General features: G+C 64.9%; 117 protein-coding genes (1 of these 117 running past the window's edge). 79 read left to right on the forward strand and 38 right to left on the reverse strand.

Translation table 11 applies throughout. The annotated features are described in order from the left end of the window. From OSH05_RS13280 to rplQ, 28 genes are all read left to right on the forward strand, one after another. Positions 1–738, forward strand: a 738-nt coding sequence (locus OSH05_RS13280; RefSeq protein ID WP_266352427.1) for an EF-Tu C-terminal domain-related protein, incomplete at its 5' end; no start/stop codon positions are given. Between the two features lie 64 nt (positions 739–802). Then, on the forward strand, positions 803–1,111 hold the full coding sequence (rpsJ, locus tag OSH05_RS13285) for a 30S ribosomal protein S10 (RefSeq protein WP_018184903.1): 309 nt from the start codon (positions 803–805) through the stop codon (positions 1,109–1,111). Positions 1,112–1,127: 16 nt separating this feature from the next. Continuing rightward, positions 1,128–1,847, forward strand: coding sequence for a 50S ribosomal protein L3 (rplC, locus tag OSH05_RS13290; RefSeq protein WP_104221279.1), 720 nt, complete (start codon positions 1,128–1,130; stop codon positions 1,845–1,847). Further along, the gene (gene rplD, locus OSH05_RS13295) at positions 1,847–2,467 is read left to right on the forward strand and encodes a 50S ribosomal protein L4 (RefSeq protein WP_104221273.1); all 621 of its coding nucleotides are present in this window, start codon (positions 1,847–1,849) and stop codon (positions 2,465–2,467) included. Before rplC ends, rplD begins: the two co-directional genes overlap by 1 nt. Further along, positions 2,464–2,757, forward strand: a complete 294-nt coding sequence (locus OSH05_RS13300) for a 50S ribosomal protein L23 (RefSeq protein ID WP_104221272.1) — start codon at positions 2,464–2,466, stop codon at positions 2,755–2,757. Before rplD ends, OSH05_RS13300 begins: the two co-directional genes overlap by 4 nt. 22 nt (positions 2,758–2,779) lie before the next feature. Beyond that, positions 2,780–3,616: a 50S ribosomal protein L2 gene (rplB, locus tag OSH05_RS13305; protein ID WP_104221271.1), complete on the forward strand. Its 837-nt coding sequence runs from the start codon at positions 2,780–2,782 to the stop codon at positions 3,614–3,616. A 12-nt stretch (positions 3,617–3,628) separates the two neighbouring features. After that, positions 3,629–3,907, forward strand: a complete 279-nt coding sequence (gene rpsS / locus OSH05_RS13310; protein ID WP_104221270.1) for a 30S ribosomal protein S19 — start codon at positions 3,629–3,631, stop codon at positions 3,905–3,907. Position 3,908: 1 nt separating this feature from the next. Next, entirely contained in the window at positions 3,909–4,289 is a 381-nt protein-coding gene (rplV, locus tag OSH05_RS13315; protein ID WP_104221269.1) for a 50S ribosomal protein L22, read from the forward strand. Continuing rightward, positions 4,289–5,005, forward strand: a complete 717-nt coding sequence (gene rpsC, locus OSH05_RS13320) for a 30S ribosomal protein S3 (protein ID WP_104221268.1) — start codon at positions 4,289–4,291, stop codon at positions 5,003–5,005. The genes rplV and rpsC overlap by 1 nt, the downstream gene beginning before the upstream one ends. A gap of 33 nt (positions 5,006–5,038) precedes the next feature. Next, entirely contained in the window at positions 5,039–5,452 is a 414-nt protein-coding gene (rplP, locus tag OSH05_RS13325) for a 50S ribosomal protein L16 (RefSeq protein WP_104221267.1), read from the forward strand. 23 nt (positions 5,453–5,475) lie between these two features. Beyond that, positions 5,476–5,676: a 50S ribosomal protein L29 gene (gene rpmC / locus OSH05_RS13330; RefSeq protein WP_104221266.1), complete on the forward strand. Its 201-nt coding sequence runs from the start codon at positions 5,476–5,478 to the stop codon at positions 5,674–5,676. Between the two features lie 10 nt (positions 5,677–5,686). Beyond that, on the forward strand, positions 5,687–5,935 hold the full coding sequence (rpsQ, locus tag OSH05_RS13335) for a 30S ribosomal protein S17 (RefSeq protein WP_104221265.1): 249 nt from the start codon (positions 5,687–5,689) through the stop codon (positions 5,933–5,935). A gap of 63 nt (positions 5,936–5,998) precedes the next feature. Next, positions 5,999–6,367, forward strand: coding sequence for a 50S ribosomal protein L14 (gene rplN / locus OSH05_RS13340; protein ID WP_029075463.1), 369 nt, complete (start codon positions 5,999–6,001; stop codon positions 6,365–6,367). Beyond that, entirely contained in the window at positions 6,367–6,681 is a 315-nt protein-coding gene (gene rplX / locus OSH05_RS13345) for a 50S ribosomal protein L24 (protein WP_104221264.1), read from the forward strand. The genes rplN and rplX overlap by 1 nt, the downstream gene beginning before the upstream one ends. Next, positions 6,674–7,231, forward strand: coding sequence for a 50S ribosomal protein L5 (gene rplE / locus OSH05_RS13350; protein WP_104221263.1), 558 nt, complete (start codon positions 6,674–6,676; stop codon positions 7,229–7,231). Before rplX ends, rplE begins: the two co-directional genes overlap by 8 nt. Positions 7,232–7,257: 26 nt before the next feature. Then, on the forward strand, positions 7,258–7,563 hold the full coding sequence (gene rpsN, locus OSH05_RS13355; protein WP_104221262.1) for a 30S ribosomal protein S14: 306 nt from the start codon (positions 7,258–7,260) through the stop codon (positions 7,561–7,563). A gap of 13 nt (positions 7,564–7,576) precedes the next feature. Further along, positions 7,577–7,975: a 30S ribosomal protein S8 gene (rpsH, locus tag OSH05_RS13360; RefSeq protein WP_104221261.1), complete on the forward strand. Its 399-nt coding sequence runs from the start codon at positions 7,577–7,579 to the stop codon at positions 7,973–7,975. A gap of 40 nt (positions 7,976–8,015) precedes the next feature. Further along, on the forward strand, positions 8,016–8,549 hold the full coding sequence (gene rplF / locus OSH05_RS13365) for a 50S ribosomal protein L6 (protein WP_104221260.1): 534 nt from the start codon (positions 8,016–8,018) through the stop codon (positions 8,547–8,549). Between the two features lie 11 nt (positions 8,550–8,560). Next, on the forward strand, positions 8,561–8,917 hold the full coding sequence (gene rplR, locus OSH05_RS13370; RefSeq protein ID WP_104221259.1) for a 50S ribosomal protein L18: 357 nt from the start codon (positions 8,561–8,563) through the stop codon (positions 8,915–8,917). Positions 8,918–8,968: 51 nt separating this feature from the next. Further along, positions 8,969–9,514 carry a 30S ribosomal protein S5 gene (gene rpsE, locus OSH05_RS13375; protein ID WP_104221258.1) on the forward strand — a complete coding sequence of 182 codons (546 nt, stop codon included), beginning with the start codon at positions 8,969–8,971 and terminating at the stop codon, positions 9,512–9,514. A gap of 29 nt (positions 9,515–9,543) precedes the next feature. Next, entirely contained in the window at positions 9,544–9,756 is a 213-nt protein-coding gene (gene rpmD / locus OSH05_RS13380; protein ID WP_104221257.1) for a 50S ribosomal protein L30, read from the forward strand. A gap of 20 nt (positions 9,757–9,776) precedes the next feature. Continuing rightward, positions 9,777–10,265, forward strand: coding sequence for a 50S ribosomal protein L15 (gene rplO, locus OSH05_RS13385; RefSeq protein ID WP_104221256.1), 489 nt, complete (start codon positions 9,777–9,779; stop codon positions 10,263–10,265). A 111-nt stretch (positions 10,266–10,376) separates the two neighbouring features. Further along, positions 10,377–11,708, forward strand: coding sequence for a preprotein translocase subunit SecY (secY, locus tag OSH05_RS13390; protein ID WP_104221255.1), 1,332 nt, complete (start codon positions 10,377–10,379; stop codon positions 11,706–11,708). Beyond that, positions 11,705–12,310, forward strand: a complete 606-nt coding sequence (locus OSH05_RS13395; RefSeq protein WP_104221254.1) for an adenylate kinase — start codon at positions 11,705–11,707, stop codon at positions 12,308–12,310. Before secY ends, OSH05_RS13395 begins: the two co-directional genes overlap by 4 nt. Before the next feature lie 159 nt (positions 12,311–12,469). Next, positions 12,470–12,838 (forward strand): 30S ribosomal protein S13, encoded by a 369-nt coding sequence (rpsM, locus tag OSH05_RS13400; RefSeq protein WP_104221253.1) that lies wholly within the window; start codon positions 12,470–12,472, stop codon positions 12,836–12,838. An 81-nt stretch (positions 12,839–12,919) separates the two neighbouring features. Continuing rightward, entirely contained in the window at positions 12,920–13,309 is a 390-nt protein-coding gene (gene rpsK, locus OSH05_RS13405) for a 30S ribosomal protein S11 (protein WP_104221252.1), read from the forward strand. A 122-nt stretch (positions 13,310–13,431) separates the two neighbouring features. Beyond that, entirely contained in the window at positions 13,432–14,451 is a 1,020-nt protein-coding gene (locus tag OSH05_RS13410) for a DNA-directed RNA polymerase subunit alpha (protein WP_104221251.1), read from the forward strand. A 49-nt stretch (positions 14,452–14,500) separates the two neighbouring features. After that, a complete protein-coding gene (gene rplQ, locus OSH05_RS13415; RefSeq protein ID WP_104221250.1) occupies positions 14,501–14,932 on the forward strand; it encodes a 50S ribosomal protein L17 in 432 nt (143 codons plus the stop codon). Between the two features lie 132 nt (positions 14,933–15,064). On the opposite strand, the gene OSH05_RS13420 is transcribed toward rplQ, so the two are convergent. Both OSH05_RS13420 and OSH05_RS13425 read right to left on the reverse strand, forming a co-directional pair. After that, positions 15,065–15,760 carry a hypothetical protein gene (locus OSH05_RS13420; RefSeq protein WP_266352432.1) on the reverse strand — a complete coding sequence of 232 codons (696 nt, stop codon included), beginning with the start codon at positions 15,758–15,760 and terminating at the stop codon, positions 15,065–15,067. 357 nt (positions 15,761–16,117) lie between these two features. After that, positions 16,118–17,104: a hypothetical protein gene (locus tag OSH05_RS13425; RefSeq protein ID WP_104221248.1), complete on the reverse strand. Its 987-nt coding sequence runs from the start codon at positions 17,102–17,104 to the stop codon at positions 16,118–16,120. A gap of 189 nt (positions 17,105–17,293) precedes the next feature. On the opposite strand from OSH05_RS13425, the gene OSH05_RS13430 reads away from it, so the two are divergent. Both OSH05_RS13430 and OSH05_RS13435 read left to right on the forward strand, forming a co-directional pair. Beyond that, positions 17,294–18,727 (forward strand): DegQ family serine endoprotease, encoded by a 1,434-nt coding sequence (locus OSH05_RS13430; protein ID WP_207778830.1) that lies wholly within the window; start codon positions 17,294–17,296, stop codon positions 18,725–18,727. Between the two features lie 2 nt (positions 18,728–18,729). Further along, positions 18,730–20,040: a replication-associated recombination protein A gene (locus tag OSH05_RS13435; protein ID WP_104221246.1), complete on the forward strand. Its 1,311-nt coding sequence runs from the start codon at positions 18,730–18,732 to the stop codon at positions 20,038–20,040. Positions 20,041–20,088: 48 nt separating this feature from the next. Here the strand turns inward: OSH05_RS13435 and OSH05_RS13440 are convergent, their stop codons facing one another. Continuing rightward, on the reverse strand, positions 20,089–20,568 hold the full coding sequence (locus OSH05_RS13440) for a YybH family protein (protein ID WP_165801727.1): 480 nt from the start codon (positions 20,566–20,568) through the stop codon (positions 20,089–20,091). A 114-nt stretch (positions 20,569–20,682) separates the two neighbouring features. Between OSH05_RS13440 and OSH05_RS13445 the strand changes: the two genes are divergently transcribed. The 3 genes from OSH05_RS13445 to OSH05_RS13455 all read left to right on the forward strand — a co-directional run bounded on the left by OSH05_RS13445 (position 20,683) and on the right by OSH05_RS13455 (position 22,058). Next, positions 20,683–20,964: a type II toxin-antitoxin system Phd/YefM family antitoxin gene (locus OSH05_RS13445; RefSeq protein WP_104221244.1), complete on the forward strand. Its 282-nt coding sequence runs from the start codon at positions 20,683–20,685 to the stop codon at positions 20,962–20,964. Continuing rightward, positions 20,930–21,205 carry a Txe/YoeB family addiction module toxin gene (locus OSH05_RS13450; protein ID WP_104221243.1) on the forward strand — a complete coding sequence of 92 codons (276 nt, stop codon included), beginning with the start codon at positions 20,930–20,932 and terminating at the stop codon, positions 21,203–21,205. The genes OSH05_RS13445 and OSH05_RS13450 overlap by 35 nt, the downstream gene beginning before the upstream one ends. 232 nt (positions 21,206–21,437) lie before the next feature. Then, on the forward strand, positions 21,438–22,058 hold the full coding sequence (locus tag OSH05_RS13455) for a glutathione S-transferase family protein (protein WP_104221277.1): 621 nt from the start codon (positions 21,438–21,440) through the stop codon (positions 22,056–22,058). Positions 22,059–22,061: 3 nt separating this feature from the next. Here OSH05_RS13455 and OSH05_RS13460 read toward each other — a convergent pair whose 3' ends face one another. After that, complete coding sequence (locus tag OSH05_RS13460) at positions 22,062–23,543, reverse strand: DHA2 family efflux MFS transporter permease subunit (RefSeq protein ID WP_165801726.1); 1,482 nt, start codon at positions 23,541–23,543, stop codon at positions 22,062–22,064. A 164-nt stretch (positions 23,544–23,707) separates the two neighbouring features. Here OSH05_RS13460 and OSH05_RS13465 point away from each other — a divergent pair, with 164 nt between their 5' ends. The 3 genes from OSH05_RS13465 (at position 23,708) to OSH05_RS13475 (ending at position 27,068) form a co-directional block, all read left to right on the forward strand. Next, positions 23,708–24,820, forward strand: a complete 1,113-nt coding sequence (locus OSH05_RS13465; RefSeq protein ID WP_104221241.1) for an S-(hydroxymethyl)glutathione dehydrogenase/class III alcohol dehydrogenase — start codon at positions 23,708–23,710, stop codon at positions 24,818–24,820. 14 nt (positions 24,821–24,834) lie between these two features. Continuing rightward, positions 24,835–25,947, forward strand: a complete 1,113-nt coding sequence (locus OSH05_RS13470) for an AAA family ATPase (RefSeq protein WP_165801728.1) — start codon at positions 24,835–24,837, stop codon at positions 25,945–25,947. A gap of 74 nt (positions 25,948–26,021) precedes the next feature. Continuing rightward, positions 26,022–27,068 carry a fatty acid desaturase gene (locus OSH05_RS13475; RefSeq protein WP_104221239.1) on the forward strand — a complete coding sequence of 349 codons (1,047 nt, stop codon included), beginning with the start codon at positions 26,022–26,024 and terminating at the stop codon, positions 27,066–27,068. 20 nt (positions 27,069–27,088) lie between these two features. On the opposite strand, the gene OSH05_RS13480 is transcribed toward OSH05_RS13475, so the two are convergent. The 5 genes from OSH05_RS13480 to OSH05_RS13500 all read right to left on the reverse strand — a co-directional run bounded on the left by OSH05_RS13480 (position 27,089) and on the right by OSH05_RS13500 (position 31,847). Next, positions 27,089–27,514 carry an HIT family protein gene (locus OSH05_RS13480; RefSeq protein ID WP_104221238.1) on the reverse strand — a complete coding sequence of 142 codons (426 nt, stop codon included), beginning with the start codon at positions 27,512–27,514 and terminating at the stop codon, positions 27,089–27,091. A gap of 27 nt (positions 27,515–27,541) precedes the next feature. Beyond that, positions 27,542–29,227 carry a sulfatase-like hydrolase/transferase gene (locus tag OSH05_RS13485; protein WP_104221237.1) on the reverse strand — a complete coding sequence of 562 codons (1,686 nt, stop codon included), beginning with the start codon at positions 29,225–29,227 and terminating at the stop codon, positions 27,542–27,544. Continuing rightward, positions 29,224–30,480, reverse strand: coding sequence for a GNAT family N-acetyltransferase (locus OSH05_RS13490; protein ID WP_104221236.1), 1,257 nt, complete (start codon positions 30,478–30,480; stop codon positions 29,224–29,226). Before OSH05_RS13490 ends, OSH05_RS13485 begins: the two co-directional genes overlap by 4 nt. A 145-nt stretch (positions 30,481–30,625) precedes the next feature. Next, positions 30,626–31,381, reverse strand: coding sequence for a glycerophosphodiester phosphodiesterase family protein (locus OSH05_RS13495; protein WP_165801725.1), 756 nt, complete (start codon positions 31,379–31,381; stop codon positions 30,626–30,628). A gap of 1 nt (position 31,382) precedes the next feature. Further along, positions 31,383–31,847 carry a RidA family protein gene (locus tag OSH05_RS13500; RefSeq protein WP_104221234.1) on the reverse strand — a complete coding sequence of 155 codons (465 nt, stop codon included), beginning with the start codon at positions 31,845–31,847 and terminating at the stop codon, positions 31,383–31,385. A gap of 184 nt (positions 31,848–32,031) precedes the next feature. On the opposite strand from OSH05_RS13500, the gene OSH05_RS13505 reads away from it, so the two are divergent. Beyond that, complete coding sequence (locus OSH05_RS13505; RefSeq protein ID WP_266352437.1) at positions 32,032–32,895, forward strand: cell envelope integrity EipB family protein; 864 nt, start codon at positions 32,032–32,034, stop codon at positions 32,893–32,895. Between the two features lie 11 nt (positions 32,896–32,906). On the opposite strand, the gene OSH05_RS13510 is transcribed toward OSH05_RS13505, so the two are convergent. Beyond that, positions 32,907–33,299 (reverse strand): hypothetical protein, encoded by a 393-nt coding sequence (locus tag OSH05_RS13510; protein WP_104221233.1) that lies wholly within the window; start codon positions 33,297–33,299, stop codon positions 32,907–32,909. Positions 33,300–33,320: 21 nt separating this feature from the next. Then, positions 33,321–33,992, reverse strand: coding sequence for a phosphoglycolate phosphatase (gene gph, locus OSH05_RS13515; protein WP_104221232.1), 672 nt, complete (start codon positions 33,990–33,992; stop codon positions 33,321–33,323). A 142-nt stretch (positions 33,993–34,134) separates the two neighbouring features. Here gph and rpiA point away from each other — a divergent pair, with 142 nt between their 5' ends. The 5 genes from rpiA (at position 34,135) to OSH05_RS13540 (ending at position 38,092) form a co-directional block, all read left to right on the forward strand. Further along, a complete protein-coding gene (gene rpiA / locus OSH05_RS13520) occupies positions 34,135–34,833 on the forward strand; it encodes a ribose-5-phosphate isomerase RpiA (protein WP_104221231.1) in 699 nt (232 codons plus the stop codon). Between the two features lie 28 nt (positions 34,834–34,861). Beyond that, the gene (locus tag OSH05_RS13525; protein WP_104221230.1) at positions 34,862–35,368 is read left to right on the forward strand and encodes a DUF2059 domain-containing protein; all 507 of its coding nucleotides are present in this window, start codon (positions 34,862–34,864) and stop codon (positions 35,366–35,368) included. 26 nt (positions 35,369–35,394) lie between these two features. Beyond that, entirely contained in the window at positions 35,395–36,765 is a 1,371-nt protein-coding gene (gene gor / locus OSH05_RS13530; RefSeq protein WP_104221229.1) for a glutathione-disulfide reductase, read from the forward strand. 206 nt (positions 36,766–36,971) lie between these two features. Beyond that, complete coding sequence (locus OSH05_RS13535; RefSeq protein WP_104221228.1) at positions 36,972–37,175, forward strand: Ada metal-binding domain-containing protein; 204 nt, start codon at positions 36,972–36,974, stop codon at positions 37,173–37,175. Beyond that, complete coding sequence (locus OSH05_RS13540) at positions 37,175–38,092, forward strand: DNA-3-methyladenine glycosylase family protein (protein ID WP_104221227.1); 918 nt, start codon at positions 37,175–37,177, stop codon at positions 38,090–38,092. The genes OSH05_RS13535 and OSH05_RS13540 overlap by 1 nt, the downstream gene beginning before the upstream one ends. Here the strand turns inward: OSH05_RS13540 and OSH05_RS13545 are convergent. After that, a complete protein-coding gene (locus OSH05_RS13545; protein WP_104221226.1) occupies positions 38,049–39,989 on the reverse strand; it encodes a c-type cytochrome in 1,941 nt (646 codons plus the stop codon). The two genes, OSH05_RS13540 and OSH05_RS13545, sit on opposite strands and share 44 nt — an antisense overlap. A 170-nt stretch (positions 39,990–40,159) precedes the next feature. Between OSH05_RS13545 and OSH05_RS13550 the strand changes: the two genes are divergently transcribed. Together OSH05_RS13550 and OSH05_RS13555 are read left to right on the forward strand one after the other, a co-directional pair. Next, positions 40,160–41,545: a class II 3-deoxy-7-phosphoheptulonate synthase gene (locus OSH05_RS13550; protein WP_104221225.1), complete on the forward strand. Its 1,386-nt coding sequence runs from the start codon at positions 40,160–40,162 to the stop codon at positions 41,543–41,545. Positions 41,546–41,547: 2 nt separating this feature from the next. Then, positions 41,548–41,946, forward strand: coding sequence for a GFA family protein (locus OSH05_RS13555; RefSeq protein WP_266352441.1), 399 nt, complete (start codon positions 41,548–41,550; stop codon positions 41,944–41,946). 94 nt (positions 41,947–42,040) lie between these two features. Here OSH05_RS13555 and OSH05_RS13560 read toward each other — a convergent pair whose 3' ends face one another. Genes OSH05_RS13560 through OSH05_RS13570 form a run of 3 tightly spaced genes read right to left on the reverse strand, consistent with a single transcriptional unit; the run spans position 42,041 to position 43,865 of the window. Then, on the reverse strand, positions 42,041–42,244 hold the full coding sequence (locus OSH05_RS13560; protein WP_104221224.1) for a type II toxin-antitoxin system RelE/ParE family toxin: 204 nt from the start codon (positions 42,242–42,244) through the stop codon (positions 42,041–42,043). Between the two features lie 2 nt (positions 42,245–42,246). Further along, positions 42,247–42,558, reverse strand: a complete 312-nt coding sequence (locus OSH05_RS13565) for a type II toxin-antitoxin system ParD family antitoxin (RefSeq protein ID WP_104221274.1) — start codon at positions 42,556–42,558, stop codon at positions 42,247–42,249. A 29-nt stretch (positions 42,559–42,587) separates the two neighbouring features. Continuing rightward, positions 42,588–43,865 (reverse strand): MFS transporter, encoded by a 1,278-nt coding sequence (locus tag OSH05_RS13570; RefSeq protein WP_104221223.1) that lies wholly within the window; start codon positions 43,863–43,865, stop codon positions 42,588–42,590. 73 nt (positions 43,866–43,938) lie between these two features. On the opposite strand from OSH05_RS13570, the gene OSH05_RS13575 reads away from it, so the two are divergent. Both OSH05_RS13575 and OSH05_RS13580 read left to right on the forward strand, forming a co-directional pair. Then, on the forward strand, positions 43,939–44,547 hold the full coding sequence (locus tag OSH05_RS13575) for a TetR/AcrR family transcriptional regulator (protein WP_104221222.1): 609 nt from the start codon (positions 43,939–43,941) through the stop codon (positions 44,545–44,547). A gap of 93 nt (positions 44,548–44,640) precedes the next feature. Beyond that, a complete protein-coding gene (locus OSH05_RS13580) occupies positions 44,641–45,435 on the forward strand; it encodes a DODA-type extradiol aromatic ring-opening family dioxygenase (protein WP_104221221.1) in 795 nt (264 codons plus the stop codon). Positions 45,436–45,456: 21 nt separating this feature from the next. Here the strand turns inward: OSH05_RS13580 and ybaL are convergent, their stop codons facing one another. Next, on the reverse strand, positions 45,457–47,274 hold the full coding sequence (ybaL, locus tag OSH05_RS13585) for a YbaL family putative K(+) efflux transporter (protein ID WP_266352443.1): 1,818 nt from the start codon (positions 47,272–47,274) through the stop codon (positions 45,457–45,459). Between the two features lie 170 nt (positions 47,275–47,444). Further along, positions 47,445–48,194: a L,D-transpeptidase gene (locus OSH05_RS13590; protein ID WP_407660393.1), complete on the reverse strand. Its 750-nt coding sequence runs from the start codon at positions 48,192–48,194 to the stop codon at positions 47,445–47,447. 448 nt (positions 48,195–48,642) lie between these two features. Here OSH05_RS13590 and OSH05_RS13595 point away from each other — a divergent pair, with 448 nt between their 5' ends. Together OSH05_RS13595 and OSH05_RS13600 are read left to right on the forward strand one after the other, a co-directional pair. Continuing rightward, positions 48,643–49,737, forward strand: a complete 1,095-nt coding sequence (locus OSH05_RS13595; protein ID WP_104220009.1) for an ATP-dependent DNA helicase — start codon at positions 48,643–48,645, stop codon at positions 49,735–49,737. 46 nt (positions 49,738–49,783) lie between these two features. Further along, positions 49,784–51,157: a glutamate--tRNA ligase gene (locus tag OSH05_RS13600; RefSeq protein WP_104220008.1), complete on the forward strand. Its 1,374-nt coding sequence runs from the start codon at positions 49,784–49,786 to the stop codon at positions 51,155–51,157. Here OSH05_RS13600 and OSH05_RS13605 read toward each other — a convergent pair. Next, complete coding sequence (locus tag OSH05_RS13605; RefSeq protein ID WP_266352445.1) at positions 51,096–52,199, reverse strand: DUF2865 domain-containing protein; 1,104 nt, start codon at positions 52,197–52,199, stop codon at positions 51,096–51,098. The two genes, OSH05_RS13600 and OSH05_RS13605, sit on opposite strands and share 62 nt — an antisense overlap. 258 nt (positions 52,200–52,457) lie before the next feature. Here OSH05_RS13605 and OSH05_RS13610 point away from each other — a divergent pair, with 258 nt between their 5' ends. The 4 genes from OSH05_RS13610 (at position 52,458) to OSH05_RS13625 (ending at position 56,827) form a co-directional block, all read left to right on the forward strand. Further along, a complete protein-coding gene (locus OSH05_RS13610) occupies positions 52,458–53,864 on the forward strand; it encodes an MATE family efflux transporter (protein WP_104220006.1) in 1,407 nt (468 codons plus the stop codon). Between the two features lie 72 nt (positions 53,865–53,936). Next, positions 53,937–54,446 (forward strand): CreA family protein, encoded by a 510-nt coding sequence (locus OSH05_RS13615; protein WP_104220005.1) that lies wholly within the window; start codon positions 53,937–53,939, stop codon positions 54,444–54,446. 74 nt (positions 54,447–54,520) lie between these two features. Continuing rightward, positions 54,521–56,002, forward strand: a complete 1,482-nt coding sequence (gene gatB / locus OSH05_RS13620; protein WP_104220004.1) for an Asp-tRNA(Asn)/Glu-tRNA(Gln) amidotransferase subunit GatB — start codon at positions 54,521–54,523, stop codon at positions 56,000–56,002. 117 nt (positions 56,003–56,119) lie between these two features. Next, positions 56,120–56,827, forward strand: coding sequence for a glutathione S-transferase N-terminal domain-containing protein (locus OSH05_RS13625; protein ID WP_104220003.1), 708 nt, complete (start codon positions 56,120–56,122; stop codon positions 56,825–56,827). A gap of 109 nt (positions 56,828–56,936) precedes the next feature. Here OSH05_RS13625 and gltX read toward each other — a convergent pair whose 3' ends face one another. Then, positions 56,937–58,358 (reverse strand): glutamate--tRNA ligase, encoded by a 1,422-nt coding sequence (gltX, locus tag OSH05_RS13630; protein ID WP_104220002.1) that lies wholly within the window; start codon positions 58,356–58,358, stop codon positions 56,937–56,939. A 284-nt stretch (positions 58,359–58,642) separates the two neighbouring features. On the opposite strand from gltX, the gene OSH05_RS13635 reads away from it, so the two are divergent. Beyond that, positions 58,643–60,925, forward strand: a complete 2,283-nt coding sequence (locus OSH05_RS13635) for a ComEC/Rec2 family competence protein (protein ID WP_266352449.1) — start codon at positions 58,643–58,645, stop codon at positions 60,923–60,925. On the opposite strand, the gene lexA is transcribed toward OSH05_RS13635, so the two are convergent. Next, entirely contained in the window at positions 60,919–61,617 is a 699-nt protein-coding gene (gene lexA, locus OSH05_RS13640; protein WP_104220000.1) for a transcriptional repressor LexA, read from the reverse strand. The two genes, OSH05_RS13635 and lexA, sit on opposite strands and share 7 nt — an antisense overlap. Positions 61,618–61,930: 313 nt before the next feature. On the opposite strand from lexA, the gene OSH05_RS13645 reads away from it, so the two are divergent. The 5 genes from OSH05_RS13645 (at position 61,931) to OSH05_RS13665 (ending at position 69,104) form a co-directional block, all read left to right on the forward strand. After that, positions 61,931–63,127, forward strand: a complete 1,197-nt coding sequence (locus tag OSH05_RS13645; RefSeq protein WP_104219999.1) for an efflux RND transporter periplasmic adaptor subunit — start codon at positions 61,931–61,933, stop codon at positions 63,125–63,127. 51 nt (positions 63,128–63,178) lie between these two features. Then, a complete protein-coding gene (locus OSH05_RS13650) occupies positions 63,179–66,337 on the forward strand; it encodes an efflux RND transporter permease subunit (RefSeq protein ID WP_104219998.1) in 3,159 nt (1,052 codons plus the stop codon). A gap of 23 nt (positions 66,338–66,360) precedes the next feature. Continuing rightward, a complete protein-coding gene (locus OSH05_RS13655; RefSeq protein WP_104219997.1) occupies positions 66,361–66,831 on the forward strand; it encodes a hypothetical protein in 471 nt (156 codons plus the stop codon). 90 nt (positions 66,832–66,921) lie between these two features. Continuing rightward, entirely contained in the window at positions 66,922–68,217 is a 1,296-nt protein-coding gene (locus tag OSH05_RS13660; protein ID WP_104219996.1) for an amidohydrolase family protein, read from the forward strand. A 71-nt stretch (positions 68,218–68,288) separates the two neighbouring features. Further along, a complete protein-coding gene (locus OSH05_RS13665; RefSeq protein WP_104219995.1) occupies positions 68,289–69,104 on the forward strand; it encodes an endonuclease/exonuclease/phosphatase family protein in 816 nt (271 codons plus the stop codon). Positions 69,105–69,115: 11 nt separating this feature from the next. Here OSH05_RS13665 and OSH05_RS13670 read toward each other — a convergent pair whose 3' ends face one another. The 10 genes from OSH05_RS13670 to OSH05_RS13715 form a co-directional block, all read right to left on the reverse strand. Next, on the reverse strand, positions 69,116–69,700 hold the full coding sequence (locus tag OSH05_RS13670) for a DUF1349 domain-containing protein (protein WP_104219994.1): 585 nt from the start codon (positions 69,698–69,700) through the stop codon (positions 69,116–69,118). 38 nt (positions 69,701–69,738) lie between these two features. Continuing rightward, complete coding sequence (locus OSH05_RS13675; protein WP_104219993.1) at positions 69,739–69,999, reverse strand: hypothetical protein; 261 nt, start codon at positions 69,997–69,999, stop codon at positions 69,739–69,741. Positions 70,000–70,157: 158 nt separating this feature from the next. Continuing rightward, positions 70,158–71,369 (reverse strand): molybdopterin molybdotransferase MoeA, encoded by a 1,212-nt coding sequence (locus OSH05_RS13680; RefSeq protein ID WP_104219992.1) that lies wholly within the window; start codon positions 71,367–71,369, stop codon positions 70,158–70,160. After that, positions 71,366–71,848 (reverse strand): cyclic pyranopterin monophosphate synthase MoaC, encoded by a 483-nt coding sequence (gene moaC, locus OSH05_RS13685; RefSeq protein WP_104219991.1) that lies wholly within the window; start codon positions 71,846–71,848, stop codon positions 71,366–71,368. Before moaC ends, OSH05_RS13680 begins: the two co-directional genes overlap by 4 nt. Next, the gene (locus OSH05_RS13690) at positions 71,848–72,363 is read right to left on the reverse strand and encodes a GNAT family N-acetyltransferase (protein ID WP_104219990.1); all 516 of its coding nucleotides are present in this window, start codon (positions 72,361–72,363) and stop codon (positions 71,848–71,850) included. Before OSH05_RS13690 ends, moaC begins: the two co-directional genes overlap by 1 nt. A 3-nt stretch (positions 72,364–72,366) precedes the next feature. Next, positions 72,367–73,167: an indole-3-glycerol phosphate synthase TrpC gene (trpC, locus tag OSH05_RS13695; RefSeq protein ID WP_104219989.1), complete on the reverse strand. Its 801-nt coding sequence runs from the start codon at positions 73,165–73,167 to the stop codon at positions 72,367–72,369. 4 nt (positions 73,168–73,171) lie between these two features. Further along, a complete protein-coding gene (gene trpD, locus OSH05_RS13700) occupies positions 73,172–74,185 on the reverse strand; it encodes an anthranilate phosphoribosyltransferase (RefSeq protein ID WP_104219988.1) in 1,014 nt (337 codons plus the stop codon). 7 nt (positions 74,186–74,192) lie between these two features. Next, entirely contained in the window at positions 74,193–74,804 is a 612-nt protein-coding gene (locus OSH05_RS13705) for an anthranilate synthase component II (protein WP_104219987.1), read from the reverse strand. A gap of 23 nt (positions 74,805–74,827) precedes the next feature. Continuing rightward, positions 74,828–76,339 (reverse strand): anthranilate synthase component I, encoded by a 1,512-nt coding sequence (trpE, locus tag OSH05_RS13710; RefSeq protein ID WP_104219986.1) that lies wholly within the window; start codon positions 76,337–76,339, stop codon positions 74,828–74,830. 238 nt (positions 76,340–76,577) lie between these two features. Continuing rightward, the gene (locus OSH05_RS13715) at positions 76,578–78,467 is read right to left on the reverse strand and encodes a peptidylprolyl isomerase (protein ID WP_104219985.1); all 1,890 of its coding nucleotides are present in this window, start codon (positions 78,465–78,467) and stop codon (positions 76,578–76,580) included. Positions 78,468–78,669: 202 nt separating this feature from the next. Between OSH05_RS13715 and OSH05_RS13720 the strand changes: the two genes are divergently transcribed. The 5 genes from OSH05_RS13720 to OSH05_RS13740 all read left to right on the forward strand — a co-directional run bounded on the left by OSH05_RS13720 (position 78,670) and on the right by OSH05_RS13740 (position 82,543). Next, positions 78,670–78,933: a type II toxin-antitoxin system Phd/YefM family antitoxin gene (locus tag OSH05_RS13720; RefSeq protein WP_104219984.1), complete on the forward strand. Its 264-nt coding sequence runs from the start codon at positions 78,670–78,672 to the stop codon at positions 78,931–78,933. Between the two features lie 69 nt (positions 78,934–79,002). Further along, positions 79,003–79,392 (forward strand): type II toxin-antitoxin system VapC family toxin, encoded by a 390-nt coding sequence (locus OSH05_RS13725; protein ID WP_165801635.1) that lies wholly within the window; start codon positions 79,003–79,005, stop codon positions 79,390–79,392. A 16-nt stretch (positions 79,393–79,408) separates the two neighbouring features. After that, a complete protein-coding gene (gene tpiA, locus OSH05_RS13730; protein ID WP_104219983.1) occupies positions 79,409–80,164 on the forward strand; it encodes a triose-phosphate isomerase in 756 nt (251 codons plus the stop codon). Positions 80,165–80,290: 126 nt separating this feature from the next. Then, the gene (gene secG, locus OSH05_RS13735; protein WP_104219982.1) at positions 80,291–80,755 is read left to right on the forward strand and encodes a preprotein translocase subunit SecG; all 465 of its coding nucleotides are present in this window, start codon (positions 80,291–80,293) and stop codon (positions 80,753–80,755) included. Positions 80,756–80,914: 159 nt separating this feature from the next. Beyond that, on the forward strand, positions 80,915–82,543 hold the full coding sequence (locus OSH05_RS13740) for a CTP synthase (RefSeq protein WP_104219981.1): 1,629 nt from the start codon (positions 80,915–80,917) through the stop codon (positions 82,541–82,543). A gap of 27 nt (positions 82,544–82,570) precedes the next feature. On the opposite strand, the gene OSH05_RS13745 is transcribed toward OSH05_RS13740, so the two are convergent. The 3 genes from OSH05_RS13745 to efp all read right to left on the reverse strand — a co-directional run bounded on the left by OSH05_RS13745 (position 82,571) and on the right by efp (position 86,354). Next, positions 82,571–83,875, reverse strand: coding sequence for a lipase family protein (locus OSH05_RS13745; RefSeq protein ID WP_266352459.1), 1,305 nt, complete (start codon positions 83,873–83,875; stop codon positions 82,571–82,573). A 157-nt stretch (positions 83,876–84,032) separates the two neighbouring features. Further along, positions 84,033–85,556 (reverse strand): putative bifunctional diguanylate cyclase/phosphodiesterase, encoded by a 1,524-nt coding sequence (locus OSH05_RS13750; RefSeq protein WP_133163126.1) that lies wholly within the window; start codon positions 85,554–85,556, stop codon positions 84,033–84,035. Between the two features lie 231 nt (positions 85,557–85,787). Then, complete coding sequence (gene efp, locus OSH05_RS13755; protein ID WP_104219979.1) at positions 85,788–86,354, reverse strand: elongation factor P; 567 nt, start codon at positions 86,352–86,354, stop codon at positions 85,788–85,790. Positions 86,355–86,470: 116 nt separating this feature from the next. Here efp and epmA point away from each other — a divergent pair, with 116 nt between their 5' ends. The 4 genes from epmA to OSH05_RS13775 all read left to right on the forward strand — a co-directional run bounded on the left by epmA (position 86,471) and on the right by OSH05_RS13775 (position 90,935). After that, entirely contained in the window at positions 86,471–87,556 is a 1,086-nt protein-coding gene (gene epmA / locus OSH05_RS13760) for an EF-P lysine aminoacylase EpmA (protein ID WP_266352462.1), read from the forward strand. A gap of 17 nt (positions 87,557–87,573) precedes the next feature. Then, positions 87,574–88,641 (forward strand): lysine-2,3-aminomutase-like protein, encoded by a 1,068-nt coding sequence (locus tag OSH05_RS13765; RefSeq protein WP_104219978.1) that lies wholly within the window; start codon positions 87,574–87,576, stop codon positions 88,639–88,641. 21 nt (positions 88,642–88,662) lie between these two features. Continuing rightward, entirely contained in the window at positions 88,663–89,310 is a 648-nt protein-coding gene (locus OSH05_RS13770; RefSeq protein WP_104219977.1) for an FMN-binding negative transcriptional regulator, read from the forward strand. A gap of 86 nt (positions 89,311–89,396) precedes the next feature. Next, a complete protein-coding gene (locus OSH05_RS13775; protein WP_104219976.1) occupies positions 89,397–90,935 on the forward strand; it encodes an amidohydrolase family protein in 1,539 nt (512 codons plus the stop codon). Here OSH05_RS13775 and OSH05_RS13780 read toward each other — a convergent pair. Beyond that, a complete protein-coding gene (locus OSH05_RS13780; RefSeq protein WP_165801632.1) occupies positions 90,906–91,826 on the reverse strand; it encodes a protein-methionine-sulfoxide reductase heme-binding subunit MsrQ in 921 nt (306 codons plus the stop codon). The two genes, OSH05_RS13775 and OSH05_RS13780, sit on opposite strands and share 30 nt — an antisense overlap. A gap of 201 nt (positions 91,827–92,027) precedes the next feature. Between OSH05_RS13780 and OSH05_RS13785 the strand changes: the two genes are divergently transcribed. The 4 genes from OSH05_RS13785 to OSH05_RS13800 all read left to right on the forward strand — a co-directional run bounded on the left by OSH05_RS13785 (position 92,028) and on the right by OSH05_RS13800 (position 95,753). Further along, positions 92,028–93,311: an efflux RND transporter periplasmic adaptor subunit gene (locus OSH05_RS13785; protein WP_104219974.1), complete on the forward strand. Its 1,284-nt coding sequence runs from the start codon at positions 92,028–92,030 to the stop codon at positions 93,309–93,311. Between the two features lie 10 nt (positions 93,312–93,321). Continuing rightward, entirely contained in the window at positions 93,322–94,035 is a 714-nt protein-coding gene (locus OSH05_RS13790; protein WP_104219973.1) for an ABC transporter ATP-binding protein, read from the forward strand. After that, on the forward strand, positions 94,025–95,230 hold the full coding sequence (locus OSH05_RS13795; protein ID WP_104219972.1) for an ABC transporter permease: 1,206 nt from the start codon (positions 94,025–94,027) through the stop codon (positions 95,228–95,230). The genes OSH05_RS13790 and OSH05_RS13795 overlap by 11 nt, the downstream gene beginning before the upstream one ends. Positions 95,231–95,321: 91 nt before the next feature. After that, positions 95,322–95,753 (forward strand): hypothetical protein, encoded by a 432-nt coding sequence (locus OSH05_RS13800; protein ID WP_104219971.1) that lies wholly within the window; start codon positions 95,322–95,324, stop codon positions 95,751–95,753. Positions 95,754–95,763: 10 nt separating this feature from the next. On the opposite strand, the gene OSH05_RS13805 is transcribed toward OSH05_RS13800, so the two are convergent. Next, complete coding sequence (locus OSH05_RS13805) at positions 95,764–96,690, reverse strand: carbohydrate kinase family protein (protein ID WP_165801631.1); 927 nt, start codon at positions 96,688–96,690, stop codon at positions 95,764–95,766. 195 nt (positions 96,691–96,885) lie between these two features. Here OSH05_RS13805 and OSH05_RS13810 point away from each other — a divergent pair, with 195 nt between their 5' ends. The 4 genes from OSH05_RS13810 (at position 96,886) to OSH05_RS13825 (ending at position 101,825) form a co-directional block, all read left to right on the forward strand. Beyond that, positions 96,886–97,623 (forward strand): cytochrome c biogenesis CcdA family protein, encoded by a 738-nt coding sequence (locus OSH05_RS13810; protein ID WP_104219969.1) that lies wholly within the window; start codon positions 96,886–96,888, stop codon positions 97,621–97,623. Positions 97,624–97,692: 69 nt separating this feature from the next. Continuing rightward, entirely contained in the window at positions 97,693–99,048 is a 1,356-nt protein-coding gene (gene glmU, locus OSH05_RS13815; protein WP_104220032.1) for a bifunctional UDP-N-acetylglucosamine diphosphorylase/glucosamine-1-phosphate N-acetyltransferase GlmU, read from the forward strand. A gap of 104 nt (positions 99,049–99,152) precedes the next feature. Then, positions 99,153–100,973, forward strand: coding sequence for a glutamine--fructose-6-phosphate transaminase (isomerizing) (gene glmS / locus OSH05_RS13820; protein ID WP_104219968.1), 1,821 nt, complete (start codon positions 99,153–99,155; stop codon positions 100,971–100,973). Between the two features lie 117 nt (positions 100,974–101,090). After that, on the forward strand, positions 101,091–101,825 hold the full coding sequence (locus OSH05_RS13825; RefSeq protein WP_104219967.1) for a DUF502 domain-containing protein: 735 nt from the start codon (positions 101,091–101,093) through the stop codon (positions 101,823–101,825). 20 nt (positions 101,826–101,845) lie between these two features. Here OSH05_RS13825 and OSH05_RS13830 read toward each other — a convergent pair whose 3' ends face one another. Next, positions 101,846–102,739 (reverse strand): SDR family oxidoreductase, encoded by an 894-nt coding sequence (locus tag OSH05_RS13830; protein ID WP_104219966.1) that lies wholly within the window; start codon positions 102,737–102,739, stop codon positions 101,846–101,848. A gap of 134 nt (positions 102,740–102,873) precedes the next feature. On the opposite strand from OSH05_RS13830, the gene OSH05_RS13835 reads away from it, so the two are divergent. After that, entirely contained in the window at positions 102,874–103,875 is a 1,002-nt protein-coding gene (locus tag OSH05_RS13835) for an AraC family transcriptional regulator (RefSeq protein WP_104219965.1), read from the forward strand. Here OSH05_RS13835 and OSH05_RS13840 read toward each other — a convergent pair. Both OSH05_RS13840 and recG read right to left on the reverse strand, forming a co-directional pair. Beyond that, on the reverse strand, positions 103,824–105,581 hold the full coding sequence (locus tag OSH05_RS13840) for a chloride channel protein (RefSeq protein WP_104220031.1): 1,758 nt from the start codon (positions 105,579–105,581) through the stop codon (positions 103,824–103,826). The two genes, OSH05_RS13835 and OSH05_RS13840, sit on opposite strands and share 52 nt — an antisense overlap. Before the next feature lie 161 nt (positions 105,582–105,742). Then, positions 105,743–107,845 (reverse strand): ATP-dependent DNA helicase RecG, encoded by a 2,103-nt coding sequence (recG, locus tag OSH05_RS13845; protein WP_104220030.1) that lies wholly within the window; start codon positions 107,843–107,845, stop codon positions 105,743–105,745. Between the two features lie 87 nt (positions 107,846–107,932). Between recG and OSH05_RS13850 the strand changes: the two genes are divergently transcribed. The 3 genes in view from OSH05_RS13850 to OSH05_RS13860 are tightly spaced (each overlapping or abutting the next) and all read left to right on the forward strand, a layout consistent with a single transcriptional unit that may run on beyond the window. Next, the gene (locus tag OSH05_RS13850; RefSeq protein WP_104219964.1) at positions 107,933–108,847 is read left to right on the forward strand and encodes a class I SAM-dependent methyltransferase; all 915 of its coding nucleotides are present in this window, start codon (positions 107,933–107,935) and stop codon (positions 108,845–108,847) included. Next, positions 108,844–109,593 carry a pseudouridine synthase gene (locus OSH05_RS13855; protein WP_104219963.1) on the forward strand — a complete coding sequence of 250 codons (750 nt, stop codon included), beginning with the start codon at positions 108,844–108,846 and terminating at the stop codon, positions 109,591–109,593. Before OSH05_RS13850 ends, OSH05_RS13855 begins: the two co-directional genes overlap by 4 nt. Then, on the forward strand, positions 109,590–110,699 hold the 5' portion of the coding sequence (locus OSH05_RS13860) for a BaiN/RdsA family NAD(P)/FAD-dependent oxidoreductase (protein ID WP_104219962.1). 75 nt of this gene lie beyond the right edge of the window; 1,110 of the gene's 1,185 nt are visible here — the first part of the coding sequence; its start codon is at positions 109,590–109,592; the stop codon falls past the right edge of the window. Before OSH05_RS13855 ends, OSH05_RS13860 begins: the two co-directional genes overlap by 4 nt.

A 110,699-nucleotide genomic window follows, 5' to 3' on the forward strand; every position in this document is an offset into this window, starting at 1 on the left:
CTTGAGGTTCGCGAACTGCTGTCGTCCTATGACTATCCGGGCGACGACATTCCGATCGTCAAGGGTTCGGCTGTCGTGGCGCTGAACGATGGCGATGCCAAGCTGGGCGAGGATGCGATCCTCGAACTGATGACGGCAGTGGACACCTATATCCCGCAGCCGGAGCGTCCGATCGACCAGCCGTTCCTGATGCCGATCGAAGACGTGTTCTCGATCTCGGGCCGTGGCACGGTGGTGACCGGGCGCGTCGAGCGCGGCATCGTCAAGGTCGGCGAGGAAGTCGAGATCGTCGGCATCCGCGACACGAAGAAGACGACGGTTACTGGCGTCGAGATGTTCCGCAAGCTGCTGGACCAGGGCCAGGCCGGCGACAATATCGGCGCGCTGATCCGCGGCGTCGACCGTGAAGGTGTGGAGCGCGGGCAGGTTCTGTGCAAGCCCGGCTCGGTGACGCCGCATACGGTGTTCAAGGCCGAGGCCTATATCCTGACGAAGGAAGAAGGCGGCCGTCATACGCCGTTCTTCACGAACTACCGTCCGCAGTTCTACTTCCGCACGACGGACGTGACGGGCGTTTGCACGCTTCCCGAAGGCGTCGAGATGGTGATGCCGGGCGACAACGTGTCGATGGAAGTGACGCTGATCGTCCCGATCGCGATGGAAGACAAGCTGCGCTTCGCCATCCGCGAGGGCGGCCGTACCGTCGGCGCCGGCGTCGTCGCCAGCATCATCAAGTAGGCTTAACGATCCGGACGGGGCGCGCGACCTACCGCGCGCCCACGTTTCTTGAGGACAGAAATCGATGAACGGTCAGAATATCCGGATCCGGCTCAAAGCGTTCGATCATCGTATTCTCGATGCTTCGACGCGTGAGATCGTGAACACGGCCAAGCGTACCGGCGCCCGCGTTGTCGGCCCCGTGCCGCTGCCGACTCAGATCGAGAAGTTCACCGTGAACCGGTCGCCGCATATCGACAAGAAAAGCCGCGAGCAGTTCGAGATGCGCACCCATAAGCGCCTTCTCGATATCGTCGACCCCACCCCGCAGACCGTGGACGCGCTGATGAAGCTCGACCTGGCGGCCGGCGTGGACGTCGAAATCAAGCTCTGAGGCGAGCGAGGACATGATGCGCTCTGGATTGATCGTACAGAAGGTGGGCATGACCCGCATCTATACGGATGCGGGTGAGCAGGTGCCGGTAACGGTGCTCAAGCTCGATAATTGTCAGGTCGTCGCCCACCGGACGGAAGACAAGAACGGCTACACTGCGGTCCAGCTCGGATCGGGTCTCGCCAAGGTAAAGAACACGCCGAAGGCCGAACGTGGCCACTTCGCGAAGGCTGAAGTCGAGCCCAAGCGTAAGGTCGTCGAGTTCCGCGTTTCGCCGGACAATCTCATTGAGATTGGCGCCGAGCTGACCGCCGAGCACTTCGTCGTTGGCCAGTTCGTCGACGTTTCGGGCACTTCGATCGGCAAGGGTTTTGCCGGTGTCATGAAGCGGCATAATTTCCGTGGCGGCCGCGCGTCGCATGGTAACTCGGTCTCGCACCGCGTCCATGGTTCGACCGGTCAGCGCCAGGATCCGGGCAAGGTCTTCAAGAACAAGAAGATGGCCGGACACATGGGTGACGAGCGTGTCACCACGCAGAACCTGAAAGTCGTGCGCACCGATCTGGAGCGTGGGCTGATCATGGTCGAGGGTGCGGTTCCGGGCGCCAAGGGCGGCTGGATCGAAGTTCGCGACGCTGTCAAGCGCGTGCTTCCGAAGGACGTTCCGATGCCCGGCGCCATCAAGTTGCGCGCTCAGGCAGCGGAAGCTCCGGTCGAAGCGAAGGAGACCGAATAATGGATATCAAGGTCACCACGCTCGACGGTGCCGAGGCAGGCGAGATCTCGCTTTCGGACGAGATCTTCGGTCTTGAGCCGCGCGGCGACATCCTGCAGCGCATGGTTCGCTGGCAGCTTGCCCGCCGCCAAGCTGGCACGCACAAGTCGAAGGGTCGCTCGGAAGTCTCCGGCACGACCAAGAAGATGTACAAGCAGAAGGGTACCGGCGGCGCACGCCACGGTGCCAAGACGGCTCCGCAGTTCCGCGGCGGCGGCAAGGCCTTCGGTCCGGTGGTGCGCAGCCATGCGCATGATCTGACCAAGAAGTTCCGTGTCCTGGCGCTGAAGCACGCGCTGTCGGCGAAGGCAAAGAGCGACGATCTGGTCGTCGTCTCGGATGTCGTCCTCGACCAGCCGAAGACCAAGGCCGTCAAGGAGCGTTTCGCCAAGCTCGGTCTTGCGAACGCGCTGATCATCGACGGTGCCGAGGTGAACGCCAATTTCGGTCTCGCCGCGCGCAACGTTCCCCATATCGACGTGCTGCCCGTCCAGGGCATCAACGTCTACGACATTCTGCGCCGTGAGAAGCTCGTGCTGACCAAGGCCGCGGTCGAAGCGCTGCAGGAGCGGTTCAAGTGAGCAATCCGACGCATTACGACATCATCCGCAGCCCGGTGCTCAGCGAAAAGTCGACGATTGCGACGGAGCAGAGCAAGGTTGTCTTCAACGTCCTGAAGAGCGCGACGAAGCCGCAGATCAAGGCTGCTGTCGAGGCGCTGTTCAAGGTCAAGGTGACGGGCGTCAACACGCTGGTTCGCAAGGGCAAGGTGAAGCGGTTCCGCGGCATCATCGGTAAGCAGAGCGACGTCAAGAAGGCGATCGTGACGCTGGCCGAGGGTCAGTCGATCGACGTTTCGACCGGTCTCTGAGCAAGAAGAATAGGCTGAAGCCATGGCTCTCAAGCATTACAAGCCGACTACGCCGGGACAGCGCCAGCTTGTGCTCGTCGACCGTTCGGAGCTCTATGCCGGCAAGCCGGTCAAGGGGCTGACCGTTGGTCTGCGTCAGAGCGGCGGTCGCAACAATCTCGGCCGTGTCACGGCCTATGGTCGCGGCGGTGGACATAAGCGTGCCTACCGCATCGTCGATTTCAAGCGCCGCAAGCTGGATGTTCCGGCCGTGGTCGATCGGATCGAGTATGATCCGAATCGCACAGCCTTCATCGCGCTGATCAAGTACGAGGATGGCGAGCTCAGCTACATCCTGGCGCCGCAGCGTTTGGCTGTCGGTGACACGGTGATCTCGAGCGCCCAGGCCGACGTCAAGCCCGGCAATTGCATGCCGCTCGGCGCGATGCCGGTCGGCACCATCGTCCACAATGTCGAGATGAAGCCCGGCAAGGGTGGTCAGATCGCCCGTTCGGCCGGTGCCTATGCGCAGTATGTCGGCCGCGATGGCGGCATGGCGATCCTGCGTCTGAATTCGGGCGAGCAGCGTCTCGTCAGCCAGGCCTGTGTCGCGACCGTTGGTGCGGTTTCGAACCCAGACCACGCGAATATCTCGATCGGCAAGGCTGGCCGCAACCGCTGGCTCGGCAAGCGCCCGAGTGTTCGCGGCGTCGCGATGAACCCGGTCGACCATCCGCATGGCGGCGGCGAAGGCCGCACCTCGGGCGGCCGTCATCCGGTCACGCCATGGGGCAAGCCGACCAAGGGCAAGAAGACCCGTAACAACAAGTCGACCGACAAGTTCATCGCGCGCAGCCGTCATCTGCGCAAGAGCAAGTAAGAGAGGCTTTCCATGTCGCGTTCCATCTGGAAAGGCCCGTTTGTCGACGGTTATCTCCTCCGCAAGGCCGAGAAGAGCCGCTCTTCGGGCCGCGGTGAGGTGATCAAGATCTGGAGCCGGCGTTCGACGGTTCTGCCCCAGTTCGTGGGCCTGACCTTCGGCGTCTATAACGGCCAGAAGCACATCCCGGTTATCGTCAACGAGGACATGGTCGGCCATAAGTTCGGCGAGTTCTCGCCGACGCGGACCTATTACGGTCATACGGCCGACAAGAAGGCGAAGAGGAAGTAAGATGGGCAAGCCGAAGCGCGAACGCGCGCTGAAGGACACCGAGGCGCGCGCGATCACGCGCATGATCCGTGTCTCTCCGCGCAAGCTCAATCTCGTCGCCCAGCTGATCCGGGGCAAGAAGGCCAGCGCCGCTCTGGCGGACCTGACCTTCTCGGAGAAGCGCATTGCTCGCGACGTGAAGAAGACGTTGGAATCGGCGATCGCCAACGCCGAGAACAACCATGATCTCGACGTCGACGCGCTCGTCGTTTCGGAAGCCTTCGTCGGCAAGGCGATGGTCATGAAGCGCTGGTCGCCCCGCGCCCGTGGCCGTGTCGGCCGGATCGAGAAGCCGTTTTCGCATCTGACGATCGTCGTGCGTGAAGCTGAGGAGGCCGCCTGATGGGCCAGAAAGTCAATCCGATCGGCCTGCGGCTCGGCATCAACCGGACCTGGGACAGCCGCTGGTTCGCCAACAAGGGCGAATATGGCAAGCTGCTTCACGAGGACCAGAAGATCCGCGAAGTCCTGATGAAGGACCTGAAGCAGGCTGCGGTCTCGAAGATCGTGATCGAGCGTCCGCACAAGAAGTGCCGCGTGACGATTCACTCTGCCCGTCCGGGCATCGTGATCGGCAAGAAGGGCGCCGATATCGACAAGCTGCGCAAGACCGTCAGCAAGCTGACCGACAGCGAAGTGCACATCAATATCGTCGAAGTGCGCAAGCCTGAGATCGATGCGACCCTGGTCGCGGCTTCGATCGCCCAGCAGCTCGAGCGCCGCGTGGCGTTCCGCCGTGCGATGAAGCGTTCGGTCCAGTCGGCGATGCGCCTTGGTGCCGAAGGCATCCGTATCAACGCGTCGGGCCGTCTCGGCGGCGCCGAGATTGCGCGTCTGGAATGGTACCGCGAGGGCCGGGTTCCGCTGCATACGTTGCGCGCCGATATTGATTACGGGACGGCGACGGCGCATACGGCGTACGGCACGTGTGGAATCAAGGTTTGGATCTTCAAGGGTGAAATCCTTGAGCATGATCCGATGGCGTCCGAGCGGCGTCAGACCGAAGGCAATGAACAGGGCTCCGGCTCCGGCGGCCGTCGTCGCGACAACGCGGCGTAAGGTCGGACCGGCTGAAGTCTAGAGAGAACGAAAATGCTGCAACCGAAGCGCACCAAGTTCCGTAAGCAGTTCAAGGGCCGCATCCATGGCTTGTCCAAGGGTGGCACGGACCTGAACTTCGGCGGATTCGGCCTCAAGGCCCTCGAGCCGGAGCGCATCACCGCGCGGCAGATCGAGGCGGCTCGCCGCGCGATCACCCGCGCCATGAAGCGCGCCGGTCGCGTATGGATCCGCGTGTTCCCGGACGTTCCGGTGACGGCGAAGCCGACCGAAGTCCGCATGGGCAAGGGAAAGGGCGCTCCGGAATACTGGGCGTCCCGCGTCAAGCCGGGTCGGATCATGTTTGAGGTCGACGGTGTCGACGAAGAGACGGCGCGCGAAGCGCTGCGTCTTGGCGCGGCGAAGCTGCCGATCAAGACGCGCTTCGTACAGCGCATCGCCGAGTGATCGGCGGACACGAGGACAGGGCCATGAAGGCGAAAGACATACGGCTGCAGACGGCCGATCAACTCGAGACCGAGCTCACGAACCTCAAGAAGGAGCAGTTCAACCTGCGCTTTCAACGGGCGACTGGCCAGCTTGAGAACACGGCGCGTGTGCGGCAGGTTCGCCGCGACATCGCCAGGATCAAGACCATAGCCGCGCAGAAGAGCGCGGCGGACAAGCGCTGAGGAGACGAGGATGCCGAAACGCGTTCTGCAAGGCAGCGTCGTCAGCGACACGAATGACAAGACTGTTGTCGTTCTGGTCGAGCGGCGCTTCACGCACCCGGTCATGAAGAAGACGGTGCGTCGTTCGAAGAAGTATCAGGCCCACGACGAGGCCAACACCTACAAGATCGGCGACCAGGTCTTCATTCAAGAGTCGAAGCCGATCTCGAAGAACAAGCGCTGGGTCGTCATCGGCACGGAACTGTCGGACGGCAAATAAGACGAGGTTTGTTGCCGCTTCGCCCGATGGCGGAGCAGCGACCAGGAAAGTAGGCGGCCAGTCATGATTCAGATGCAGACTAACCTCGACGTGGCGGATAATTCCGGCGCTCGTCGTGTGATGTGCATCAAGGTTCTCGGCGGTTCCAAGCGGAAATATGCTTCGGTCGGCGACATCATTGTCGTCTCGATCAAGGAAGCGATTCCCCGGGGCCGTGTGAAGAAGGGCGATGTGATGAAGGCGGTCGTGGTCCGCACGGCCAAGGACATTCGTCGTCCGGACGGCAGCGTGATCCGCTTCGACAAGAATGCGGCCGTCTTGATCAACAATCAGAAGGAGCCGATCGGGACTCGTATCTTCGGGCCGGTGCCGCGCGAACTTCGCGCGAAGAACCACATGAAGATCATCTCGCTCGCGCCGGAGGTGCTGTGATGGCCGCTAAGATCAAGAAGGGCGACAACGTCATCGTCCTGACGGGTAAGGACAAGGGCAAGTCGGGCGAAGTGCTGAGTGTGATCCCGACCGAGCAGCGTGCAGTCGTGCGCGGCATCAATGTCGGCCGCAAGCACCAGAAGCAGACGGCGAGCGAGCAGGGCGGCATTGTTTCCAAGGAACTGCCGATCCATCTCTCGAACATCGCCATTGCTACGAGTGATGGAAAGCCGACGCGCGTCGGCTTCAAGATAACCGAAGACGGGCGCAAGCAACGCGTCGCAAAGCGTTCGGGAGATGTGATCGATGGCTGAGGCAGCTTACGAGCCGCGGCTCAAGACGTTCTACCAGGATGAGGTCCGGGCCAAGCTCGTGGCCGAGTTCGGCTACAAGAACCCGATGGAGGTTCCGCGGCTCGACAAGATCGTCCTGAACATGGGCGTCGGCGAGGCGGTAAACGATTCCAAGAAGGTTGGCACGGCGCTGGCGGATCTCGCCCAGATCGCAGGCCAGAAGCCGGCAGTAACCAAGGCGCGCAAGTCGATTGCGACCTTCAAGCTGCGCGAGCACATGCCGATCGGCGGCAAGGTGACGCTGCGCAAGGCGCGCATGTACGAGTTCCTGGATCGTCTGGTGACGATCGCTCTTCCCCGCGTCCGCGATTTCCGCGGCCTCAACCCGAAGAGCTTCGATGGCCGCGGCAATTATGCCATGGGCATCAAGGAGCACATCATTTTCCCGGAGATCAACTACGACAAGGTTGATCAGGTCTGGGGTATGGACGTGATCGTCTGCACCACGGCCAAGACGGACGACGAAGCTCGCGCCTTGCTCAAGGCGCTGAACTTCCCGTTCCGTTCGTAAGCGTCGTCGGAAAGGACGAGGATCAGATGGCTAAGAAGAGCTCCATCGAGAAGAACGATCTGCGGCGCAAGCTGTCGAAGCAGTATTCGGGCCGTCGCACGAAGCTGAAGGCGATTGCGAACGACGAGTCCCGGCCGCTGGAGGAGCGCTTCCAGGCGCGCCTCAAGCTCGCCGAGCTGCCGCGCAATTCGTCGCCGACTCGCATTCGCAATCGTTGCGAAGTGACCGGCCGCCCGCGCGGCGTCTATCGCAAGCTGAAGATGTCGCGTATCGCATTGCGCGAACTCGGGTCGTTGGGTCTGATCCCCGGCCTCGTCAAGTCGAGCTGGTAAGGAGAACGGTCCGATGACGATGACCGATCCTCTGGGTGATATGCTCACCCGCATTCGTAACGCCCAGATGCGGCGGCAGTCGAAGGTTTCGACCCCGTCCTCCAGGCTGCGCGAGAACGTTCTCGGCGTGCTGCAGTCGGAAGGTTATATCCGCGGCTTCACGACGGTCGATACGGGCGACGGCAGGGCCGAGCTTGAGATCGAGCTGAAGTATTTCGACGGCGAGCCGGTTATCCGCACGATCGAGCGGGTTTCCAAGCCGGGCCGCCGGGTCTACGCGTCGGTCAAGAGCATTCCGCGGGTCAAGAATGGCCTCGGCGTTTCCATCCTTTCGACGCCGAAGGGCGTCATGTCGGATGCTGACGCTCGTGAGCAGAATGTCGGCGGTGAAGTTCTGTGCCAGGTATTCTGATCTGGTTTGACGCGAAACACGAACCGGACGGATTGGTCTGATGTCTCGTATTGGAAAGAAATCGGTGGCCGTGCCTAACGGCGTGACAGCCACCATCAACGGCCAGACGGTGTCCGTGAAGGGCCCGAAGGGCGAGCTTTCCTTCAACTTCACCGACAACGTAGCGGTGGAACTGACGGATGGTGGGCTCAAGGTCACCCCTCGCGACAACAGCCAGCCGGCCCGTGCCGCCTGGGGAATGTCGCGGACGATGATTGCGAACCTGGTCAAGGGCGTGACGGACGGCTTCACGCGGAAGCTGGAGATCAACGGCGTTGGCTACCGCGCCGCGGTGCAGGGAACCAACCTGCAGCTCGCGCTCGGATATAGCCACGACGTGGTCTATCCGATCCCGGCCGGCATCACGATCCAGTGTGCCAAGCCCACGGAAATCCTGATTTCTGGCATTGATCGCCAGCGCGTCGGGCAGGTTGCAGCCGAGATTCGCGAATACCGCAGTCCGGAGCCCTATAAGGGCAAGGGCGTGAAATACGCCGAGGAAAAGATCTTCCGCAAGGAAGGCAAGAAGAAGTAACGGAGACCGTCATGGCCAACACGATCAAGGAACGGCGCAGCGCGCGCGTTCGCCGTGCGATCCGGAAGGTCGCGTCGGGACGTCCGCGCCTCAGCATCCATCGCTCTTCGGAGCATATCTACGCGCAGGTGATCGACGATGCGGCGGGCCGTACGCTCGCTTCCGCCTCGACCCTCGAGAAGGATCTCCGCGCGAGCCTCAAGACCGGCGCCGACAAGGCAGCGGCCGAGGTGGTGGGCAAGCTGGTGGCGGAGCGCGCGAAGGCCGCTGGCGTCACGCAGGTGGTGTTCGACCGCGGACCCTACCTTTTCCATGGCCGCGTCAAGGCGCTGGCTGACGGAGCTCGCGAGGGCGGTCTCGATTTCTGATGCGCCTTAGGGCCTGCATCTAACAGAACAACAGGACGATTGGATCTTTCGATGGCAAGAGAGCAGCGGGAAGAGCGCGACAGCGAATTCGTCGACAAGCTCGTTCACATCAATCGCGTCGCGAAGGTGGTGAAGGGCGGACGGCGGTTCGGTTTCGCCGCCCTCGTCGTCGTCGGCGACCAGAAGGGCCGGGTCGGTTTCGGCCATGGCAAGGCGCGCGAAGTGCCGGAGGCTATCCGCAAGGCGACCGAAGCGGCGAAGCGTTCGCTGGTTCGCGTTCCGCTGCGGGACGGCCGTACGCTGCATCACGACGTGTTCGGCCGCCACGGCGCCGGCCGCGTCTTCCTTCGTGCAGCACCTGCCGGTACCGGCATCATCGCCGGCGGCCCGATGCGCGCCGTGTTCGAGACGCTCGGCGTCCAGGACGTCGTTGCCAAGTCGATGGGCTCTTCCAACCCCTATAACATGGTGCGTGCGACCTTCGCCGCGCTGGCGGCCGAAGACAGCCCGCGCAGCGTTGCGGCTCGTCGTGGCATGAAGGTCTCGCTTCTGCAGTCTCGTCGCGGCGACGCGGTCGAGGCGTCCGCGGAAGCGTGATCGCGGTTCGATTTCGAGGATATTGAGCGATGGCCAACAAGACCGACGGCAAGAGCGCTGCTAAGACGATCGTCGTCGAGCAGACGGGCAGCCCGATTCGCCGGCCCTCCGATCAGCGTGCGACGCTGCTCGGTCTCGGCCTCAACAGGATCCGCCGCCGTTCGACGCTGCAGGACACGCCTGCGGTTCGCGGCATGATCGCCAAGGTGGCCCACCTCGTCCGCGTTGTGGACGGGGCGTAGGCCGCGAGAGGAATAGTTCGATGAAGCTCAATGAGATCAGTGACAATCCCGGCGCCCACAAGGATCCGATCCGCGTAGGCCGCGGCATTGGTTCGGGCAAGGGCAAGACCGGTGGTCGCGGCGTCAAGGGCCAGAAGTCGCGTACCGGTGTCGCGATCAAGGGCTTCGAGGGCGGCCAGATGCCGCTGCATCGTCGCCTGCCGAAGCGCGGCTTCCACAACATCTTCGCGAAGGACTTCAACGAGGTCAGCCTCGAGCGTGTCCAGGTCGCGATCGATGCGGGCAAGCTCGACGCGACCAAGGTCGTGACGGTCGAGGCCCTCAAGGAGGCCGGCGTGCTTCGCCGGATCCAGGACGGCGTTCGTCTGCTGGGTCCGGGCGAGCTTAAGGTAGCGGTCCAGTTCGAGATCGCTGGTGCTTCGAAGCCCGCGATCGAGGCGGTCGAGAAGGCTGGCGGATCCGTCAAGGTCCTCGCCCCGAAGGTTGCCGAGGAAGCCGCTGAGGCGTAAGCCTCCGGCGCATCCGACCGGAGGCGCGACTTGATGTTGCGCCTTCGAGGGACCACTTAGTGCCCCTACGGGGCAGTGGGGCCCGTCTCTCGGGCCCGATCGGAGCGGCGAATGGCATCTGCGGCTGAACAACTTGCGGCCAATCTGAATTTCGGCGCGTTCGCCAAGGCCGATGCACTCAAGAAGCGCATCTGGTTTACGTTGGGCGCGCTTCTGGTCTATCGGCTTGGAACTTATATTCCGCTGCCGGGGATCAATCCCGAGGCGCTCGCGAGTGCCTTCAACAATCAGCAATCGGGCATTCTCGGCCTGTTCAACATGTTTTCCGGCGGTGCCGTCGGACGCATGGCGATCTTCGCGCTCGGCATCATGCCGTATATCTCGGCCTCGATCATCATCCAGCTGATGACTTCGATCGTGCCGTCGCTCGACGCTCTCAAGAAAGAGGGCGAGGCGGGCCGCAAGATCATCAATCAGTATACGCGCTACGGAACGGTGCTTCTCGCCGTGGTCCAGGCTTACGGCATCTCGGTCGGGCTTGAGGGCGGCACGAATATCGTCATCGATCCGGGCCTGTTCTTCCGCATCACCACCGTGCTGACGCTCACCGGCGGCACGATGTTCCTGATGTGGCTCGGCGAGCAGATCACGTCGCGTGGCATCGGCAACGGCATTTCGCTGATCATCTTCGCGGGTATCGTCGCCAACCTGCCGCATGCGCTGGCCAGCATTCTCGAACTCGGCCGTCAGGGTGCCATCGCGACCTGGGTTATCCTGCTGGTGGCGGTTGTCGCCGTCGCCGCGATCGGCTTCATCGTCTATATGGAGCGGGCGCAGCGTCGCCTGGTCATCCAGTATCCGAAGCGCCAGGTCGGCAACCGGATGTTCCAGGGCGAATCATCGCACCTGCCGCTGAAGCTCAACACGTCGGGCGTCATCCCGCCGATCTTTGCTTCCTCCTTGCTGCTGCTGCCGGCGACGGTTGCCAATTTCACGGCAGGGCAGGGACCGAGCTGGTTCAACACGGTTGTAGCGCTGCTGGGCCACGGCACGATTCTCTATATGCTGCTCTATGCGGCGATGATCGTGTTCTTCTCGTTCTTCTACACGGCGATCGTGTTCAATCCGGTCGATACCGCCGACAATCTGAAGAAGCATGGCGGCTTCGTCCCGGGCATCCGCCCTGGGCAGAGAACGGCCGAGTATATCGACTACGTGCTGACGCGTATCACCGTTCTCGGCGCGGTTTACCTGGTAATCGTCTGTCTGCTGCCGGAATTCCTGATCTCGGCTACGCACGTTCCCTTCTATTTCGGCGGCACGTCGCTCCTCATTGTCGTCAATGTGACGATGGACACTGTGTCACAGGTGCAAGGCCACCTGCTCGCGCATCAATATGAAGGGCTCGTGAAGAAAGCCAAGCTTAAGGGGAAGAGGCGATGAGGCTGATACTGCTCGGACCGCCGGGGGCCGGCAAGGGCACGCAGTCGGCACGTATCGTCGAAAGGTTCGGTATTCCGCAGCTCTCCACCGGCGATATGCTTCGCGCAGCAGTGAAGGCGGGAACGCCGGTAGGGCTTCGGGCGAAGGCGATCATGGATGCCGGGAACCTCGTTTCCGACGAGGTGGTGATCGGCATCGTTGCGGAGCGGATCGAGGAAGCGGACGCCCGCAAGGGCTTCATTCTCGACGGGTTTCCCAGAACAATCGCCCAGGCTGACGCGCTTGAGGCGATGTTGGCGAAGAAGGGCCTGACGCTTGACGTTGTCGTTGAGCTGAAGGTGGATCGCGCCATCCTCATCGATCGTATCGTCAAGCGCGCCGAGGAGACGAAGGCGCGCGGCGAGGCGGTTCGCAAGGATGATGATCCGGAAGTCTTCAAGACACGGCTTGCTGCCTATGATCGCGATACCGCGGCGATTGCTCCTTATTACAAGGGTCGTGGCCGTTTGATCGAGATCGATGGCATGCGGCCGATCGATGAAGTCTGGCAGGAGGTCGAAAAGACACTCCAGCGTCTTGACGAAACGGTCGCTACCCGATAAGGGTCGCGCCTCATTTCGGATTGGCGTCGTCGTTCCTCGAGAATCGCGGGACGGCGGCGTGTTTGCGTCATGGAAACCCCGCGTGGGCCGGCCTCCACCGGATGCGGGGACAACGAGGTGCCGATCCCGGTTGACGGGCGGCTTAAATGGAGACGGCAAGTGGCCCGTATCGCAGGCGTCAATATCCCGACGAACAAGCGCGTGATCATCGCGCTTCAGTATATTCACGGCATCGGCGCGAGGAACGCGCAGGACATCATCACCCGGACGGGCATCGATCCGTCGCGTCGCGTGAACGAGCTCTCGGACGCCGAGGTGCTGCAGATCCGCGAGGCTATCGATCGCGACTTCGTCGTGGAAGGTGATCTTCGCCGCGAAGTCGCAATGAACATCAAGCGTCTGATGGATCTGGGCTGCTATCGCGGCCTCCGCCATCGTCGCGGTCTGCCGGTTCGCGGCCAGCGCACGCATACCAATGCGCGCACCCGCAAGGGTCCGGCCAAGCCGATCGCCGGCAAGAAGAAGTAAGTTTCAAGAGTTAGGGGCGCTAAGCCTCCGGTGGAGCCGCCGGCATTACGGCGGTGTCGAGATCGAACATAAGGACAGAGAATGGCTAAGGACACGACGCGCGTACGTCGCCGCGAGCGCAAGAACATTTCGTCGGGCGTAGCGCATGTGAACTCGACCTTCAACAACACGATGATCACCATCACGGACGCGCAGGGAAATACGATTTCCTGGTCGTCGGCCGGCATGATGGGCTTCAAGGGTTCGCGCAAGTCGACCCCGTATGCGGCGCAGATGGCCGCGGAGGACGCCAGCAAGAAGGCGGCCGAGCACGGGATGAAGACGCTTGAGGTGGAGGTTTCCGGTCCGGGTTCGGGCCGTGAGTCGGCGCTCCGCGCGCTGCAGGCTGCGGGCTTCACGATCACCTCGATCCGGGATGTCACGCCGATCGCGCACAATGGCTGCCGGCCGCGCAAGCGCCGCCGCGTCTGAGGCTTCTACGGGGCGCAGATTGCTGCGCCCCGTATGACTGCGCATGGGCATTTCGCGCCTCGAACTCATCGAGGCGCCACGCGATCCGAACCGTCGGAGCGCGTTGAGATCAAAAGGATACGATCGTGATCCACAAGAACTGGCAAGAACTGATCAAGCCGAACAAGCTGGAAGTCTCGCCCGGCTCCGATCCGAAGCGCCTTGCGACCGTCGTTGCGGAGCCGCTGGAGCGCGGCTTCGGCCTGACGCTCGGCAATGCGCTGCGGCGTGTGCTGCTGTCTTCGCTGCAGGGAGCGGCCGTCACCGCCGTGCAGATCGACGGCGTCCTGCACGAATTTTCCTCCATCGCGGGTGTGCGGGAAGATGTCACCGACATCATCCTGAACATCAAGGAAATCGCCATCAAGATGCAGGGCGATGGCCCGAAGCGGATGGTCGTGCGCAAGCAGGGGCCTGGCGTCGTCACCGCTGGTGACATCCAGACGGTCGGCGATATCGAGGTGCTGAATCCCGAGCTGGTGATCTGCACGCTCGACGAGGGCGCCGAGATCCGCATGGAGTTCACGGTCAACACCGGCAAGGGCTACGTCCCGGCCGATCGCAACCGCCCGGAAGATGCGCCGATCGGCCTGATGGCTGTCGACAGCATCTATTCGCCGGTCAAGAAGGTGTCGTACCGCGTCGAGAACACCCGCGAGGGGCAGGTTCTTGACTATGACAAGCTGACGCTCACGGTCGAGACGGACGGATCGCTTCGCCCCGACGACGCCGTCGCCTATGCGGCGCGCATCATCCAGGACCAGCTGTCGATCTTCGTCAACTTCGAAGAGCCGCAGAAGGAGACGACGACGGAGACCATTCCGGAGCTCGCCTTCAACCCGGCGCTGCTCAAGAAGGTCGACGAGCTCGAGCTTTCGGTGCGCTCGGCGAACTGCCTGAAGAACGACAACATCGTTTATATCGGCGATTTGATCCAGAAGACCGAAGCGGAGATGCTTCGCACTCCGAACTTTGGCCGCAAGTCGCTGAACGAGATCAAGGAAGTTCTCGCCCAGATGGGTCTCCATCTCGGCATGGAGGTCACCAATTGGCCGCCGGAGAACATCGAAGAACTCGCCAAGCGCTACGAAGATCATTACTAAGAATTGTCCCACGGCGTGAGCCGCCGGAAAAGAGATTGAGGAGAGTCCCATGCGCCACGGTAAATCCGGCCGCAAGTTCAGCCGCACGGCGAGCCATCGCAAGGCGATGTTCGCCAATATGGCCGTTGCGCTGATCACCCACGAGCAGATCACTACAACGCTGCCGAAGGCGAAGGATTTGCGTCCGATCGTCGAGAAGCTCGTCACCCTTGGCAAGCGCGGCGATCTGCACGCCCGCCGTCAGGCGATTGCCGAGCTGCGCGATGTCGAAGCCGCCAAGAAGCTCTTCGAGACGCTGGGTCCGCGCTACAAGGAACGTCAGGGTGGCTACACCCGCGTCCTGAAGGCCGGCTTCCGTTATGGCGACAACGCTCCCGTCGCGGTGATCGAGTTCGTCGAGCGCGACGTCGACGCGAAGGGCGCCTCCGACCGCGCCCGCGCCGAGGCCGCCGAGGCCCAGGGCGAGAGCGTCGCGGCGTAGTCGCTGGATGTTCGATAGGTTTTGGAAAGGGCGGCCTTCGGGTCGCCCTTTTTGTTTCGGCGGTCCGAGAGGCTTTGTGGCTTGGACTCGTCATAGTTGCCAAGAAGAGTGGCAATTCCGGAGAACGCCACCTCAGCGGTGGTCTGGCGGCGGAAAGGCCAGGATCTCGCGCGTGTAGCTCTCGACGACGAGACTGAACGGCTTGCCGTCGGCGCGCTTCAGGACCGCCCGGTTTTCGAGGAGGAGGGCCGGGATCATGAGAGCGGCGGCGGAGGATGCTTGCGCCGCCAGTGGCTGCATCTCCCAGCCCTCTGGCAGCGGCCGCCAGAGAATCCGGGAATCGATTGTCGTTCGGGTGAAGCCAAGCGGCTTCACCACGCGGCCGAAGGAAGTGTCGGTGGTTTCGAGTTCCCGGTTCATCGCGTCGGTGAGCAGGGACGGGACATACCAGTTGTCGGCTTCCGACAGCACCTTGTCGCCGCAGGTGAGACGGACCCGGCGATAGGCGACGGGCTCGTCCGATCCAACGCCAAGTGCTTCGCGCACCCCGAAGTCGGCCGGCTTTTCGGCGCCGCGTACGCGATCAGCGACGATCTTCGTTCCGGGCGGGGCGAGGTTATGCGCCGCGCACCAGCGATCCAGAACCAGCGTCGCGCTCGGATTGGCGAGCAGCTCTGAACTCAGCGACTGGATGAGGGCGAGGGCCTGCAGCCGGCTGACATAGGTGTCGGGCCAAACCGGGCTGGCCGTATTGAGTTCAAACGCGGCGCCAGTCGCGCCCGCTGAAAGCATCCAGGTGAGAAAGGCAGCTAGGATTGTGCAGCGCATCGCGAACTCCTCTCAACGCTTTTCGACATGGTTTACGTTGAGAAGCAAGCTTGGCTCGGTCATGAACGGGTCGACCGAGAAGGCACGGGGAAGGGGCTGGTCGTCATCGGTCAGGCATGCGCGGATCAAACGCGACCGCAATGCACCCTAAGCCGATGAGCCCGAGCAGGACGGCACCACACCAGTAGAGTACCGGCTGGCGTCCCTTATCGAAGCAGTGGTACATGCTTGGCATTTCGCCACTCTTGAAGCCATATGCCAATAGAGCCAGAAAAAACACACCTAAGCTGAAGAACGTGATCCTGTCTCTCAATCGGCTTCCCTCGGCCGCTGCGTGATTGTGGTTCAGCGCTCCCCCTACAGCTTCTCCACCTCGGTAAACCGGAACAGGAAGCTCGGTTCTGTCATCGACTGGTCGAGCGACAGACGGCTGGAGCGGTAGCAATCGGGCTCGTCGGGGAAGAAGGAGCCGGAGAAGCGGATGGAATCGCCATTGGCGAGCTTGCCGAAGGCGGCGGCCAGCGGCGTGCCGGCGATGACCAGCGTCTTATCTTCGATGTCCGACATGGCGTTGTTCCAGGTCTTCACCAGCGTGCCATCGGGCAGGCTGACCGAGACGATGGTGCGTCCGCCGGCGTCCTTGTCGATCTCCTTGATGCGGCCGACCCAATCCTTGATGGCCGGATTCTTCACGGCGGCGCAGATCGCGGCGGCGCGGCTCGATTGCAGCGCGCCGCGATCATCGATGCTGGTGCTTTCATATTCCTGGCGGGCGGCGGTCACGACCTTGGTGAAGGCGGACTGGTCGCGAGCCTGCTGAGGCATGAGCGCTGCCAGTTCCGCCGCTTCGTCGATCTTGGGCGCGGCCGGTGGCGCCGGGGCCGGGGCGGCAGGCTCTGCCGCATCGGCGGATGCGTCGTTCAGCGGCGCGGATTGGCCTGCCATGGGCTCGCCCTCACCGCCGACGATCTTGGTCGTCGTGACCGTGACCGGCTCCGGCATCTTGGCGGCCATCTGCGATTCGTCCTTCGCCGCCAGATCGGCGGCGGGTGCTGCGGGCGCCTCGGCCATTTTAGGCTCGTCCGGGGCGGGCAGCGAGTCGGCCGACTTCACCACCTGCGGCTCGACGGCGGCAGGCGCAGGAGAGCCGCCAAAGACGAGGCGCGGCAGACGGAGGGCGACGAGATCAGGCTTGGCGACGACCCCGATCGTTCCGCTGACGAGAAGCAGCAGGCCGAGAGCGAGGATCGTGGCGCTGCCGGCGCGCAGACCGTTCAGGATCAGCGGGATGCCACCGGCGAGAATGCCGAACACGCCCGCGATGAACAAAGCTACCCAGAGCATGGAAATCCTTCTTGCCCCCGCTCTATTATCCGCAAGAAGACCGGCGCGCCAAGAGCCGGTTGCCCAAATAGGCGGTTGCGCCAATGCGCCGCGCGCGTCCGGTCGCCGCCGCATGGGTGCTGGGCCACGGCATCGCCGCAATTCATGTAACATCGTCGAGGCGACAATGTCTTCAGGAGGTTCCGCGTCATGAGGCTGCGACTTGGGTTGTCCCTTGGGTTTTCCCTCGCGCTGTCTTTCCTCTGGCTGGCTGTTGCCGCCGATCTCCCCGCTCGCGCGGCCGAGCGCGCCGTTCCGCAGAGCGAGGCCGAAATCGGCCTTTCCTTCGCGCCGCTGGTCAAACGCATTTCGCCCGCCGTCGTCAATGTCTATGCCTCTCGGGTCGTCCAGCAGCGCATGTCGCCCTTCATGGACGATCCGTTCTTCCGCCGTTTCTTCGGCGGCGACGATTCGGGTGGCACGCCGAGAAAGCGCGTACAGCAGTCGCTCGGCTCGGGCGTGATCATAGATCCGTCAGGCGTCGTGGTGACGAACTACCACGTCATCGCCAATGCCGACGAAGTGAAGGTCGCCCTCTCCGACAAGCGGGAACTCGCCGCCGACATCATCCTGAAGGATGAGCGGATGGACCTCGCGGTGCTGCGGCTCAAGGGTGGCAAGGGGCCATATCCGGTGGTCGGGCTTGCCGATTCGGATGCGCTCGAGGTCGGCGATCTGGTGCTGGCCATCGGGGATCCCTTCGGCGTCGGCCAGACGGTTACGAGCGGCATCGTCTCGGCGCTCGCCCGCAGCCAGATCGGCGCTTCGGACTACCAGTTCTTCATCCAGACCGATGCGGCGATCAATCCCGGTAATTCCGGCGGCGCGCTGGTCGACATGAAGGGCAGACTCGTCGGCATCAACACGGCGATCTATTCGCGCTCCGGCGGGTCGATCGGCATCGGATTCGCGATCCCTTCCAATCTGGTCCGCATCGTTGTCCAGTCGGCGTTGACCGATGGCAAGGTGCGCCTGCCGTGGATTGGCGCCGATTTTCAGGACGTGACGTCCGACATTGCCGACGGGCTCGGCATTGACCGGCCCTATGGAGCGCTGGTGACGGCGGTGCGCGAGGACGGCCCGGCCGCGAAGGCTGGGCTCGTCGCCGGCGATCTCGTCGTCAAGGCCGACGGCCTCGACATCGACGATCCGAACGCGCTGCATTACCGCCTCGCAACTCGCGGCATCGGCGTCACGACGGAGCTGACCGTTCTGCGCGGCGGCAAGGAGACGAATTTGAGCCTCGCGCTGGAGGCGCCGCCGGAGGTGCCGCTGCGCGACGAGACCGAGATCCGGGCGCAATCGCCCTTCACCGGCGCCACGGTCGTCAATCTTTCGCCGGCCGTCATCGTAGATACGGGCTATAAAGGTCGACGCGAGCGCGGCGTGCTGATCGAGAAGGTCGCCGATGGTTCGATCGCGGCCAATGTCGGCTTTCGGCCCGGCGATGTGGTCGTCGAAGTGAATGGCACGCCGATCGACACGACCCGCGTCCTCGTCAGCGTTGCCGACCAGCAGGCGGATCTGTGGCGCCTGACGATCGAGCGCGACGGGCGGCTGATCCGCTCGTCGATCGGCGGCTAGCGATGGCCAATTTGTTCGAGGCGGCCGGACTGGAGCGGTCGGCGCCGCGGCCGCTCGCAGACCGGCTGCGGCCGGCTCGCCTCGCTGATGTCGTCGGGCAGGATCATCTGGTCGGCGAGAGCGGCGCGCTGACGCGCATGCTGAACTCGGGCTCTCTCGGCTCGATGATCTTCTGGGGCCCGCCGGGCACCGGCAAGACGACGGTGGCGCGGCTGCTGGCCGGCGAGACCGACCTGCATTTCGAGCAGATCTCCGCCGTCTTCACCGGCGTCGCCGATCTGAAGAAGGCGTTCGACCAGGCAAGGGCGCGGCGCCAGATCGGCAAGGGCACACTGCTCTTCGTCGATGAGATCCACCGCTTCAACCGCGCCCAGCAGGACAGCTTCCTGCCCGTGATGGAGGACGGTACCGTCACGCTGGTTGGCGCCACGACCGAAAATCCGTCCTTCGAACTGAACGCCGCGCTGCTTTCCCGCGCCCGCGTCCTCGTGTTCCATTCTCATGACGCCCACTCGATCGGGCAATTGCTGGAGCGGGCCGAGGCGACCGAAGGCAAGACGCTGCCTCTCGACGAGGAAGCGCGCGAGGTGCTGGTCCGCATGGCCGATGGCGACGGTCGCGCCTCCCTGACGCTCGCCGAAGAGGTCTGGCGTGCGGCGAGGGAAGGCGAGGTCTTCGACGCCAAGGCGCTGCAGGAGATCGTGCAGCGACGCGCCCCGATCTATGACAAGGGCCAGGACGGCCACTACAATCTGATCTCGGCATTGCATAAATCGGTGCGCGGCTCGGACCCGGACGCGGCGCTCTATTATCTGGCGCGCATGTTCGACGCCGGCGAGGACCCGCTCTATCTCGGACGGCGGCTGGTGCGGATGGCGGTCGAGGATATCGGCCTCGCCGATCCGCAGGCGCTGGTCATCGCCAATGCGGCCAAGGATGCCTATGACTATCTCGGCAGCCCGGAGGGCGAGCTCGCCTTCGCGCAGGCCTGCGTCTATCTCGCCACCGCGCCGAAATCGAACGCCGTCTACACCGCCTTCAAGGCGGCGACCCAGGCGGCCAAGCAGGGCGGCTCGCTGGTGCCGCCGAAGGTGATCCTGAACGCCCCGACCAAGCTGATGAAGGGCGAGGGCTATGGCTCGGGCTACCGCTACGACCATGACGAGCCCGACGCCTTCTCCGGCCAGGATTATTTCCCGGAGGCTCTCGGCCGGCAGAGCTTCTACGAGCCGGTCGAACGTGGCTTCGAGCGCGAGATCCGCAAGCGGATGGAGTATTGGGCGAAGCTCCGGAAGGAGCGGGGCGGGGAGTAGATCGCCCCCGCGCTCCCAGATGGCGCGGCGGCAGACGACGCGTCGACGCTATTTCAGCATCTCGTTTGCGCGCGTCGTGAAGGCGATGAATCTGGCGATCGACCAGCGTCCGTCGGGCTGGCGGCGGAAGATGTCCATGCCCTCCTCTTCGGTCGTGTCGGTTCCGTCCGCCGTCTTTGTCGTCAGCGTCCAGGTCAGGCGGACGATGGCGATGTCGCCTTTCATGATGATCTCGTGGATGTCGGGCCCGTCGTATCGAAGCTCCAGTCCTGTCTTGGCAAAGATCTTGGCGATGTTGGAACACATGGTCTGCTGCGTTCCGTCGGTGATCTCCGGCACGGAATAGATCAGATCCGGCGCGAAGAGATCACAGACGCCGGCCGCGTCGCGGGCGTTGAACGCCGCCGTCCAGGTCCGGAAGCGCTCGCGGATCGCTGCCTCGTCGGCGGAAGCGTCCGCATAGGCGGGCAGGGAGCCGAAAAACAGCGAAGCTGCGGTGAAGATCATCGCCAATCTTTGGTGAGACATGAGTTCCTCCCGGTGAGCCGCAACCGTCCGGTCCGGTGTGCCGGCATCTGCAATCTGTCTGAGTATCAAAGCAAGGTCGCTTGAACTCGTACAAGAAGATTGTACAATGGGGCCATGGCCCGCTCGACCACTTATTCGGCCCTCCGCTCCAATCTGAAGCAGGAACTCGACGCAGTTTGCGCCGATCATGAGCCACTTCGCGTCGAGCGCAAGAATGGCGAGGCGGTGGTCGTGGTCTCGGAGGCGGATTTCGCCTCGCTCGAAGAGACGGCCTATCTTCTGCGCTCGCCGGAGAATGCGAGGCGACTGATCAGCGCGATGCATGGAGATCGCTCCACCGACCGGGTCTTCGGAGGTGTCGATGAGCTCCGCGCGAAGCTTGGTCCTGGCCGCTGAGGCGCTCGACGACCTGATGTGGTGGACCGTGACCGATGCGCGGAAACCCGGTCGCATCCTCAAGCTGATCGAAGAAGTGCTGCGAACGCCGACGACCGGCACCGGCAAGCCCGAACCGCTCAAATATCTCGGCGGCTCTGTCTGGTCGCGCCGGATCGATCAGGAGCACCGCCTCGTCTATGCGGTGGAGAGCGACTCGATCCGCATGCTGCAATGTCGCTATCATTATGAGCGTCCGTGAGCGGAACACCGGGATGGGAACTGGATTTTATGATCGCCAGATTGCCGAATGGCGCGCCGCGGGCTGGACGATCGTGCAGTGCATTCGCGAGTTGGCCCACGCTCACGGGCTGCGGCTCGGTGAGGCGAAAGAGATTGTCCATCTCAGCCCAGCCTGGGCGGATGTGCGTCGGCAACATGATACGTTTCATGAGATCGTCGAAATGACTTTCCATCAATTGACGGCAGGCACCATGTTCCTCATCGGCCAATACGACTCCCCCTTCGTCCGCCGCGTCGGGATCGCGCTGAAGCTCTATGGCGTCGCCTTCGAGCAGAAGCCGTGGTCGACCTTTGCCGATGCCGACAAGATCGCGCCTTTCAATCCGCTGCGCCGTGTTCCAACTCTGGTTCTGGACAGCGGCGAGGTGCTGATCGAGAGCGCGGCGATCCTTGATTATCTCGACGAGGAGGCCGGTCCCGAGCGTGCGATGATCGCCGATCATGGTCCCGATCGGCGCCGGGCGCTGCAAATCTGCGCGTTGGCGACGGGTCTCGCCGACAAGGCGGTGATCCTGTTCTATGAGGGCGTGCTGCACCAGGAGAAGTCCGACGTCTGGGTCGCGCGCTGCAAGACGCAGATCGCCGAGGTGTTGGGCGTTCTGGAGCAGGATCGCGTCGCCCGCACCACACCTTGGTGGTTCGGCGAGACCATCGGTCACGCCGATATCGCGGTCGCCTGCGCGCTTCGCTTCGTGCGCGACGTGCATCCGGCGCTGTTCGGCGATCATCCGGCGCTGCTAGCCCATGCCGAGCGCTGCGAGGCGATGCCCGTCTTCGCCGAGATTTCGCAGGCCTTCAGCCCACCGGCCTGAGCGTCAGGTCTGCGGTTCGAGGCGGCGGCGCCACCACGTCGCGATCGCCGCGATCAGCGCCAGGATGAAGAGCAGGCCAAAGCTCGTCTCGACGGCGCCCAGCATCGGGTGACCGTAGAAATAGACGTCGGTATTCGTCGCCCCTGCTATGACCTCCGTGCGCCAATGCAGCATCGAGGCTGAACTGGCAACGCCGAGGCTGACGCCCAGCATCCGGGCAAGGTTGATCAGCGCGCCGGCCTCGCCGGCAAAGGCCGGTGGCGCCGCCCCCATGGTGGCGCTGTTGTTTGGCGCCATGAAGAAGCCGAGCCCGGCGCCGAAGACCGCGAGCGCGGCCATGCCGATCATGCGCGAGGGCGTCGCTTCCAGCGCCACCAGAGAGAGGGTGAGCAGCGCGATCGCCGCCAGCGCCATACCGAAGAGGGCCAGCGTCGCGGTTCCGAAGCGCTTGACCAGAGCGCCCGCGAACGGTGCGGCGATACCGAGCGCGATCGGGATGGCGGAGAGACGCAGGCCGGCGCGCTCCGGTGGTTCATCCAGTCCTCGAATCGCCGCATAGGACATCAGGTAGAACATGCCGTAAAGCAGCGCGAAGGCGAGCAGCACGGCGAGGACGCCGAGCGAGAACGGCTTTGACGCGAAGATGCCGAGATCGATCAGCGGCGAAGCCGTCCGTTTCTCGCGCACGATGAACAGCGCCAGCAGGACGATGCCGCCGATCCCGAAGCCAAGCGCCGGCAGCGAGGCGAGGCCCCAGTCGGCGAGATGGTTGAGGACCAGCACCAGGCTGACGATCGACGGGCCGAGCAGCAGCGCGCCCTGCCAGTCGAATGGACGCGGATCGCGCTCTGTGTCATTCGGCAAGATGAGCCAGCCCGCCACGGCTCCGATGAGGCCGATCGGGACGGTGACCCAGAAGATCGCCTGCCAGCCGAACGCGCTGAGCAGCAGGCCGCCGGCGATCGGCCCGAGGCTGACGCCGACGGCCTGCGCGGCGGAGAAATAGCCCATGGCGCGGGCGCGTCGTTCCTTGCCGGCCGCGTGGTTGAGAATCACGATCGAATTGGCGCCGAGGCTGGCGCCGCCAATGCCCTGCAGAATGCGAAAGGCGATGAGTTCCGGCAGGCTGGTCGCCATGCCGCAAAGCGCCGAGGCGGCGACGAAGATCAATATGCCGGCGAGATAGAGCCTCTTGCGGCCGAACATCTCGCAGAGCCGGCCGAAGATGGGCAGCGCGGCCGCGAAGGCGAGCACATAGGCGAGCGCCACCCAGCTCGCCAATGTCTCGCGGGTCTGGAAGACGACCGCAAGATCGGGAAGGGCCAGCTGGACGACGCTGGCATCGAACTGGCCCATCGCGGCGCCGATGCAGGTGATGGCGACGATCGGCCAGGGATTGGAGTGCTGCCGCGCCGGGTCGGCTGGCGGTGGCGCCCCGGCCGTCGAATTTCCGCCCGCCTGCCTATCCGATACTGCCCCGTCCATCCGACCGTCCCCCGACATCCCGATTGCATGCAATGGCTAGCATGAGGCGCGCGGCGGATGGAACGTCTATCGCGTCCTCTTCCCTGCGCTTCGGCGCCGCGTATAAGCTGCATTACGATGGAACCTCGCCGGGACGAGGATTCGAGAAAAGAGAGGAACCGCCGATGAAGACCCGCGCCGCCGTCGCCTGGGAAGCCAACAAGCCGCTGACCATCGAGACCATCGACCTGGACGGTCCAAGGGCCGGGGAGGTCCTGGTGGAGATCATGGCGACGGGCGTTTGCCACACCGACGCCTACACGCTGTCGGGCCTCGATTCGGAGGGCAAGTTTCCGGCGATCCTCGGCCATGAGGGCGCGGGCATCGTCCGCGAAATCGGCGCCGGGGTCACCTCGGTCAAGGTCGGCGACCACGTCATTCCGCTCTATACGCCCGAGTGCCGCAACTGCAAGACCTGCCTGTCGCGCCGTTCCAACCTCTGCACCTCGATCCGCTCGACGCAGGGGCAGGGCCTGATGCCGGACCAGACGTCGCGCTTCTCCTGCTCGGACGAGACGGTGTTCCACTATATGGGCACGTCGACCTTCTCGAATTTCACCGTGCTGCCCGAGATCGCCGTCGCCAAGGTCCGTGAGGACGCCCCCTTCGACAAGATCTGCTACATCGGCTGCGGCGTCACCACCGGCATCGGCGCGGTGGTCTATACGGCCAAGGTCTGGGCCGGCGCCAATGTCGTCGTGTTCGGCCTCGGCGGCATCGGATTGAACGTGATCCAGGGCGCGCGCATGGTCGGCGCCGACAAGATCATCGGCGTCGATCTCAACCCCGGCAAGGTCGAGATGGCCAAGAAGTTCGGCATGACGCACTTCATCAATCCGGACGAGGTCGGCCGCGACAAGGTCGTGCAGGCGATCGTCGACCTGACCGGAGGTGGCGCGGACTTCTCCTTCGAGTGCATCGGCAATGTCCACACCATGCGCCAGGCGCTCGAATGCTGCCATCGCGGCTGGGGTGAATCGATCATCATCGGCGTCGCCCCCTCGGGCACCGAGATCTCGACCCGCCCGTTCCAGCTCGTCACCGGCCGCGTCTGGCGCGGCTCGGCCTTCGGCGGTGCCCGCGGCCGCACCGATGTGCCGAAGATTGTCGACTGGTACATGGAGGGCAAGATCAACATCGACGACCTGATCACCCACACCATGCCCCTCGACGAGATCAACACGGCGTTTGATCTCATGCATGAGGGGAAATCGATCCGGTCGGTGGTGGTCTACTGAGGCGGAGCGTGCCGCTGAGGGTCACTTCGGTATCGGCCGAACTCTATCGGTCGATCCGGCGGATCCGGGTGCCTGTCGGGCATTTGACGGTGCTCGTCGGGCGCAATGGCGTCGGCAAGACTAATCTCTATCGGTCGCTGGAACTGCTGGCCGCCGCCGCGCGCGGCACGATTACGCGTGAGATCGCGGAGGAGGGCGGGGTCGAATCCGTCCTTTGGGCGGGTCCGCGCCGCAAGGGCGACCCGGTCCGGCTGAAGCTGGAGGCCGAGTTCGGCGACCTCGCCTATTCGATCGAGATTGGTCTGCCGTCGCCGATCGACGAGGCGGCGCTGACAGCGACCGAGCCGATGGTGAAAGCCGAGGAGCTGGTTCGCATCGGCAGCCGCAAGCCGGTGACCCTCGCCAAGCGGCAGGGGCCGAGCGCCTGGCTCCGCGACGAGAATGGCGAGCGGCAGTCCTATGAAGTTGCGCTCGTCCCCTCCGAGACGGCGCTGTCGGGGTTTCGCGATCCCGGCCGTTTCACCGAGCTGGACCTCGTGCGCCGCGCGCTGCTCGACTGGCGCTTCTATCACGACTTCCGTACCGACAAGGGCTCGCCGATCCGGCGCCCGGCCGTCGCGGTCACCACGCCGACACTTGCCTCCGATGGCTCCGATATGGCCGCGACGCTCGCCACCGTGATGGAATTGCGTGGCGAAGCGCCAGCGATCGAGGCGGCGATCCTCGACGCGTTTCCCGGCGCGCGGCTTCAGCCCGTCTTTGCGGCAGGACGTGTTTCGATCGCGCTTCGGTTTGCCGATCTGCCGCGCGCGCTGGGCGTCCATGAGCTTTCGGACGGAACGCTCGCCTATCTCTGTCTTGTCGCGGCGCTCGCTTCCTATCGGCTACCCGGCTTCATTGCGCTCAACGAACCGGAAACGAGCCTGCATCCGGACCTGATCGCCCCGCTCGCCCGCCTGATCGCGCGCGCGGCTGAACGGACGCAGGTCTGGGTGGTGACGCATTCCGTCTTGCTGGCGGCGGCACTCGAGCGGGAAGGCGGCGTGGTTCCGCGGACTGTCGTCAAGCAGGATGGTGCCACCTGGATCGAAGGGCTGAAGCTCTTTGGCGAATTCGACGAGGGCTGAGCGGCGATGCGAATCTTCGCCTCTGTCGTGCGGAAGTTCGGGCTTTCCGCGTGCGATTGCAGTACGGTTCTTCCATGACACAAACTTTCGACACTGCGAGCCGGGCCGCGCCTGGAGACGTTCGTCGTTGGCCCAAGCTTCTGGCTGCCTATCGCGAACCCAACGAATGGCGCAGCGCATTCGAAATCCTGGTCACGGTCGTACCCTTCGCAGCCTTCTGGATTGCCATGTGGTGGCTGGTCCATGTCGGGTTCTGGTGGGCGGCGCTGCTGCTGGTCGTTCCGGCGGCCGGCTTTCTCGTGCGCCTGTTCATGATCCAGCACGATTGCGGCCACGACGCTTTTTTTCGCCGCCGCGACGTCAATGATTGGGTTGGCCGCATCATCGGCGTGGCGACGTTCACGCCGTATGATTATTGGCGGCGTACCCATGCGGTGCATCATGCCTCATCCGGCAATCTGGATCAGCGCGGCTTGGGCGACATTACGACGCTGACCATTGAGGAGTATCGCGCGCGCGGATTCTGGGGGCGGCTCGGCTATCGCCTCTACCGCCACCCGATCGTCATGTTCGGCATTGGGCCGGCCTATATGTTCCTGCTGCAATTCCGGCTGCCGATTGGGCTGATGCGGAGTGGCTGGCAGCCTTGGGCGAGCACGATGGGCACCAATCTCGCCATTCTGGCGGTTGCGGGGCTGTTGATGTGGCTGGTCGGCGTCGGGCCGTTCCTGATGATCCAACTGCCGATCGTCGTGGTCGGCGCTTCGATCGGTGTGTGGCTGTTCTATGTGCAGCACCAGTTCGAGGGCACGTTCTGGGCCCGTCCGCCGGAATGGACGCATCAGGAAGCGGCGCTGCATGGCAGCTCCTATTACGCGCTGCCCGGCTTCCTGCGCTGGATGACGGCCAATATCGGCGTGCACCATGTGCACCATTTGTCGAGCCGCATTCCCTATTACAATCTGCCCAAGGTGCTGAAGAAGCATCCGGAACTGGCTCATGTCGGCCGGATCACCATTCGGGAGAGCCTGAGTTCGGTGCGCCTTGTCCTCTGGGACGAGACGCGGCGCTCGCTGGTGCCGTTCAAGGGCTGGAAGGCCCGGGCGGCTGCCGCCGCCTGACCGCGGCGGCGCTTCGCCGATCAGGCGGCCAGCACCGCGCGGAGCTTGTCGGCGCCCGCGGCCAGCACTTCGCTTTTTTCCATCGTGCCGGAATGCGGCCGCAGCGGCACGCCGTCGAAGCGCGGCACGACGTGGAAGTGCAGGTGGAATACCGTCTGCCCGCCCGCCGGTTCGTTGAACTGGAACACCGAGACGCCATCGGCCGCGAAGGCCGTCTTGACGGCGACAGCGAGGCGCTGGACCACGGCGATGAGCTTGGCGAGCGCCAGCGGATCGGCATCGAGCAGATTGCGCGACGGCGCCTTCGGCAGCACCAGCAGATGGCCCGGCCCCTGCGGCATCACATCCATGATGGCGATGGCATCGTCGTCCTCATAGACACGCTGCGACGGAATCTCGCCGCGCAGGATCTTCGCGAAGATGTTGCTGTCGTCGTAGTCGGCCATGTCTCAAATCCTCGTTGGTGCTTCGAGTTAGGCGCGTTCGGCGGCTATCCGCAAGGCCGTGGCGTCGGGCGCGAGCCGGATCGCGCCTTGCTCGACCAGGGCCCGGTGGAAGGCGCGCTTCTTCGACGATGGCGAGGCCATATAGGCGGCACCGCATTCTTCCATCAAGGAGAGCCGTGTCGCCGTGATGGCGTCCAGCGGCAGACCGGAGGCAGCGAGCGCTGCCGTTCCCAGCATGGCGATGTCGAGCCGGTCGGACAGGCCAGCGAAATCGGGTTCGAAGCCGACCGCCTCCAGCGCGAAGAAGGTTTCGAACTGGCGCGGATCGTCGGTCGGGATCGAAAGCGCCTGCTCGATCGCCCGCGTCATGGTCGGCTGGTGGTCGCCATAGCGCACGAATAGCATCGGCCGGCCCGGATAGCGCGCGGCGAGCGCCGCCTTGAACGCCGCCCAGCTTTCCGCCGTCTCGTCGAGGCGGGCGCAATATTCGGCATAGGTCGGGTCGGGCAGGGCCCGCATGGCGAAGGCGCGGGCCGCCTCGCGAATTCCCGGCGGGATGATCCGCGTCTCATGCGGCCCGTGGTTGAAATTGGTCAGCGCCATGACGAAGCGCGGCGCCGGATCGGCATCGATCGAATGCACCAGCGCGGCCTGCGTCGCGGCGAAGAATTCGGTATCGGAATTGGTGATCTCGAAGGCGGCGAGGTCGAAGGGCGGCGGATAGGTGTCGGAGAAATGCCGCTCCTCGACGCCGATGCCAGCATAGAACGCGTCATAGTTCAGGAAGTCGCGCCGGCAGCTCGTCGCGAGCAGGGTGCGATAGCCGAGGCCTGCAAGCTCGGTCGGCAGCGCATGTGGGAAGCGGCCGACGCCCTTCTTGAACAGGAAATAGGAATCCGGACCGAAGCTCGCCGAAGAGAGACCGGTGAGCAGGCTGAATTCGGTCTGCCACGAGCCGCCGCCATAGATGTCGACATGCAGGCGGCCGCTATGTCCGCCGGCCGGCGCCAGGAACGCGCCGATCCTGTCGTCGACAGGGAGGCCGAAAAGGCGCGGATCAAAGACGGATTCGTGCTGCACGACGATGATGTCGGGGCGGGCGGACGATCGCGCCGATCGCGGCGCTGCGAGTGGCAGCGGCGCTTCGCCAACGTCCAGCATGCGCAGGCCATTCGTCGGCCACCAACTGGCGACATCGACGATCGAGGCGAGGAAGAACGAGAAGAAGCGCGCCCCGGCGTTCAGATCCGCCCGGAAACGACGGGCGCCGCCAGCCGCGACATAGGCGGCCATCATGGCACCGAACGAGGTGGCGAGGACCAGCCAGCGCTGTGGCCAGCCGAGCGTGTGTCCGCGCAGGAAGAGGCCGCCGAGGAGCGCGATCAGCGCCAGCCCGGCCGCCGTGGCGAAGGTCAGCATCGCCGTTCGCCGGTATTGGCGCACCATGAAGGGCAGCGTACCGGCGAAACTCAGCGCCAGATCGGCGAAGGCGAGCTTCATGCCGCTATGGTGATGCTTCACCGCCGAGGCGCCGGCGATGGTGAGCGACAGGACGAGGGCGAACAGCACTGCGCGGCCCGCATCGCCGAAGGGCAGCAGAAACAGCGCGGTCAGGAAGGCAAAGGCCGACATCGTGAACAGCACGGCCTTCGGCCGTCGCTCGGCGACCAGCAGGATCGCTGCCGCGCCGAGCCAGGCAAGGAGTGCTGTCAAGAAGGCTCTCCCGCGCGGAAAGGAACATGGTCTTCGAGGATCTCATGTTCGGCCGCGACCGCTTCGCGCTCGCGGCGCAGATAGTCGGAGATGGCGGCGCGGAAATTCGGGTCGGCAATGTAGTGGGCCGACCGCGTGATGACCGGACGGTAGCCGCGCGCCAGCTTGTGCTCGCCCTGCGCCCCGGCCTCGACGCGTGGCAGGCGGTTCGCGATCGCCCATTCGACCGCCTGATGGTAGCAGATCTCGAAATGCAGGAACGGAACCTCCTCGGTGGTTCCCCAATAACGCCCATAGAGCGCATCGGAGCCGATGAAATTGAGGGCGCCGGCGATGCGTCGGTTTCCCCGGCGGGCGAAGATGAGCAGGATGCGGTCGGCCATGCGCTCTCCTACGAGCGAGAAGAACCGCCGGTTCAGATAAGGCCGCCCCCATTTGCGCGCGCCGGTGTCGGTATAGAATTCGAAGAACGCGTCCCAGGCCGCCTCGTCCAGTGCCTTGCCGGTGACGATCTCGACCTCGATGCCGTCGCTAAGCGCGTCGCGCCGCTCGCGGCGGATCGCCTTGCGCTTGCGCGAGGCGAGCGCCTCCAGAAAATCCTCGAAATCGCGATAGAATGGGTTTTCGAACTGGAACTGCTGGTCGGCGCGAGGCAGGAAGCCGGCGCCTTCCAGGATCGCGCCATCCCGCTCCTCGAGGAAGGTGGCATGGATCGACGATCCGCCGATGCGCCGGTTCAGTTCCAACAGGCCGGCGGTAAGCGCGGCGCGGGCATCGTCATCGGAGCGGTTGCGAACGAGCAGGCGCGGCCCGGTGGCCGGCGTGAACGGCACCGAGACCTGGAGCTTGGGATAATACCGTCCGCCGGCCCGCTCATAGGCGTCGGCCCAGCCATGGTCGAAGACATATTCGCCCATGGAATGGGTCTTTTCATAGCACGGCACGATCGCGGCGGGGCCGTCCGTACCATCGAGAACGAGATGGCGAGCCCGCCAGCCGGAGCGCGCGGTCGCCGATCCTGAGGCCTCCAATGCTTCGAGAAAATCATAGGAAATGAAGGGGTTATACGGCAGTCGTTCAGAAACTGAATCAAGCGCAGCCGCGCCGTTTGCCGCCTTTAGGAACGTCGCCGCGTCCTCACCAAAGGGTCGGACGGAATCCCAGCCAGGATTGGCGCAAGCGTCCCACTCAAGCCGGCTGATCTCGGTCAGCGAGGAGAGGACGGTCAGCCGCGCGTCGCGGGATGCGGTCATGGAAGGCGGCACTCGCAAATGGGGGGACGGCGAACCATCCCACCATCTAGCGCGCAAGAGGGCAAGCGCAAGCGGATGTCGCGAGGGAGACTCAGCGCGTTTCCGCCCCCCCGTGCGTCCGAAAACGGTGAAGGAAGTCCATTCCTTACGAATCGGCGTCCGGATCGAACCCCTCGAACGTGATCTGGTCGGCGCAGATCCTGGCCTTTTCGCGCTGGTCCGGCGTGCGGATCGTCCAGGTGATGAGCGGGCCTTGGGTGGCTCGAAACTTCGAGGTGTGGAAGCTGGGCAGGCCGCCGATGTCGAAGGAGACGAAGCAGGCGCCGGCGGCGGGCACGTCCATCAGGTGCCGAAGCCGAAAGCGTCGTTCGCGCGAGAGGAAGCCCCAATCATTCAGGTCGAGATAGCGATCAGCGACGATGCCTCGCGGAATCGACGGCGCGAGGCTGCGCATTTCGATCATTGATTCGGGGTCGAATGACATGACGACGAATGGGCCGGAATAGGTGGCGAGGATCGGCGCAACCGCCCGCTCCAGACGGCGATTGCCGGAAAAATCGCTCTTCAATTCGATGACGAGCGGCGCGGCTCCGGCAACGCACTCCAGCAATTCGCCAAGCGTCGGCACTGAGTCGGGGGCGGCGCGGAAAGGCAGGGCCGTGAGCTCCGCGAGGCTCAGATCCTCGACGCGGCCCGTTCCCACCAGAAGACGGTCGACCGTGTCGTCATGGAAGACCACGACTTCACCGTCGCGGGTCATCTGCAGGTCGACTTCGATCGCGAATCGCTTGTCGATCGCTGCCTGTACAGCCGGGAGCGTGTTCTCGATTCGCCCTGCCGCGGCATCGTGATAGCCGCGATGCGCGATCGGGCGGGCGGTGAGCCAGGCCGGCGCGGTCATGTCATGCGATCTCGAGGATCGCTTCGATCTCGACGGCAACGCCGAAGGGCAGGCCGCCGACGCCCACGGCCGAGCGGGCATGGCGACCCTTGTCGCCGAAGATTTCGACGAAGAAGTCCGAGGCGCCGTTGATCACCTTGGGCTGGTCGGCGAAGCCGGGAGCGCAACGGACAAAGCCGACAAGCTTCACGACGCGCGCGACCCGGTCGAGATCGCCCAGCGCTGCCTTGGCCTGGGCGAGGATATTAATGGCACAGAGCTTGGCCGCGGCCCGGCCTTCCTCGATGCCGAATTCGGCGCCGAGCGCGCCGACAAATTCGATGCCGCTGCTGCCGACCGGGATCTGGCCGGACACATAGAGCATGCCGCGACTCTCGACGAAGGGGACGTAATTTGCGGCCGGCGCGGCCGGCGTCGGCAACAGGATGCCGAGGGCGGCGAGGCGGCTTTCGATGAGGCCCGACATGGTTGGCTCCGGAATTAACATACCGTGCGGATTTGGCCCGATTTTCCGAGCCTCGCAAGCACCGTTTGGAAAGGTTGCGGCGAAGGCGCGGAGAAAGAGCGTGGAACTTGCCACAATTTGTTGTTTCATATCCGTCAGATGGTCTGGACCCGTATCGTGACGTCCGGACGACAATGGAGTGCCGATGTTCGAGGGTTCTGTTGCCGCCATGCCGCGTTGCCGGGCAGGCGTCCTGCTGCTGGCGCTCGCCGCCGTTCTGTCGCCCTTGCCGGCCCTTGCCCTGCCGGCCATGGTCGCGCATCGCGCCGTCTATGACCTCGTCCTCGACATGGACAATTCCTCGGACAAGGTTTCCGACGCCGAGGGCCGCATGGTCTATGAGTTCGCCGGCTCGGCCTGCGAAGGCTATACGACCAAGCTTCGCTTCGTGACGCGGGTGAGCGACGAGGACGGCAATGCGCGGCTGACCGATGTTGCCACCACGACCTTCGAGGACGTCCTCGGCAAGACCTTCAATTTCTCGACCAAGAGCTTCGTCGACGGCACGATCTCCGAGGATTCGACCGGCACGGCGGAGCGGATCAAGGACAAGGTCGAGGTCAAGATGGCGAAGCCGAAGGCGCGCCGTTTCGAGATCACCCGCAATTTCCAGTTTCCCAACCAGCATCTGCAGACGATCATCGACGCGGCGCTGCGCGGCGAGCATTTCATGCAGATCGACTTGTTCGATGGTTCGGACAAGGGCGAAAAGGTCTATGCAACCTCTGCCGTCATCGGCAAGCTCAACAGCGGCGCCGACGATTTCGGCGACGAGGCGGTGGCGAAGAGTGCCGGGATCGACAAGGCCCGCCACTGGCCGGTGACCATCAGCTATTTCGACGGCCCGGTGGACGGCGAACAGTCGCCGACCTACGAGCTGTCCTTCATCCTCTACGAGAATGGCATTACGCGGCGCATGCGCTTCGACTATGGCGACTTCGCGCTGACCGGCAAGCTGGTGAAGCTGGACCTCGAGCCGGTGAAGGTGAGCGCGAAGAACTGCCGCTAGCGATGGCGGGACTACGGTTTTCCGGGAACGAGATCAATCTTCAGGCGCTTCGCTTTGATCGTTCCATTTACGCCGTATGATTCGGTCCAAGAGACTAGAAACAGGTCTTCCGCTTTGTCGAAGGTCCAATCAGAGACAATTCCAGACGCGTCGAACCAATCGAGCGAGATGTGCGTGATGCCCTCGAGAGAGATTATGACGACGACGTGCTTGTCCAAAACGTAGTAGCCGTTGGCATCGATCTGGTCGGTCATTACCCAACTGTGGATGCGGATCGAACTTGACTTATGGTTCGATAGATTGATTTCCAGAACATAGGCATCATGGAAATGGGTCGGGTAGCCGAACCAGTCCAAAAGTGCCTGCCCGCCGGGAATCTCCAATAGTGCAGATTTTTGATCCATTCGGCTCTGCGCTCCTATTGGTCAACGACTGGCGCGCACCTTCGCGACCGCCCCGGCCAACTCGTCGAAATGGCTGATGACGATGTCGGGGCCTAGGTCGCGGACATGCACCGGCGTGTAGCCGAAATCCACCGCGATGACGGGCACGGCGGCGGCTTTCGCCGTGTCGATGTCGGTCTTCGAATCGCCGACCATGATGGCGGCTTCTGGCTGGCCGCCGGTGCGCCGGATCGTCTCGATCAGCGCCAGCGGGTCAGGCTTCCGCGCTGCGAAGGTGTCGGCGCCGCAGATCGCGTCGAATCGGGCGGCGAGGCCGAGCTTCTCCAGCAGATCGACGGAGAGATACTCCAGCTTGTTGGTGCAGACGGCGAGGCTCCAGCCCTCGGCCGAGAAATGATCGAGCGCCTCGACGACGCCGGGAAATGGCTGGCTGCCATCGGCGAGATGGGCGGAATAATAGGCGATGTAATCGTCGAACAGCCGGTCGAGATCAGCGGCTTCGCGATGCGTCCCATTGGCGGCAAGACCGCGCTCTATCATCACCCGGGCGCCATGGCCGACCATGGAACGCGCCTCCAGGAACGGCACGGAGCGCAGCCCCTCGCGTTCCAGGATGACATTGAGCGTCGCGACGAGGTCGGTGGCAGTGTCGACGAGGGTGCCGTCGAGGTCGAAGACGAGGGTGGGGCGCATGGCTTCCTGCGGGCGGGGAGGGTGCGGAACCTATAGGGCAACGCGCGGCGGACGCCTAGCCGCGCATCGCTCCGCCGGACGTTGGCGTCATGGCGCGCGCATGCTAACAAGCCGCCGGACGTTCCTCACCGGAAATTGCCCCATGCCGACAGCCGATGAATTGAAGCAGATGGCGGCGCTGGCCGCGCTCGAGAAGGTCGAGCCGGGCATGCGCCTCGGGCTTGGCTCCGGCTCGACGGCGAACCATTTCGTCAAGGGTCTCGGCGAGCGGGTTCGCGCCGGGCTGGACTTGATCGGCGTCCCGACCTCAGAGCGGACGGCGCAGCTTGCGATCGCCGAGGGCATCCGCCTCGCCACGCTCGACGAGATTCCCTCGCTGGATCTGACGATCGACGGCGCCGACGAACTCGATGCGCAATTGCGCCTCATCAAGGGTGGCGGCGGCGCGCTGCTGCGCGAAAAGATCGTCGCCGCGGCCTCGCGGCGCATGATCGTCATCGCCGATGGTAGCAAGCTGGTCGAGCATCTGGGCGCCTTTCCGCTGCCGATCGAGGTCAACCTCTTTGGCTTCGGAGCGACGCGCGTGGCGATCGAGGCCGTCGCCTATCGCTTCGGCCAGCCGGCGACACTGACGCGGCGTCTTGCCGCCGATGGAACCCCCTTCGTCACCGATGGCGGCCATGCCATCATCGATGCATCTTTTGGCCTCATTCGCGAGCCAGAAGCCATAGGCCTCGCTCTTGCCGCTATACCAGGGGTCGTGGAGCACGGACTGTTCATCGGCCTCGCGACTTCCGCCGTCATCGCCAGTTCTGAAGGCGTGCGCTGGCTGCACGCCTGACATCATCCGCTCACCGGGAGCTCCCTTCATGAATTTCCATCGCACTACCTTCCGCGCAGCGGTGCTCGCGTTCGGAATCGTTGCCGGTCTTTCCGGTGCCGCCCAAGCGCAGGAGGTGACGCCTGAGCACCTCGCCGCCGCCCGCGAAGCTGTCGATGCCGCCAAGACCTTCAAGGGCTTCGACAATCTGCTGCCGCTGATGGTGCAGAACACGCAGAACCGGCTCATCCGCTTGCGCCCGGACCAGCACCAGCTGATCTCGCAGGTCGTCGACCAGGAATCTCTGCAGCTCGCCTCGCGCCGCGTCGACCTCGACAATGATGTAGCGCGCATCATGGCGAAGTATTTCACCCAGGAAGAGCTCCAGCAGATCGCGGCCTTCTACAAGACGACGGCCGGCGTCAAGCTCGCCGACCTGCTGCCGAAGGTCTCGAGCGAAGCTCTGCAGTCCGTCAAGGGCTGGTCGGACCGCGTCGGCGAGGAGCTCTATGAAAAGTCGGTGGCCGAGCTGAAGAAGAAGGGCGTCGATTTCTAAGACGCTGAATCAGGCGCCCAGCTGACATGTCCGAGTTTGAGGTCGATCTTTTCGTGATCGGTGCGGGGTCCGGCGGCGTGCGCGCCGGACGCATCGCGGCAAGCCATGGCGCGCGTGTCATGGTCGCCGAGGAATATCGCGTCGGCGGCACCTGCGTCATCCGCGGCTGCGTCCCCAAGAAGCTCCTCGTCTATGCCTCGCATTTCGCCGAGGACTTCGAGGACGCGGCCGGCTTCGGCTGGAGCGTCGGCGAGACTCGCTTCGATTGGGCGCGGCTGATCGAGGCCAAGGACCGCGAGATCGACCGGCTGAATGCCGCCTATATCCGCAATCTCGAGCGCTCGGGCGCCAAGCTCGAACCGATGCGCGCGGTCATCGAGGGGCCGCACGCCGTGCGCCTCGCCGATGGCCGGCTCGTGACGGCCGGAACGATCCTCGTGGCGACGGGCGGGGCGCCTTATATCGACCCGGCGCTTCCGGGGCGGGAACTGGCTATCAGTTCCAATGAGGCGTTCCACCTCCAGCGCCTGCCGGAGCGGATTGTCGTGGTTGGCGGCGGCTTCATCGCTGTCGAATTCGCAGGCATCTTCAACGGCCTTGGCGTCGAGACCACGATCCTGCATCGCGGCGACGGATTGCTGCGCGGATTCGACGAGGACCTTCGCCACAAGCTGCGCGAGGAAATTGAGAAGAAGGGCATCCGGGTCGTGCTCGGCGACCAGCCGGCAGAGATATTGAAGGCGGATGAGGAACTCGTCCTGCGCACGGCCGGCGGCCTTGAGATCGAGGCCGGTGAGGTGATGATCGCGACGGGCCGGCTGCCTAACACGGCCGGCCTCGGCCTCGAAAATGCCGGTGTCGCACGGGACGGGGCCGGCGCGATCGTCGTCGATGCCTATTCGCGGACCAATGTCCCGTCGATCTATGCGGTCGGCGATGTCACCAATCGGGTCAACCTGACGCCGGTGGCGATCCGCGAGGGCCATGCCTTCGCCGATACGGTGTTCGGCGGCAAGAAGATAGCCGTCGACTATGCCGGCATTCCCAAGGCAGTGTTCTCGCAGCCCGAAATCGGCTCCGTCGGCCTGACCGAAGCCGAGGCATTGGCCGAGTTCCCCGCTGTCGACATCTACCGCGCCGATTTCAAGCCGATGAAGCACACGCTCTCCGGCCGCGACGAGCGCATGCTGATGAAGCTGGTCGTCGACGGCACCAGCCAGCGCGTCCTCGGTTGTCACATCCTCGGCGCCGGTTCGGCCGAGATGACGCAACTCGTCGCGATCGCCCTCAAGATGGGCGCGACGAAGGAAGACTTCGACGCGACGATGGCCCTGCACCCGACCGCCGCCGAAGAGCTAGTGACGATGCGCCAGCCGAGCATGCGGCATCGGCGTTAGGGTTTCCGGTTGGGGGGGTGAAGGCCCTCACCCCAGCCCTCTCCCAGAGGGAGAGGGAGCGGCTGGATCCTTCATCGGCCTCGCGATCTCACGGAGGGGCGCCCCCTCTCCCTTTGGGAGAGGGTAGGGTGAGGGCCTTGCTTCAGCCGGACCACCGGGCAAGAAATCGGGTGGCGCCCGCTCTCCGACCGGGTCATCCTCCGCTCATGACCATCCTTCAGCCCTTCCCAACCCATGCCCGCCTCTATGGCGTCGTTACGACCGGCATTTATTGCCGGCCGGATTGCCCGTCGCGGCCGCCGAAGCCGGAGAATGTCCGCTTCTTCGCGAGCGGTGTTGAGGCCGAGGCGGCCGGGCTCCGGGCCTGCAAGCGTTGTCGGCCGGCGCTACACACGGCTGAAGCGGCCTGATGCCGGCAAAGCTTGAGCTGGCGCTGCCGGCCCGCTACCGCGCTGCCGAGATCCTCGCTTATCACGGCCGCGATGCCTTGAGCGTCAGCGAGCGTGTCGCCGGCGCGGTGATCGTCAAGCCGCTGCGGCTTGGCGGCGAGCCGGTCCTGTTCGAGATCGATCTTTCGGCGGGCGATGTCGCCATCCTTCGGACCGACCGCGATCTGGAAGCGCTGGAAGAAGCCCAGGCGTTGCATGTCGCTGGAAGGATGCTCGGGCTGGCGAGCGATCCGGACGGATTCGAGCGTCTCGTCGCGGCCGATCCCCGCGTCGCCGGTCTGGTTGGAATGCGCACCGGCCTCCGCATCCCGCTGACAGCGGACCCGTGGGAAGCGGTGTGCTGGGCCGTGATTGGCCAGCAGATCAACCTGACCTTCGCCGCGGCGCTGCGGCGGGCGCTGATCGAGCGGGCCGGCGTGGTTCATGGGCGGCAGGGCCTGCATCTCCATCCAACGCCAGCCCAAGTCGCGGAGCTCGATCCGGCGGAGCTCGCGACGATGCGCTTCTCGCGCTCCAAGGCGAGTTATCTGGTCGGTGCGGCGCGGTCGATCGCACAAGGCGAACTGGATATCGCAGCGATATCCGCACTGCCGGCCGGGGAGGCAGAGGCGGCGCTGGTGGCGCTGCGCGGCATCGGACCCTGGACGGCGCGCTACATCTTGCTGCGCGGCTTCGGCTCTCCCGATGTCGCGCCGGTGGGCGATTCAGGCCTCGCTACCGGACTGCAGCGCTTGTTCGGCCTTGCCGAGCGGCCGGACATCGCCGCGCAGGAGGCCGCGATGGCGGTGTTCGCGCCGCATCGCAGCCTCGCCACGGCCCATCTCTGGGCGAGCCTTACTTCGCTTTCGGCGCCGTCGTCGCCGCCACCGTCAGGCTAGCCTGCAGCGACTGGATGACCTGCTCGCCGAATTCCTGGATCCAGCCGCGCTGCTGGCCGATATCGGTGGCCTTGTCGGCGACAACCAGCCGGCAATAGGCCGTATTGATCGCATTGGCGATGTCGGCGGCATGTGCCTTCGGTTCCGCCTTCATCAATGCGAGCGGGAAGCTCGCGCTATCGGCGCCGGTCGCCGGCAGCGTCGGCGTGCCGATGATCTTGACCGCTTCCTCGACGAGACTGCCCGGCACGAAGCTATCGCCTGGGCAGGTCACGGCTCCCGTTGCCGCCTGCGGCTCGCTATAGACGATCGTCGAACCGGCCTGGATCGCCCAGATGATGTCGGTCTGCTGGCTCGGCTCGGCCGCGGTCTGCGGCGAGACGGCGGCCGCAGCCTGAAGCGTGAACTGCTTCAGCGCGGCGTAGCGCTGATAGTCCGGCAGATTGGCCTTGGCGACGAACGGGCAATACGCGGCGACCAGCGCGTCGACGATCGTGTCGGGCGAAGATCCCGGATCGGCGTTGTTGTAGATGTTGATCATCTCGCCGATGGATTTGGCACCCGCCGCGGCCACGGTGGCCAACTGGGCGACCGCGTCGGGATCGGGTCCGGTCGCGTCCGGCCCGCCGCCCACCTTCGGACAATTGAAGGATTCCGCCGACTGCGTGCCGTAGTAGGGCACGGCGGCGGCGCTGCGCCAGGCGGCTGCCATGGAGGCGGTGGCGTTGGTCGTGCCCTTGTTGCCCCAACTGCTGCGAACATAGTTGGCGAGGTCGGCGACCTGCTGGTCCGACAGGCGGCCGGCGAAGGACGGCATTGCGCCATAGCTGCCGCCGCCCGGCAATCCGCCGAGCACGGCCATCAGCACATTATAGGGCTCACTCGCCGTCACGGCCGGATTATCGGCCAGCGGCGGGATCGAGCCCGGTACGCCGACCCCGAGCGGCTGGTGGCAGGCTGCGCAATTGTCGACATAGAGCTGCGAGGCGCGCTTGTAGACATCGGCCGGCAGCGGCGACAGCTTCTGTGGCGCCGGCATGTCCGGCGGCGGCGGGCTGTCGAGCAGATAGGTCGCCATCGCGTTCAGATCGGCGTCGGCGAGATAGGCAAGGCTGTCATGCACGACTTCCGCCATCGGGCCGAACACGGCCGAGCGGTTCGGCGCCGAGCCGGTCTTCAGGAACTGGACGAGGCTTGCCTTGTCCCAGGTCTTGGCCAGCGCGGCGGAAGCGATGTCCGGCGCATAGAAGCCGTCGAGTTCGCTGCCGGTAAACTGCTCCTTGCCCTTGATCGCACCCATGACGTTGCGAGGGCTATGGCAATCCGAGCAATGGCCGAGCGCCTCGACCAGATAGGCGCCGCGGTTCCAATCCGGCGACTTGCCTGCGACTTCCGTGAAATAGGCCGGTGCGAAGAACAGTTCGCGCCAGGCGAGCATGCCCATACGGACATTGAACGGGAAGGCGAGCTGGTTGGCGGTGTTCTCTACCGGCTGCGGCGGCAGGCGGCGTATATAGGCCCAGAGCGCTTTGAGGTCGCCCTCCTCGATCTTGGTGTAGGCGTCGAAGGGCATGGCCGGATAGAGATAGGCGCCATCGGCGCGGATGCCGTCATGCAGCGCGCCCTTGAACTGCTCATAGGTCCATTTGCCGATGCCAAATTTCGGGTCCGACGTGATGTTGACCGAGTACATCGTGCCGAACGGGGTCGGGAAGGCGAGGCCGCCGGCATAGGGCTTGGAGCCGTCGCCGGTATGGCAGGGCATGCAATCGCCGGCGCGGGCGAGGTATTCGCCTTGCGGCACCAGCGAGGCGTCGTCGGCGTCAGCTGCCTGCGCCGCTCCGGCTCCAATCGCCAGGCTCGCCATTGCCACGACCATTCTGATGACATGCCGCATCTTGGTTCCTCTCCGTCGCTCCATCGTCCAACTATGCCATGGCCTTCGTGAAGGGGTTTTGAATATTTCCAGCCTTTCCTCCTCCTTGGCCGGCATCTTGGCGTCCATGGGCGTGAGCGTGTATAACCCTCGCCTTTCCCGGCAGCCCGGGAAGCGATGGGAGAGGCGCGATGAAGACGCAGTGGAAGCCGGATAGCTGGCGGGGCAAGCCGATAGAGCAGGTTCCCGTCTATCCCGATTCCGATGCGGTCTCCGCCGTCGAGGCGCGGCTCTCGACCTATCCGCCACTCGTCTTCGCCGGCGAAGCGCGAAAGCTCAAGAAGGGGCTGGCGGCGGTGTCGCGCGGCGAGAGTTTTCTACTGCAGGGTGGCGATTGCGCCGAGAGCTTTGCCGAGCATCACCCGGATAATATCCGCGATTTTTTCCGCGTCTTCCTGCAGATGGCGGTGGTGCTGACCTTTGCCGGTGCCATGCCCGTGGTGAAGGTCGGGCGCATCGCCGGCCAGTTCGCCAAGCCGCGCTCGACGCCAATGGAAAAGATCGGCGATGTCGAACTGCCGAGCTATCGCGGCGACAACATCAACGGCATCGACTTCACGCCCGAGGCCCGCATTCCCGACCCACGCCGGATCGAGGATAGCTACCGCCAGTCGGCCGCGACGCTGAACCTGCTGCGGGCCTTCGCCCAGGGCGGCTATGCCAATCTCGAGCATGTGCATCAGTGGATGCTCGGCTTCGTCAAGGACAGCCCGCAGGGTCACCACTACCAGGAGATCGCCGACCGCATCTCCGAGGCGATGGCGTTCATGCGCGCCTGCGGCATCGATCCGGATACGGCGCCGTCGCTGCGCTCGACGGATTTCTTCACCTCTCACGAGGCGCTGCTGCTCGGCTACGAGCAGGCGATGACCCGCGTCGATTCGACGACCGGCGACTGGTACGCCACCTCGGGCCACATGTTGTGGATTGGCGACCGCACCCGCCAGCCCGACAATGCCCATGTCGAATATATGCGCGGCGTGAAGAACCCGATCGGCCTCAAATGCGGACCCTCGTTGACGACCGACGGCCTGTTGCAACTGATCGACATCCTGAACCCCGACAATGAGGCAGGCCGGCTGACACTGATCTGCCGCTTCGGCGCCAACAAGGTGTTCGACCATCTCCCGGCGCTGATCCGCGCCGTCGAGCGCGAGGGCCGTTCCGTCGTCTGGTCGTGCGACCCGATGCATGGCAACACGATCAAGGCCGTCACCGGCTACAAGACGCGTCCGTTCGACCTGATCCTGAAGGAGGTCAAGAACTTCTTCGAGGTCCATGCCGGCGAGGGGACCCATCCGGGCGGCATCCATATCGAGATGACCGGCAAGAACGTCACCGAATGCACCGGCGGCGCCCGCGCCATCACCGATCAAGACCTCTCCGACCGCTACCACACCCATTGCGACCCGCGCCTCAACGCCGACCAGTCGCTGGAACTCGCCTTCCTCGTCGCCGAGCTTTTGAAGCAGAGCCGGCAGGGCCAGTCGAAGCAGGTGGCTGCGAGCGGGTTCTAGGCGTGGTCGAGGCGCTCCATCGCGGTTACTGCCTTTGTCGTGCCGTCACCTTCGCCATTGACGGCCCGATGGCGGCGGCGGTCGCCTGCCATTGCACGATGTGCCGGCGGCAGAGCGGCCATTTCTGGGTGTCGACCAATGTCGCCGAGGCGGACCTCGCGATTGAAGGAGCAGACAGCCTCGTCTGGCATCGCTCCTCGGAAGTCGCCGAGCGCGGCTTTTGCGGGAAATGCGGCTCGTTTCTGTTCTGGCGCCGCCCCGGCTCAGGCCGCATCGCGGTTTCGATGGGGTCTCTGGACCTGCCGACCGGGGTGGTCCTCGACCGGCATATCTTCGTCGCCGAGAAGAGCGATTACTATGAGATTGAGGATGAGGTGAAGCAGTTCGAGGGCGATGATTGACGCCTTACTCCAGGACGTTGCCCGAAAGACGTAGGCTTGCATGCAGAACACGGACGATCTCGACCGTATGGTCTGAAGGCCGATAAAGGATCAGCTAGGAACCAGCGACCAGATGTCGGATGCCAGTACCTATGTCCTCGCGAACAACGCCGGATAGCGGGTTTTCGGTCAATTGCAGCCAGCGAGTTTCGATCGCATCAAGCGACCGATCCGCGGCACTGACGCTATCCGAAGCTACGAATTCCCAGATATCCAGCAAATCGCTGTCGGCGCGATCGCTTATGACGATCGCGACCACGCTCAAGCCGTCCCCGAATGCTTGATCTCGTATCGGCGTCTGGCTTCAGCCTTGATGTCCGCCATCGACTGTCGGGAACTCGGCCCGCTGTCGATGCCCTCCTGGACCAGCGCCCGCAATTCCTCCAGCGTGTAGCCGAAGAGATCGCGTCTCTCCTTCCATTCGCGCATGGCGTCGCGGATCACCTCGCTGGTCGAGGCGAATTCTCCGGATTTCACGGCCGTCCGAATCTGCTCGGCCATTTCCGGCGTCAGTGAAACGGTGATCTTCTCGACGGAGCCATGGTCTCGTTTCTCCCGAACCAATCCCGTCATGGTATGCGAATCGCGTACCGCCGACAATCTCACCCCACCAGGACCGGCGCGCGCTCCGCCTTCGGCCTTGCAATGAACAGCGCAATCACCGCCGCGATGATGCCCGTTGCACCGGCGATCATGAAGGCGTCGAAATAGTTGCCCTGCACGGTCCGCATGTAGCCGCCGAAGAAGGCCGCGCAGGCGGCGCCCAACTGGTGGCCCGCAGCGATCCAGCCGAAGACGATCGGACCCTTGCGGTCACCGAAGGATTCCGTCGCGAGCCTAACCGTCGGCGGCACTGTCGCGATCCAGTCGAGGCCATAGAAGACGACGAAGAAGGAGAGGCTGTAGAAAGAGAAATCGCTGAATGGCAGGTACATCAGCGAGAGACCCCGCAAGGCGTAATAGACGAAGAGCAGCTTTCGCGGATCGATCCGGTCGGTGAGCCAGCCCGAGGCGGTCGTGCCGAACAGATCGAACAATCCCATCATGGCCAGCATGCTCGCCGCCTGCACCTCGGGGATGCCCATATCGGCGCAGAAGGAGATCATGTGCGTGCCGACGAGGCCGTTGGTCGTGAAGCCGCAGATGAAGAAGGTGGCGAACAGGTACCAGAAGGTACGCGTCTTCGAGGCTTCGACCAGCGCGCCAATGGCGTTTGACAGCGCGCTACCCTGTGTCGCCGCCGGAACCGGATCGCCTTCGCGGCTGCCATAAGGCACGAGCCCGATATCGGCCGGTCGTTCGGGAATCAGTAGGAATGCGATCGGCACCAGCGCCGCCGTCACCAGCGATATGGTAATGACAACGGCCTGCCAGCCTCCCCATTCGGCGAGCGCCGCCAGGCCGGGCAGGAAGACCAAGGTTCCCGTCGCCGTGCTGGCGGTCAGAAGGCCCATGACCAGGCCACGATTGGTGACGAACCAGCGGTTGACGATGGTGGCGCCGAGCACGAGCGCGACGGCGCCCGAGCCGACGCCGGAGAGAAGGCCCCATGTCGCGACGAACTGCCAGGGCGTGGTCATGAAAGCCGAGAGCCCGGTCGAGATCGACATCAGGATCAGGGCGTAGATCAGCGTTCGCCGAACGCCGAGGGTCTGCATCAGCGCCGCGGCGAAGGGGCCGGTGAGCCCGTAGAGAAAGATGCCGATCGCGGCGGCGATCGAGATCGTGCTCCGTTCCCAGCCAAAGGCGCTTTCGAGCGGCAGCATCAGAACGCCGGGCGCCGCGCGCAATCCCGCCGCCGAGAGCAGGGAGAGAAAGATCACGCCCGCGACCACGAAGGCGTAGTTCTGGCCGAAAGGCCGCTTGCGGAGTATGTTCATGTTACAGACCGTTCCGTACTACATAAAAGTATGATACGTACCGTTCTGTTACATCGTCAAGAGGGCAGCCATCATGTCGGCCGGAAAATTGGCGAGCGATGTCCAGGGCGCCGTGAAGCCGCGAGCCGCCGAACGGATACTCGCGACCGCAAAGGAACTCTTCTATCGGCAGGGCATTCGCGCGGTCGGGGTTGACGAGATCGTGTCACGCTCCGGCGTGACCAAGCCGAGCCTTTATCGTAGCTTCGCGTCCAAGGACGAACTTGCCGCAGCCTATATGCGGGAATATGACGCCGATTTCTGGGCGCGTTTCGAGGCCGCGCTTGCTACCGGTCCCGCCGGTGATCCGCGCGGGCAACTGATGGCGTTTCTTCGCGGTGTCGGGGAGCGGGCGCAGCGCGCCGGCTATCGCGGCTGTGGCATGACCAATGCCGGGGTCGAGTTTCCGGATGGCGACAACCCGGCCCGACGCGTCGCTGTCGCCAACAAGAGTGAACTGCGCCGGCGATTGACGGAGCTAGCCGCCGCCATGGGCGCGGCCGATGCCGAGATGCTTGGCGATGGCCTGCTGCTCCTGGTCGAGGGCGCCTATGTTTCCGGACAGCTTTTCGGCGAGAGAGGGCCTTCGCGCTCGCTGGCCGCGGCGGCGGATCGGCTTATCGAGGCGAGCCTTGCTCGCTGATTGATCAATTCAGTTGAACACTGCGTGCTGATCTATCCGTCTATCGGTGGACGGTGACCGAGCCTATCTTGGCTGCATGCCAAGGAGGCTTTCATGTCCCTTCCAACCTATTTTCTGTCGCACGGCTCGCCGATGCTGGCGCTAATGGATACGCCCGCGCATCGGTTCCTGGCGGAACTCGGCAAGACGATCGAGCGGCCGCGCGCCGTTGTCGTCGTTTCGGCCCATTTCGAGACCGCGGAGCCTGTTGTCGTTGCCGACGAGCATCCGGCGATGATCTATGATTTCCGCGGTTTTCCGCGTGCGCTCTACGAGATCACTTATCCCGCACCAGGCGACGCCGGGATCGCCGCCGAAGTGGCGGAGGACCTACGCGCTGCGGGGCTACCCGTGGCGGTCGAGGGCAAGCGCGGCTTCGACCATGGCACCTGGGTGCCGCTGTCGCTGATCTGGCCGAACGCCGATGTGCCCCTCGTCCAGCTCTCGATCCAGCCGCACCATGACGCCGCCTGGCACTACGCGCTCGGCCGCGCGCTGGCGAAGCTGCGCGAGGAAGATATCCTCGTGATCGGCACGGGCGCCGCGACGCATAATCTCAGCCTGTTCTTCAAGAACCCGAACGGACGGCCGGAGGTTGACGATCCGGTGGTCGGCTGGGCAAGAGAATTCGCCGACTGGATCGCCGAGCAGGCGCAAGCCGGCGATGTGGCCAGCCTCGTCGACTACCGCGCCCGCGCGCCGCATGCCGTCATGGCGCATCCAGAGGATGACCACTTTTTGCCGTTCTTCGTCGCGCTCGGAGCGGCAGGCGAGGGGGCCGAAGGACAGCGCATCCATAACTCGTACGAGTACGGCGCGCTCTCCATGGACATGTACCGGTTCGATTGAGCGAGGCCGTGCCCCAGCCGACTAGGCCGATTGCGGCAGCGATGCATCACTTTCGACGTCGACGATATCCGGCTTGGGAGCTTCGACTTCGATGTCCTCGACGTCCTCCACGGCACGCTCCGTCGTCGCAACGCTCGCCAGCATGCCGAGCGCGATTTCGCGCTCGCCCATGATGGCAAGGTTGGCGCCGTGGTCGATGAGATGGGCGACCTCGGCGTCGGTGCGGCCCCGGGCGATGATCTCGATATCCGGATTGATAGCGCGGGCCTTGGCCACGATCTGCCCCGCTTCGAATGCGTCCGGAACGGCGACGAGCAAATGCCTGGCGCCGCGGGGATTGGCCGCGGCGAGGACGTCGTCCTCCACCGCATTGCCACGAATGAGTTCAATGCCGTCAGCCCGGACCTCCTGCGAGCGCTCGGCGCCGTTCTCGATCACCAGATAGGGCAGGCCTTTTTCCTTCAGGCCTTCGGTGACGATCCGGCCGACGCGGCCATAGCCGACGACGATGCTGTGGCTGGAGAGCTCGGTCGGCGTCAGACCTTCGTCCGCATCAACCTTGCGTGGCGGCTCCGGCTTGGCTGCAGCGCTAGCCGCAGCTGGCGATGGGGCGGCCGCCGCCTTGCCCTCGTCGGAACGCTGGAACAACCGCTTGGCCAGCGCGAACATCAACGGGTTCAAAACGATGGAGAGGATGGCTCCAGCGAGGATCAGGTCTCGTGCCGTGGCGTTCAGAAGGCCGAGATCGGCGCCGAGCGCGGCTAGGATGAAGGAGAACTCGCCGATCTGGGCAAGGCTCGCCGAAATGGTCAATGCCGTCGACGTTGGATGACCGAAGGCGCGGACGATCAGGAAGGCGGCGATGGACTTGCCGATCAGGATAATAGCCAGCGTCGCGATGAGAAGCAGCGGCTCGCGAAAGACGATCGACGGGTCAAAGAGCATGCCGACGGAAACGAAGAACAGCACCGCGAAAGCGTCGCGCAGCGGCAGAGTTTCTTCGGCCGCACGCTGCGACAATGGCGATTCCGACAGGATCATGCCGGCGAAGAAGGCACCGAGGGCGAAGGAGACGCCGAACAGCGAGGCCGCGCCGAAGGCTACTCCGAGCGCGATGACCAGCACCGCGAGGCGGAAGAGTTCGCGTGAGCCCGTATGGGCGATGTAATGCAGGACCCATGGGATGACCCGGCGCCCGACAATGAGCATCAGCGCGACGAAGGCCGCGACCTTGCCAACCGTGATCGCCAGAATGCCGACAAGGCCAAAGCCGCTCTGCGCGGCAACGCCCGACCCCGAGGCTGTGCCGCCCGTGAGAATTTCGGCCAGAGCCGGCAGGAGCACCAGGGCGAGCACCATGGCGAGGTCTTCGACGATCAGCCAGCCGACGGCAATCCGGCCGCGCTGCGTATCGATCATCCGTCGCTCCTGCAGCGCGCGCAGCAGCACGACCGTACTCGCCACCGATAGGGCGAGGCCAAACACGAAGCCGCCGGCGAGCGGCCAGCCGACGGCCCAGCCCAGTGCCATGCCGAGCAGCGTCGCGACTGTGATCTGCACGATGGCGCCCGGGACGGCGATCGCTTTGACCGACAACAGGTCCTTCAAGGAAAAATGCAGGCCGACGCCGAACATCAGCAGGATCACGCCGATCTCGGCGAGTTCGTTGGCAAGGTTCTGGTCGGCAACAAATCCCGGCGTGAAGGGGCCGGCGGCGACACCCGCGAGCAGATAGCCGACAAGGGGCGATATCCTCAACCGGTGTGCAATCACGCCGAAGATGAAAGCGAGGACAAGGCCGATGACGATGGTGGCAATCAGGGGGGTGTAGTGCGGCACATTTCTTTCCGGTTGGAGTGGGTAGACAGTCTCACCGATTAGAGCGCTGAAACAACCCCTTGGCCGATTCTTTTGGCACTTTGCAGCATGTGAGGTACCAACACGAAAAAGGGGACCCTTTTGGGGCCCCCTTGGAATTGAATGCGTCGATGTCGCGATCTAATCGACGATCAGCCGTGCATACCGTCCGGCGGTACGGGCGTACCTGTGCTCGACGTGCGGGCCGGCTGGGGATCGGGAACCGCACCGCCATGCGAATTGTAGACGGCGTTCGGATCCGGCTCGACATTGCCGAGCACCGTGACGCGGGTGCCGATCGGCACGCGCTCATAGAGATCGATGATGTCCTGGTTGATCAGGCGGATGCAGCCCGAGGAAAGCGACTTGCCAATCGACCAGGGCTGCGTGGTGCCGTGGATGCGGTAGAGCGTGTCGACCTTACCCTGGTAGAGATACATCGCGCGCGCGCCAAGCGGATTGCCGGGGCCGCCGGGCATGCCGGTCGGCCATTTTGCGGCCTCGGGGTCGCGTGCCATCATCTCCTTCGGCGGATGCCATTTCGGCCATTGCTGCTTGGCCTGGATGGTCGCGTCGCCCGACCACGCGAAGCCCTGGCGGCCTACGCCCACGCCGTAACGGATCGCGGTCCCGTTCTCGAAGACGAGATAGAGAAAATGGTTCGGCGGATCGACGACGAGCGTGCCGGGCTGGGCGGCAATTTCCGGCGGCAGTTGCACGACCTGCCGGAAGAACTGCGGGTCGATCTGCTTGAGATCGACGGCCGGAACCGGGAACGGCTCGGTGTCGATCGCTGCGTACATTTCCCTGAAGCCCTGATCGATGATCGGGGCTCCGGCGGGCATGGTCGACAGCGACGAGGTTTGTCCGGCAGTCTGGCAGCCGGCCAGTGCGATCGGCATTCCGATCATGAACGACCGACGGCTTAGCTTGCCAGTCGCGATCCTAGGCTTCGTATCCGTCAAAGCCTTCCCTTTCACCATCCAAGCGGGGAGGACTCCAGGCGAATGGCCCGAGCCCAAAATGAACGCGGCATCAACTTCGAACGCGAGTCCGAAGGGTGTCGCATGCCTCAATTCATTGCGCCCTTAGTGGTTGCTTTCTCGTTATGCCGCAATGACAAAACGGTCACACGAAGGGCGATTTCAGTACGGTTCGGCATCGGCGGCGCAGGCGATGTCCAGCCTGTCTGAAGCGCGGAACCGGCCAAACCATGGCAAAAAAAGGAAAATCCGTTCTGCAGCCTTAGAGATCGGCCAGCGTTGCGGAATTGTCACGATATCGTGCGTCCCGCGTTACGCAGGCTCGTGGTTCCGCTATGAGGATGCTTGTCAGGATACGAGGATTCGCATGCGCTGGTCGCCGCAACAGGAAGATGCCCTCAAGGGCGTGGCCGATTGGCTGCGCCAAGGCGATTCGCCGGTATTCCGGCTGTTTGGCTATGCAGGCACCGGCAAGACGACTCTCGCCCGCCACCTTGCCGAGGGGATCGACGGAACGGTTGCCTTCGCCGCCTATACCGGGAAGGCGGCGCATGTCCTGCGCTCAAAGGGCTGCGAGGGCGCCGGCACGATCCACAGTCTCATCTATCGCCCGCGCGTCGGCGACGATGAGGAGCAGCCCGTCTTCGCCATCAACCATGACAGCGCCGCCTCGAAAGCAGACCTCATCATCATCGACGAGTGCTCGATGGTCGACGAGGAACTGGGCCGCGACCTGCTGTCGTTCGGGACGCCAGTGCTGGTCCTCGGCGACCCGGCGCAGCTTCCGCCGGTCAAGGGCGGCGGCTTCTTCACGGAAGCAGAGCCCGATCTGATGCTGACCGAGGTCCACCGCCAGGCGCAGGACAATCCGATCATCCGCCTGTCCATGATGGTGCGCGCCGGCGAGACGATCGAGCATGGCGACCATGGCGAGAGCCGGGTGATAGCGAGGCGTGAGATCGATGCAGCGCAGATCCTGGCGACGGATCAGGTGCTTGTCGGCACCAACAAGACGCGGCGCGCCTATAATCAGCGTATCCGCGAATTGAAGGGCTTGCTGGCGCCCATGCCGGCCATCGGTGACAAGCTCGTCTGCCTTCGGAACGACAAGCAGAAGGGCCTGCTCAATGGCGGGACCTGGACCGTGTCGAAGCTTGGTTCGCCGAAGCGCAGCCTGCTGCGGCTCGATCTCGTGCCCGAGGACGAGCCAGGCGCCAAGGCGGTGAAGGTCGCGATCCATCCGGCGTTCTTCGAGGATGGCGGCGAGAGCCTGTCCTATCCGCAGCGGCGAAATTCTGACGAGTTCGACTATGGCTACGCGCTGACGGTGCACAAATCGCAGGGCTCGCAATGGGATGACGTCGTGCTCTTCGACGAGAGTTACGCCTTCCGCGAGCACCGCGACCGCTGGCTCTATACGGCGATCACGCGCGCTGCGGAGCGGATCACGATCGTGCGGTAGCGGCTGCATGATTGCAGGGCGGACGGGCAGCAGGTAAAGCCTCGGCATGTCTAATCCATCCGTCACCGTCCGCTTCGCCCCGTCGCCGACCGGCTATCTTCATATCGGCAATGCACGGCCGGCTTTGTTCAACTGGCTGTTCGCGCTGAGGCATGACGGCGTCTTCATCCTGCGTTTGGACGATACCGACCGCGAGCGCTCGCGTGAGGACTTCGCCGATGCGATTCGCCGAGACGTCGCCTGGCTCGGCATCCAGCCCCATCGCTTCGAGCGGCAGTCGTTGCGGGAGACGAGCTATGCCGCCTCGGCCGAACGGCTGAAGGCTTCCGGCCGTCTCTATCCGGCCTATGAGAGCGCGGACGAACTCGACCGGCGGCGCAAGCGCCAGATGGCTCGCGGCCTGCCGCCGGTCTATGACCGGGCGGCGCTGCGGCTCACCGATGCTGAACGCGCTGCGTTGGAGGCGGAAGGCCGCAAGCCGCATTGGCGCTTCCGCCTCGACGAGACCGTCGGCGAAGTGCGTTGGGATGATCTTGTGCGCGGTCCGCAGCAGGTCACCGTCGCCTCGCTCTCCGATCCGGTCCTGATCCGCGAAGACGGCACCTTCCTCTACACGCTGCCCTCGGTGGTCGACGACATCGAGATGGGCGTAACCCACATCATCCGTGGCGACGACCACGTCACCAATACCGGTGTCCAGATCCAGCTCTTCGAGGCGCTCGGCGGCAGGGTTCCCGCCTTCGCCCATCACAACACGCTGACGACAGCGACCGGCGAGGGGCTGTCGAAGCGGACGGGCGCGTTGTCGCTGGGGTCGCTGGCCGACGCCGGCTACGAGCCGATGGCGGTCGCCTCGCTCGCCGTTCTGATCGGCACATCGCTTCCGGTCGAACCGGTCAAGGATCTGCCGACGCTGGCCGGCATGATCGACCTATCGATGGTATCGAAGGCGCCGGCGCGCTTCGATCCGGCCGATCTCGACGGGCTCAATGCGAAGCTGCTGCACGCCACGCCGTTTGCGGATGTCGCCGAGCGGCTCGCGGCAGCCGGCATTGGTGGCGGCGAGGCGTTCTGGAATGCCGTGCGCGGCAATCTGGTCCGCGTTTCAGACGCCGCGATCTGGTGGCGCGTCGTCTCCGAGAGGCTCGATCCCCCGCCGGCCGATCCTGCCGCATTGCCCATGCTCGGCAAGGCGCTGGAACTTCTCCCCGAGGCGCCTTTCGATAGCGAAACGTGGAAGCGCTGGACTGAGGCGGTGAAGGCGGCCACCGGCGCGAAGGGCAGGGCGCTCTACATGCCGCTTCGCGTCGCCCTGACCGGTCTCGAGCACGGGCCCGAACTTGCGGGCTTGCTGCCTCTTATTGGGCGTAGAAATACGATGGACCGACTCGCCGCACAGGCCCGCCCGCCGTCAGATTGAGCGAGGCGACCGGCGCCACGACATTGGGCTTGCCAACCTCGCCGGGGTCGAGCTGACCGTAGCGATTGGCCAGCGTTTCGGGATCCTCGCCGAGCGTCGGGCGGACACTGGGGATCGGGGCCAGCCCAGCGGACGAGAAGTTCATGACTGCTGGCGAATAGCCGCCTGCCACGATGTCGAGTGCCGTCGACTTGCCGCAGGTGCAGCCCGGGGTCAGGCTCTTGCGATAGGCGAAGGCGGTTGGCAGCTCGCTATAGCGCGTACGGTCGTCGATCGACAGCGCCTTGCTGCTGTCCTGTCCCGGATTGCGGTGTGCGTAGAGCACCACCTCGGTTCCGGGACACATTTGCTTGCAGACCTGCTCCTGCGCCGCAAAGGACGACTGGTTCGTCGAATAGGCGATCGGGAAATAATAGCCGTCGCAGGTGCGCACGCACAGCGTACGATATTTGCCCCCGCCGAAGCCCGTATCATAGCCGCCGCTATCGTTGCTGTCGTTGCGCTGGAGCACGCCCTGATCGGCCGGCACCGTGACCAGCTGACGTTGCTGCGTCGGAACGTCGGGATTGAACAGGCGCTCCAGGAAATTGCGCGGCCGGTTCTGCGTCGAATAGGATGCGTATTGGGCGCCGCAATTATTGTCGCCGAGCTGGCGAAGCAGGCTTGAGCGTTGGCCGCCGGCATTGGCCGATGCAGCACTCGCACTCTGCTGGTTGGTTTCGAGCTTGCGGAGATTGGACTTCATCCGCTCGATGCCGTTCATCACGGCGGCGCATTCCGGCTTCTGCTTCGACTGGAAGAACAGGAACCCGTTGCCGCAGCCGGACTGGCGGGCACGCGCCTGCGCCGCTGCAATCTCGGAGCGCTGCTGGTTCGCGGCGCCAGCGAAGGCCGCCGCCTTGTTGGCGCCCGATGCCTTCTGCAGCGAGGAAAGCTGAGCTTCCAGATTGCCACAGATGGAAGCCGCCCCGGCCCAATCGGCCGTACCGGCAAACATGGCGAGGACGACGGCAAGTCGCCTCAAAACGCTGGCTACGCACATTGCTTCGGTCTCGTTGGCGGCCTTGGCCCCTGCCGTCGGGTCGACCCGTCTGCCCCGGCTGCCATAGCACGGTCCGCCGGCCTGGTCATCCTCGTCGGGCAAAAAGCGAGGCGCCGAATCCCCGACATCACACAATATTCATCTAGTTCGGCGATGGCAGCCATCGCAAGGTTTGAGTGGTCATTTCGCAAGCAATATGCCTATTGGGCGCGCAAGGCGGGCCAAATGCCGAGGCCTTGCAATAGACTGAGCCACCCGATGAGCCTGCAAAGCACGATTTCCGCCCGGGGACCCGCATATCGTCCCTGGCTGGAAGAGGCACGCGCGACGATCAATCTCTCGCTGCCGCTGATCCTGACCAATGTCGCCCAAACACTGATCAACGCCACCGACGTCATCCTGATCGGCTGGCTCGGCTCGCGCATGCTCGCCGCCGGGGCGCTGGGCACCAATCTCTATTTCGCCTTCCTAATCTTCGGAATCGGCTTCGTGTCGGCGGTCTCGCCGATGGTTGCGCGCGAACTCGGCGAGCGGCGTCATTCCGTGCGCGATGTGCGCCGCACGGTGCGCCAGGGCCTGTGGGCGTCGGTCGCGATCTGCGTGCCGTTCTGGCTGCTCCTGTGGCACACCGAAGCGGTGCTCGTCGCCATCGGGCAGGAGCCGGAACTGGCCGCCATCGCGGGCACCTATATGCGCGGGCTGCAATGGGCGATGCTGCCCTTTCTCTGGTATCTCGTTCTGCGTGCCTTCATCGCAGCGCTGGAGCGGCCCTTCTGGTCGCTGGTGGTCGGCATTGCCGGTGTCCTCATCAATGCGATCGTCGTCTGGGGCCTGGTGTTCGGCAAACTCGGCCTGCCGGCGCTGGGCATTGTCGGAGCCGGCATTGGCAGCACGATTTCGGCGCTCGCCATGTTCGCCGGCATGGCGATCGTCTGCATGGTCCACCCAAAGTTCCGTCGCTACCACGTCTTCGGCCGCTTCTGGCGGGCCGATTGGCCGCGCCTGCTGGCGCTCTTCCGGCTCGGTCTGCCGATCGGCATCGCCGTCGCCTTCGAGGTGACGGTGTTCAACCTCGCCGTCTTCCTGATGGGCCTGATCGGTGCCGCCGATGTGGCCGCGCATGCGATCGCAATCCAGATCTGCGCGCTCTGCTTCATGGTGCCGCTCGGCTTCTCGCAGGCGGCGACCATCCGCGTCGGCCGGGCCTATGGCGCCGGCGACCGTGAGGCGATCCGCCTGGCGGGCTGGACGCCCTATGTGCTCGGCATCGCGTTCATGAGTTGCACAGCGATCACGATCTTCTTGGCGCCGGGCTTTCTCATCGGCATCTTCGTCGACCGTAGCGACCCCGGCAATGCCGAGGTGGTCGCTCTTGCCGTATCCTTCCTCGGCATTGCTGCGCTGTTCCAGGTGTTTGATGGGGCACAGGTGATCGGCGGGGGCATGCTGCGCGGCCTGCATGACACGCGGGTTCCCATGCTCTATGCGGCGCTCGGCTTCTGGGGCATCGGCGTCGCCACCTCGGTTGTGCTTGGGTTTGGCTTTAAGCTCGGCGGCATCGGCATCTGGATCGGCCTCGCCTGCGGGCTCGCCTCCGTCTCGATGCTACTGCTGCAGCGCTGGCTGCGGCGCGGGACGCTCCGCCTTGAGGGCACGGCAGCCTGATTATCAGCGCCGGACCCTCCCTCCGTCATGGAGCGTACCTATATTGGAGCCGCCCTCTCGCGGAGAACAACCATGCGCTTCGGTCTTGCCTCGGTCCTGTCGCTCGCCCTCCTCATTGGTGCCGCCGCGCCGGCACTCGCCGAGGATCCGGACTTGATCTTCAAGGAATCGACCACCTTCAAGTGGCTGACGCCGAACGACAAGATCGCGGTCTATGGCATTGACGATCCCGATATCGAGGGGGTCGCTTGTCATTTCGCCGCGGCCGAAAAAGGCGGTGTCTCGGGCATGCTGGGTGTCGCCGAGGAAACGTCGGACATTTCGCTCGCCTGCCGCCAGGTCGGCCCGATCGCCTTCAAGGGCAAGGTCGGGCAGGGCGACGAGATGTTCCGCCAGCGTCGCTCGTTCTGGTTCAAGAAGATGCAGATCGTGCGCGGCTGCGACGCCAAGCGCAATGTGCTGGTCTATCTCGTCTATTCCGACAAGCTGGTCGACGGCAGCCCCAAGAACTCGATCTCCACCGTCCCGATCATGCCTTGGGGCACGGCGACGGCGCCGCAATGCAAGGATTTCATCGACTGAGCCGGCGATCGATGCTTGCAGAGCGTCCGCTGCCGCACTAACCCCTAGGCGTTGCCACTATCCGGAGCCCATCCATGACCATCGCCGTCCGCACCGCCGATCCGAAGAAGCTCGTGAAGGGCGCGACCGGGGATTGGGAAGTGGTGATCGGCATGGAGGTGCATGCGCAGGTCCTCTCCAAGTCGAAGCTGTTCTCCGGCGCCTCGACGCAGTTCGGCGGCGCGCCGAACTCGCATGTCAGTCTCGTCGACGCGGCGATGCCCGGCATGCTGCCGGTGATCAACGCCGAATGCGTCGCGCAGGCGGTACGCACCGGACTGGGCCTCAAGGCGCAAATCAACCCGCACAGCGTGTTCGACCGGAAGAACTATTTCTATCCGGACCTGCCGCAGGGCTACCAGATCTCGCAGTACAAGCAGCCGATCGTTGGCGAGGGCGAGATCGTCATCGATCTCGACAGCGGCGAGGCGATCACCGTCGGCATCGAGCGGCTGCACCTGGAGCAGGATGCCGGCAAATCGCTGCACGACCAGCATCCCACACAGAGCTTCGTCGATCTGAACCGCTCCGGCGTGGCGCTGATGGAGATCGTCTCGAAGCCGGATTTGCGCTCCGCCGACGAGGCCAAAGCCTATCTGACCAAGCTTCGCACCATCGTGCGCTATCTCGGCACCTGCGACGGCAACATGGACGAAGGCTCGATGCGCGCCGACGTGAACGTGTCGGTGCGCCGGCCGGGCGAGCCGCTCGGCACGCGCTGCGAGATCAAGAACGTCAACTCGATCCGCTTCGTCGGCCAAGCGGTCGATTATGAGGCGAGGCGGCAGATCGCCATTATCGAGGATGGCGGCACGATCGACCAGGAGACGCGGCTGTTCGATTCGGTGAAGAACGAGACCCGCTCGATGCGCTCCAAGGAAGAGGCGCATGACTACCGCTATTTCCCGGACCCGGATCTCCTGCCGCTCGTCCTCGACGCGGCCTGGATCGAGGAGCTGGCCGCGGCGCTGCCCGAACTGCCCGACGCCAAGAAGGCCCGCTTCATCGGCGAACTCGGCCTCTCGCCTTACGACGCGCATGTGCTGGTGCTCGAAAAGGAGACGGCCGACTTCTTCGAGAAGGCGGCAAAGGGACGAGATCCGAAGGCCACCGCCAACTGGGTGACGCAGGAACTCGCCGCGCGCCTCAATCGGGACGGCAAGGGTATTTCCGACAGCCCGGTGTCGTCGGATCAGATCGGGGCGATTGTCGACCTGATCGCCGCCGGAACCATCTCCGGCAAGATTGCCAAGGACCTGTTCGAGATCGTCTGGAGCGAGGGCGGCGATCCGAAGGCGATCGTTGAGACCCGCGGCATGAAGCAGGTGACAGATACAGGTGCGATCGAGAAGGTCGTCGACGATATCATCGCCGCCAACCCCGACAAGGTCGAGCAGGTGAAGCTGAAGCCGACTCTATCCGGATGGTTCGTCGGCCAAATCATGAAGGCCTCGGGCGGCAAGGCCAATCCGCAGGTCGTCAACGACATCCTGAAGAAGAAGCTAGGCCTCGAATAGAGCGCTGCCGCGCGGCGCCCTTGCACCGGTCGCGGCGATGCCTAGATCTAATGTTACCGTCCGTTCTCGACCGGCGCCTTTGCGCCGGTCTTTCCTTGACGCCGTAGAGGTAATTTCATGCCGGTGCAGCAGACCCAGCCGATCGAGCTTCATTTCTGGCCGACGCCGAATGGCAAGAAGGTCTCTATCATGCTGGAGGAACTCGATATTCCTTACAGCATCCACTTTGTGAATATCGGCAAGGGCGAGCAGTTCAGACCGGAATTCCTGGCGATTTCGCCGAACAACCGGATGCCGGCGATCGTCGATCCCGAGGGGCCTGACGGCAAGCCGATCTCCGTTTTCGAGTCGGGTGCCATCCTCCAATATCTGGGCCGGAAGTTCGGCCGCTTCTATCCGGCGGACGAGCGCAAGCGCGTTGCCGTCGAAGAATGGCTGATGTGGCAGATGGGCGGCTTCGGGCCGATGCTCGGCCAGCGCAACCATTTCTCCGTCTACGCGCCCGAGCGCATTCCCTATGCGACCAAGCGCTATCAGGACGAGACGCACCGTCTCTACGGCGTGCTCAACAAGCGCCTCGCAACTCATGAATATGTGGCCGACGATTATTCGATCGCCGACATGGCCATCTTTAGCTGGGCGGCCGGCTGGGAGACCCAGCAGTTCGACACGTCGGACTTCCCGAGCGTCAAGCGCTGGATCGATCTCCTGAACGCGCGTCCGGGCGTGCAGCGCGGCATGGCGATCAAGGCGCCGGTGGTGCCGGTCAGCGTCGCCGACGACAAGGAAGCCCAGAAGGTCTTGTTCGGCCAGCGCGGCAACTGAGCCGCGCGGCACGGTCATCGAACAGAAAAATGCCCGGGCGATTGACCCGGGCGTTTTGTTTGGAACGTGTTGTGAACGGGCCGAGCCCGAGCCTCGTCGGCTGCTTCGATCAACCCCTCGCCTGATCCGCGATGCGACCGAGGCTTTCCTCGCGGCCGAGGACGATCAGCACATCGAAGATGCCGGGCGAGGTCGAGCGGCCGGTAAGCGCGGCGCGCAGCGGCTGTGCCACCTTGCCGAGCTTCAGCCCCTTCGCCTCCGCGAACGCCTTCACGGCCTCTTCCGTCGCCTCGACGGTCCATTCGACGGCCAACAGCAGGCTGTGCAGGTCCTTGAGCAGCGCCCGCGCATCAGCGTCGAGGATGGTCGACGCCTTCTCGTCCAGGGCGAGCGGGCGCTCCGCGAAGAGGAAAGCTGCGCCGTCCTTCAGCTCGATCAGCGTCTTGGCCCGCTCCTTGAGGCCGGGCAGGGCCTCGCGCAGCTGCGCCGCTCGCTCCGGCGTCAGCCGGGCGAGCATGGCCTCGCCGCCGGGCAGATAGGGCAGCGTCTGGACGAAGCTCGCATAGAGCGCATCGTCGGTCGCGGCTCGCATGTAATGGCCGTTCAGATTCTCTAGCTTGGCGAAATCGAAGCGCGAGGCCGAGCGGCCGACATCGTCGACATCGAACCACTCGATCATCTGCTCCAGCGACATGATCTCGTCATCGCCATGCGCCCAGCCCAGGCGGACGAGATAATTGCGCATCGCCTCCGGCAGGAAACCCATGGCGCGATAGGCGTCGACGCCGAGCGCGCCGTGGCGCTTGGAGAGCTTGGCGCCGTCGGGACCGTGGATGAGCGGGATATGCGACATGACTGGCACCTCCCAGCCCATGGCGCCATAGATGATCATCTGGCGCGCGGCATTGGTGAGGTGGTCGTCGCCGCGGATGATGTGGGTGACGCCCATATCGTGATCGTCGACGACGACCGAGAGCATATAGGTCGGGTTGCCATCCGAGCGCAGCAGGACGAGGTCGTCGAGATCCTTGTTCGGGATGACGACGCGGCCCTGCACGCGGTCCTCGATCACCGTCTCGCCCTCGAGCGGCGCCTTGATGCGGATCGCGGGGGCGACGCCAGCCGGCGCCTCCGACGGATCGCGGTCGCGCCAGGTGCCGTCATAACGCGGGGCACGGCCCTCGGCGCGCGCCTTCTCGCGCATCGCGTCGAGCTCGGCGGGTGTACAATAGCAGCGATAGGCCTTGCCGACGGCCAGCAACTCCTCGACCACCTCACGGTGGCGCGGCGCGCGAGCGAACTGGAAGATCGTCTCGCCCTGCCAGTCGAGGCCGAGCCATTTCAGCCCGTCGAGGATCGCGGCGATTGCCGGCTCTGTGGAGCGCTCGCGGTCCGTATCCTCGATGCGGAGCAGCATCGTCCCGCCCGTATGCTTCGCATACAGCCAGTTGAACAGCGCCGTGCGGCCGCCGCCGATATGGAGGAAGCCGGTAGGCGAGGGTGCGAAGCGGGTGACGACCGGTTTGGACATGAAACCTTCCGAACGGACGGAAATGGGGGGCGGGGGCGGAGCGGACCAGAACGAGCCGAGCCTATCGGCCGCGGAAATGGCGGTCGTATGGCACGGGGGCGTATGGCATGGCGCCGAATGTGGCGGCTCATGTAGCATGGAGCGGCGTCAGGGCGAAAGACGGGGCGATGGCAGGCGAACGGCCGCGGTCGGAGGAACTGGACGAGAGGCTGTTTCCGCCGGGCGACGCGGAACCAGCCGACGATTCCGGTCGGCCCCCCTTTCCTCACGCACCGCCTGGCTATGTGGCCCGTTTTCGAATGTGGGTCGCGACGGTATTCGAGCGGGAAATCGACACGGGGCGCGGCTTTCTCTGGCTCGCCGTAACCTATGCCGCTGGAATACTTGTCTATTTCACAGCGCCGTCCGAGCCCTCCGGTATTGCGCTCGCCATCCTGACGCTCGCGCTGGCTGTCGCTGCTTGGAAACTGCGGCACGGCCGAGCCGGGCTCTTTCGGCTGATGCTCGTCGCCGCGATGGCAGTGGCCGGTGCGACGACGATCAAGCTTCGCACCGATCATGTGGCCGCGCCGCGGCTGGAACGGCAGATGACGGGCACACTCACCGGCTTCGTCGAGGCGCGGGAGGCGCGGCGCGGCGGCTTTCGCCTGACGATTCGCGTCGTCTCCTTCGATGCCAGGGGACTGGCTGCACTGCCGGAGCGCGTTACCACCACGGTGCGCGGCAGCGCGCCGGCCGTTGGCGAGGGCGTCACGCTGCTGGCTCGGTTGCGCCCGCCTTCCGGGCCAGCCATGCCCGGCGGCTATGATTTCGGCCTGCCGGCCTATTATGGCGGGATCGGCGGCACGGGCTTCGCCTATGGCCGCGTCAACCCGGCCGAGCTTGGCGAACCGCCCCTCTCGATCCGCCTGACCATGCCGCTCGAGGCCCTGCGGGAGGCAATCCGCACGCGCATTGGGGCCTCGCTTTCCGGCGATACGGCCCGCATCGCCACGGCGCTCGTCATCGGCGATGCGGGCGGCATCAGCGAGGAAGGCGAAGATGCGCTGCGCCAATCGGGCCTGGCTCATGTCCTGTCCGTGTCCGGGCTCCACATGGTGCTCGTCGCCGGCTTTGTGTTCTGGGCGGTCCGGGCGGCACTGGCGCTCTCTCCGGGGCTGGCGCTCCGCCGGCCGATCAAAAAATGGGCCGCTCTCGCCGCGCTCGGCGTGACCTTCTTCTATCTGCTGATTTCCGGCCTCGATGTGGCGGCGCAGCGCTCCTTCATCATGACCGGCGTCGTCTTCCTCGCGATCCTCGTCGACCGGCGGGCGATCTCCATGCGCAATGTCGCGATCGGCGCCTTCGTGGTGCTGGCGCTCAGCCCCGAAAGCCTGCTGGTGGCCGGATTCCAGATGTCTTTCGCCGCGACGATCGCGCTTGTCGCCGGCTTCGAGGCGCTGTCGCGGCGGCCGCGCGGGCTTCGACCGGTTTCGCACTCGCGCTTCGGCTCGGTGCTGCGCTGGTTCGGGCTGCTTATCGGCGGATTGGCGCTAACGTCGCTGCTCGGCGGGCTCGGCACCACGCCCTTCGCGCTCTATCACTTCCAGCGCATGGCGCCGCTCTCAATCCTCGCCAATGTCGCGGCGATGCCGCTGGTCGATTTCCTGGTCATGCCGCTAGCGCTGCTCGCGGTGCTCGCCATGCCGTTCGGGTTCGAGGCCCCGTTTCTATGGGTGATGGGCGTCGGCATCGACGGCATGTCCGACGTGGCGCGGACGGTGAGCGACTGGTCGGAGGGGACCGGCTCGGCGGCTATGCCTTCCGCGGCGTCGCTGCTCGTCTTCATGGCAGGTTTCCTGTGGTTGGCGCTGATGCGGGAGCGCTGGCGCCTGGCCGGGCTGGTGCCGATGCTGGTCGGCGGCGCGCTGGCGCTCTATCCGCATCGGTCGGACATCATCATCGCTCCGGATGGGCGGCAGGTCGCAATCCGCACGGGCAATGGCAGCTACCAGATCCTGGCGCGAAAGATCGACCCTTTTATCGCCGGCATATGGCTGAGAGCCGATGGCGACAGTCGCGAGGCGAAGGACCCGGCGCTCATGGCCGCGACGCGCTGCGATGCCTCGGGATGTGTGGCGCCTATGCCGGATGGCCGGCTCGTCGCACTGGCGCTGGAGCGCGATGCGTTTGCCGATGATTGCCGGAGCCCCGTACTCATCGTAACGCCCATCGCCGCACCGACGGGCTGCGCCGCCGAGGTCGCAACGATCGACCGCGATCGTCTCGCTCAATCCGGGTCGATCGCGCTCGATCTGAGGCCTGTCGCTACCCGAAACATCGCTGATCCGCCATCCGCCGACAAGGTCATCGCCGCGGCGACGGAATACGATTCCGCAGTCCGCCATACGCTCGACGACGAGGACGTTCCGGCACCCGAACCTGGAAGCCCGCAGCCAAGAGCGGGCCCGGCGCCGCTCGACGCCGAATTTCTCGTCACGACGGCCTTCCCGCGTGTCCGCCGTCCGTGGATGCCGCCCTATGACGGCGACGACGAACCCGAAACCGGCGGGGCAGGGGCTCAGTAGCGACGCAGGAGGCCGACCAGCCGACCCTGGATGCGGATCCGGTCCGGCCCGAATATGCGCGTCTCATAAGCCGGATTGGCGGCTTCCAGCGCGATCGAGGCGCCACGTCGGCGCAGCCGCTTCAGCGTCGCCTCCTCCTCGTCGACAAGAGCCACGACGATGTCGCCCGAATCGGCCGCGTCGGTCTTGCGGATCAATACCGTGTCGCCGTCGAGGATGCCGGCTTCGATCATCGAATCACCGCGAACCTCCAGCGCGAAATGCTCGCCCCCACCCAGCATTTCCGGCGGCACGGTGATCGAATGGCTCTGTGTCTGGATCGCCGAAATCGGCACACCGGCGGCGATGCGGCCCATAACGGGAACGATCACTGGCTCCGGCACGTCGCTGTCGGTCTGCCGCATCTTGCCGAGGCTGCCTTCGATGACGCTCGGCGAGAAGCCGGCTCGCTTGGGCCGCTGCATGGTCGGCGCCATCGCCTCCGGCAGACGGACCACATCGAGCGCGCGGGCCCGGTTGGGCAGGCGGCGGATGAAGCCACGTTCCTCCAGCGCTTTGATCAGGCGATGGATGCCGGACTTGGACCGAAGGTCCAGCGCATCCTTCATCTCGTCGAAGGAAGGCGGCACGCCCGTCTCCTTCAACCGTTCATGGATGAACATCAGGAGCTCATACTGCTTGCGAGTCAGCATTGGTCGGTCCACGCCACGAATTGCCGGATACGGAACGGTCTGCGATTCGGCGAAGAATCATCAAGTACAAACCGCGAACAAAGTACATGTTCTATATGTGTTCCGCAAGCTGGCGGCGCGATCTTCGTGGATTGACAGGAATCGGACCAGGGATCGCCCGCATGCCACACCTCCTTAATAATCGCCGGACTAGATCGTCCCGCTATGGCGTCGCGCCGGAGCCTGAGGCAGGATCGGAACGAGATTCTGGCTCTGCCGGCAGCAGGCGGAGCTGAGGGATGCGTGCGTCGGGCAATCGAGGCTGAGGGGACAGATGGTCAAGATTGGACAATGGCGGAAGCCGGCAGGCGGGCTCCCGCTGGTCGTGGCGGGTCTGGCCGCTCTGTCGCTCGCAAGCTGCAACGACAAGAATGAATATGTGCCGCCGCCGCCGCCGAAGGTGACCGTCGCTCCGCCGCTTCAGCAGGATGCGACGCTCTATATGGAGCTCACCGGCAATACGACGGCGATCAACCAGGTCGATCTCTCGGCGCGCGTCCAGGGCTTCCTGACATCGATCAACTATGTCGATGGCCAGACTGTGAAAGCTGGTACCACGCTGTTCGGCATACAGCGCGACACCTATCAGGCTCAGCTCGACCAGGCGAATGCGGCGGTCGCCTCGGCCCAGGCGGCGCAGGAAAACAAGCAACTCGAATATAATCGCCAGTCGACGCTGGTGCAGCAGCAGGTCGCATCCGTCGCCAAGGCCGACGACGCCAAGGCCCAGCTCGATCAGGCGATCGCCGCGACGCAGCAGGCGCAGGCCGATGCCGAGGTCGCGACGATCAATCTCGGCTACACCGAGGTCAAGGCGCCGTTCGACGGCATCGTCTCCAACCATCTCCAGGATGTCGGCGCGCTGGTCGGATATAGCGGTCCGACCAAGCTTGCGACGATCGTCCAGATGGACCCGATCTATGTCTATTTCACCGTCAATGAACGCCAGGTGCTTCTGATCAAGGAGCAATTGACCAAGCGCGGCAAGACGTTGCGCGACATCCATGACATTCCGGTCGAGATCGGGTTGGCCACCGAGACCGGCTATCCGCACAAGGGCGTCATCGACTACATCGCCCCGACGCTCGACCAGAACACCGGCACGCTGTCGGTTCGCGGCGTCTTCGACAACAAGGACTACGCGATGCTGCCGGGCCTCTTCGCCCGGGTGCGGGTGCCCTTGCAGACGCAGAAGAATGCGCTTCTGGTCGACGATACGGCGATCTCGACCAGCCAGGTCGGCAGCTATGTCCTGGTCCTCGGCAAGGACAACACGGTCGACCAGAAGGTCGTCGAGCCTGGCCAGCTAGAAGGCCAGCTTCGCGTCGTTACGTCGGGCCTCGCAGCCGACGATAAGGTGATCGTCGGCGGCAACCAGCGGGCCGTTCCCGGCAGCAAGGTCGATCCGCAGGACGGCGCGATGAGCACCAACACCGCGACCACAAACGCAGCCCCGCCACCCAATCCGTAGGACGCATATCGAGCCTCTCCGGTCGACGACCTTCAAGCGCAGGCGGGTTTCATGTTCTCAAAGTTCTTCATCGAGCGGCCGGTCCTCTCCAACGTCCTCGCGCTGGTCATCGTCCTGCTCGGTGCCGTGGCCCTGTTTCGGCTGCCGATCGCGCAATATCCGAACGTCGTCCCGCCGACAGTCGCCGTCAGCACCTCGTTCCCCGGCGCCTCCGCGAGGACGGTGATGGACACCGTCGCCCTGCCCATCGAGCAGCAGGTCAACGGCGTCCAGGGCATGATCTACATGCAGTCGACCAGCGCCAGCGACGGCACCTACAATCTGATCGTCACCTTCGACATCGGGACTGATCCGAACTTCGCGCAGGTTCTAGTGCAGAACCGAGTCTCGATCGCGATGGCGTCGCTGCCGCAATCGGTGCAAGTGCAGGGCGTCAACGTCCAGAAGAAATCGACCGCCGTCCTGCAGTTCGTGACGCTGTTCTCGCCGGACAATCGCTATGACGGGCTGTTCCTGTCGAACTATGGCGTGATCAACATCCAGAACGAGCTGGCGCGCCTGCCCGGCGTCGGCAATGTGGCCGTCATGGGAGCCGGCCCCTATGCCATGCGCATCTGGATGGATCCAGACAAGATGCAGGCCTTTGGTCTGGTGCCGAGCGACGTGATCCGCGCGATCCAGGACCAGAGCCAGGAAGTCACCGCTGGCATGACCGGTATGCCCCCGGCGCCGGACGGGCTCAATTACCAGTACACGATCAACGTCAACGGCCGCTTCAGCGATCCGGGCGAATTCGAAAACATCATCATCAAGGTCAACAACGACAATGGCGGTCAGATCGTCCGCGTGCGGGACATCGGCCGGGTCGAGCTGGGCTCGCAGAGCTACAGCCAGACCGCGACCTACAACGTCAAGCCGACGGCCGCCATCGGCATATTCCAACTTCCCGACGCCAACGCGCTCGATGTCGCCAAGGCCGTTTCGGCGAAGATGGAACAACTCGCGAAGGCGTTTCCGCCTGGGCTGAAATACGAGATCCCGTTCGATACGACCAAGTTCGTCGTCGCCTCGATCGACGAGGTCTACAAGACGCTGATCGAGGCGGCGATCCTCGTGCTCATCGTCATCCTGCTGTTCCTGCAGGACTGGCGCGCCATGCTGGTCCCGGCCACTACCGTGCCGGTGACGATCATCGGCGCCTTCGCCGCCATGGCTGCGCTGGGCTTCACCGTCAATACGACGACACTGTTCGCGATCATCCTCGCGATCGGCATCGTGGTCGACGACGCGATCGTCATTGTCGAGGGCGTCTCGCGCCATATGGAGAACGGACTCTCCGGCCGAGAGGCTGCCATCAAGACGATGGACGAATTATTTGGTCCGATCATCGGCATCACGCTCGTGCTAATGGCCGTGTTTCTGCCTTCGGCGACGCTTCCCGGCCTGACCGGGCAGATGTACCAGCAATTCGCGCTCGTCATCGCCGCCACGGCCTTCATCTCGGCGATCAACGCCATGACGCTGAAGCCGACGCAGTGCGCGCTCTGGCTGCGTCCCCCGACGCCGCCGGAGAAGCGCAACTTCTTCTTTCGCGGCTTCAACCGCATCTATGATGCGTCGGAGCGGCGTTATGCGGGCCTTATCAGCCGCATGGTCCACCACAGCCATCTGATGGTGCTGGCCGCACTGGTGCTGATCGGCGTCGCCTTCTGGGGCATGTCGCGCATCCCGACGGCGTTTCTGCCGATCGAGGACCAGGGCTATGTGGTGATCAGCGTCCAGCTTCCCGATGGCGCGTCGCTGCAGCGAACGGACCGCGTCGTCGCCGAAGCCAGCAAGGCCGCGCTGGCGACGCCAGGCGTTGAGAATGTCGTCGGCATTTCCGGCTCGTCGGTGCTCGACAACAATGCCACGCTGTTCAATGCCGGCATGGTCTATGTGATCTTCAAGGACTGGTCGCTGCGCGGCAAGACGGAGAGCCTTCGTGCGATCTATGCGAACATCACCAAGTCACTGAACCAGATGCCCGACGCGGTCGGCTTCGTGCTGGTGCCGCCGCCGATCCAGGGCATCGGCAATTCCGGCGGCTTCACGCAGGAGATCCTGGTCCAGAACGGCACGTCCGACTTCCACCAGCTCGAGAGCGTGGCCAAGGCGATGTCCGCCAACGCGGATTCCCAGTCGGCGCTGCAGCGGGTGAACTCGACCTTCACCGCATCGACCCCGCAATTCCAGCTGGAGATCAACCGCATCCTGGCGGAGACACTCGGCGTCAGCGTCGGGCAGGTGTTCGATACGATCGAGGCCTATATGGGTTCGACCTATGTCAATCAGTTCACGAAGTTCAACAATGTCTTCCAGGTCTATGTCCAGGCCGAGGCGGCGCGGCGCGTCCGTCCACAGGATGTGATGGATCTGAAGGTGCAGTCACGATCGGGCGACATGGTGCCGCTGGGCTCGCTGGTGTCGTTCAAGACCGTCGATGGCCCTCCGCTGATCACGCTCTACAATCTCTATCCCGCGGCGACGCTTGCCGGCGGGCCGGCGCCGGGCTTCTCGTCGGGGCAGGCGATGGCGATCATGGATCAAATCGCCGAGAAGACGCTGCCGCCCGGCTACGGCACCGCCTGGACGGCGATGTCCTATCAGGAGAAGATCGTCGGCAATCAGATCTACTTCGTCTTCGCCCTGGCAATCGTGCTGCTCTATTTCGTGCTCGCCGGCCAATATGAAAGCTGGATCCTGCCTTTCGCGGTGATCCTCGCCGTGCCTTTGGCCTTGCTTGGAACGGTCATCGCGCTGACCGCTCTCGGGCTCGCCAATAATCTCTATACGCAGATCGGCATCATCCTCTTGATTGCGCTTGCGGCGAAAAACGCGATCCTGATCGTCGAATATGCGCGCGACAAGCGAATGGAAGGCATGGAGATCCTGGACGCGGCGGTGGAGGCGGCGCGGCTGCGCTTCCGCCCGATCCTGATGACGTCCTTCGCCTTTATCTTCGGCATGCTGCCGCTCGTCTTCGCGAGCGGCGCCGGTGCCAGTTCGCGCATTTCAATCGGCATTGCCGTGGTCAGCGGCATGCTGGCGTCGACGTGTCTTGCGGTCCTGTTCGTGCCGTCCTTCTTCGTGATATTGCGGAAGATCGACGAGCGCGGCCAGAAGCCGGAGGCCGTGGCAACGACGCCGGCGGCGGTCACAGCAGAATGACCGGGAGACGGGAGAGAGGACCCATGAAACTCACTTCGGACCGCCAGATATCGAAATATCGGCTTGTCGGCGTGGCCATGACCGCCGGGGTGCTCGGCTTGCTGTCATGGCAGGCGCCGGCATCGGCACAGTCGACGAACCAGCAGATCGAGCAGCTCAACAAAGATCTCAACATGAACACGACGCCGGATCTGGGGGCGCTCGGCTTCCAGGACGATCTGGCGACGCTCGAGCAGTGCCAGTCGGGGTGCAAGCCGCTGATCGAGAGCATGCTGAAGAAGTACAAGACCGGCGCCAATTTCGGGGGCAACGGCAAGCTTGGCATGGGTGACGTTCAGCAGCTCGCCGTCGCGATCGGCAATGCCGCGGCGACGCTGCCAAAGGCCGAGGCGGATCAGATTGCGACCACGGTGGCTAGCGATCTCGGGCCGGACGCAGCGACCGCCTATCAGGGTTCCTATACGAGCACGACGGCACCCTACGCGCCGAAATAGAGCGGGGATGCGTTCGCGGCCCAGCGAGATGCACTTGCATCGGCGCATCTCTGCTGATCGGATATCCCCGGTCTTTCTGCAGGGGTTTCCATGGCATTCGATCTCATCGTCAAGAACGCAGCGCTTCCGGATGGCCGTGTCGGGCAGGACATTGCGGTGTCGGCCGGGCGCATCGCCGCGATCGAGCCGGCAATCGCCGCGGAGGCGGGCCGTGTGATCGATGCGGGGGGCCGGCTCGTCGCGCCGCCCTTCGTCGACTGCCATTTTCACATGGACGCGACCCTTTCGCTCGGTCTGCCGCGGATGAACCAGTCGGGCACGTTGCTGGAGGGCATCGCGCTCTGGGGTGAGTTGAAGCCGCTTCTGACGCATGATGCCGTCATCGAGCGGGCGCTGGCCTATTGCGATCTCGCCGTGGCGCAGGGGCTGCTGGCCGTGCGCAGCCATGTCGACATCTGCGACGACCGCCTGCTCGCGGTCGAGGCGCTGCTGCATGTGCGGGAAAAGGTGAAGCCTTATCTCGATCTGCAACTCGTCGCCTTCCCGCAGGACGGCTATTACCGTTTCCCGACGGCCGTGAAGAATCTGGAGCGCGCGCTCGACATGGGCGTCGACGTCGTCGGCGGCATTCCGCATTTCGAGCGCACGATGGCCGATGGCGCCGCCTCGGTGCGGGCGCTCTGCGAGATCGCGGCGACGCGCGGACTGCTGGTCGACCTCCATTGCGACGAGAGCGACGATCCGATGTCGCGTCATATCGAGACGCTGGCCGCCGAGACGGTTCGGCTCGGTCTTCAGGGCCGCGTCGCCGGCTCGCATCTGACGTCGATGCATTCGATGGACAATTACTACGTCTCGAAGCTGCTGCCGCTGATGAAGGAGGCGGGTGTCTACGCCATCGCCAATCCACTGATCAACATCACGCTGCAGGGCCGCCACGACACCTATCCGCGCCGGCGCGGCCTCACCCGCATTCCCGAGATGCGCGCGATGGGCATTCCGGTGGCGCTGGGCCAGGATTGCTGCATGGATCCCTGGTACGGGCTCGGCTCGGGCGACATGCTCGATGTCGCCAATATGGCGGTCCATGCCGTGCCGATGACCAGCCGCGAGGCGATCGCCTGGTCGTTCGACGCGGTGACCAAGGTTCCCGCCGCCGTGATGGGGCTTGAAGGCTACGGGCTCGAGGTCGGCAAGAATGCCGATTTCGTGCTCCTGCAGGCGGCGGACCCGATCGAGGCGGTACGGCTTCGGGCTGCCCGCCTCGCGGTCGTCCGTCGCGGCAAGGTCATTTCCGAATGCGCGCCCCGAACGGCGACGCTGGCGATCGACGGCCGCCCGGCTGCCGTGGACCCGGCGGCCTATGCGCCGCGTACGGCAAGCTGAAATTGTCGTGAACGGAGGGCGATCCGGCGAAAGCGGCTTGTCCGTATCGCAGCCTCCACTAGTCTTGGGTCATGGGACAATTCCGCATTCTTTCCTACAACGTTCATAGCTGCATCGGCACGGACCGCCACCATTCCCCGGAACGGGTGGCTGCCGTGATCGCCAGTTGCAAGCCGGATATCGTCGCGCTGCAGGAGATCGATGTCGGCCGGTCACGTACCGGCGGCATCGATCAGGCGCATGCGCTCGCTTCCATTCTGGGCATGCAGGCCTTCTTCAACGCCTCGACGCGGGTCGGGCCGGAACGTTATGGCGACGCGATCCTGACGGCGCTGCCGATCGAGATGCGGCGGACGGGCCAGCTTCCCGGCTTCTATGATCGGATCAAGGTCGAGCCGCGCGGTGCGCTCTGGGCGTCGATCGATGTCGGCGGCCACGCCTTGCAAGTCGTGAACACGCATCTCGGCGTCTGGCCGCATGAGCAGATGCTGCAGCTATCGGCGCTGCTCGGGCCGGAATGGCTGGGCCATCCGGATTGCTGCGATCCGGTCGTCTTTGTCGGCGATTTCAACGCCCCGCCGGGGCTTGCCCCCTATCGGCGGCTCGCTTCGCGCTTCACCGACGTGCAGAAGGAGTGGGGCACGCGGAAGGCGAGGCCGACCTTCCCGGGCCGCATGCCGACCTTGCGGCTCGATCACGTCTGGCTGCGCGGCCGGGCTGAGATCATGAATGTCGAGGTCGTGCGCACCCCGCTCTCGCGCGTCGCTTCCGATCATCTGCCTCTGGTGGTGGATCTCGATATCCGCGCCTCGGCCCGGCGGCTGCATGGCACCGGCCACGTGGTGGGCAGTGCGTCGCGGAACAAGACTTCGGCGCAGGGCGCCTGACGAGGGGCGCTTCAGCTTAGATCGTGGAGATCCTTCGTGGTGGCCGGACCGATCTCGAATTGCGAGAAGCGGACCTGAAGCCCGCCGCGTTCTGGGGTGCAGGCCATCGGTCCGATCTGGTAGCGGGCGGCCACCGGGATCGGCGCGAGGCGCAGCAAGGGCCAGAACACGCCGTCGAGCGACGCCTGGATGCGGACCGCTCCGCCCTTGACGGTCACGCGCACGCAAAAATCGTCGACAACGTCAAACGGCCGGGCAACCGACCAGTCCGAGCGCCCGTCCGTCAGGACGGCCGAGAGAAACCGCTCGCCATCGGTGAATTCCACGCCGGTCTTGATCCAGCGGGTCTCGTCGAGCCGCAGCATCAGGCCTGCCTGATCATAAAGCGTACGGAATTCGCCCTGGATACGAATCGAAGCCGTAAAGCCGTCGGCTGCGGAGAAACCGAGGAAGTGACCGCTATCTCGGCTGAAACCGTAATGGGTTTCGCGCCAGAAATCGGTCTGCTCGTCCGTCGTCAGGCTGAGGCCGCTCTCATCCACGCGCCAAGTCGCCGGCTCGTTCAGCCAGCTTCCTTCGAGGAAGTTGATGCTCAAGCCGAACTCCGCTTCCAGCGCCGCGCCGATCGATAGGTCTAGCGATAGATCCAGGCGACCCAGCGCGGCCTCGGCCGCAAGGGCCGGTCGGCGCGCTTGTCGCGGGCCTGATTGGCATGCAGGCGCGAAAGATCCGCCATCAGATCATCATAGCGGGTGAGACCGGAACGGTTCATGTGCGAAAGCATCATGGCACCGGCGGCAAAACTGGACCCGATATCGAGGGTCCTCTGGCCGAGCGACGACTTTTCCTGCGCCGCATCGTCATGCGAGTGCTTGCGAACGGTCGACGGCATCATCCCATCCTCCCGCAATCGGCCTCATCAAGGTGTAACGTCCGGCCGAACTGCTAGTTCCGCGAGCATCTTCCAGGCCGGTGGCGCTAATATAACGCTTTCGTTCACAAAGTGTGAATCATTGTTTAGTCGCGTGGTGTGCGAATTGTGCATGCCTGCTTTCAGGGCAGCAGTACAATCCGGCATGGCTCCCCGACTTCGGCCGCCAAAGCATGAGGTGGCCGCACGATCAGGCACCCAGCCTCCGCGAAGGTCGACAGCATGGAACTGTCCTGCCGGCTGAAGGGCGTTGCGATTCGCCGGCCCGCCTCGTCCTCGGCGAGACGCGCCCGCACATAGTCCTGGCGGCGATCATTAGCCGGCATGGCTGCGCCGAGCCGCGCTGGAACGCTGGCTTCGCAACGGGGGAGACCCAGGAGGGTCTCCAGCAACGGTTTCAGGAAGAGCAGGGCGCAGACGAGGCTCGATACCGGATTGCCGGGCAGGCCGAGGACGCGGGTCTCGCCGATCCGTCCAAATATCAGCGGCTTGCCGGGACGCATCGCAATCTTCCAGAAGCCAAGCTCCATGCCGCGCCCCGCCAGCACCTCGCGGGCGAGGTCATGGTCGCCGACCGAGGCGCCGCCCAGCGTCACCAATATGTCGGCGCCGCTGGCGACGGCGCGGTCGACGGCCTCGGCGAATAGCTTTCGGTCGTCCGGGACGATGCCGAGATCGATGGCCTCGCCGCCGATCTGGCGCACCAGAGCGGCGATGCCGAAGCCATTCGAGGCCACGATGCGATCGTCGGAGGCCTCCGCGCCGGGGGAGACCAGTTCGTCGCCGGTGGCGAGGATGGCAACGCGCGGCTTGCGGCAAACCTCGACCTGCGCGTGGTTCATCGCGGCGGCGAGGGCGATCTGGCGCATGCCCAGCCGCGTGCCGGCGGGCAGCATGACGTCGCCCTTGGCGAAATCGAGGCCGCGCGCGCGAATATGCTGGCGGAGCCGAACGGCCTCGCGGCTGCGGATCCGCCCGCCCTCTAGAAGCTCGACATCTTCTTGCAACAGGATGGCGTCCGCGCCGGAGGGCACCGCCGCGCCGGTGAAGATGCGCACCGCCTCGCCGGGGCCGACCGCGCCGGCGAAGGGCGTCCCGGCCGGCGCCGTGCCGATAACGCCGAGTTCGGCCCCGGCCGCCGCGACGTCGGCGGCTCGCACGGCGTAGCCGTCCATGGCCGAGACATCGGTCGGCGGCTGGGTGCGCCGTGCCGCCAGATCCTGTGCGAGCACCCGGCCGAGCGCCTCGCCCAGCGGAACGGATTCGACAGCCACAGGAACGGCGCCATCCAGAACGCGGGCCAGTGCCTCGTCGACGGGGATCAGCCCGCTCACGGCTCGGCCTTCCAGATGCCCGAGCGGCCGCCGGTCTTCTCCAGGAGGCGGATCGGGCCGATGGTCATGCCGCGATCGACCGCCTTGACCATGTCGTACAGCGTCAGGCAGGCGACCGAAACGGCGGTGAGCGCTTCCATTTCGACGCCGGTGCGGTCGGCGACGCGGGTCGTGGCGCGCACGCGAAGACCCGGCAGCGCCGGGTCGGCCTCGATGTCGACCGTCACCTTGGCCAGCATAATTGGGTGGCAGAGCGGGATCAGTTCATGCGTCTTTTTCGCCGCCATGATGCCGGCGATCCGCGCCGTGGCGATCACATCGCCCTTGGCGGCGGTTCCGGAGCGGACCAGTTCCAGCGTCGCTGGCGCCATCACCACCGCGCCTTCGGCGATGGCCGTGCGCGAGGTGATCTCCTTATCGGAGACATCGACCATATGAGCGGCGCCGGTCTCATCGAGATGGGTGAGGCGAGGGGGCATCAGGCGAGTTCCTTGCGCATGAACATGCGGCGATCGAGCGGCAGGCCGGCCGCATGCTCGGCGACATGCAGGAGATGAAAGGCCGGAGTCCAGGCGTCATCGCCAACGGCCGCAAAGCCGCGCCGCGCATAGAACGGGCCATTCCAGGGCACGTCGGCGAAAGTGGAAAGCGTCAGCGCCGACAAGCCCCGGTCTCGCGCCCGCTCCTCAAGCGCGGCGAGGATCGAGCTGCCGACGCCCCGACCGCCAAAGGCCGTGGCGACAGAAAGCTCATAGATGTGGAGCGCGTCGTCCAGAATGCCGGCCAGCGCGAAGCCGACGAGCCCATCCGTCCCGCTCGCAGCCCCGATCGCGACGCCGCTCCGCTGGATCGAGCGGATGAAGGCTTCGTCGCTGACATGGCCCTCGGCGATGGCCGACAGGCCGACCTCGCGAAACCGCGCGGCCGCGTCACGCTCGATGGCGGGGAGGTGAATGACCTCTCGCGGCGCGACGGCTCGGATGGTGATGGTCATGGCTCAGGCAGCCTGGCGGCCGAGCAATTCCATCGTCGCGCGCGTCACGTCGTCTTGCCGCATCAGGCTCTCGCCGACGAGATAGGTGTGGATGCCGACGGCGGCGAGCCGCGCAAGGTCGGCCGGTGTCGAGATCGCGCTTTCGCCGACCAGCGTGCGCCCGGCAGGAACACGCGGCGCGAGCCGCTCGGATATCTCCAGCGAAGTGCGGAAGGTACGAAGGTCGCGGTTGTTGATGCCGATCAGCGGCGATGACAGGCGCAGCGCACGGTCAAGCTCGGCCTCGTCATGGACCTCGATCAACACGTCCATGCCGAGTTCCATCGCCGTGCCCTCGATTTCGGCGGCGACCGAATCCTCGATGGCGGCCATGATGATCAGCACGCAATCGGCACCGAGCGCGCGCGATTCATAGACCTGATAGGGCTCGTAGAGGAAGTCTTTGCGCAGGGCTGGCAGCTCGGTCGCCTCGCGCGCCGCGATGAGGAATTCCGGAGCACCCTGAAACCATGGCGTGTCGGTCAGCACCGAGAGGCAGGCGGCCCCGCCCGCCTGATAGGCTTCGGCGAGGCGCGGCGGATCGAAATCCGGCCGGATCAGGCCCTTGGACGGGCTCGCCTTCTTGATCTCGGCGATCAGCGCCGGCTCGCCCGCATCGATGCGGCGGCGAAGCGCGGCGAGGAAGCCGCGCGGCGGCGCGGTGTCGAGCGCGCGCGCCTTCATCTCGGTCGGACGGACCCGCTCCTTGGCGAGCTCGATTTCCTCGCGCTTGGTCACTTCGATTTTCGCCAGAATGTCGCTCATCGTCCTATCCGTTGGTGATCGCGATAAGCCGGTCCAGCCGGTCATGAGCGTGGCCCTCGTCGATCGAGGTCGCGGCCAGCGCCACGCCTTCCTTGAGCGAGGCGGCATTGCCGGCGACGACAAGCGTTGCTGCGGCGTTCAGGAGGACCGTGTCGCGATAGGCGCTGCGCGCGCCGTTGAGGAGCGCTCGAAGCGCGGCGGCATTGTGAACCGCGTCGCCGCCCCTGATCGCTTCCAGCGGCGAGACGGGGAGACCGACATCGCCGGGCTCGATGACGAAGGTCTCGACCTTGCCGTCCTTCAGCGCGGCGACATGGGTCGGGCCGGCGACGGATATCTCGTCGACGCCGCCCGCGCCATGGACGATCCAGGCGCGTTCCGATCCGAGCGCGGCAAGCACGTGGGCGAGCGGCTCCAGCCATTCCGGCGCGAAGACGCCGACGAGCTGGCGCTTGACACCGGCCGGGTTGGAGAGCGGCCCAAGCAGGTTGAAGATGGTGCGCGTGCCAAGTTCCACCCGCGCCGGCCCGACAAACTTCATCGCCGAATGATGCGCCGGGGCGAACATGAAGCCGATACCGGCCTCGCGGATCGCCTTCGAGATTGTCGCCGGGGGCACGTCGACATTGACGCCGAGCGCCATCAGTACGTCGGCGGCGCCCGATTTCGACGAGAGGGCTCGGTTGCCATGCTTGGCGACCGGCACGCCGGCGCCGGCCACGACAAAGGCCGAAGCTGTGGAGATGTTGAAGGTGTGCGAGCCGTCGCCGCCGGTACCCACCACGTCGATGGCGCCTTCCGGCGCATCGACCGGCAGCATCTTCGCCCGCATGGTCGCGACCGCGCCGGCGATCTCGTCGACCGTCTCGCCGCGCACGCGCAGCGCCATCAGGAAGCCGCCGATCTGCGCCGGCGTTGCCTCGCCGGACATGATGATCGCGAAGGCCTCCTCGGCCTCCTGCCGGTCGAGGGGTCGTCCGCCCGCGACCTTGGCGATGTAGGTTTTCAATTCCGACATCGCCGCCTCACGCGACCGACAGCGCGGCACGGTGGCGCTGGTTCCACTCCGCGGCGATATCGAGGAAGTTCTTCAGCATCAGGTGACCATGCTCCGAGGCGATGCTCTCGGGATGAAACTGCACCCCGTGCATCGGCAGCGTCTTGTGCATGGCGCCCATCACGACGCCGTCCTCGGATTCGGCCGTGATCTCCAGCACGTCGGGCATCGTCTCGCGGCGAACCTGCAACGAGTGATAGCGCGTTGCCTGGAACGGGCCGTTGATGCCGCGAAAGACGCTGCGGCCGGTATGGCGGATGGTGGAGATCTTGCCGTGCATCTGGCTTGGCGCGCGCACGACATCGCCACCCATCGCCTGGCCGATGGCCTGATGGCCGAGGCAGACACCGAAGATCGGGATCGTCGATCCGGCTCGCTCGATCAGGTCGAGACAGATGCCGGCCTCGTTCGGCGTACAGGGGCCCGGGGAGAGCACGATGCCCTCGGGGTCCATCTCCATCACCTCGTCGACACTGATCTTGTCATTGCGGCGCACGATCAGCTCGGCGCCCAGTTCGCCGAGATAATGGACGAGGTTGTAGGTGAAGCTGTCGTAATTATCGATGACGAGAAAGGCCATGATCGTTCCCCTTGCCCTGCCGATCATTGCCCCCGCCCGGCCTGGGAAGCGAACTTTACCGCTTCCTCGGCCGCACGGAAGAGGGCGCGTGCCTTGGCGATGCATTCCTGATGCTCGCTCTCGGGTATCGAGTCGGCGACGATGCCCGCGCCTGCCTGCGCATACATCTTGCCGTCCTTGACGATCGAGGTTCGCAGAACGATGCAGGTGTCCATCGCGCCATCGGCTGAGAAATAGCCGACGCAGCCCGCATAGATGCCGCGCTTGTGGGTTTCGAGCTCGTCGATGATCTCCATCGCGCGCACTTTCGGCGCGCCCGATACCGTGCCGGCGGGGAAGCCGGCCGCCAGCGCGTCGAGCATATCGTGAGGCGATGCGAGCCGCCCGACGACGTTCGACACGATGTGCATGACCTGGCTGTAATATTCGAGGAAGAACCGGTCGGTGACCTTCACGGTGCCGATTTCGGCGACACGGCCGACATCGTTGCGGCCAAGGTCGAGCAGCATCAAATGCTCGGCCAGTTCCTTCGGATCGGCGAGCAGTTCGGCCGCAAGCTCCGCGTCGCGCTCGGGCGTCTCGCCGCGCCGCCTGGTGCCGGCGATCGGGCGGATGGTGACCTCGCCGTCGCGCAGACGCACGAGGATTTCGGGGCTCGATCCGGCCACGGCGAAGGTGCCGAAATCGAGATAATAGAGGAAGGGCGACGGGTTGGTCCGCCTCAGCGCGCGGTAGAGCGCAAAGGGCGGCAGGGTGAAGGGCGCCTCGAAGCGCTGCGACAGCACCACCTGGAAAATATCGCCGGCGGCGATGTACTCCTTGGCGCGCGCCACCATCTCCAGATAGCGCTCATGCGGCGTGTTCGAGACCACGGGAACGTCGAGATCCACATCCTGCGGCTCGGATCCCCGGTGGAGCGGGCCTTCCAGCGTCTCCACTACCTGCGTCAGCCTTTCGACCGCGCGGGCATGGGCGATGTCGGCGCCGACGCCCGGCTCTGGCCGGATTGGCGTCACGATCGTGATCTCGTCCTTGACCGCGTCGAAGATGACCATGACGGTCGGGCGCAGCATGATGGCGTCCGGCAGGCCGAGCGCGTCCGGATTGGGCTCACCCAGTTCCTCCATCTGGCGGACCATGTCGTAGCCGAGATAGCCGAAGATGCCGGCCGACATCGGCGGCAGGGCTGCGGGAAGATCGATGTGCGATTCGGCGATCAGCGCGCGCAGCGCATCGAGCGAGCCGCCGTGCATGGGCTGGAAATGATCGCCGGACTGCGGCGAGCGGTTGACCTCGGCCCGGGCGCCGATGGCACGGAAGATGAGGTCGGGCTCGATGCCAATCATCGAATATCGGCCGCGAACGGCCCCGCCTTCGACCGATTCAAGCAGGAAGCAATTGGCCCGGCCGGCCGAGAGCTTCAGCATGGCGGAGACGGGGGTCTCGAGGTCGGCGACCATCCGCGTCCAGGCGACCTGCGGCTCTCCACTCTGATAGCGGCGCGTGATCGTCTCAAGCGACGGCTCGATCAACATGATGTCAGTCCATTTTTCAGGAGGGCACCAAGGGCCCTTGCGGAACGGCGAAGCGGGTGTGCGAGATCGTCATCCCGGCTGGGCCGGGATCGGCGATCAACGCCATCGCCAGAGATCGCGGCGAGCGTGGGCGCCCGCCTCTGCCGCGGCCGCAACAAACCGTGCCGCCCGGAGCGGGCGGGCGGCAGGGAATATCTCCTGCTCACGGTTCTTCGTCATCACGGGCTCTATGCCTTCCTCAGCTGGCGCCGATCACGCGCTGCAGCGTCGACTGATTTATGGTCGCTCCGAGCGTGTTCTGCAACTCGTTCACATATTGCTGCAGCAGATCGTTCTGGATCGCCTCGGCAAGCTGCTTCTCGACGGGGGCCTGCTCCGCATTGCCGGCGACATAGGGCGTCTCGGTCACGTCGTCGACCTTGAGCACGATCTGCTCGCCGTCCTTGACGCCGGCCGCTGTGGCGACATGGCCCTTGGGTCCGGCGAAGGCTGCCTTCAGCGCGTCGCTGGAGAAGTCGGCGGGCGGCTTCGATCCGCGCGTCTGGCCGCTATCGGTTTCGACCGTCAGCGACAGGGCTGCGGCAGCCTCGTCGAGCGTCTGCCCCTTGGCTACCTGGTCGGAGACTTCCTTGGCCTTGGCGAGCAGGCGGTCCTCGGTCGTCGCCGCGCGCCACGCGTCGATCACCTTCTGCCGAACCTCGTCCAACGGACGGTCATGCGCCGGGTTGATCGAATTGATCTGGTACCAGACGGAGCCGTTATCGGCCGTCGTCACGGCGGCGTTGTCGATGCCGACATCGCTTTCGAAGGCGGCCTTGAGCAGAGCATCCTTCGCCGGAATGTCGGCGACGGGCTTGCCTTCCGCATCATTGCCGCTGGCATCGACGGCGATCTTGGCGACCTTGAGCTTGTTCTTGGTGGCGATCTCGTCCAGCGTTGCGCCGCCGGCCTTGGCATCCTCGATCGCGTCGCGCAGCACGCTGAGATCGCTCTTGGCGGCGGAGAGCGCGAGGTCGGCCTTGATCTCGTCCTTTACCGCGTCGAACGGCTTGACCTGCTCCGGCATCACATCGCCGACATGGACGATGACCGGGCCGAAGGAACCGATGATGACGTCCGTCGAACTGTTCGCAGGCGCGGCAAAGGCCGCATCGGCAACCTTCGGTTCAATGAGCTTGTCCTTGGTCACGACGCCAAGATCCGTATCCGCGAGCTTGCGGCCCGAACCTTCGACGATGCTCTCGAAGGTCGCTCCGCCCTTGAGGCTCGCCTCGGCGGCGCGCGCCGTGCTCTCGTCGGTGAATGTGAGCTGGTAGACCTGACGGGTCTCCGGCGTCGTGAAGCGGGCCTTGTCGGCGTCATACGCCTTCTGAGCGTCGGCATCGGTGATCGCCGCCGGGTCGACGATATCCACGGCGTCCATCTTCACATAGGCGATGTCGCGCAGTTCCGGCGCGCGCCAATCCGCCTTGTGGTCGTTGTAATAGGCGGTCAGTTCGTCGGCGTTGGGTTGCCCGACATCAGGGATCGCCGAGCTGGGTATTACGATGTAGCGGATCGTCCGGGCCTCGGTCTGGTAGTTATGGAGCGCCGCCGCGAGCGCTGCCGGCACGGTCGCGCCGCCCGAAAGCGAGGCTGCGAGCTGGCGCCGCTTCTCGGACGCCTCGCGCTCCATGACGTAGTCATCCTCCGTCATGCCGCGCTGGCGCAGGCGCTGGACGAAGACCGCGCGGTCGAACGCACCGCCTGGTCCCTTGAAGGCGGGATCGTCCGCGATTTCCTTGACGAGCGTATCCTGTGAGACGCCCAGAGCGAGCGTGGATGCCTGATCGTCGAGCGCTGCCTGCGCCACGAGCCGCGCCAGCACCTGGTTCGGCAGGCCGAACGCCTTGGCCTGGTCCGGCGTGATCTGCTGGCCCATTTGCTGGCTCAGATTATCAATCTGTCCGCGATAGGCACGGTCGAAGTCGATGGTCGATATCTCGGTTCCACCAACCTGAGCGACGGTATTGGTGTTGATGCCCGAAAGCGCCCCGGCAATGCCCCAGATGGCAAAGGAGACAATCAGAATGCCGATCAGGATCTGCGCCACCCAGCCGGAGGCATATCTGCGCATGGTTTCGAGCATCGGTGTTCTCTTGTCTCTCTTCTTCTTGCTTCTCGGTCCGAGCCGCGAGCGCCGCTCGAAAGGATAGTGGCCATAACGGCCGGCCCTCGTTTGGGCGCGCGATCATAGAAAGGTCGGTCCGGCGGAGCAAGACGAGATGGCGAAGCTTGAAAAAACGTAAGGTACGACTTAGTCTAGTCAGACCAGACTAGAGGACGGCGCGATGGCTCAGGTCAATATGTTGGACGCGAAGACGCATCTTTCCCGCCTCGTCGATGCCATTGAGCGCGGGGAAGAGACGGAGGTCATCATTGCCCGCAACGGAAAGCCGGCGGCGCGTCTCGTGCCGATCGAGACGAAGCCCGACGTGAGCAAGCGGCTTGGCCTGCTAGCAGGCAAATATCCCGATATGTCCCTCGAAGAATTCAATGAGCACGATGCGGAGATTGAGGCGCTGTTCAAGGGGAAGGACGATGAAGGATGGTAGGTGGAAGGACATGCGGCGGCGAAAGATGGTCGCGATAGCTCGACCTCACCTGGTGGAGCGACGCGCCTGATGTTCGTACTGCTCGATACTCATATTGCAATCTGGAGTCTTTTGGACTCCCCCAGATTATCGGTCCCAGCCCGGGAAATTATCCGGAACGCTGAGAATACAATCCATGTTTCCGCAGCGACCCTGTGGGAAATTGCGATCAAATATGCTCTGGGGCGCAAGACAGCGCCGCCAATTCCGGCCGCCGAGGCGTCGCGCGCATTTCACGAGGCCGGCTTTCGGTTCGTCGACGTTACTGCCGCTCATGCGCTGACCGTCGAATCGCTGCCGTCCCTCCATGGCGACCCCTTTGACCGGCTGCTCATCGCTCAGGCGCTTACCGAACCGCTGCGCCTCTTGACTCACGACCGGCAGGTGGCCGCATACAGCGATACCGTTCTTCTCGTCTGAACATCAGGATCCATCCATGCGCGTTCGCACCCCGCTCGTCGTCGGGAATTGGAAGATGAATGGCCTCAAGGCCTCAGCTGCCGAACTGGGCCGGATGATAGAGGGCTACGGACCGGAGTTGCGCTGGAAGGTCCAGATGGCGGTATGTCCTCCGGCGACCTTGATCCAGACCTTTTGCGTGGCGGCGCTGGGCTCGCGGATCTGGATCGGCGCGCAGGACTGCAATGCCGATGTGAGCGGCGCCTATACGGGTGACATATCGGCCGAGATGATTGCCGATTGCGGTGGTGGCCTCGTTATTGTCGGCCATTCCGAGCGGCGAACCAAATATGCCGAGTCCGATGCACAGGCGCGCGCCAAGGCCGAGGCCGCACGCCGAGCCGGCCTGGTATCCGTCCTCTGCATCGGCGAGACGGAGGCGGAGCGGCTGGCAGGGGAGGCGATCGCCGTGATCGACAGCCAGCTGGCAGGATCGGTTCCCGATGGCGCCACCGGTTCGAATCTCGTGCTCGCCTATGAGCCGGTCTGGGCGATCGGCACGGGGCTGACGCCGTCGAACGCCGATATCGCCGAGGTGCACGCCCATATCCGCCAGAGACTCGTCGCGCGCTTCGGCCGGGAGGGCGAGAAGATTCGCATCCTCTATGGCGGTTCCGTTAAGCCGGCGAACGCTTCCGAGATTCTTGGGATAGCCGATGTCGATGGTGCGCTCGTCGGTGGCGCGAGCCTCAAGGCGGCGGATTTCCTCGCAATCGCATCGGTCTATGCCTGATGAGGCGACACGTCCGGCTTGCGCTTCCGGGCCGCGCCGCCATATGAAGCCGGGCGCGCTACTGGAAACGGTCGGATCGATCGTGTACAAGGCGCGAAATTCTCAGGATTCCGATTAGAGACATCGATGCAGACAGTCATCATCGTGATCCACCTGATGGTGGTCGTCGCGCTCGTCGCCGTTGTTCTTTTGCAGCGCTCCGAAGGTGGAGCGCTTGGCATTGGCGGGGGTGGAGGCTTCATGACGGCGCGCGGCCAGGCGAATGTGCTGACGCGCACGACAGCCATTCTCGCGGCGGCGTTTTTCATTACGTCGATCGGCCTGACGCTGCTGACGCGCTTCGGCGACCGGCCCGCTTCGATCCTGGACCGCATCCAGAGCCAGTCGACATCGTCGCCCGCAACGCCGGCTTCGTCGTCCGCCGGAGGCATCCTCAACCAGCTTCCCGGCAGCAAGCTCGATACGCAGGGCGCTGCTCCCGCTGCCGCGCCGGCTGCAACCGGTAGCTCGGCGCCGGCCGCCGAGCCGGCTGCGCCTGCCGCGGCGGCTCCTGCTGCTCCTGCCGCGCCGTCGGTTCCGACGACTCAGTAGCGGGCACTACGTTAGAGTTTCCACGTCGCCGCCCGGACATCTGGCGGCGACGTTTCTTTTGGTGGCGATCCAATCGCCGGCCGAGGCGTGCTGCTGAAACCCATGCGCCCGGTTTTTTGTCCAAGCGAATCGGTCGCGGGAAGGCTAGGGTCAGGTTCCATGGCGCGGTACGTATTCATCACCGGCGGCGTGGTCTCATCCCTCGGCAAGGGCATCGCCTCGGCGGCCCTCGGAGCCATGCTCCAGTCGAGAGGATATCGAGTCCGCTTGAGGAAGCTCGATCCCTATCTCAATGTCGATCCGGGAACGATGAGCCCGTATCAGCACGGCGAGGTCTTTGTCACCGACGATGGCGCCGAGACGGATCTCGACCTCGGCCATTATGAGCGCTTCACCGGGCGTCCGGCCTCGAAGGCCGACTCGGTCACCACCGGCAAGATCTATCAGGAGATCATCGCCAAGGAGCGGCGCGGCGATTATCTCGGCGGCACGGTCCAGGTGATCCCGCACGTCACCGACGCCATCAAGGCCTTCGTGCTCTCCGGCAATGACGATGTCGATTTCGTGCTTTGTGAAATCGGCGGAACCGTCGGCGATATCGAGGCGATGCCCTTCCTCGAAGCGATACGCCAGATCGGCAACGAGCTGCCGCGCGGGGACGTCGTCTATATCCACCTGACGCTGATGCCCTACATCCCGAGCGCCGGCGAGTTGAAGACAAAGCCGACGCAGCACTCCGTCAAGGAATTGCGCTCGATCGGCATTCAGCCCGACATCCTGCTCTGCCGCAGCGATCGACCCATTCCAAAGGAAGAGCGGCGCAAGCTCTCGCTCTTCTGCAATGTGCGCGAATCAGCCGTCATCCAGGCGCTGGACGTGCCGCATATCTATGACGTGCCGACGGCCTATCACGCCGAGGGCCTCGACGACGAGGTGCTGGCCGCTTTCGGCATCAAGGGCGCGCCGCCGCCCAATCTCGACCGCTGGAAAGCGCTGACCAACCGGATCCGCAATCCCGAGGGCGAGGTCACCATTGCCGTTGTCGGCAAATATACCGGCCTCAAGGATGCCTACAAATCGCTGATCGAGGCGCTGCAGCACGGTGGCGTCGCCAACAAGGTCAAGGTCAATATCGACTGGATCGAGAGCGAGATCTTCGAGAAGGAAGATCCGGCGCCCTATCTGGAGCGCGTCAACGGCATCCTGGTGCCCGGCGGTTTCGGCGAACGCGGCTCGGAAGGCAAGATCGAGGCGGCCGGCTTCGCGCGGCGCCGCAACGTGCCCTATTTCGGCATTTGCTTCGGCATGCAGATGGCGGTCATCGAGGCGGCGCGCAATCTCGCCGGCATCGAGCACGCGTCCTCGACCGAGTTCGGTCCGACGGATGAGCCTGTCGTTGGCCTGATGACCGAATGGCTGAAGGGCAACATGCTCGAGAGGCGTCATTCGACCGGCGATCTCGGCGGCACGATGCGGCTCGGCGCCTATGAGGCGAAGCTGGAGCCCGGTTCGAAGATCGCGACGATCTATGGTGGCACGACGATCTTCGAGCGGCACCGCCACCGCTACGAGGTCAACATCGAATACAAGGACCAGTTGGAGGCCTGCGGCATGCATTTCGCCGGCATGTCGCCGGACGGTGTCCTGCCCGAGACGGTCGAGTTCCTCGGCCATCCCTGGTTCGTCGGCGTGCAGTACCATCCGGAACTGAAGTCGCGGCCGCTGGACCCGCACCCGCTCTTTGCCTCGTTCATCGCCGCCGCGATCGAGCAGGCCCGGCTGGTCTAGGACGTCCGCCCGTCCTGCACGGCTCGTTCAGCCGCCGGACTTGCAGCCGTCGGCAATCGGCTTGCCGGCGACACGATCCTCGATCCACGGCACATAGAGCGGCGCGGATGCGCCCGGTGTCGAGAAGTGCGTCTGCTCGCCGGGCAGCTGCACGCGCGTAATGTTGCCGCCAAGGCCGCACATCTGCTTGCGGTAGACCTCACCCATGACCGGCGGCACCACCGTGTCGTGCGTGCCCCAGTAGATGATGACGGGTGCGACCGGCTTCACCGGTTCTACGCTGCCCTTGATCAGGGCGTTGGACCAGGCCAGCGCGTTGGTCGGCGTCGTGAGGAGCAGCGACTTGTAGTTCGCACCTACGGCATAGTTCAGCGTGTCCGACGTCACATGCACGCATTTCTGCGAGACGATCGCGTCGATCATCGCCGCGCCGTCCTCGGTGAAGATGTCGGCGAGCTTCAGATCGGGAAACGCAGCCTGACTGCCCCACATGAACATGATGAAGTGGGTGAAGTTGAACACGTTGTCGGAAAAGCTGGCCGTGAGGCCGCCGAGAAGCTTCTCGGCCGATGCTTCGTCCGCCGGGACGGAGGGCGCCGCGGCCGCGACATCGTCGGGCGCCAGTGCGGCGAAGCCGAGGAACTCGACACCGTCGGCCGCGGTTCCCGTCTGGGCGATATAGTCGCCGAGGCTCGCTGCGGCCAGCGTCGCGCCGCCGCCTTGCGACCAGCCATACATGACCGCGGTCTTGCCTGCGCCCGTCTCGCTCATCGAGGCGACGGCGCGGACGGAGTTGATCGCATCGCGCCCGTTTGTGGCCGCGACGGAATATTGGTGCTTTCCGCCGGCTCCGAGGCCCTGATAATCCGTCCCGACGACGACGTAGCCGTCCTTCACGAAGGTCTCGACACTCGGGAGGCCGTAGTCCGTCCAGGAGTTGCCGCCGATCAGGAAGTACTCGTTCAGGGCCTGTGCAGGGTCGGGAACCTGCGAGGGACCGCAATTCTGCGCCGTTCCCGTCGTTCCGTGGGCCCAGGCGATCACCGGGCGCCCTTCCTTCGGTGCCGGTGCCGACGGGGCGACGACGAGGCCCGTGGAGATCGTCTTGCGACCCCCGACATCCGACGAGACATAGGCGATCCGCCAAGCGTGTGCGCCGGGAATGCTGGTTTGGACCGGCTCGCTCTTGAGCACCTTGCCCAGCGGCCCATCCGGTGCGAGCGCGCCGGCGGCCTGATAGAAGGGCGGCATGGCGACGTCTGCGGCGGCAGCATTGGCCGCAAGCAATAGTCCAACGACGCTTAGGCCGATCGCAGTCAATCGATCTGGCACGGAAAGCCTCTCCCTCGTCCGGTTGCCCCTGCCGAAACGCCCATTGCGGCGCATGCGGCAAATGCGGATAGGCGATGGGTCAAGCTTCGCCATGGCCGCACCTATCGTCAAGGACGGTCTTTGGTAAAGCTGAACGACTGGTAACGCGTCGGCGGGGCTACACTGCCAGCCTTGGCATGACACCGATCGGGCTCTGGACGAGTTCTTTCAGCCAGGCGAGCGTCGCGTCGGCCGATTTCGGATGGCCGAAAAGATAGCCCTGACCGATGTCGCAGCCGACATCGCGCAGAATGTCGGCGACATCCGCGATCTCGATGCCTTCCGCTGTGGTCTCCAGGTCGAGCGCATGGGCGAGCTGCACGATGGCGCGGACGATGCGCCAATTGTCGATGTTCTGGCGGGCGCTTTCGACGAAAAGGCGGTCGATCTTCACCCTGTCGATCGGCAGGTCGGAGAGATGACGCAGGCTCGAATAGCCAGTGCCGAAATCATCGAGCGCGACGCCGACACCGACATTGCGCAGCATGGTCAGGCTGACGCGGGCGGTGGAGACCTCGTCGACGAGGGCATTCTCCGTGATCTCCAGCTCGAGCCGGGTCGGATCGACGCCAGCACTCTGCAGGATGGAAAGGATGCGTGTCGCCAGTTGCGGCTCGGCAAACTGGGTCGGCGAAACATTGACCGAAATGCCGAGCGCTCCCGGCCAGGCGCGCGAGTCGGAGCAGGCGGCGGTGAGGATCTGGTAGAAGAGATCACCGACGCGGCCGAGCTCTTCCGCGAGCGGAATGAAGGAAGCCGGCGGGATCAGCCCGTATTGAGGGTGCTGCCAGCGCGCCAGCACCTCGAAACCGGTCAGCCGGCCGTCGTCGAGCGCGATCAGCGGCTGGTAGAAGGGCACGATCTCGCCGCCCGCGATGGCTCGGCGCAAATCTGATTCCAGCGTCGAGCGCAGGCGCAGCGCCTCATCCATGCCTGCCTCGAAAAAGCGGATCGATCCGCGCTTGTCGCGTTTCGCTTCCGTCAGAGCGATGTTCGCCGCCCGCAGCAGTTCCTCACTGTCGGCGTTCTGGAATTCGGAGGTCGCGCCGCCGATCGTCGCGCCGACGCGCAGCAGGCCCTGCGGAATGGAGATCGGCGCGGCGATGCTCTCGGAAACCTTCTGGGCCACTCGGAGTGGAACTTCGCCGCCGGGCTCGTCGCCATCGATCAGGATGGCGAATTCATCGCCCCCGAGACGGGCAATGGTGATGCCCCGGCCGTTCAGGGCGGATATGCGCCGCGCTGTCTCGATCAGGACGAGATCGCCGATGGCATGGCCATGGATCTCGTTGATGTTGCGGAAACGGTCGAGGTCGATCGTCAGCAGGGCGAAATGCGAACCGGTGAGCCGTTGCGCTTCGATCACGCGGCCGAGCTCTTCCAGAAAGGCGCTGCGGTCAAGGAGGCGGGTCAGATGGTCTATCCGGCGGACCGGCTGCGCCGGCGAGTCGCCACGTCCTGATCGCTCCACGCCGAGACGCACGCCATGCCATCGCCGGACGGCATAGGCAGTAAGCGCTCCCAGAACGCCGATCGCGATGCCGAAGGCCGCCGGCTTGATCGCCGATGAGCCGAGACCAATGGCAAACCAGCCGAACAAGACCAGCAGTCCCCAAACTCCCGTAGCCAGACCGATGGCCATGAAGAGGTCGACAGCCCCCCGCGCCCTCACACGCCGCCACTCCTGATGTTGTGCGATCCCGAGCTCGCGCCTGACGGCTTGGGTCGGCGGCACGATGCTCGACGACCGCTCAACAATCGGTTAACCAACCGTGCCGGTCAAGATAGAGGCTTGCTGCAATTCTGCTTTTTAAAACAAAGGGTCCCAACCGTTGCCGGAGGGACCCATGTTCACGTTAACGACGCGGACGGCTCAGTCCTTGGCGCGCTCCACATATGAGCCGTCTTCCGTCATCACGACGATGCGGGTGCCGGGTCCGATATGCGGAGGGACCATCGAGCGGACGCCGTTCGAGAGAATTGCCGGCTTGAACGACGAGGACGCCGTCTGGCCCTTGGTCGTCGGCTCGGTATCGACGACTTCGAGCGTCATGCGCTGCGGCAGCACGATGCCGACGGCCTGCTCCTGGAAGATCGAGAGGCGGACGACCATGCCTTCCTGGAGATAGGGAGCGCTGTCGCCGACCACGTCCTTCGACACGACGATCTGCTCGTAGTTCTCCGTATTCATGAAGGTGAAGTCGTCACCGTCCTTGTAGAGATAGGAGAAATCGCGATCCTCGACGAAGGCGCGCTCGACCTGCTCGGTCGTCTTGTAGCGGTTCGAGATCTTCACGCCGTCCGACAGGCGGCGCATGTCGATCTGCGTGGTCGGCGTGCCCTTGCCCGGGTGGAAGCTCTCGGCGATGAGCACGGCATACAGCTTGCCGTCGACCTCGAGGATGTTGCCCTTACGGACTTGGCTGGCGATGACCTTCACGTAGATTCTTCCTTGATCTCAGGCGCGGAGCCGGAAAACCGGCCTCGGAATGGCGCGCACCATACCGATTCCGCCGCGCCGCGCCAGTCTAAAGTAGTTTGGCGGGTGGTTCGGGAATGCTTGAATCCTCTGTCCGGCTCGGGCAGTTGTTCATCATGACCGTTTCCGCCTCGCCCTGGTGGACGCCAAGCGTCCATGCCGATCGCCGTCCGCTGCTCATGGCGCGGGGTCGGATCAAGGCGCGCATCGCGTCCTATTTCGCGGCTGAGGGCTTCACCGAGGTCGAGTGCGGCCTGCTGCAAGTTTCGCCCGGCAATGAGGCGCATCTGCATGCCTTCGCCACCGAGCGGATCCATCCGGACGGCGGCCGCCGGCCTTATTTCCTGCACACCTCGCCGGAATTCTCGGCCAAGAAGCTGCTTGCCGCCGGCGAGACGCGGATCTGGACGCTCGTCCCGGTATTCCGCAACCGGGAGGCCGGCAACCGCCATGCGGCCGAATTCGCCATGCTGGAATGGTACCGGGTCGGCCAATCCTACGAAACGCTGATGGCTGACTGCGCGAGCTTGATGGCGGCCGCGGCCGATGCGGCGGGCAGCCGGGTATTTCGCCATCGCGGGCTGGAGTGCGATCCCTTCGCCGAGCCCGAGCGGATCGGCGTGTCGGAGGCGTTCCAGCGGTTCGCCGGCATCGATCTGCTGGCGACGATCGAGGCCGGCGGCGCAACGGATCGCGGCGGGCTGGCGGCAATGGCGCAAGCCCGCGGCATCCGCCTCGCCGATGACGACAATTGGAGCGACATCTTCAGTCGCATCTTGAGCGAAAAGGTCGAGCCCAATCTCGGCATCGGCCGGCCGACCATCCTGATGGACTATCCGATCGTCGAGGCGGGACTCGCCCGGCCGAAAATGGACGATTCCCGCCTTTCGGAGCGTTTCGAGCTCTATGGCTGCGCGCTGGAACTGGCCAATGGCTTCGGCGAGCTCACCGATCCGGCCGAGCAGCGCCGCCGCTTCCTGGCCGAGATGGACGAGAAGGAGCGGGTCTATGGCGAACGCTATCCGCTGGACGAGGATTTTCTCGCCGCGCTCGCGATCATGCCAGAGGCCGCCGGCATCGCGCTTGGCTTCGACCGGCTGGTTATGCTGGCGACGGGCGCGTCTCGGATCACCGACGTGATCTGGACACCGATGGCCGAATGACCGAAAGAGGGCGGACCATGCCGCGCTCCCCCGTCGTTCCGATCGATAAGCCGCTCACGCTGCGCACGCCGGCCAGCCTCATCGAGGCAGGCCTTGCGCCGCCGGAAGCGCTTGGCTCGCTGCAGCAGGTCGGTGAGCGCTATGCCATCGCCGTGACGCCTTCCATGGCGGCGCTGATCGATCCGGCGGATCCGAACGATCCGATCGCGCGCCAGTTCATCCCCGATCCGCGCGAGCTGGAATTCCGCCCCGAGGAGCGCGCCGATCCGATCGGCGATGATGCGCACAGCCCCGTTCCCGGCCTCGTGCATCGCTATCCCGACCGGGTCCTGCTGAAGCTCGTCCATGTCTGCGCCGTCTATTGCCGCTTCTGCTTCCGCCGCGAGAGCGTCGGGCCGGGTGGGCCGACGCTGATGGGGGAGGCGGAACTGGAAGCGGCGCTCGCTTATCTGCGCACCCATCCCGAGATCTGGGAGATCGTGCTGACCGGCGGCGATCCGCTCGTCATCGCGCCGCGGAAGCTCGCCGGCCTCCTGGAGAGGCTGGCCGCCGTCGAGCCTGTCCGCATCTTGCGCTTCCACACGCGCGTGCCGATTGTCGACCCGGCGCGGATCACGCCGGAACTGGTGTCCGTGCTCAGGAATTGCGGCAAGACCGTCTATGTCGCGGTCCACGCCAATCATCCGCGCGAGCTGACGGCCGAGGCGCGGGCGGCCCTGGCGCGGCTGGCCGATGCCGGCATCGCTCTGGTCAGCCAGACCGTGCTGCTTAAGGGCATCAATGATGATCCCGAGACGATGGCGGCGCTGATGCGCGGCTTTGTCGAGGCGCGGGTGAAGCCCTACTATCTCCACCATGGTGACCTGGCGCCCGGCACGGCGCATTTCCGCACGTCGATCGACGAGGGTAGGGCACTGATGCGGGCGCTTCGCGGCCGCCTCTCTGGCCTGGCCCAGCCGACCTATGTGCTCGACATTCCCGGTGGCTACGGCAAGGTACCGGTCGGGCCGGACTATGTCGGCGATGGCATCGTCATCGATCCGGACGGCAACGAGCATGCCTATGGCATGGACGGGCAGGGATGAGAGCTATCGGACGCACCCATCATGTATAGGCCGCCGGCGTTCCGCGAGGATCGGCTGGAGGTGCTGCATGCCTTCATTCGCGCTCACCCTCTCGCGATGCTCGTGACTGCCGGGGAGGGTGGGCTGGTGGCCAATCCGATTCCCTTCCTCATCGATCCGGACGGGGCGGAGAAGGGTCTGCTGCGCGCCCATCTCGCCAAGGCGAACGGTCAGCTCGCCGCGCTCCGGGCCGGCGGCGAGGCGATGGTGCTGTTCCAGGGGCCGGACGCCTATGTGACGCCAAGCTGGTACGCGACGAAGCGCGAGCACGGCAAGGTCGTGCCGACCTGGAACTATGCGACCGTCCATGCCTGGGGCACGCCGCGTGTCATCGACGACGAAAGCTGGCTGCGTGGCCAGATCGGCGACTTGACCGACGCACAGGAGCAGCACCGTTCCCATCCTTGGGCGGTCGAGGACGCGCCTGCCGATTTCGTCGCCTCGCAGATCAAGGGGATCGCCGGCCTCGAAATTCCGATCGCGCGCATCGAGGGCAAGTGGAAGGTCAGCCAGAACCGTGCCGCGTCCGACCGCCAGGGCGTCGTCGATGGCCTGCGGCAGCAGACGGCGGACGGCGGGGCGATGGCCGATCTCGTCGAGGAGTGCGGGGATCTGGGCAAGGGCGGCTGACCCGGCTCTGTTCTTGCTTCCCCCTCGCCCGCCGACCTCTCCCTCAGGGAGAGGTGACGAAAACAACGATAGCAAGGGATCGCGTCATGTCCGAATACATCCTCATCCGCGGCGGCAGGCTGCTTGATGCGCCCGGCCGGGCGGCGCCGCTCAAGGATATTCTCGTCAAGGACGGCGCGATTCTGGAGATAGGCGATCCGGGCCTTGCGGCGCCGGAAGGGGCCGAGATCGTCGATGCGAGCCGGCATCTACTGCATCCCGGCCTTGTGAATGGCCATACGCACGGTTCGGGCGCGCTGCTGCGCGGCTTCCGCGATCGCTTCAATCTGGAACTGCTGCTGCTGGTCCTCCCTGCGCGCTTTTCGAACCAGACGCTGCAGATCAAATATCTGAATACTTACCTCGGCGCCGTCGAGATGGCGCTGAAGGGGTGCACGCTCGCCTATGATCTGACCTTCGGCCTGCCGGTTGCGTCGATCGAGGAACTCGTCGTGATGGGGCAGGCCTATCGCGACGCCGGCATCCGGGCGGTGATGGCGCCGATGCTGGCGGACACCAGCTTCTATGCGGCGCAGCCCGGCCTCGTCGATTCGCTGCCGCCCGAATTGCGCGCCCTGATCTCGCAGGATGGCGGCGCCGATACGGCCGAAATCCTGCGGCTGATGGAAGAGGCGCTGAAGACTTGGCCGCATGACCGCGACCATGTGAAGCTCGGCGTCGCGCCGACCATTCCCACGCACTGCTCGGATGAATTGTTACGCGGTTCGGACCGGCTCGTGCGCGACTATGACACCGTCATGCAGAGCCATATTGGCGAGGCCAAATATCAGGTGGTGGCCGCCGAGCAGCGCTATGGCAAGTCCATGCTCGCCCATGTCGACGACCTCGGCCTGATCGGCTCACATTTCTCGGTCGCGCATGGCATCTGGCTCGACGACGACGACATGAAGCGCCTCGCCGACAAGGGCGCCTCGATCTCCCATAATCCGGGTTCGAACATGCGCCTCGGCTCCGGTATCGCGGATTCGCGCCGCATGCTGGAACTGGGCGTCAACCTCGCCATCGGCACCGACGGGCCGGCCTCATCGGATAACCAGAACATGTATGAGGCGATGCGCGCGGCCGCGCAGGTCTCCTTCGTGCGCCAGCCCGACAATCGTCTCTGGCTGACCGCGCCGGAGATCCTGCATGCCGCCACCAAGGGTGGCGCGCGCATGGCCGGCTTCTCCCATGTCGGCGCGATCGAGGTGGGCAAGCGCGCCGATATCGTCTTCCTGACGCTCGACCATCCGAACTGGATGCCGATCAACGACCCGGCCTCTCAGATCGTCTTCACGGAGGACGCGACGGCGGTGCGGCATGTCATGGTCGATGGGCGCTTTATCGTGCGCGACGGCCGCCATGTCTCCGCCGATCTGCCGAAGCTGGCGCACGAGGCCGAGGCGGCGCGCGACCATATGGCGAGCGCCAATGCCAGCGCGACGGCGACGGTCGCGAAGCTGGAAGACGCGGTGTCGGCGTTCTGCCTCGGGCTTTCGTCGAAGCCGTACCGGGTAGAGCGCTATGCCGCCTTTCCGTGCCGCTGCGAGACCCCCTCAGGCTTCGCTGCCGAGGCGGCGGGCTGAACCGCGCTCGCGCTTCGGCTGGCGGGCGGCGATGAGCCGCCGCGCCAGCGCCACCACCAGAACAGCGACGAACACGGCGGCGATGATCCAGGCCGGGCGGGTACCGGCATTGGTCATGAGGTTGGTGGCAAGCACGCGTCCAAGCGGCGCGTGCACCTTCCAGCCATAATAAAAGGCCTCGGCGAAGCCTGCTGCGACGATCATGACGCCGCCGAGGATCACCGTGCCGGGGATCGAGCCGACCTTCGGTGCGCCGAGCCAGGCGGCGCCGAGGCGCCACAGGCCAAGCCAGGTTGCAAGGACGGCGACGGCGATCGGCTCGGTAACGCCGAGCTTCGACTGCAGGAAGAAGTGCACCACGGCGAGCGCGGCGATCGGATAGATCAGGACGTGCAGGCGCCGCCATTCGATCCCGCCCATCCGGCGCATCATGCCGTCGGTCGAAGTGATGGCGAGCGGGATGAGCATGATCAGCGCCAGGAAGCCGATGGCGAGATAGATTCGCGCCAGAATCTCGGTTGCGACCTTGCCGATATCCCAGGAGAGATCTCCGGCATAGGCGATCAGATGGATCACCACATATGCGAAGACCGCGACGCCGAGCGGACGACGGACGAAGACCAGTTCCGGCCATTGCCAGACATGGCGCAGCGGCGTCACGGCGAGCGTTAGCAGCAGGAAACGCACCGCCCAGAGCCCCGCCTGATGGTTGATCTCAATCATCGCCCGCGGCCCCAGCGTGCCGGCGGCCGCCCGCGAGAGGAGCCAGAGACCCGGAAGGAACACGCCGACGAAAACGATGGCCCGGATCCAGGAGAATGCGCCCCGGCGATCCTGCCAGGGAAGGATGCGGGGGCGGGCCTTCGGTTTTGTCGCGCGGGCGTCGGTCATGTCGCTTCGGATCTCCTGCTGTTTCCCGAGATACGCGAAGAAGGCCGGCTTGGTTACAGCCGTCTCGATCAGTCCTGCGTGAACGAAGCGTGCGGAGCGATGAAACAAAACGCAACAAAACAGTGACTCTTGATACAAGTCATTGTTTGACCAACAATTTCTGCCACTGGTAGAAAGCGGTGCAATCAATCGGAATTCGTGATGAAGCCCATGACCGACGACAAGGCCGAAAGCGCGGCGGCCGGTTCCGCCGAGGCGCTCAAGGTCATTCTGGGCGCACCCGCCGGGCGCGGAAAGCGCGGCCATGCGTTCCGCCGCTGGGCGCTCATCATCCTCGCCGTGCTGCTCGCCGCCGCTGCCTTCTGGTATTTCGGCGGAAAGAGCGAGAGCGGCACGCTCTACACGACCGAAAAGGCGACGACCGGCGACCTGACCGTGACCGTCACGGCGACCGGATCGATCCAGCCGATCGAGCAGGTCGATGTCTCCAGCGAGCTTTCAGGCCGCGTGAAGACGGTGCTCGTCGATTATAACAGCCAGGTAAAGGCCGGAGACACGCTGGCCGAGCTGGTAACCGACACGCTTCAGGTCAATGTCCAGAGCGCACGGGCGAAACTTGCCGCCGCCAATGCCAATGTCGCCAAGGCGCATGCGACGATTGCCTCGACGCAGAATATCGTGAATTCGAAGACCGTGCTGGTAGGCCGCAACGTCTCGTCCTCGCAGGAACTGATCGATGCGCAGGCGAACTACGACGCCGCGGTCGCCGCCGAGGACGCCGCCAAGGCCGAGGTTCTGGCGGCGGAGGCGGATCTGAGCCTTGCCGAGACCAATCTTTCCAAGGCGAAGATCGTTTCGCCGATCGACGGCGTCGTGCTGACGCGAAGCGTCGATCCGGGTGCCACGGTCGCCGCCTCGCTATCGGCGCCGGTGCTGTTCGTCATCGCCGGCGATCTGCGGCAGATGGAGTTGCGTGTCGATATCGACGAGGCTGATGTCGGCGAAGTCCGCATCGGCCAGAAGGCTAGCTTCACGGTCGATGCCTTCCCTGAGCGCAGCTTCCCGGCCTCGATCCGCGATGTCCGCTTCGTCTCGGAGACCGTGGATAATGTCGTGACCTATAAGGGCCTGCTGACGGTCGACAATTCCGAACTGCTGCTTCGCCCCGGCATGACTGCGACAGCCGATATCATCGTCGACGAGGTCGCCCAGGCGACGCTGATCCCCAATGCGGCGCTGCGCTATTCGCCGCCCGTGGCTGGAAGCTCCGGCGGCGGCTTTCTGTTCTTTCGCGCGCCGCGGATGAGCGCAGTCACGACGGCCGAGCCGACCGGACACCAGCGCAAAGTCTGGGTTCTGCGCGACAATGTGCCGGCCGCCGTCAACATCGAGACCGGCGCCTCGGACGGCAGCCATACGGTCGTCAAGTCGGGCGATATCAAGCCCGGCGATGCGCTGATCGTCGATTCTTCCAAGGCGAGCTGAGGGCAGGCCGGTGAGCGAGCCGCCTCTGATCGAATTTCGCGATGTCGCCAAGGTCTATGGCGAGGGGGAAGCGCGGGTCGCCGCGCTGTCCGGCGTCAGCTTCGCCATTCGTGCCTCCGAATTCGTCGCCATCATGGGACCGTCCGGTTCCGGCAAGTCGACGACGATGAACATCATCGGCTGCCTCGATAAGCCGAGTTCGGGCGATTACCTGTTCATGGGCATCCCGACCGCAACGCTGGATCGCACCCAATTGACGCTGCTGCGGCGACACCGGCTCGGCTTCGTCTTTCAAGGGTTCAACCTGCTGGCGCGGACCTCGGCGGTGGAAAATGTCGAACTGCCGCTGGTCTATCGCGGCGTCGAGACGGGCGAGCGGCGGAAGCGGGCGCTGCATGCTCTCGCCCGCGTCGGCCTCGCCGACCGGTCCAACCATACTTCGGCGCAACTCTCGGGCGGGCAGCAGCAGCGCGTCGCCATCGCCAGGGCCATCGTGACCGATCCGGCCGTTCTGCTCGCCGACGAGCCGACCGGCAATCTCGACACGAAGACCTCGGCCGAGATCATGGATCTCCTGACCGCGCTCAACCGCGACCAGGGCATCACGGTGATCATGGTGACGCATGAGCCGGACATCGCGACCTATGCGCGGCGAACGATCCGCTTTGTGGATGGCCGGATCGAATCCGACCAGGCGCGAGAGGAGCCGGCCCATGCTCTATGAGGCGTTCAAGCTGGCGCTGAAGGCGATCCGGCGCAATCCGCTGCGATCCTTCCTGACGGTGCTCGGCATCGTGATCGGCGTCGCCGCCGTCATCGCCATGGTCACGATTGGCAACGGCACGACGCAGAAGGTCACGGCCGAGATCGCCAAGCTCGGCACCAACCTGCTCTTCGTCCGGCCCGGCCAGTTCGGGCCCGGCCGCGCGAGCACGACGGCGAAATCCTTCAATGCCCGAGATGTCGCCGCGATCGGCGATCAGGTGAGCGGCCTCAAGGCTGTCGCCGCGGTGTCACAATCGAGCCAGACGGTGATTTATAGCGGCGAGAGCCGCAACAGCACGGTCACCGGCACGACCGCCGATTATTTCACGGCGCTCGATTGGTCGATCGCCAGCGGTCGTACCTTCGTCGATACCGACGAGCGCGGCGGCCGCGCCGTCTGCATCATCGGACAGACGATCGTCAGCAAGCTGTTCGGCTCGTCGGACCCGCTCGGCCAGTCCATCCGCGTCGGCGCCGTCTCCTGCGAGGTGATCGGCACGCTCGCCAAGAAGGGTCAGTCCGGAATGGGCAGCGACCAGGACGATGTGGTGGTCATGCCGCTCAAGACCTTCCAGCGCCGCATCTCTGGCAATACCGAGGTATCGACCATCCTGCTTTCGGCGCGGGACGGCATCTCGACGGCCAAGGTGCAGGGCGACGCCGAGCGGCTGCTGCGCGAGCGGCGCAACATCACCGCCGGCAAGGAAGATGATTTCTCCGTCAACGACATGACGCAGATGCTGCAGACGATGACTGGAACAACGACGCTGCTCACTGGCCTCCTTGGCGCCGTCGCCGCCGTGAGCCTCCTCGTCGGCGGTATCGGCATCATGAACATCATGCTGGTATCGGTGACGGAGCGCACGCGCGAGATCGGCATACGCCTCGCCATCGGCGCGCTGGAAGGGCAGGTGCTGACTCAGTTCCTGGTCGAGGCGACCGTGCTGTCGATCTTCGGCGGCCTCGCCGGCATCCTGCTCGGCCTCGGCCTTGCCTATGGCACCGTGACGGCGCTAGGCGTTCCCTTCGTCGTCAGCGCGGAGATCATCCTGCTCGCCTTCGCCTTCTCCGCGGCGATCGGTATGATCTTCGGCTATTTTCCGGCGCGAAGAGCGGCGCATCTCGACCCGATCGAGGCGCTGCGGCACGAGTAGGCGGCAATACGTGTGGTCGGGGCGGTCTAGCGAATCTATCGACCGAATTTCGCCACTGGAATTTGTCAGGTCAGACTGTCAGGCTAGCTATATGAGCATCTATCCTGCTGACAACTCCGACGTTAGGGACGACATAGTCCATGTGGTTTGGAGCTACCACGACGGTCCTCGCGAAGGGATCGCCGAGTTCAGGGGGTGGCCACATGTGTATAAGTGCCGGTTCAGCGAAGTCACCGACGATTGGACCGACGTTTTCTGGCTGATGAAAATTGAGCCGTCGCTGCTCAAACTTGCCGAAGAGCAATTCGCCATTTTCCGTCGCTGGAAGAACCAGCACGAACTTGGCAGCGTCTCTATCGACAGCCATCCGGCTCTGCCGACGGATCGTGCTCGCTATGACGAGTTAAGGTCCGTAATCGGAGATGGCCTTCAGCTTCAGCCCGAACATTCAATAACCCGACGAGCCCACTTTTCGCTTGGAGGCGCACCGAATGGTCTCACCGTCCGATGGACCTCTCTTTAGCCAAAGGCGCCTACCCCTGTAGTTCCTTGCGCCAGGGCGGGTCGGCGCCGGGGCGGGAGCAGGTGATGGCGGCGACGCGGTTGGCGAAGTCGAGCGCGTCCTTCAGATCGTCATGGCCGATCTGGCGCAGGCGGTCGATCTTCAGGAGGCCCTTTTCGGATAGGTGCGCCAGCATGCCGCCAGTGAAGCTGTCGCCGGCGCCGACCGTATCGGCGATCTTGATGGGTATGACGGGGCTGAGCACCGAGCCGGACCGCGTATAGGCGGTGACGCCGGCGCCGCCACGCGTCACGACGACGAGACCCGCACCGCCCGCCAGCCAGCTTGCCGCGATCGTCTCCGGCGCTTCGCCCGGATGCAGCCAGTCGAGATCAGCGCCTGAGATCTTCACGATGTCGGCGGAGTGGGCAAAGCGCTTGACGCGCGCCTCGAACACCGACCGATCGCTGATCAGGGTCGGCCGGACATTGGGATCATAGCAGATGACGCGTTTGCCGCGATTCTGCTCCATCAACCGTTCCAGGCGGCTGGCGAACGGCTCGGTGGCAAGTGCGAACGAGCCGAAGTGCAACGCCTCTACTTCGCTGCCAATCGGCGTGTGCTCGGCCGGATCATGCAGGCGGCCGGCGGAGTTCTCGTCGAAGAAGGCGTATTGCGGTTCGTCATGCAGCAGGCTGACGAAGGCGAGCGTCGTCGGGCGAGCCGAGCGGCCGGCATATTTCAGGCTGACCTGGCTGCGTTCCAATTCGGCCGCGAGCATTTCGCCGAAGAAATCCGTCGATATGCCGCCGAGAAAGCCGGTCGGGATCCCGAGACGCCCGACCGTCAGCGCGACGTTATAGAGCGACCCTCCGACCTTCGGCAGATAGGAATCGCGCCCGCTCATATCCTTGACCGGCAGGAAATCGATCAACGCCTCGCCGCAGCTTACGATCATTCGTTTTGTCCTCCCGTCGCGCTTTCCTGCCATCTAACGGAATGGCCAGCGAGCGCCAAGAGGCATTCGCGCTGGCCTCGCCTCATCCTCGCGCCGCCCTCGCATATCCGTTACTCCAAAGCCGTCCGCTTTGGCCCTATAACGTCGCGTACCCGGCGCCCGCCGACGATCCGACCGCAGTGAATCCAGGCCACGATGAATTCCGACGTCACGCTCTGGGGGGCCTTTCTTGCCGGCCTCCTCTCCTTCGTCTCGCCCTGCGTGCTGCCGCTGGTGCCGCCCTATCTTTGCTATGTGACCGGGCTGACTATGGAGGAAGTCGCGGGCGGCGTCCCCGATCGGCGCGTCAAGCGCATGGTGATCTTGGCCTCCGGCGCATTCGTGCTCGGTTTCACCACGGTTTTCGTCCTCCTTGGCGCGACTGCATCCGTGCTCGGCCGTCTGGTGGCGCGCTACCAGGATGTGTTCTCGATCGTCGCCGGCCTCGTGATCATCGTCATGGGCCTGCATTTCCTCGGCCTCTTCCGGTTCGCCTTCCTGCAGCGTGAGGCCCGGTTCCGGGTCGACAACCAGCCGGCGGGCCTTGTCGGCGCCTACGTGCTCGGCCTTGCCTTCGCCTTTGGCTGGACGCCCTGCATCGGCCCGGTGCTCGCCGCGATCCTCGCCGTCGCCGGATCGACCGAAACGGTGGCGCGCGGCGCGGGGCTGCTGGCGATCTATTCGCTTGGGCTTGGCATCCCGTTCCTGATTGCCGCTGCCTTCGCCGAAACCTTTATTGTCCATATGCGCCGCTTCCGTCGCCATATGCCGAAGGTCGAGAAAATAATGGGCGGGCTGCTGGTGCTGACCGGAATCCTGTTCCTGACCGGCCAGATGACGCGCATCTCGTTCTGGCTGCTGGAAGCGTTCCCGGGGCTGCAGCAGATCGGGTGACGAGGGTCGCTTGACCGCAACCGCTCGGATCGCGCAATGCTTCCCGCCATCGTAAAGCGGGGTCAAGCCATGTCCGATCGCAGTTCGCTCGCCGTCCTGCTAGCCGCCGGGGAGGGGACGCGTATGCGCTCCGGCCTTCCCAAGGTCCTGCATCCAGTCGCTGGACTGCCGATGATCGGGCATGTGCTGGCCTCGGCGAAATGCGCGGGTATCGAGCGCTTCGCCGTTGTCGTCGGGCCGAGTGCCGAAGGGCTACGCGCGTTCCTGGCGAAGCGCGCGCCGGGGGCGCCCATCTTCGAGCAGACGGAGCGGCGCGGCACGGCCCATGCCGTCCTGGCGGCGCGCGCAGTGCTCTCCGAGCCGGCCGACGACGTGCTGGTGCTCTATGGCGATACGCCGCTGGTGCGCCCCGAGACGCTGGCGCGGCTGCGCGCCGAATTGGCGAAGGGCGCGGCCGTCGTGGTGCTTGGCTTCCGCCCGTCGGACCCCGCGGGTTATGGCCGCCTGTTGGAGAGCGAGGGCCGCCTCGTCGCGATCCGCGAGGAGAAGGACGCTACGGCAGAGGAACGCCAGATCCGCTTCTGCAATGCCGGGCTGATGGCGTTTGCAGGGTCCAGCGTGCTCGACCTGCTGGGCGCGATCGGCAATGCCAACGCAAAGGGCGAATTTTACCTGACCGACGCCGTCGAGATCGCCAACCAACGCGGCCTCGCTGTCATCGCCATCGAGGCTGACGCGGAAGAGGTTGGAGGGGTCAATACAAGGGTCGAACTCGCCGCCGTCGAGGCGATCTGGCAGGCGCGCGCTCGCAAGGCGGCGATGCTGGCCGGCGTCAGCCTCGTCGCGCCCGATACGGTGTTCCTGTCGCATGACACGGTGCTGGAGGCGGATGTCACCATCGAGCCGAATGTCGTCTTCGGCCCCGGGGTCCGCGTCGAGAGCGGCGCCGTGATCCATGCCTTCTCGCATCTGGAAGGGGCGAGGGTCGAGAGCGGCGCGGCGGTCGGGCCCTTCGCGCGGCTGCGCCCCGGTACGGCGCTCGGACCCAAGGCCAAGGTCGGCAATTTCGTCGAGGTCAAGAATGCCGAGATCGGCGCCGGCGCGAAGGTCAGCCACCTGACCTATATCGGCGATGCCAAGGTCGGGGCGGAGGCGAATGTCGGCGCCGGCACGATCACCTGCAATTATGACGGCTTCGACAAGGCGCTGACGATCATCGGCGAGGGCGCCTTCATTGGCTCGAACAGCGCGCTGGTTGCGCCTGTCACCATCGGCGACGGCGCCTATGTCGCCTCGGGCAGCGTCGTCACCGAGGACGTGGCGCCGGATGCCCTCGCGATCGCCCGCGCCCGCCAGGTCGAGAAGCCCGGCTGGGCGGAGCGTTTCCGCGCCTTCAAGGCGACAACAGCGAGGAAGCGGGTGTGAGACCCTCCATGACCGGCCGAAACGCGACGTGATTTCCGTGTCTTTCGGCGGATCGTTAAGCATCGTCGCCTAGGCTGCCATTCTTCCAGCGGGGACGGATCGTCATGTGCGGTATCATCGGCATTCTTGGCCAGACGCCCGTCGCGCCCTTGCTCGTCGATGCGCTGAAGCGGCTCGAATATCGCGGTTATGATTCGGCCGGCATCGCCACACTGGAGGACGGGTCGATCGAGCGGCTGCGGGCCGAGGGCAAGCTGCGCAATCTCGAGGCGAAGCTTGCGGCCTCGAGGAAGCTCGGCCGCACTGGTATTGGCCATACGCGCTGGGCCACCCATGGCGCGCCGACCGAGCGCAACGCCCATCCGCATGCGACCGAGCGGCTCGCCGTCGTCCATAACGGCATCATCGAGAATTTCCGCGAGCTGCGCACCGAATTGGAAGCCAAGGGCCGGCGTTTCGTTTCCGATACCGACACGGAAGTGGTGGCGCATCTCGTCACGGTGGCGATCGAGGAGGGGCTTTCGCCGCATGCCGCGGTGGCCGCCGTGCTCCCGCGCCTCACCGGCGCCTTCGCGCTCGCCTTCGTCTTCGACGGCGAAGAGGATCTTCTCATCGGCGCCCGCCGTGGCAGCCCGCTCGCCATCGGCTTCGGGACGAGCGAGATGTTCTTAGGCTCTGATGCGATCGCGCTCGGGCCGTTCACCGACGAGATCACCTATCTCGACGATGGCGACCATGTCGTGCTGACGCGCGCGGGTGCCGCGATCTTCGACGAGAGCGGCGCTGCCGTGACCCGCGCCATCGTCCGCTCACAGGGCGCGACCTATGTCGCCGACAAGGGCAATCACCGCCATTTCATGGTGAAGGAGATCCACGAGCAGCCGGAAGTTGTCGGCCATACGCTGGCGCATTATCTCGACTTGGCCAGGGGCGAGGCGAGGGCGCCGGAGGGAATCGACTTCGCCAAGGTCGACCGCCTGTCGATCACGGCCTGCGGCACGGCTTACTACGCCGGCTCTGTCGCACGCTACTGGTTCGAACAGATCGCGCGCCTGCCGGTGGATATCGATATCGCCTCGGAGTTCCGCTACCGCGAGCAGCCGCTCGCGCCGGGTGGTCTGTCGATGGTCATCTCGCAATCGGGCGAGACCGCCGACACGCTGGCCTCGCTTCGCTACGCCCGGGCAGAAGGTCAGAAGATCGCCGCCGTCGTCAATGTGCGCGAATCGACCATCGCCCGTGAGGCCGATGTCGTGCTGCCGCTGCTCGCCGGTCCAGAGATCGGTGTCGCCTCGACCAAGGCATTCACGGCGCAGCTCGCCGTCCTCGCCGCCACCGCGATTGCCGCCGGCAAGGCGCGCGGCGTCCTCTCGTCCGACGCAGAGGCTCACCTTGTCCGGGCCTTCTCCGAGGTTCCTCGCCTGATGCACGAGGCTCTGAAGCTCGACGCGCAGATCGAGGCGCTGGCTCGCGAGCTCTCCAAGGTCCGCCACTGCCTCTATCTCGGCCGCGGCACGTCCTATCCGATCGCGCTCGAAGGGGCGCTGAAGCTGAAGGAAATCTCCTATATCCATGCCGAAGGCTATGCGGCGGGCGAATTGAAGCATGGGCCGATCGCTCTGATCGACGAGGAGATGCCCGTCGTCGTCATCGCGCCGCATGACCGCCTGTTCGAGAAAACCGTCTCCAACATGCAGGAGGTCGCGGCGCGGGGTGGCCGCATCATCCTGATCACCGACAAGGCCGGCCGCGACGCCGCCGCGATCGACGCGATCGAGACCTTGGTCTTGCCCGAGATGCCGTCCAGCGTGACGCCGCTCGTCTACGCGATTCCCGTCCAGCTCCTCGCCTACCACACCGCCGTGATCATGGGCACGGATGTCGACCAGCCGCGCAATCTGGCGAAATCGGTGACGGTGGAGTAGGCGCAACCTGACGTCCTGCCTCCTATTCGGGCGATAAGTTCGGGATCAAGCGCTGGTCATCCTTTTTTGCGCCGTCATAATGCGGTGCCATAGTCGCTGGACGAAGAAGGAGACGGCATGAGTCTCGACGATTCCCAGCTGCCGCCGGTGTTCGAATCGCGCCGCGTTCGGTTTGCCAAGCGCCTAAGGAACTATTTCCTGACCGGTCTCGTCATCGCGGCGCCGATTTCTATCACGATCTATCTCACATGGGCGCTGATCAAGTGGATCGACGGATGGGTGAAGCCCGTCATCCCGCGAGAATATACCCCGGATTCCTATCTGCCCTTTTCTGTGCCCGGATTCGGCGTGCTGGTCGCCGTTGTCGGGCTGACGCTGCTCGGGTTCCTGACGGCGAATTTCGTCGGCAGGACGCTGGTCGGCCTCAGCGAGCAACTCGTCGGACGCACGCCGCTGGTGCGCAATCTCTATGGCGCGCTGAAGCAATTGTTCGAGACCGTCCTTTCCAGCAAGGGCAAGTCGTTCCACAGGACGGCGCTGCTCGAATTCCCCCGGCCGGGTCTTTGGTGCCTCGTCTTCGTCGCCACCGAGACCAAGGGCGAGATTCGCCAGCGGCTGGCGGAGGGCGACGAGGAATGGGTGACGGTCTTCCTGCCGCCGACCCCGGCGCCGACCGCCGGCTTCATGCTGTTCGTCCGGAGCAGCGAACTGATCGATCTGGACATGAGCGTCGAGGACGGTGCCAAGCTCATCCTCTCCGCCGGCCTCGTTTCGCCGGAATATCCGCCGATTCCGAAGCCGGGCGCGGCGATCCCGAACGGATCGCCGCCACCAAGCGCGGCGACGGTGTAAGGGCCGCGCGGTGCGCTCCCTCAGACGCTGAAATAGCTCGGATGATCGAGGTCGGTGAGAAGTCCCGGCTGCGTCGGCGCCCAGCCGAGCTTCTCGCGCGTAAGCCGGCTCGACGCTCGGACATCCATGGCCGCGAAATTGGCAAACCAGCCGAAATGCCCGGCCACCTCTTCCAGTGACTTCGAGACGACCGGAAGGTTCAACCGACGGCCGATCAGCGCCGCGATGTCGCGGAACGGAACGCCTTCCTCCGCGATCGCGTGATAGGGGCCTTCTTTGGCGCCGCGCTCGATGGCGCGGCGGAAGACGGCGGCGGCATCCAGGCGGTGCACGGCTGGCCAGTGGTTTTCGCCCTCGCCGATATAGGCCGAGACTCCCTTTTCGCGGGCGAGGCGGATGAGAATCGGGACGAAACCTTGGTCGCCATGTCCATGCACCGAAGGGGGCAGGCGAACGGTGGCAGCCCGCACGCCCTGGTTCGCGAGGGCGATCGCCGTGGCCTCGGATGCCCGGGCATACCGGGCCGAGGGCGGAACGGCCGCATCCGCTTCCGTAGCCAGGCGGCCCTGTGCCAGGAGGGCCAGACCGGACGTCACCAGCAGCGGCCGATCCGTCCCGGCGAGTTCGGCCCCGAGCGCCTCGATCGCGCGCCGGTCGAGCTCGCAATTCTCGGCGAATTTCGAGAAGTCGTGGTTGAAGGCGGTGTGGATCACGCCTTCCGCCTCCCCGGCGCCGCGGCGCAGGCTGTCGATATCCTCAAGTGACCCCAGCCGAGCCTCGGCGCCGATCGCGGCCAGCTTTTGGGCCGCCGCCTCGGTCCGCACGAGCCCGAGCACATCATGTCCCGCGCCCAGAAGTTCCTGGACCACAGCCGAGCCGACCCAGCCGCTCGCACCCGTTACGAACACACGCATCGCTATTCTCCATTTGGATGATGTGGGATCCGTCCGTTCCCGGGGCGGCCCATTCGCCACAAACTAGGGAATGGATACGAGACGATCCACGCGCTATCATCCGCCATATCTTCGCGATCGTCCGAGATGCGCCTGTGGATCCACTTTCCGACGTGCTGTCGCTGCTAAGGCCGCGCAACTATCTTTCCGCTGCGTTCGATGCCGGCTCGCCCTGGTCGATCCAGTTCCCGGACCAGCAGGGCGGCATCAAATGCAACGCCGTGGTGTCGGGAGAGTGCTGGGTCCAGGTCGAGGGCGTCGCGGACGCCCTGCTTGTGAAGGCGGGGGATTTCTTCCTGCTGCCGAGCGGGCGGCCGTTTCGTCTGGCGAGCGATCTCGATACGCCGCCCGTTGCCGCCGAAACGGTTTTCGCGGATGTGCGCCGAGATGGCCGGACCGCCTTGCTCAATGGCGGCGGCGATTTCTTCGCCGTCAGCAGCCGCTTCGCGCTATCTGGCGATCATGCCGATATGCTGCTCGGTATGCTGCCGCCGATCGTGCATATCCGCAAGGAATCGGACCAGGCGGCGGCGCTGCGCTGGTCGATCGAGCAGACGATGCAGGAATTGCGCGGGGGGAAGCCGGGCAGCTTCCTGCTGGTGCAGCATCTCGCCCATATGATGCTGCTCCAAGCCTTGCGGCTCCACCTCAACGACCGCGGCAGCGGCCGCGTCGGCTGGCTGTTCGCGCTGGCGGATCGGCAGATCGGCCAGGCGATCGGCGCCATGCATGGCGATCCCGCCCATCGCTGGACGCTGCAGGAACTGGCGGCGCAAGCCGCCATGTCGCGATCGACCTTCGCGCTCCGCTTCAAGGCGATGGTGGGATCCTCGCCCATGGAATATCTAACGCGCTGGCGGATGCTGCTGGCAGCGGACAGGCTGACGCACTCGGCCGACCCGGTCTCGGCGATCGCTCACGCGCTGGGCTATGAGTCGGAGAGCGCCTTCAGCACGGCCTTCCGGCGCGCCATGGGATGCTCGCCGCGCCAATATGGGCGGATCGGCAGCCCGGCGCTCGCGCCGGACGGCGAGGCGACAGGCGCTCAGACCTCTCCGGAGAGATCCCGCCGCGCCTTGTCGAGTTCCTCGGCATAGCGGCGCAGGAGATGGGCTTCCGTCAAGAGGCCGATGACATGACGGTGGGTGGGGTCGTCGACCACCGCGAGTTCTTCGCTCTCCGCCGCATCGAAACTTCTGGCGGCTTCCTTGGCGCTCATCTCGGGCGTCAGGCAATCTTTGCGATAGCGGCAGAGTGCATCAACCGTGGCTTCGTCGTCGCCGTTCGCGGCATGGGCATCGGAGACCAGGATGATGCCCGCATAGGTGCCGACCGGATCGGTCACGACCACCCGCTGGGCCGAGCCGAGCGGAAAGGCGCTGCGGAAGCCGTCGAGGCGCAGGGTCGACAAGACCATGCGAACATCGGTGCGCATCATTCGGCCGACCGTCAGGTCGCGGAGCAGGCCGATGTCCTGCGCGCCGCGAATGGTCTCGCCGCGCAGATGCAGCCGCCAAGTCGAGAAGGAATAGCCGAAAAGCTGGCGCACCGTGATCGCCGAAAGAATGGAAGCCGCGAGCACGATGCCGGTAATGGCGAGGTCGCCGGTCGCCTCCAGCGCCAGGAACGTCATGGTCAACGGTCCGCCGATGACGCCGACGCTGAGCGCGCTCATGCCGACGATGGCGGTCACGGTCGGGTCCAGGGCATGGGCGGGAAATGCCAGCGCCATCACCATGCCGAAGAACTTGCCGCACAGCACGCCCAGAAAGAGCGAGGCGAAGAACATGCCGCCGCGAAAGCCCGCGCCGATCGAGGTCGAAGTTGCCGCGACCTTGGCTAGTATGACAAGCGCCAGGGCGCTGAGCGAGGTCGTCTCGGCGAGGTTCAGATAGAGCGCACCGTGGCCGCCCGAAATCGCCTGCGGCGTCACCAGCGCCATCAGGCTGACGGCCGCGCCGCCGATGACGGGGCGGACAAAGCGTGGCAGGCCGCTGGTCTGAAATGCCTGCTCGACGAGGCTGATCAGCCGCATGATGCCGATGGCGACGAGACCGAGCAGTACGCCGAGCGCCAGATAGGGCGCGTAGGCGGACGCCTCGACATGAAAGTCGCCGGGGATCGAGATGAAGTGCTGCTCCATCCCGAGGCCCCGCGCCGTCAGGAATCCGCAGATCGCCGCGGTCAGTACCGGCGCGACATTGGCGACGGAATAGACGCCGATAATGAGTTCGAAGCCGTAGAAGGCGCCGGCGAGCGGCGCCCCGAAGGCCCCCGCGATCGCCGCCGCCGAACCGCAGCCGACGGCAAGGCGAAGATCGGTCCGGCGCAGGCCAAGCCGCATGCCGATCGTCGAGGCAATGCCGGAGGAGACCTGCGTATAGCCTGCCTCAAGCCCGACAGAGGCGCCGAAGCCATTGGAGACGACGTTCTCCAACCCGACGCGGAGACTGTCGCCGAGCGACATCTGCCCGCCGCGCAGCGCGTTCGCCTCAATCGGGTCGACGATCGGCGGTCGTGGCTTGCGGAAGATATAGAGGATCACGCCCATCAGCATGCCGCCTACGAGCGGGAAGCCGCAGCGCCAGACCGGCTCGATCGCCGGAATGGCCGAAAGGCGCGCCTCCGGCGGAATGGCGAACAGAAATTCATGCAGCAACTGCGCGACGCTGCCGATCCCCGCCGCCACCGCGCCGCCGATCACCCCGATAACTGCCGCGACGATGAGGAACCAAGGCTCGCTCGACCGGGCGCGGGCACGAGCCCTCGGTTTCAGCCAGTCGAGAAGGGATTGGGCGATCATGGACGGCAACGGCAAGCGGCGACGGGTACCGGCAGTCTCGACCGGCTCGTTCCTTCCTAGCGGCAATGGATGACGGAAGCGAGGCGGTTGGGTGGGCCTGTTCATCTCAGCGGGGAGGGTTCAAGCGGAGTTTCGGCTTTCGACTTCGTGGCCTTTTGGACTTACCCCGCCCTGAGCAGCCTGATCGCCGCGTCTCGCCGGTATAGATACAGCAACAGCCTGAGCGCCTCGCCGCGCGGGCTTTGGAGCCCCGGGTCGGTTTCGACGACAAGGCGGGCGTCGTCGCGGGCGATTTCCAGGAGGCGCTGGTGGTGCTCCAGGCTGGCGATGCGGAAGCCGGGCGTGCCGGATTGGCGGGTGCCGAGCAATTCGCCTTCGCCGCGCAGGCGCAGGTCTTCCTCGGCGATGCGGAAGCCGTCTTCGCTGTCGCGCAGGATGGCGAGCCGGTCATGCGCCACCTGGCCGAGGGGGCCGCGATAGAGCAGCAGGCAGGTCGACGGCTTGGCGCCGCGCCCGACCCGGCCGCGGAGCTGGTGAAGCTGGGCAAGGCCGAAGCGTTCCGCATGCTCGATCACCATGATCGTCGCATCTGGAACGTCGACACCGACCTCGATGACGGTGGTGGCGACGAGGATGCGGGTCTCGCCGGCGACGAAGCGGCGCATCGCCTCGTCCTTCTCGGCGGCCTTCATGCGGCCGTGTACGAGGCCGACCACCGGGCCTAGCGCCTGCTGCAGCATGGCGAAGCGTTCGGCCGCCGCCGCGGCGTCGACTTCTTCCGATTCCTCGACCAGCGGGCACACCCAATAGGCCCGCGCGCCGCCCGCGACCGCCCGGCCGATCCGCTCGACGACCTCGCCGAGCCGTTCGAGGGGAATGGTGCGCGTCTCGATCGGTTTCCGGCCGGCCGGCTTCTCGGTCAGGCGCGAGACATCCATGTCGCCGAAGGCGGTCAGCACGAGCGTGCGCGGGATCGGCGTTGCCGTCATCACCAGCATATCGACCGCAGCGCCCTTGGCGGCCAGCGCCAGGCGCTGGTGGACGCCAAAGCGGTGCTGTTCGTCGACGACGGCAAGGCCGAGATCGCGGAATTCGACACCCTCCTGGAAGACGGCATGGGTGCCGACGGCGAGATCGATCGATCCGTCCGCGAGACCCGTCAGGATCGCCTCGCGCTCGCGGCCTTTCTCGCGCCCGGTCAGGATGGCCATGCGGATGCCGGCGACCTCCGCGAGCGGGAGTAGCGTCTTGGCATGCTGGCGGGCGAGCAGTTCGGTCGGCGCCATCAGGACCGCCTGCGCGCCGCTCTCGATGACGATCGCCGCCGCCATCAGGCCGACCAGCGTCTTGCCCGAGCCGACATCGCCCTGCAACAGGCGCAGCATCCGATCCGGCGCGGCCAGATCATGCTCGATTTCGCCAATGGCAGCTTCCTGGCTAAGGGTCAGGCTGAAGGGCAGCGCCTGCCTGATGGCCTGCCGCATTTGTCCGTCGCCGGTCCGGGTCCGCCCCGCGCTGCGGCGGAGATTGGCCCGCGTCAGCGCCAGCGCCAGCTGGTTGGCCAGCAACTCGTCATAGGCGAGCCGCGCGATCGAGGGACCCGCCGGATCGAGATCGGCGGGGGTGACGGGGGCGTGGACGAGGGCGAGCGAATCTTTGAAGCTTTGCCATTTCTCGCGCGCGAAAAGCGCGGGATCCAGCCATTCCGGCAGATCGGGGCAGTCGGCGATCCCACCTTGGATCGCCCGGGCGAGGGTCTTGCGGGCGAGGCCCGCCGTCATTGGATAGACCGGCTCGATCCGCGGCAGCTTCTCGAAGGCCTCGCGGTCGACGACATGGTCGGGGTGGACCATTTGCGGGCGGCCATTGAACCATTCGACCCGGCCCGAAACGAAGCGCGTTTCGCCGACCGGCATGGTCCGCTCGAGGAAACTGCGCTCGGCATGGAAGAAGACGAGCGCGATTTCCCCGGTATCGTCAGAGGCATAGACGCGATAGGGAACCTTGCGGTTGCCGGGCGGGGAGGGCTGGTGGCGGTCGATCCGCACCTCCAGCGTCACGATCGCTCCCTCCGGCGACAGCGCGACGCCCGGCTGGTCGCGCCGGTCGATCAGCCCGACCGGCAGGTGGAGCAGGAGGTCGATGACGCGCGGCTGGTCCTCGTCGGCGCCCAGCAGGCGGCCGATCGCCTCGCCGATCTTGGGCCCGACCCCGGCAAGGCTCGTCACCGGACGGAACAGCGGATTGAGGATTTCGGGGCGCATCGCGGCTTTCTGATTCTCCTGTCGTGGCGAGACTATCAGCGGTCCGCCCTTTCGCCAGCGCGCCGACCGCATTAGGAACGAGGCGACATGGCCAACTCAGACCTCCATGGCGTCTATGGGACGCCGCCGCCCGATCTCGCCGACATCCCTGCCGGCGCGATCCAGTTTTCTCCCCTCATCCCCGGCGCCGAGCGGCTGGCGGAGCGCCAAGGCGCGCTCGCCTCGCTGACAATGCTCGCCCCGCCCGGCACGATCGACCGCCGGCACGACCTTGCCTTGGCGCTTCGCGCCCTGCGGGTCGGCGGGGAACTGGTGGTGCTGGCCCCGAAGGACAAGGGCGGCGCGAGGCTTGCCGGCGAATTGGCCGGTTTCGGGCTTGCGGTGGCCGAACTGTCGAAGCGGCACCATCGCATCTGCCGCGCCGTCCGGCCGGAAGCTCTTGACGGCATCGACGAGGCGGTCGCCGCGGGCGCGCCCCGCCTCATTGAGGATCTCGGACTCTGGTCGCAGCCGGGCGTCTTCGCCTTCGACCGTGTCGATCCCGGCAGCGCGCTGCTTCTGGCCCATCTCAGGCCGCTTTCGGGCCGAGGGGCCGATTTCGGCTCCGGCATCGGTGTCCTCGCCCATGCCGTCCTCGCATCGACGGAGGTCAGCGAACTGACGCTGATCGATGTCGATCGCCGGGCGATCGACTGCGCCCGCCGCAACGTCGCCGATCCTAGGGCGCGCTTTCTCTGGGCCGACCTGCGCAAGCCCGACACAGCGCCATCCGGGCTCGATTTCGTCGTCATGAACCCGCCCTTCCATGATGGCGGCACGGAAGATCGCGCGCTCGGGCAGCTCTTCATCGAGCGGGCCGCGCAAAGCCTTCGCAAGGGCGGCATGCTCCATCTCACGGCGAACCGGCATCTGCCCTATGAGGCGCCGTTGGAGCGGCTCTTTGCCCGCGTGCGGCTGGTCGTCAGCGAGCAGGGCTACAAGATCTACGAGGCTCAGCGATGAGCCCATCCGTTCCGACGATGCGCCTCGACCGGCTGCTCGCCAATCTCGGCTATGGCTCGCGAAAAGAGGTGCAGAGCCTCATCGAGGGTGGTCGCGTCATTCTCGATGGCGAGGTCGAGGACGATCCGTCGCAACGGCTCTACATCAAGGCCGACCTCACCAGCCGCATGAGCGTTTCCGGCGAGCCGCTCGATCCCCCGCCGGGACTGATGGTCCTGATGCTGCACAAGCCGCTCGGCGTCACCTGCTCGCACAAGGAAACCGGTCAGCTCGTCTATTCGCTGCTGCCGGAGCGCTGGCGGCGGCGCGATCCGGTGATATCGACCGTTGGCCGGCTCGACAAGGAGACATCCGGCCTCCTGCTGATGACCGATGACGGCGGATTGCTCCATCGCATCATCTCGCCGAAACGCCATGTCCCCAAGCGTTACCATGTCTGGCTGGACCGCCCGATGAACGGCGACGAAGCAGAGCGGCTTGCTGCGGGCACGCTGATGCTGGAGGGCGAGGAAAAGCCGCTCTTGCCGGTTGAGATGGAAACGATCTCCACAACTGAAGTCCGCGTCGTGCTGCATGAAGGCCGCTATCATCAGGTGCGCCGCATGTTCGCTGCGCTCGGCAATCACGTCACGACGTTGCATCGCGACCGGATCGGCGGCTTGGACCTCCCCGCTGATCTTCCGGCCGGCGCGTTCCGCTCTTTGAGCGATGCGGAGATCGCCGCTGTCCTCGGCGGATCGGCATGAGCGATCCGGCCTTCGACGTCATCGTGATCGGCGCCGGCGCCGCCGGCATGATGTGCGCGATCGAAGCGGGGAAGCGCGGCCGCTCCGTGCTCGTCCTCGACCATGCCAAGGCGGCGGGCGAAAAGATCCGCATCTCCGGGGGCGGGCGCTGCAATTTCACCAATCTGAACACCTCGCCGAAGAACTTTCTCTCCGGCAATCCGCATTTCGGCATCTCGGCGCTCAGCCGCTATCAGCCGAAGGATTTCATCGCGCTGGTTGGCCGCCACGGCATCGCCTGGCACGAGAAGACACTCGGCCAGCTCTTCTGTGATGGCTCGGCGCGCCAGATCGTCGACATGCTGCTTGCCGAGATGCAGGCTGCTGGCGCGGAGCTACGCCTTGCGACCGAGGTTTCGAATGTCGAGCGGACGGCCGACGGCTTCCGCGTCACGACGCCGGGCGGAGCGCTCGCCTGCCGATCGCTGGTGGTCGCGACCGGCGGTCTATCGATCCCGAAGATGGGGGCAACGGGCTTCGGCTACGACATCGCGCAGCGCTTCGGCGTCCCGATCGTGCCGACCCGGCCCGGATTGGTGCCGCTGACACTGACGCCGGATCTCCTCGCGCGACTGCTGCCGCTCGCCGGCGTCGCGGTCGATGCGTCGGTGCGATGCGGCAAGACGCGGTTCGACGAGGCGATGCTCATCACCCATCGCGGCCTCAGCGGCCCGGCGATCCTGCAGATCTCTTCCTATTGGAAGCAGGGGGAGACGATCGAGATCGCCATGGCTCCTGGCATCGATTTCTTCGAGGTGCTGCGAACCGCTCGTACGCAGCGCAGCCGGCAGAGCCTCGTCACGGTCCTCGCCGATTATCTCCCGCGCCGCCTCGCGCAGCTCATCGCCGAGACGCATGGCGCCGACCGCCATCTTGCCGACCTTTCCGACAAGGTGCTGCGCGCCGTGGAAATGGACGTCAATCGCTGGGAGGTTCGCCCGGCGGGCTCGGAGGGATACCGGACCGCCGAAGTCACGCTCGGCGGTGTCGATACCAAGGCACTCGATTCGAAGACGATGGAAGCGAAGTCGGTACCCGGCCTCTTTTTCGTCGGCGAAGTCGTCGAT

The sequence above is a fragment of the Kaistia algarum genome, assembly GCF_026343945.1.
GTDB classification, from domain to species: domain Bacteria; phylum Pseudomonadota; class Alphaproteobacteria; order Rhizobiales; family Kaistiaceae; genus Kaistia; species Kaistia algarum.

Coding starts and splice junctions, on each gene's coding strand:
- OSH05_RS13740 (WP_104219981.1), top strand. CDS start 80,915: ATGGCGCGGTACGTATTCATCACCGGCGGCGTGGTCTCATCCCTCGGC.
- OSH05_RS13650 (WP_104219998.1), top strand. CDS start 63,179: ATGTTCTCAAAGTTCTTCATCGAGCGGCCGGTCCTCTCCAACGTCCTC.
- OSH05_RS13615 (WP_104220005.1), top strand. CDS start 53,937: ATGCGCTTCGGTCTTGCCTCGGTCCTGTCGCTCGCCCTCCTCATTGGT.
- epmA (WP_266352462.1), top strand. CDS start 86,471: ATGCTTGAATCCTCTGTCCGGCTCGGGCAGTTGTTCATCATGACCGTT.
- OSH05_RS13655 (WP_104219997.1), top strand. CDS start 66,361: ATGAAACTCACTTCGGACCGCCAGATATCGAAATATCGGCTTGTCGGC.
- rplD (WP_104221273.1), top strand. CDS start 1,847: ATGGATATCAAGGTCACCACGCTCGACGGTGCCGAGGCAGGCGAGATC.
- OSH05_RS13855 (WP_104219963.1), top strand. CDS start 108,844: ATGAGCCCATCCGTTCCGACGATGCGCCTCGACCGGCTGCTCGCCAAT.
- OSH05_RS13455 (WP_104221277.1), top strand. CDS start 21,438: ATGTTCCTCATCGGCCAATACGACTCCCCCTTCGTCCGCCGCGTCGGG.
- OSH05_RS13445 (WP_104221244.1), top strand. CDS start 20,683: ATGGCCCGCTCGACCACTTATTCGGCCCTCCGCTCCAATCTGAAGCAG.
- OSH05_RS13450 (WP_104221243.1), top strand. CDS start 20,930: ATGAGCTCCGCGCGAAGCTTGGTCCTGGCCGCTGAGGCGCTCGACGAC.
- OSH05_RS13465 (WP_104221241.1), top strand. CDS start 23,708: ATGAAGACCCGCGCCGCCGTCGCCTGGGAAGCCAACAAGCCGCTGACC.
- rplO (WP_104221256.1), top strand. CDS start 9,777: ATGAAGCTCAATGAGATCAGTGACAATCCCGGCGCCCACAAGGATCCG.
- gatB (WP_104220004.1), top strand. CDS start 54,521: ATGACCATCGCCGTCCGCACCGCCGATCCGAAGAAGCTCGTGAAGGGC.
- rplR (WP_104221259.1), top strand. CDS start 8,561: ATGGCCAACACGATCAAGGAACGGCGCAGCGCGCGCGTTCGCCGTGCG.
- gltX (WP_104220002.1), bottom strand. CDS start 58,358: ATGTCCAAACCGGTCGTCACCCGCTTCGCACCCTCGCCTACCGGCTTC.
- OSH05_RS13430 (WP_207778830.1), top strand. CDS start 17,294: ATGAGGCTGCGACTTGGGTTGTCCCTTGGGTTTTCCCTCGCGCTGTCT.
- OSH05_RS13545 (WP_104221226.1), bottom strand. CDS start 39,989: ATGCGGCATGTCATCAGAATGGTCGTGGCAATGGCGAGCCTGGCGATT.
- OSH05_RS13460 (WP_165801726.1), bottom strand. CDS start 23,543: ATGGACGGGGCAGTATCGGATAGGCAGGCGGGCGGAAATTCGACGGCC.
- OSH05_RS13720 (WP_104219984.1), top strand. CDS start 78,670: ATGGCTCAGGTCAATATGTTGGACGCGAAGACGCATCTTTCCCGCCTC.
- rpsJ (WP_018184903.1), top strand. CDS start 803: ATGAACGGTCAGAATATCCGGATCCGGCTCAAAGCGTTCGATCATCGT.
- lexA (WP_104220000.1), bottom strand. CDS start 61,617: ATGCTGACTCGCAAGCAGTATGAGCTCCTGATGTTCATCCATGAACGG.
- rplV (WP_104221269.1), top strand. CDS start 3,909: ATGGGCAAGCCGAAGCGCGAACGCGCGCTGAAGGACACCGAGGCGCGC.
- OSH05_RS13750 (WP_133163126.1), bottom strand. CDS start 85,556: ATGGCCATCGGTCTGGCTACGGGAGTTTGGGGACTGCTGGTCTTGTTC.
- rpsC (WP_104221268.1), top strand. CDS start 4,289: ATGGGCCAGAAAGTCAATCCGATCGGCCTGCGGCTCGGCATCAACCGG.
- rpiA (WP_104221231.1), top strand. CDS start 34,135: ATGCCGACAGCCGATGAATTGAAGCAGATGGCGGCGCTGGCCGCGCTC.
- OSH05_RS13825 (WP_104219967.1), top strand. CDS start 101,091: ATGAGTCTCGACGATTCCCAGCTGCCGCCGGTGTTCGAATCGCGCCGC.
- OSH05_RS13780 (WP_165801632.1), bottom strand. CDS start 91,826: ATGACCGACGCCCGCGCGACAAAACCGAAGGCCCGCCCCCGCATCCTT.
- OSH05_RS13600 (WP_104220008.1), top strand. CDS start 49,784: ATGTCTAATCCATCCGTCACCGTCCGCTTCGCCCCGTCGCCGACCGGC.
- OSH05_RS13850 (WP_104219964.1), top strand. CDS start 107,933: ATGGCCAACTCAGACCTCCATGGCGTCTATGGGACGCCGCCGCCCGAT.
- OSH05_RS13765 (WP_104219978.1), top strand. CDS start 87,574: ATGCCGCGCTCCCCCGTCGTTCCGATCGATAAGCCGCTCACGCTGCGC.
- OSH05_RS13420 (WP_266352432.1), bottom strand. CDS start 15,760: ATGCGCTGCACAATCCTAGCTGCCTTTCTCACCTGGATGCTTTCAGCG.
- OSH05_RS13830 (WP_104219966.1), bottom strand. CDS start 102,739: ATGCGTGTGTTCGTAACGGGTGCGAGCGGCTGGGTCGGCTCGGCTGTG.
- OSH05_RS13775 (WP_104219976.1), top strand. CDS start 89,397: ATGTCCGAATACATCCTCATCCGCGGCGGCAGGCTGCTTGATGCGCCC.
- rpsS (WP_104221270.1), top strand. CDS start 3,629: ATGTCGCGTTCCATCTGGAAAGGCCCGTTTGTCGACGGTTATCTCCTC.
- OSH05_RS13435 (WP_104221246.1), top strand. CDS start 18,730: ATGGCCAATTTGTTCGAGGCGGCCGGACTGGAGCGGTCGGCGCCGCGG.
- rpmD (WP_104221257.1), top strand. CDS start 9,544: ATGGCCAACAAGACCGACGGCAAGAGCGCTGCTAAGACGATCGTCGTC.
- OSH05_RS13510 (WP_104221233.1), bottom strand. CDS start 33,299: ATGGATCAAAAATCTGCACTATTGGAGATTCCCGGCGGGCAGGCACTT.
- OSH05_RS13440 (WP_165801727.1), bottom strand. CDS start 20,568: ATGTCTCACCAAAGATTGGCGATGATCTTCACCGCAGCTTCGCTGTTT.
- OSH05_RS13550 (WP_104221225.1), top strand. CDS start 40,160: ATGAAGACGCAGTGGAAGCCGGATAGCTGGCGGGGCAAGCCGATAGAG.
- OSH05_RS13590 (WP_407660393.1), bottom strand. CDS start 48,194: ATGCCGATCGCACTGGCCGGCTGCCAGACTGCCGGACAAACCTCGTCG.
- rplC (WP_104221279.1), top strand. CDS start 1,128: ATGCGCTCTGGATTGATCGTACAGAAGGTGGGCATGACCCGCATCTAT.
- OSH05_RS13645 (WP_104219999.1), top strand. CDS start 61,931: ATGGTCAAGATTGGACAATGGCGGAAGCCGGCAGGCGGGCTCCCGCTG.
- OSH05_RS13810 (WP_104219969.1), top strand. CDS start 96,886: ATGAATTCCGACGTCACGCTCTGGGGGGCCTTTCTTGCCGGCCTCCTC.
- OSH05_RS13610 (WP_104220006.1), top strand. CDS start 52,458: ATGAGCCTGCAAAGCACGATTTCCGCCCGGGGACCCGCATATCGTCCC.
- OSH05_RS13715 (WP_104219985.1), bottom strand. CDS start 78,467: ATGCTCGAAACCATGCGCAGATATGCCTCCGGCTGGGTGGCGCAGATC.
- OSH05_RS13495 (WP_165801725.1), bottom strand. CDS start 31,381: ATGACCGCGCCGGCCTGGCTCACCGCCCGCCCGATCGCGCATCGCGGC.
- rpsK (WP_104221252.1), top strand. CDS start 12,920: ATGGCTAAGGACACGACGCGCGTACGTCGCCGCGAGCGCAAGAACATT.
- OSH05_RS13535 (WP_104221228.1), top strand. CDS start 36,972: ATGACCATCCTTCAGCCCTTCCCAACCCATGCCCGCCTCTATGGCGTC.
- OSH05_RS13725 (WP_165801635.1), top strand. CDS start 79,003: ATGTTCGTACTGCTCGATACTCATATTGCAATCTGGAGTCTTTTGGAC.
- rplE (WP_104221263.1), top strand. CDS start 6,674: ATGGCTGAGGCAGCTTACGAGCCGCGGCTCAAGACGTTCTACCAGGAT.
- OSH05_RS13770 (WP_104219977.1), top strand. CDS start 88,663: ATGTATAGGCCGCCGGCGTTCCGCGAGGATCGGCTGGAGGTGCTGCAT.
- OSH05_RS13565 (WP_104221274.1), bottom strand. CDS start 42,558: ATGACGGGATTGGTTCGGGAGAAACGAGACCATGGCTCCGTCGAGAAG.
- OSH05_RS13690 (WP_104219990.1), bottom strand. CDS start 72,363: ATGACCATCACCATCCGAGCCGTCGCGCCGCGAGAGGTCATTCACCTC.
- tpiA (WP_104219983.1), top strand. CDS start 79,409: ATGCGCGTTCGCACCCCGCTCGTCGTCGGGAATTGGAAGATGAATGGC.
- OSH05_RS13595 (WP_104220009.1), top strand. CDS start 48,643: ATGCGCTGGTCGCCGCAACAGGAAGATGCCCTCAAGGGCGTGGCCGAT.
- rplB (WP_104221271.1), top strand. CDS start 2,780: ATGGCTCTCAAGCATTACAAGCCGACTACGCCGGGACAGCGCCAGCTT.
- recG (WP_104220030.1), bottom strand. CDS start 107,845: ATGCGCCCCGAAATCCTCAATCCGCTGTTCCGTCCGGTGACGAGCCTT.
- OSH05_RS13800 (WP_104219971.1), top strand. CDS start 95,322: ATGAGCATCTATCCTGCTGACAACTCCGACGTTAGGGACGACATAGTC.
- OSH05_RS13575 (WP_104221222.1), top strand. CDS start 43,939: ATGTCGGCCGGAAAATTGGCGAGCGATGTCCAGGGCGCCGTGAAGCCG.
- gph (WP_104221232.1), bottom strand. CDS start 33,992: ATGCGCCCCACCCTCGTCTTCGACCTCGACGGCACCCTCGTCGACACT.
- OSH05_RS13580 (WP_104221221.1), top strand. CDS start 44,641: ATGTCCCTTCCAACCTATTTTCTGTCGCACGGCTCGCCGATGCTGGCG.
- secG (WP_104219982.1), top strand. CDS start 80,291: ATGCAGACAGTCATCATCGTGATCCACCTGATGGTGGTCGTCGCGCTC.
- gor (WP_104221229.1), top strand. CDS start 35,395: ATGTCCGAGTTTGAGGTCGATCTTTTCGTGATCGGTGCGGGGTCCGGC.
- rplX (WP_104221264.1), top strand. CDS start 6,367: ATGGCCGCTAAGATCAAGAAGGGCGACAACGTCATCGTCCTGACGGGT.
- rpsN (WP_104221262.1), top strand. CDS start 7,258: ATGGCTAAGAAGAGCTCCATCGAGAAGAACGATCTGCGGCGCAAGCTG.
- OSH05_RS13705 (WP_104219987.1), bottom strand. CDS start 74,804: ATGGCCTTTCTCGTCATCGATAATTACGACAGCTTCACCTACAACCTC.
- rplF (WP_104221260.1), top strand. CDS start 8,016: ATGTCTCGTATTGGAAAGAAATCGGTGGCCGTGCCTAACGGCGTGACA.
- OSH05_RS13675 (WP_104219993.1), bottom strand. CDS start 69,999: ATGATGCCGTCGACCGTTCGCAAGCACTCGCATGACGATGCGGCGCAG.
- OSH05_RS13665 (WP_104219995.1), top strand. CDS start 68,289: ATGGGACAATTCCGCATTCTTTCCTACAACGTTCATAGCTGCATCGGC.
- OSH05_RS13395 (WP_104221254.1), top strand. CDS start 11,705: ATGAGGCTGATACTGCTCGGACCGCCGGGGGCCGGCAAGGGCACGCAG.
- OSH05_RS13785 (WP_104219974.1), top strand. CDS start 92,028: ATGAAGCCCATGACCGACGACAAGGCCGAAAGCGCGGCGGCCGGTTCC.
- OSH05_RS13625 (WP_104220003.1), top strand. CDS start 56,120: ATGCCGGTGCAGCAGACCCAGCCGATCGAGCTTCATTTCTGGCCGACG.
- OSH05_RS13605 (WP_266352445.1), bottom strand. CDS start 52,199: ATGTGCGTAGCCAGCGTTTTGAGGCGACTTGCCGTCGTCCTCGCCATG.
- OSH05_RS13525 (WP_104221230.1), top strand. CDS start 34,862: ATGAATTTCCATCGCACTACCTTCCGCGCAGCGGTGCTCGCGTTCGGA.
- trpD (WP_104219988.1), bottom strand. CDS start 74,185: ATGTCGGAATTGAAAACCTACATCGCCAAGGTCGCGGGCGGACGACCC.
- glmU (WP_104220032.1), top strand. CDS start 97,693: ATGTCCGATCGCAGTTCGCTCGCCGTCCTGCTAGCCGCCGGGGAGGGG.
- rpsH (WP_104221261.1), top strand. CDS start 7,577: ATGACGATGACCGATCCTCTGGGTGATATGCTCACCCGCATTCGTAAC.
- OSH05_RS13840 (WP_104220031.1), bottom strand. CDS start 105,581: ATGATCGCCCAATCCCTTCTCGACTGGCTGAAACCGAGGGCTCGTGCC.
- rpmC (WP_104221266.1), top strand. CDS start 5,476: ATGAAGGCGAAAGACATACGGCTGCAGACGGCCGATCAACTCGAGACC.
- moaC (WP_104219991.1), bottom strand. CDS start 71,848: ATGCCCCCTCGCCTCACCCATCTCGATGAGACCGGCGCCGCTCATATG.
- OSH05_RS13660 (WP_104219996.1), top strand. CDS start 66,922: ATGGCATTCGATCTCATCGTCAAGAACGCAGCGCTTCCGGATGGCCGT.
- glmS (WP_104219968.1), top strand. CDS start 99,153: ATGTGCGGTATCATCGGCATTCTTGGCCAGACGCCCGTCGCGCCCTTG.
- rpsQ (WP_104221265.1), top strand. CDS start 5,687: ATGCCGAAACGCGTTCTGCAAGGCAGCGTCGTCAGCGACACGAATGAC.
- rplQ (WP_104221250.1), top strand. CDS start 14,501: ATGCGCCACGGTAAATCCGGCCGCAAGTTCAGCCGCACGGCGAGCCAT.
- OSH05_RS13505 (WP_266352437.1), top strand. CDS start 32,032: ATGTTCGAGGGTTCTGTTGCCGCCATGCCGCGTTGCCGGGCAGGCGTC.
- OSH05_RS13490 (WP_104221236.1), bottom strand. CDS start 30,480: ATGACCGCATCCCGCGACGCGCGGCTGACCGTCCTCTCCTCGCTGACC.
- rplP (WP_104221267.1), top strand. CDS start 5,039: ATGCTGCAACCGAAGCGCACCAAGTTCCGTAAGCAGTTCAAGGGCCGC.
- OSH05_RS13500 (WP_104221234.1), bottom strand. CDS start 31,847: ATGTCGGGCCTCATCGAAAGCCGCCTCGCCGCCCTCGGCATCCTGTTG.
- OSH05_RS13480 (WP_104221238.1), bottom strand. CDS start 27,514: ATGGCCGACTACGACGACAGCAACATCTTCGCGAAGATCCTGCGCGGC.
- OSH05_RS13795 (WP_104219972.1), top strand. CDS start 94,025: ATGCTCTATGAGGCGTTCAAGCTGGCGCTGAAGGCGATCCGGCGCAAT.
- OSH05_RS13570 (WP_104221223.1), bottom strand. CDS start 43,865: ATGAACATACTCCGCAAGCGGCCTTTCGGCCAGAACTACGCCTTCGTG.
- trpC (WP_104219989.1), bottom strand. CDS start 73,167: ATGAGCGACATTCTGGCGAAAATCGAAGTGACCAAGCGCGAGGAAATC.
- OSH05_RS13425 (WP_104221248.1), bottom strand. CDS start 17,104: ATGCTCTGGGTAGCTTTGTTCATCGCGGGCGTGTTCGGCATTCTCGCC.
- OSH05_RS13475 (WP_104221239.1), top strand. CDS start 26,022: ATGACACAAACTTTCGACACTGCGAGCCGGGCCGCGCCTGGAGACGTT.
- OSH05_RS13540 (WP_104221227.1), top strand. CDS start 37,175: ATGCCGGCAAAGCTTGAGCTGGCGCTGCCGGCCCGCTACCGCGCTGCC.
- rpsE (WP_104221258.1), top strand. CDS start 8,969: ATGGCAAGAGAGCAGCGGGAAGAGCGCGACAGCGAATTCGTCGACAAG.
- secY (WP_104221255.1), top strand. CDS start 10,377: ATGGCATCTGCGGCTGAACAACTTGCGGCCAATCTGAATTTCGGCGCG.
- rplN (WP_029075463.1), top strand. CDS start 5,999: ATGATTCAGATGCAGACTAACCTCGACGTGGCGGATAATTCCGGCGCT.
- trpE (WP_104219986.1), bottom strand. CDS start 76,339: ATGTTGATCGAGCCGTCGCTTGAGACGATCACGCGCCGCTATCAGAGT.
- OSH05_RS13805 (WP_165801631.1), bottom strand. CDS start 96,690: ATGATCGTAAGCTGCGGCGAGGCGTTGATCGATTTCCTGCCGGTCAAG.